Annotated in this window: 62 protein-coding genes (2 of these 62 running past the window's edge); 17 read left to right on the top strand and 45 right to left on the bottom strand. The window is 69.3% G+C overall.

Features of this window, described 5'->3' with window-relative positions; all coding sequences use genetic code 11:
- The 6 genes from AB4Z55_RS08610 to AB4Z55_RS08585 form a co-directional block, all read right to left on the bottom strand.
- A protein-coding gene (locus AB4Z55_RS08610) for an amino acid adenylation domain-containing protein (protein ID WP_369519552.1) crosses the window boundary here: on the bottom strand, positions 1–13,487 show its 5' portion. It extends 445 nt beyond the left edge of the window; the window shows 13,487 of its 13,932 coding nt (coding positions 1–13,487); it begins with the start codon at positions 13,485–13,487; the stop codon falls past the left edge of the window.
- Between the two features lie 93 nt (positions 13,488–13,580).
- Positions 13,581–53,825 carry a non-ribosomal peptide synthase/polyketide synthase gene (locus AB4Z55_RS08605; protein ID WP_369519551.1) on the bottom strand — a complete coding sequence of 13,415 codons (40,245 nt, stop codon included), beginning with the start codon at positions 53,823–53,825 and terminating at the stop codon, positions 13,581–13,583.
- Positions 53,822–62,017 (bottom strand): amino acid adenylation domain-containing protein, encoded by an 8,196-nt coding sequence (locus tag AB4Z55_RS08600; protein ID WP_369519550.1) that lies wholly within the window; start codon positions 62,015–62,017, stop codon positions 53,822–53,824. Before AB4Z55_RS08600 ends, AB4Z55_RS08605 begins: the two co-directional genes overlap by 4 nt.
- Positions 62,018–62,389: 372 nt before the next feature.
- The gene (locus tag AB4Z55_RS08595) at positions 62,390–63,256 is read right to left on the bottom strand and encodes an ABC transporter permease (protein ID WP_004020539.1); all 867 of its coding nucleotides are present in this window, start codon (positions 63,254–63,256) and stop codon (positions 62,390–62,392) included.
- Positions 63,256–64,083 (bottom strand): ABC transporter permease, encoded by an 828-nt coding sequence (locus AB4Z55_RS08590; RefSeq protein WP_101821610.1) that lies wholly within the window; start codon positions 64,081–64,083, stop codon positions 63,256–63,258. Before AB4Z55_RS08590 ends, AB4Z55_RS08595 begins: the two co-directional genes overlap by 1 nt.
- Position 64,084: 1 nt before the next feature.
- Positions 64,085–65,506: an ATP-binding cassette domain-containing protein gene (locus AB4Z55_RS08585; protein WP_239399583.1), complete on the bottom strand. Its 1,422-nt coding sequence runs from the start codon at positions 65,504–65,506 to the stop codon at positions 64,085–64,087.
- A 365-nt stretch (positions 65,507–65,871) separates the two neighbouring features.
- Between AB4Z55_RS08585 and AB4Z55_RS08580 the strand changes: the two genes are divergently transcribed.
- A complete protein-coding gene (locus AB4Z55_RS08580) occupies positions 65,872–66,369 on the top strand; it encodes a phosphoribosyltransferase (protein WP_004020542.1) in 498 nt (165 codons plus the stop codon).
- Complete coding sequence (locus AB4Z55_RS08575; RefSeq protein ID WP_248643379.1) at positions 66,366–66,746, top strand: GNAT family N-acetyltransferase; 381 nt, start codon at positions 66,366–66,368, stop codon at positions 66,744–66,746. The genes AB4Z55_RS08580 and AB4Z55_RS08575 overlap by 4 nt, the downstream gene beginning before the upstream one ends.
- Before the next feature lie 2 nt (positions 66,747–66,748).
- Here the strand turns inward: AB4Z55_RS08575 and AB4Z55_RS08570 are convergent, their stop codons facing one another.
- From AB4Z55_RS08570 to rpsJ, 13 genes are all read right to left on the bottom strand, one after another.
- A complete protein-coding gene (locus tag AB4Z55_RS08570) occupies positions 66,749–67,852 on the bottom strand; it encodes a hypothetical protein (protein WP_248643381.1) in 1,104 nt (367 codons plus the stop codon).
- Entirely contained in the window at positions 67,849–69,108 is a 1,260-nt protein-coding gene (locus AB4Z55_RS08565; RefSeq protein ID WP_248643382.1) for a sensor histidine kinase, read from the bottom strand. Before AB4Z55_RS08565 ends, AB4Z55_RS08570 begins: the two co-directional genes overlap by 4 nt.
- Positions 69,109–69,231: 123 nt before the next feature.
- Positions 69,232–69,522, bottom strand: a complete 291-nt coding sequence (gene rpsQ, locus AB4Z55_RS08560; RefSeq protein ID WP_004020546.1) for a 30S ribosomal protein S17 — start codon at positions 69,520–69,522, stop codon at positions 69,232–69,234.
- Entirely contained in the window at positions 69,519–69,752 is a 234-nt protein-coding gene (gene rpmC, locus AB4Z55_RS08555) for a 50S ribosomal protein L29 (protein ID WP_004020547.1), read from the bottom strand. The genes rpsQ and rpmC overlap by 4 nt, the downstream gene beginning before the upstream one ends.
- Positions 69,752–70,168 (bottom strand): 50S ribosomal protein L16, encoded by a 417-nt coding sequence (gene rplP, locus AB4Z55_RS08550; RefSeq protein ID WP_004020548.1) that lies wholly within the window; start codon positions 70,166–70,168, stop codon positions 69,752–69,754. The genes rpmC and rplP overlap by 1 nt, the downstream gene beginning before the upstream one ends.
- A gap of 3 nt (positions 70,169–70,171) precedes the next feature.
- Positions 70,172–70,978, bottom strand: a complete 807-nt coding sequence (gene rpsC, locus AB4Z55_RS08545) for a 30S ribosomal protein S3 (protein WP_004020549.1) — start codon at positions 70,976–70,978, stop codon at positions 70,172–70,174.
- Between the two features lie 2 nt (positions 70,979–70,980).
- The gene (gene rplV / locus AB4Z55_RS08540) at positions 70,981–71,391 is read right to left on the bottom strand and encodes a 50S ribosomal protein L22 (protein ID WP_004020550.1); all 411 of its coding nucleotides are present in this window, start codon (positions 71,389–71,391) and stop codon (positions 70,981–70,983) included.
- Positions 71,391–71,672: a 30S ribosomal protein S19 gene (rpsS, locus tag AB4Z55_RS08535; protein WP_004020551.1), complete on the bottom strand. Its 282-nt coding sequence runs from the start codon at positions 71,670–71,672 to the stop codon at positions 71,391–71,393. Before rpsS ends, rplV begins: the two co-directional genes overlap by 1 nt.
- A gap of 17 nt (positions 71,673–71,689) precedes the next feature.
- Positions 71,690–72,526: a 50S ribosomal protein L2 gene (gene rplB / locus AB4Z55_RS08530; protein WP_004020552.1), complete on the bottom strand. Its 837-nt coding sequence runs from the start codon at positions 72,524–72,526 to the stop codon at positions 71,690–71,692.
- A 30-nt stretch (positions 72,527–72,556) separates the two neighbouring features.
- Entirely contained in the window at positions 72,557–72,862 is a 306-nt protein-coding gene (gene rplW / locus AB4Z55_RS08525) for a 50S ribosomal protein L23 (protein WP_004020553.1), read from the bottom strand.
- A 1-nt stretch (position 72,863) separates the two neighbouring features.
- Positions 72,864–73,553, bottom strand: a complete 690-nt coding sequence (gene rplD / locus AB4Z55_RS08520; protein WP_064569442.1) for a 50S ribosomal protein L4 — start codon at positions 73,551–73,553, stop codon at positions 72,864–72,866.
- Entirely contained in the window at positions 73,550–74,206 is a 657-nt protein-coding gene (gene rplC, locus AB4Z55_RS08515; protein WP_014927856.1) for a 50S ribosomal protein L3, read from the bottom strand. The genes rplD and rplC overlap by 4 nt, the downstream gene beginning before the upstream one ends.
- 19 nt (positions 74,207–74,225) lie before the next feature.
- The gene (rpsJ, locus tag AB4Z55_RS08510) at positions 74,226–74,531 is read right to left on the bottom strand and encodes a 30S ribosomal protein S10 (protein WP_003938093.1); all 306 of its coding nucleotides are present in this window, start codon (positions 74,529–74,531) and stop codon (positions 74,226–74,228) included.
- Positions 74,532–74,936: 405 nt separating this feature from the next.
- Between rpsJ and AB4Z55_RS08505 the strand changes: the two genes are divergently transcribed.
- The 9 genes from AB4Z55_RS08505 (at position 74,937) to AB4Z55_RS08465 (ending at position 86,133) form a co-directional block, all read left to right on the top strand.
- Positions 74,937–75,413, top strand: coding sequence for a hotdog fold domain-containing protein (locus AB4Z55_RS08505; protein WP_369519549.1), 477 nt, complete (start codon positions 74,937–74,939; stop codon positions 75,411–75,413).
- 121 nt (positions 75,414–75,534) lie between these two features.
- Positions 75,535–77,334, top strand: a complete 1,800-nt coding sequence (locus AB4Z55_RS08500) for an N-acetylglutaminylglutamine amidotransferase (protein ID WP_369519548.1) — start codon at positions 75,535–75,537, stop codon at positions 77,332–77,334.
- The gene (locus AB4Z55_RS08495; protein ID WP_369519547.1) at positions 77,331–79,226 is read left to right on the top strand and encodes an alpha/beta hydrolase family protein; all 1,896 of its coding nucleotides are present in this window, start codon (positions 77,331–77,333) and stop codon (positions 79,224–79,226) included. The genes AB4Z55_RS08500 and AB4Z55_RS08495 overlap by 4 nt, the downstream gene beginning before the upstream one ends.
- A gap of 115 nt (positions 79,227–79,341) precedes the next feature.
- The gene (locus tag AB4Z55_RS08490) at positions 79,342–80,946 is read left to right on the top strand and encodes an NCS1 family nucleobase:cation symporter-1 (protein ID WP_369519546.1); all 1,605 of its coding nucleotides are present in this window, start codon (positions 79,342–79,344) and stop codon (positions 80,944–80,946) included.
- A gap of 115 nt (positions 80,947–81,061) precedes the next feature.
- The gene (locus AB4Z55_RS08485) at positions 81,062–82,045 is read left to right on the top strand and encodes an alpha/beta hydrolase (RefSeq protein ID WP_369519545.1); all 984 of its coding nucleotides are present in this window, start codon (positions 81,062–81,064) and stop codon (positions 82,043–82,045) included.
- Positions 82,042–82,902, top strand: coding sequence for an SDR family NAD(P)-dependent oxidoreductase (locus AB4Z55_RS08480; RefSeq protein WP_369519544.1), 861 nt, complete (start codon positions 82,042–82,044; stop codon positions 82,900–82,902). Before AB4Z55_RS08485 ends, AB4Z55_RS08480 begins: the two co-directional genes overlap by 4 nt.
- Before the next feature lie 40 nt (positions 82,903–82,942).
- Positions 82,943–83,866: a ferritin-like domain-containing protein gene (locus tag AB4Z55_RS08475; protein ID WP_369519543.1), complete on the top strand. Its 924-nt coding sequence runs from the start codon at positions 82,943–82,945 to the stop codon at positions 83,864–83,866.
- A 10-nt stretch (positions 83,867–83,876) separates the two neighbouring features.
- A complete protein-coding gene (locus tag AB4Z55_RS08470) occupies positions 83,877–85,370 on the top strand; it encodes a flavin-containing monooxygenase (RefSeq protein WP_369519542.1) in 1,494 nt (497 codons plus the stop codon).
- A gap of 4 nt (positions 85,371–85,374) precedes the next feature.
- Entirely contained in the window at positions 85,375–86,133 is a 759-nt protein-coding gene (locus tag AB4Z55_RS08465) for a MerR family transcriptional regulator (protein WP_248643389.1), read from the top strand.
- Between the two features lie 16 nt (positions 86,134–86,149).
- Here the strand turns inward: AB4Z55_RS08465 and AB4Z55_RS08460 are convergent, their stop codons facing one another.
- Genes AB4Z55_RS08460 through mftE form a run of 5 tightly spaced genes read right to left on the bottom strand, consistent with a single transcriptional unit; the run spans position 86,150 to position 90,856 of the window.
- A complete protein-coding gene (locus AB4Z55_RS08460; protein ID WP_004020565.1) occupies positions 86,150–86,806 on the bottom strand; it encodes a hypothetical protein in 657 nt (218 codons plus the stop codon).
- Entirely contained in the window at positions 86,793–87,224 is a 432-nt protein-coding gene (locus AB4Z55_RS08455; protein ID WP_369519541.1) for a PPOX class F420-dependent oxidoreductase, read from the bottom strand. Before AB4Z55_RS08455 ends, AB4Z55_RS08460 begins: the two co-directional genes overlap by 14 nt.
- A 55-nt stretch (positions 87,225–87,279) precedes the next feature.
- Entirely contained in the window at positions 87,280–88,629 is a 1,350-nt protein-coding gene (gene mftG, locus AB4Z55_RS08450) for a mycofactocin system GMC family oxidoreductase MftG (protein WP_369519540.1), read from the bottom strand.
- A complete protein-coding gene (gene mftF, locus AB4Z55_RS08445; protein ID WP_369519539.1) occupies positions 88,626–90,164 on the bottom strand; it encodes a mycofactocin biosynthesis glycosyltransferase MftF in 1,539 nt (512 codons plus the stop codon). Before mftF ends, mftG begins: the two co-directional genes overlap by 4 nt.
- A complete protein-coding gene (gene mftE / locus AB4Z55_RS08440; protein ID WP_239399778.1) occupies positions 90,161–90,856 on the bottom strand; it encodes a mycofactocin biosynthesis peptidyl-dipeptidase MftE in 696 nt (231 codons plus the stop codon). Before mftE ends, mftF begins: the two co-directional genes overlap by 4 nt.
- Before the next feature lie 196 nt (positions 90,857–91,052).
- Here mftE and AB4Z55_RS08435 point away from each other — a divergent pair, with 196 nt between their 5' ends.
- Complete coding sequence (locus AB4Z55_RS08435) at positions 91,053–92,165, top strand: CaiB/BaiF CoA transferase family protein (protein WP_369519538.1); 1,113 nt, start codon at positions 91,053–91,055, stop codon at positions 92,163–92,165.
- A gap of 256 nt (positions 92,166–92,421) precedes the next feature.
- Here the strand turns inward: AB4Z55_RS08435 and AB4Z55_RS08430 are convergent, their stop codons facing one another.
- The 5 genes from AB4Z55_RS08430 to mftA all read right to left on the bottom strand — a co-directional run bounded on the left by AB4Z55_RS08430 (position 92,422) and on the right by mftA (position 96,513).
- Positions 92,422–93,234 (bottom strand): mycofactocin-coupled SDR family oxidoreductase, encoded by an 813-nt coding sequence (locus AB4Z55_RS08430; protein ID WP_004020571.1) that lies wholly within the window; start codon positions 93,232–93,234, stop codon positions 92,422–92,424.
- A 75-nt stretch (positions 93,235–93,309) separates the two neighbouring features.
- Positions 93,310–94,509, bottom strand: a complete 1,200-nt coding sequence (gene mftD, locus AB4Z55_RS08425) for a pre-mycofactocin synthase MftD (protein ID WP_064569449.1) — start codon at positions 94,507–94,509, stop codon at positions 93,310–93,312.
- A gap of 108 nt (positions 94,510–94,617) precedes the next feature.
- On the bottom strand, positions 94,618–95,913 hold the full coding sequence (gene mftC / locus AB4Z55_RS08420) for a mycofactocin radical SAM maturase (protein WP_369519537.1): 1,296 nt from the start codon (positions 95,911–95,913) through the stop codon (positions 94,618–94,620).
- A 139-nt stretch (positions 95,914–96,052) separates the two neighbouring features.
- Positions 96,053–96,406: a mycofactocin biosynthesis chaperone MftB gene (gene mftB / locus AB4Z55_RS08415; protein ID WP_064569451.1), complete on the bottom strand. Its 354-nt coding sequence runs from the start codon at positions 96,404–96,406 to the stop codon at positions 96,053–96,055.
- Positions 96,406–96,513: a mycofactocin precursor MftA gene (gene mftA, locus AB4Z55_RS08410; protein ID WP_033204074.1), complete on the bottom strand. Its 108-nt coding sequence runs from the start codon at positions 96,511–96,513 to the stop codon at positions 96,406–96,408. Before mftA ends, mftB begins: the two co-directional genes overlap by 1 nt.
- A gap of 160 nt (positions 96,514–96,673) precedes the next feature.
- Between mftA and mftR the strand changes: the two genes are divergently transcribed.
- The 3 genes from mftR (at position 96,674) to AB4Z55_RS08395 (ending at position 98,922) form a co-directional block, all read left to right on the top strand.
- The gene (mftR, locus tag AB4Z55_RS08405; RefSeq protein ID WP_248643391.1) at positions 96,674–97,291 is read left to right on the top strand and encodes a mycofactocin system transcriptional regulator; all 618 of its coding nucleotides are present in this window, start codon (positions 96,674–96,676) and stop codon (positions 97,289–97,291) included.
- A 130-nt stretch (positions 97,292–97,421) separates the two neighbouring features.
- The gene (locus tag AB4Z55_RS08400) at positions 97,422–98,480 is read left to right on the top strand and encodes a 2Fe-2S iron-sulfur cluster-binding protein (RefSeq protein WP_369519536.1); all 1,059 of its coding nucleotides are present in this window, start codon (positions 97,422–97,424) and stop codon (positions 98,478–98,480) included.
- A gap of 52 nt (positions 98,481–98,532) precedes the next feature.
- Entirely contained in the window at positions 98,533–98,922 is a 390-nt protein-coding gene (locus AB4Z55_RS08395; protein WP_064569479.1) for a hypothetical protein, read from the top strand.
- Here AB4Z55_RS08395 and AB4Z55_RS08390 read toward each other — a convergent pair.
- From AB4Z55_RS08390 to AB4Z55_RS08345, 10 genes are all read right to left on the bottom strand, one after another.
- Positions 98,919–99,653 (bottom strand): DNA alkylation repair protein, encoded by a 735-nt coding sequence (locus AB4Z55_RS08390; protein WP_369519535.1) that lies wholly within the window; start codon positions 99,651–99,653, stop codon positions 98,919–98,921. The two genes, AB4Z55_RS08395 and AB4Z55_RS08390, sit on opposite strands and share 4 nt — an antisense overlap.
- A 6-nt stretch (positions 99,654–99,659) precedes the next feature.
- Entirely contained in the window at positions 99,660–100,853 is a 1,194-nt protein-coding gene (locus AB4Z55_RS08385) for an NAD(P)/FAD-dependent oxidoreductase (protein WP_369519534.1), read from the bottom strand.
- Between the two features lie 82 nt (positions 100,854–100,935).
- A complete protein-coding gene (locus AB4Z55_RS08380; protein WP_354562592.1) occupies positions 100,936–101,514 on the bottom strand; it encodes a hypothetical protein in 579 nt (192 codons plus the stop codon).
- Positions 101,511–102,149, bottom strand: coding sequence for a hypothetical protein (locus AB4Z55_RS08375; RefSeq protein ID WP_101822407.1), 639 nt, complete (start codon positions 102,147–102,149; stop codon positions 101,511–101,513). Before AB4Z55_RS08375 ends, AB4Z55_RS08380 begins: the two co-directional genes overlap by 4 nt.
- Before the next feature lie 31 nt (positions 102,150–102,180).
- Entirely contained in the window at positions 102,181–102,717 is a 537-nt protein-coding gene (locus tag AB4Z55_RS08370; RefSeq protein ID WP_369519533.1) for a hypothetical protein, read from the bottom strand.
- Positions 102,714–103,337 carry a hypothetical protein gene (locus tag AB4Z55_RS08365; protein ID WP_369519532.1) on the bottom strand — a complete coding sequence of 208 codons (624 nt, stop codon included), beginning with the start codon at positions 103,335–103,337 and terminating at the stop codon, positions 102,714–102,716. The genes AB4Z55_RS08370 and AB4Z55_RS08365 overlap by 4 nt, the downstream gene beginning before the upstream one ends.
- Positions 103,334–104,263 (bottom strand): SDR family oxidoreductase, encoded by a 930-nt coding sequence (locus AB4Z55_RS08360; RefSeq protein ID WP_004020584.1) that lies wholly within the window; start codon positions 104,261–104,263, stop codon positions 103,334–103,336. The genes AB4Z55_RS08365 and AB4Z55_RS08360 overlap by 4 nt, the downstream gene beginning before the upstream one ends.
- A gap of 79 nt (positions 104,264–104,342) precedes the next feature.
- On the bottom strand, positions 104,343–104,975 hold the full coding sequence (locus AB4Z55_RS08355) for a TetR/AcrR family transcriptional regulator (RefSeq protein ID WP_369519531.1): 633 nt from the start codon (positions 104,973–104,975) through the stop codon (positions 104,343–104,345).
- Entirely contained in the window at positions 104,972–105,208 is a 237-nt protein-coding gene (locus AB4Z55_RS08350; RefSeq protein ID WP_369519530.1) for a hypothetical protein, read from the bottom strand. The genes AB4Z55_RS08355 and AB4Z55_RS08350 overlap by 4 nt, the downstream gene beginning before the upstream one ends.
- 123 nt (positions 105,209–105,331) lie before the next feature.
- Positions 105,332–106,312, bottom strand: a complete 981-nt coding sequence (locus AB4Z55_RS08345; protein ID WP_369519529.1) for an o-succinylbenzoate synthase — start codon at positions 106,310–106,312, stop codon at positions 105,332–105,334.
- Between the two features lie 86 nt (positions 106,313–106,398).
- Here AB4Z55_RS08345 and AB4Z55_RS08340 point away from each other — a divergent pair, with 86 nt between their 5' ends.
- Entirely contained in the window at positions 106,399–107,334 is a 936-nt protein-coding gene (locus tag AB4Z55_RS08340; RefSeq protein ID WP_369519528.1) for an oxygenase MpaB family protein, read from the top strand.
- A gap of 146 nt (positions 107,335–107,480) precedes the next feature.
- Here AB4Z55_RS08340 and AB4Z55_RS08335 read toward each other — a convergent pair whose 3' ends face one another.
- The 3 genes from AB4Z55_RS08335 to AB4Z55_RS08325 form a co-directional block, all read right to left on the bottom strand.
- On the bottom strand, positions 107,481–108,227 hold the full coding sequence (locus AB4Z55_RS08335; protein ID WP_369519527.1) for an alpha/beta fold hydrolase: 747 nt from the start codon (positions 108,225–108,227) through the stop codon (positions 107,481–107,483).
- A gap of 79 nt (positions 108,228–108,306) precedes the next feature.
- The gene (locus tag AB4Z55_RS08330) at positions 108,307–109,278 is read right to left on the bottom strand and encodes an alpha/beta hydrolase family protein (protein ID WP_064569480.1); all 972 of its coding nucleotides are present in this window, start codon (positions 109,276–109,278) and stop codon (positions 108,307–108,309) included.
- 149 nt (positions 109,279–109,427) lie between these two features.
- A complete protein-coding gene (locus tag AB4Z55_RS08325) occupies positions 109,428–110,321 on the bottom strand; it encodes an SHOCT domain-containing protein (protein WP_231895807.1) in 894 nt (297 codons plus the stop codon).
- 275 nt (positions 110,322–110,596) lie between these two features.
- Between AB4Z55_RS08325 and AB4Z55_RS08320 the strand changes: the two genes are divergently transcribed.
- Complete coding sequence (locus AB4Z55_RS08320; protein ID WP_257881349.1) at positions 110,597–111,415, top strand: CDP-diacylglycerol diphosphatase; 819 nt, start codon at positions 110,597–110,599, stop codon at positions 111,413–111,415.
- An 83-nt stretch (positions 111,416–111,498) separates the two neighbouring features.
- On the opposite strand, the gene tuf is transcribed toward AB4Z55_RS08320, so the two are convergent.
- The 3 genes from tuf to rpsG form a co-directional block, all read right to left on the bottom strand.
- Positions 111,499–112,689, bottom strand: a complete 1,191-nt coding sequence (tuf, locus tag AB4Z55_RS08315) for an elongation factor Tu (RefSeq protein WP_004020593.1) — start codon at positions 112,687–112,689, stop codon at positions 111,499–111,501.
- A 107-nt stretch (positions 112,690–112,796) separates the two neighbouring features.
- Positions 112,797–114,902, bottom strand: a complete 2,106-nt coding sequence (fusA, locus tag AB4Z55_RS08310) for an elongation factor G (protein ID WP_004020594.1) — start codon at positions 114,900–114,902, stop codon at positions 112,797–112,799.
- Between the two features lie 88 nt (positions 114,903–114,990).
- Positions 114,991–115,343: the 3' portion of a 30S ribosomal protein S7 gene (gene rpsG, locus AB4Z55_RS08305; RefSeq protein WP_004020595.1), read on the bottom strand. Its footprint extends 118 nt past the window's final position; only the last 353 of its 471 coding nucleotides appear in the window; its start codon lies off the right edge, out of view — the gene reads right to left on this strand; the stop codon is at positions 114,991–114,993.

Below are 115,343 nucleotides of genomic sequence, written 5' to 3'. Positions count from 1 at the left end.
TCGGCGACGGTCGACCCCGGCGCATCGGCCACGACGATGTCTCCGGGCTCGTCGCCGGCGGGCGACGGGCGGTCGTGACCGGTGATCACCGGCTCGTCCTCCGGACGCGAGTCCATGATCCCCAGGTAGGCGACGCCCTCACCGAGTCCGACGAGGTGGGTGGCCATGGCGTGTGCGATGACACCGCCGACCGACCAGCCGAGCAGGTGGTACGGGCCGTGCGGCTGGACGCGCCGGATCTCCTCGACGTAGCGCCGGGCGAGTTCCCGGGCATCGGTGACGCTCGGTTCGCCGGTCACCACGTGCGGGTCCTGCAGCCCGTAGATCGGCCGGTCCCGCAGATGCGGGGCCAGTCCGCCGTAGAACCAGGCCAGGCCACCGGCCGGGTGCACACAGAACAGCGGGGCCCGCGCCCCCTCGCCGCGAAGGGTGATCACGACGTCGCTGCTCACCGCGTTGCCGTCGGCAAGGCGCCGGGCCAGACCACGCACGGTCGGATCGTTGAACAACCACGCGAGCTCGATGTCGAAGCCGTTGTGGTCGCGGAGTACCGCCTTCACGCGCGTGGCCGACAGCGAGTTGCCGCCCAGATCGAAGAAGCTGTCGGTGGCCCCGACCCGCTCGACGCCGAGGACCTCGGCGTAGGCATCGGCGATCGCCTGCTCGACCGGGGTGCTCGGGGCGACGAACTCGGTGGGCGCCACCTCGGGTGCGGGCAGCGCCGCCCGGTCCAGCTTGCCCACCGGGGTCAGCGGGAACTCGTCGAGCACCGTGATCGACGCGGGCACCATGTGCGCGGGCAACTGGGCGGACAGCAGGCCGCGCAGGGCGTCCACCTGTACGCCGCCACCGACGACATATGCGGCGAGACTCGCGGCGACCGAGCTCGGTGTCCCCGACGAACCGACACCGACGACGACCGCGGATCGCACCTCGGGCGCCGAGCGCAGCGCCGCCTCGATCTCCCCCAGCTCGATGCGGAGGCCGCGGAGCTTCACCTGGTCGTCGCTCCGACCGGAGTACTCGAGGGTGAGACCTCCCGAGCGCGACTCCCGCCACCGCACGACGTCACCGGTCCGGTACATCCGGCGTCCGGCGCCCGCATACGGACTGGCGACGAACCGCGCGGCGGTCAGGCCCGGCTTGTCGAGGTAGCCACGAGAGAGGGCGGGTCCGAGGACGTAGAGCTCGCCGGCCACGCCGACCGGGACGGGCCGCAGGTGCGCGTCGAGCACCAGGAACTCGACGCCGGGCAGCGGACCGCCGAGGCGGACCGGCTCGCCGGGCGTCGCCGCCTCACCGACCGCGATCATGATCGTCGTCTCGGTCGGGCCGTAACCGTTGTGGATGCGGGTGTGCGGTGCCCAGGCGTCCATCACCGACTGCGGCACCGCTTCGCCGCCCACGGACACCGCCTGCAGGCTGGGCAAGGCGGTCGGGTCGAGCGTCGACAGCACCGACGGCGTGAGGAAGGTCGTGGCGACCTCGTGTCGCTGCATGAACTCCTGCAGCTCCGTGCCACCCACCGCGGTCGACGGCCGGTAGGCGAGCGTCCCGCCGTTGACCGTCGCGAGGAGGTATTCGAGCACCGAGGCGTCGAAGCTCGGGGACGCGAATCCCAGGACAACCGCGCCGTCCTCGACCCCGAGCGCCCGCGACTTCGCGATGGCGAAGTTCCGTAGACCCGAATGTGACACCGCGACGCCCTTGGGGCGACCGGTCGAGCCCGAGGTGTAGATGACATAGGCGACGTTGTCGGTCCGAACCGGTCCGGCCTGCTCCCCCGGCTCCACGGCGGCCTCGGAGGTGGCGTCGAGTTCGGCGACCACCGACGTGTCGTCGAGGCGAAGCCACTCGAAACCCTCGTCCGGCAACGCTCCGACGGCGGTGACCGACAGACCCAGCCGGGCGCCCGCGTCCTCGACCATCGTCGCCACGCGTTCGGCGGGATAGTCCGGATCGATGGGGACGTACCCGCCGCCGGTCTTCGCCACCGCCCAGATCGCGACCAGGAGATCGACGGACCGCGGAATCGCCAGTGCCACCAGCGTTTCCGGGCCGACGCCGCGGCCGATCAGCCACCGGGCCAGGCGGTTGGACCGGGCATGCAGCGCCGAGTACGACAGCGTCGCCCCGGAGGCGTCGACCACCGCGGTCCGACGCCGATAGCGCGTGCCGGCCTCGGCGAACAGGTCGCCGAGCAACACGGGTTCGGCGGCCTCGCCACCGCGCACCGGCACCAGGGACTCGGCCTCACCCGCCAGCAGGATGGGCGCGGCGGCGACCGGAGCGCCCGGGGTCGCAGTGAGCGCGTCCAGCAGGTTGACGAACCGCGCCGTGAACCCGGCGGCGGTGGATTCGGTGAACAGATCGGTGGCGTATTGCAGTGCCGCCGTCCAGGTCTCGCCCGCTCCGGCCTTCCCGACCGAGAACAGCAGGTCCACCTTGGCCGGCACCTCCCCCGCGTCGAGCGGGGTGACCGCGATGTCGCCGAGATCGGCTGACAGCGACTGTCCGGCGAGCTCGGGCACCACGCTCTGGTCCAGGGTCAACCACACCTGGGTGAGCGGCGCGAACGACTCGGAGCGAACCGGATTGAGCCGATCGACGAGGGTCTCGAACGGCAGGTCCGCATGCGCGAAGGCGTCGAGGTCGACACGGCGGACGCGATCGAGCACGTCGGCGAAGGTGTCGGCTCCCGCGTGCGCGGTCCGCAGCACGAGCGTGTTCACGAACATCCCGACGAGCGGATCGAGCACGGCGGCGCCCCGACCGGCGATCGGCGTACCGACCGCCACGTCATCGGTGCCCGACAGATCGGCGAGCAGGACCGCCAGCGCCGCGTGCAACACCATGAACGGGGTGGCCCCGAACTCGTCGGCGACGGTGTCGATCCGCGCGGTGACGTCCGCCGGGATCGTGAAGGACACGCGCGCACCGCGCTGCGACGCGACCGCCGGACGCGGGCGGTCGGTCGGCAGCTCGAGCAGATCCGGCATGCCGGCCAGGTGTGCGGTCCAGTAATCCAGCTGGGCGCCCATCGCCGACGTCGCGTCGTCGACATCGCCGAGGGCACGTCGCTGCCAGATGGCGTAGTCGGCGTACTGGACGGGCAACGGCTCGAATCGCGGCTGCTCCCCGGCCGTCCGCGCGAGATAAGCGGTGGTGAGGTCGGTGACGAGCGGGCCGAGGGATTCACCGTCGGAGGCCACGTGGTGCAGCACCACAGCCAGAACGTATTCCGTTGTGCCGGACGAGGTCTCGATCTCGAGCAGCCTGGTCCGCACCGGCCAGTCGGCAGTGAGGTCGAAGCCGGCGGTGACCGCGGACCCGACGACCGCTCCTGGATCACGACCGTCGGCCGCCGGCACGAACTCGTGGTCGAGCCGGGTCGCGATGTCGGACACCGGGGCGATCACCTGGACCGGCATACCGCCGACCTCGGGGTAGGTGGTGCGGAGGATCTCGTGCCGCGCGACGACGTCGGCGATGGCGGCGCCGAGCGCCTCGGGATCGAGTGCACCGGTCAGGCGCACCACGGCCGGGATGTTGTAGGCCGCCAACGTCGGATCGAACCGGTTGATGAACCACATCCGCTGCTGGGCGTACGACAGCGGAATCCGGTCGGGCCGCGGTGTCGCCGCGGCGATCGGCGGGAGTCCGCCGGTCCGGTCGGCGAGGCGTTCGGCCAGCAGGCGCGGCGTCGGAGCCTCGAAGACGTCACGAACCGTGACGTCGGCACCGAGGGCGTCACCGAGACGGGCTGCCGCCCTCATCGCCGACAGCGAGTTGCCGCCGATGTCGAAGAAGTTGGTGGTGGCGCCGACGTTCTCCGCAGACATCGACAACAGTTCGGCGAAGACCGCCGCGGCGGCCGTCTCTCGTGCGCCCGCGACCGGCACGATCGCGGCCGCGTCGACGGTCGGCGCGGGCAACTGCTGCCGCACGATCTTGCCCGCGCTGCTGAGCGGCATCTCCTCCAGCAGCATCCACATACCGGGACGCATGAACTCCGGAAGGGACTGCGCCACGGCGTGTTTGACCGCGTCGAGGTCCACCGACGACGGGGTCAGGTAGGCCACGAGCTGCTGACCGGCCGGGGTCTCGACGACCGCCGCCGCGGCGTACACGACCCCCGGCGCCGACATGAGGGCCGACTCGATCTCGCCGAGCTCGATCCGCTGGCCACGCAGCTTCACCTGGAAGTCGGTGCGGCCCTGGTACTCCAGCTCACCGTCGGCTCGCCAGCGGACCAGGTCACCGGTCCGATACAGGCGGGATCCCGGTGCGCCGTAGGGGTTCGGCACGAACCGTTCGGCGGTGAGGGCGGGCCGCGAGGTGTATCCGCGCGCCAGCTGGACACCACCGAGGTACAGCTCGCCGGTGAATCCCGGTGCCACCGGCCGCAACCGATGGTCGAGCACCAGCGCGGTGGTGTTCGCGACGGGTCGCCCGATGGCGACCGAGTCACCCGAGACCCGGGCGACGGTCGCGTAGATCGTCGCCTCGGTCGGTCCGTACTGGTTGCTGACGGGGGCGTGTGGGATGAGCTCCCGGACGGTCTCGGCAACGCTCTGCGGGAGGGCTTCGCCACCGGTGTGCAGGTGACGCAACCGGGTGAGCCCCCGCAGTTGCTCGGGTTCCGCGACCTCGGTGAGCACGGCGAGCATCGAGGGCACCAGCGTCGCCGAGGTGACGCCGAAGTCGGCGAGGTGACGCAGTACCGCGACGGGATCACGATGCGCACCCGGCTCCATGACCACGAGGCGGCCACCCGACAGCGGCGGACGCAGGATCTCACCGACGGAGGGGTCGAAGGTCAGTTCCAGCACCTGTAGGAACACGTCGTCGGGACCGAATTCGTAGGCGCCGCGGTCGTAGTCGAGATGCGCGCGCAGTGTCTGGTGACTGACCGTGACGCCCTTCGGACGACCCGTCGAACCGGACGTGAAGATGGTGTAGGCCGGATTCGCGCCGTCGACCGCCGACACGCGTTCGGCAGGACCGAAAAGCGGTACCGCCGCGTCCGAGTCGTCGTCGACGGTCACGACGGTCACCTCGGGGTCGAGCGCCTCGATTCCCGCCGGGGACGGCCCCGGGCCGATCAGTACGGCCGCGACCCCGGCGGTGCGCGCCAGGTAGTCGATGCGGTCGGCCGGGGCGGCGGGGTCCATCGGCACGAACTGCCCACCGGCAGCGAGGATCGCGTGGACCGCGACGATCATCTCCGTCGACCGCGGGATGCACACGCCCACCGCGACTTCCGGCCCGACACCCAGACCGACCAGCCGTCGGGCGAGGACACTCACCCGGTTGCCCAGTTCGGCGTAGGTCGCCTCCCCGAACCGACCCTGCACCGCGATCGCGTCCGGAGACGCAGCGATCCGCTCGAGGAGCAGATCGGCGACGTGGGTGCCGGCGGGCGTGAGGTCCGGGCCGGCCGACCACGTGTCGAGGCGGGCCTCGTCCACGGTCGACATCGGCGGGATGTCGGCGATGGGAGTCTGCGCGTCGTCGGCGATCGTCTGCAGGATCCGCACGAGCGACCGCGCGAAGACGGCGACCTCGTCGTCGGTGAAGGCGTCGGGGAGGTAGGTCAACCGGACCGCGATGCCCGACGCGGTCGGCGAGGTCGCCAGGTTGAGGGGATAGTGCGTGGCGTCGGAGACCTCGACGTCGCGGATCGACAGCCCCACCGCGGCACTCGCGGCGCCGCCGGCCAGCGAATCGTTGTCCACGGGATAGGACTCGTGCACGGTCAGCGTGTCAAACAGTTGCGAATGACCGACAGCGGTGAGGATCTCGGGCAGGCCGATGTGCTGGTGATCGAGGACGGCGGTCTTGTCCGACTGCAACCGGCCGAGGACCTCGGCGATCGTGGCGTCCGGATCGACGTCGACGACGGCGGGCAGGGTGTTGATGAACAGGCCGACCATCGACTCGACCCCGTCGAGTCCGGCGGGCCGCCCGGAGACGGTCTCACCGAAGGTGACCACTCGGTTGTCGGTGAGACGGGACAGCAGGACCGCCCACGCGAGCTGGAGCGTCGTGGCCATGGTCGAGCCCGACTGTCGTGCCGTGCGCTCGAGCGCCGCGACGAGGTCGGGTTCGAGGACCCAGCGGTGTTCGCGAGGCAGATGTTCTGCCGCGGTGCGATTCTCGCCGTCCTCGACGGACGTGCCGGTGAGGCCGGGGGCGACCAGTGTGGGTTCGGTGACCAGTCCGAGGACCCGTGCCCACGCGGCGAGACCGGCGTCGAGGTCGGTGTCGGCGATGCGGGCGAGGTAATCGGCGAAGTCGGTGCGCTCACCCGTCCCCTGTCCGGTGAACGGGGACCCGGTCGCGTAGAGCGCGAGCAGGTCGGCCAGCACGAGCGGACCGGACCAACCGTCGAACAGGATGTGGTGGTTGGTGATGACCACACTCGTCCCCTGCGCGTGCCGAACCACCACCGCACGCAGCAGCGGCGGGTCGGCGAGGTCGAACGGTTCGGTGCGCTCGGCCGCCGACACCTCGTCGACGGCAGCCCGGAGATCGTCGTCACCGGCTGCCGGCACGTCGATCACGCGCCAGCGCAACGGCACCGTCTCGGGCACGACGGTGACCACATGTCCACTGGGCACCCGTACGAAGCCGGACTTCAGCGTGCGGTGGTGATCGAGCAGAGCGACCACGGCGGTGCGCAATCGGTCCAGGTCGACATCGCCGTCGAGATGCAGGACCGCTTGGGTCACATATACGTCGAGCTGGTCGGTACCGGCGAGCTGCGACTGGAAGTACAGTCCGCGCTGCAGCGGCGACAGTGCCCAGACCTGGGCGCCGGGGAACCGCTGCGCCACCGTGTCGAGATCGTGCTGGGTGACGTCGGCACCCGGGACGTCCGCGGGCGACCGGCCGACGTCGACGCCGTCGGCGACGAGGCGGACCACGTCGGTGAGTTCCGCTGTCCACCGCCGTGCGATGTCACGGACATCCTCCGGCGACAGGATCGCCGCGGGGAACTGCAGGTCGGCCGACAGCACGCGGCCGTCCGGGGACGCGCCGGTACTCGCGTTGACCGTCAGCACACTCATCGCCGCCACCCCGTCGGACACGGCAGCGGGCAGGAACGGCGCGTCGGGTGCGGGCAGGAACGCGGCGCCGGCGAGCGCCGCTACACCGGACGTCGGGGTGTCGACCTCGCCGGGCGCCGTCGGCGCCTCGCTGCGTCCGGTCGCGCCGCGGGTGCCGAGATAGTTGAACGCGATCGTGGGCAGCGGACGGGACCGCAGTTGTGCGACCGGGTCGGTGGGGTCGCCGACAGCTGCGGCATAGCGCAGCAGGCCGAACCCGATCCCCGAGTCGGGCATGCCGAGACGCTCTTCCTTGGCCGCCTTGATCGCGTGGACGACGTCGTCGGCCGGATCGATGGCGAGCGGGGCGATCGAGGTGAACCAGCCGACCGTGCGCGACAGGTCCGCGCGACGCGGCTCCGGGCCGGCGAGCAGCACGTCCTCGTAACGGCCGTGTCCCTCGGTGAGCACGGTGACCGGTGCGGCGTCGGCGATGTCGCGATCGCGCTGCCAGGACCGCACCGCCCGCGCGAGGGTGCCGAGCAGGACATCGACGACGGACGCCGAGAACGCTTCGGGCACAGTCGTCGTCAGCGGATCCACGATGGCCGGCTCGACGCGGTGGACGATCGAGGTCAGCGTGCCGTACCGGTCGCGGTCGGGGTCGAGCGGCGCGCCGAAGTCGGTCGGTTCGGCCGGCGCGCGGTCGAGCCAGTACCCGGCCTCGGTCCGACGTGCGTCGACCTGCGCGGTGAGAGCGCCCTGCCACGCACGCTGCGAGGTCTCCTCGGCCCGGACCGCCACGGGCTGTCCGGCGGTCAGCTGGGCGTGGACGGTGAGGAGGTCCTCGATCAGGATCGGCCACGACACCGCGTCGACGCCGAGGTGGTGGATCACCAGCACGATCCGAGCGGGTGCACCGGGCTCCGCGGGCGCGGACTCCCGGGTCGCGGCGCCGCTGACGATCGTCGCGGCGACCAGTCGCCCGGCGGCCGGGTCGAGGCGACCCGCGGCCTGGGCATGCGCGTCGACCAGCGCGTCGGCGAAGCCTGGCTCGCCGACGGCCGTGTCGGTCGAGAGCGCGACGATCGAGGCATCGGCGTCGAACGGCGTTCCGGCAGTGAGGGTCCAGGTGTCCCCGGTCTGGGTGTCCCCGGTCTGGGTGTCCCCGGTCTGGGTGTCCCCGGTCTGGGCGCCACCGGCGGGCTCCAGGCGCGCGCCGAGCATCGGATGCGCGTCGACGAGCGCCCCGAGCACGTCGCCGAGGTGGCCGACGGTGAGGCCGGCCGGCGCGGTCAGCACCATCGACTGGTTGAAGTCCGCGAGGTCGGCCGGTGTCGGCGCGGCATCGACGAGCCAGGACACGATCGGCGGGAGGTCGACCCGTCCGTCGGGATCGCCGGTGGGTTCGGCGAGCATCGGGGCGCGGTCCCCGCCCGCCGAAGCGACCCGCGCCATCGCGCGGATGGTCTTCTGTTCGAAGATCTCTCGGGGTGACAGGGGCAACCCGGCCGCCTTTGCGGCGGAGGCGAGCTGGATCGACATGATCGAATCGCCGCCGAGCGCGAAGAAGGACTCGGTCACCGAGACGGTCTCGAGACCCAGCAGCCCCGCGACGATCGCGACGAGGGTCTCTTCGGCGGTCGTCGCCGGTGCGACGTATCCGTCGGCGGGAGTGGTGAACTCGGGGGTGGGCAGCGCGCGCCGGTCGAGCTTGCCACCCGGCGTCACGGGCAGTTCGTCGAGCACCATCGCCGAGTGCGGGATCATGTGTCCGGCAAGGCGGTCGGCCGCCCCGGCGAGAACCGCGTCGGCATCGAGGCGCCGGTCGCCGGTGGTGTCGTCGGCCACGAGGTAGGCGACGAGCCGGGTGCGCCCGTGGTCGTCGTCGACGCCGGTCACGACGACCGAGCCGACGCCCGGCTGATCGCCGAGCACGGACTCGATCTCGCCGAGTTCGACGCGCTGGCCGTTGATCTTCACCTGGTGGTCGGCGCGCCCGGCGAACTCGATCTCACCGGTCGCGGTGATCCGCACCAGATCACCGGTGGCGTACATGCGCCGGCCCGGTTCGCGGGCGAAGGGATCGGCCACGAAAGACGAGGCGGTGAGGCCGGGCCGGCCGAGGTAACCCCGGGCCAGCGAGTCACCGGTGGACAGGTAGAGCTCACCCACCACGCCCTGCGGGACCGGATGCAGACGGCCGTCGAGCACGTGGGCGGTGAAGCCGCGGACCGCGCGACCGATGGTCACCGGCACCCCGGGCTCGGATCGTCCGGTGGTCGCCCAGACGGTGGCCTCCGACGGCCCGTAGAAGTTGTACATCCGGCGCCCGGATTCCGGTGTGGCCCAGCGCGCTATCAGCTCGGGCGGGCACGCCTCGCCGCCGGTGACGAGGTTCCGGACGGTGCGGCCCCGCCGTGGGTCGACGGTCGCCAGCACCGTGGGGGTGATGAGGGTGTCGGTGACCCGGTCGCGTTCGAGGATGCGCCCGAGCGCGTCGCCGGCGTACTCGGCGGCCGGCGCGACGACGAGGGTGTGCCCGACCGCGATCGACCACATCATCTCCAGCACCGAGGCGTCGAAGCTCGGTGAGGCGACATGCAGGACACGGGTGTCGGGGGCCTGTGCCGGTGTGCCGGTGACCTCGGTCAGCGCGGCGACGAAGTTCGCGATGCCGCGATGCGGGACCCCGACGGCCTTGGGGCGTCCGGTGGAGCCGGAGGTGTAGACGAGGTAGGCCAGGTCGTCGAGCCGGACCGGTCGGCGACGTTCGGCGTCGGTGACCGGCCCGCCGGCGACGGCCTGGTCGTCGAGCGAACCGAGTTCGAGCCAGTCACAGGATGATTCGCCGAGCCGGGCCCGCGTCGAGGCGTCGGTGATGCCGAGCCGGACACCGGAGTCGGCCACCATGAAGTCGATGCGATCACTCGGATAGGCGGGGTCGATCGGCACATACGCGGCGCCTGCCTTGATGACACCGAACACCGCAACCACCGACCCGATGGACCGCTCGAGGCCGACGGCCACCACGTCGCCGGGGCCGACTCCACGCGAGATCAGCCGGCGCGCAAGGCGATCGGTGCGGTCCTCGAACTCCGCGTAGGAGATCTCGGCCCCGTCGTGGATCAGGGCCGGACGGTGTGGATCGAGGTCGCGTCGCGTGAGGAGCTCGGTGAGGGTCACCGGTTCGGTCACCCCGCCGTCGGCAGCGGGTGTGACCTCGCCGACGGAGTTGCGGCTCGGAGCGCTCAGAGTCGCGGCGTCGATGCCGACGATGTCGATGTCGCCGACGGGCACCGCGGGGTCGGTGGCCATCGCGGCGATCACCTGGAGCCACACCTCGGCGACGCGGCGGATGGTCGCGGCGTCGAACAACGAGGTGGCATAGAGGAAATCGGCCCGCATCGGCGACGACCCGGTGCGTTCGGACACCGAGACCGTGAGGTCGAACTTGGCGGTCGGCGTGGCGACTCCGAGCGGTTCGGCACTCAGGTCCGAGAACTCCACCCGGTCGATCTCCTCCGGGCGGCCGCCCGCGGCGGCCAGGGTGTACGCGATCTGCACCAGCGGCGGGTACGAAGTCGACCGCTCCGGCGCGAGTTCCTCGATCAGGTCGTCGAATTGGACGTCCGCGTGCGCGAAGGCGTCCAGGTCGGTGGCGCGGATCGTGGCGATGAGGTCATCCATCGTCGATGCCGGGTCGACGGCCGTGCGCAGCACCAGCGTGTTGACGAACATGCCGACGAGGTCGTGGAGGGCGGCGTCGGGGCGGCCGGCGATCGGTGTGCCGATCACGACGTCCCGGGTGGCGGCGAGCCGGGCGACGGTGACGGCGAGCGCGGCGTGCAGCACCATGAAGAGCGTGACGTCGCGGTTGCGTGCGAGGTCGTCCAGGGCGGTGACGAGTGCGTCGTCCACGGTCACCGATTCGACCGCCGCCGCGGTGTCGAGGACGGCCGGTCGCGGCCGGTCCATCGGCAGGTCGGTCACCGCGGGGAGATCCGCGAGGACCGCGCGCCAGTGGTCGAGCTGGCGGCCCATCGGCGTGCCCGGATCGTCGGCGGCGCCGAGGTATTCGCGCTGCCAGAGGGCGAAGTCCGCGTACTGGACCGCAGGCGCGGCGACCGGGGGCGCGGCGTTCGTCCGACTCAGGTAGGAGCCGAGCAGATCGCGCACGAACACCGGGGTCGACTCACCGTCGAAGGCGATGTGATGCACGGTGAGCACCACGTCGACCGTGTCGTCCCCGCGACGCAGGACCCGGCCGCGCAGCGGGAATTCGCTCGCGACGTCGAATCCGGTTGTCGCCGAGACGAACAGCTCCTCGTCGGTCTCCACGGCCCGCCAGTCGAGGCGGGCACGGGCCGAGTCGGGATCGGTGACGAGCTGGAGCGGCCCCTGCTCGTCGCTGGGATAGGTGGTCCGCAGGATCTCGTGGTTGGCGACCACATCACCGACCGCGGCCTCCAGCGCGTCGAGGTCGAGAGCTCCGGTGAGGCGCAGCGCCATCGGGATGTTGTAGGCCGCCGAGGCAGTGTCGAACTGGTTGATGAACCACATGCGACTCTGCGCCGTCGACAACGGCAATCGCTCGGGTCGCGGCATCGCGGTGACGCGCGGGACGCTCCGACCGCGTCCGGCCACCAGGCCGGCCAGGGCCCGCACCGACGGCGCGTCGAACAGGTCACCCACCGACACGTCGACGTCGAGCAGGTCGGCCACCCGCGCCGCCACCCGCGCCGCGGACAGCGAGTTGCCGCCGAGGTCGAAGAACGACTGCGTCACGCTGACGCGATCGGTGCCCAGCACATCGGCGACGATGGCCGCGATCGAGGTCTCGGCGTCGGACTCGGGGGCGGCGAACTCCTCGACGGTCACTTCGGGGACCGGCAGCTTACGCCGGGCGACCTTGCCCGCACTGTTCAGCGGCAGTTGCTCGAGCGTCATCCACACCGTGGGTCGCATGTAGGCCGGGAGCGCCTGCGCGACAACCGATTTGACCGCGTCCACGTCGACGGACGCGGGCGCGAGGTAGGCGACGAGGTGGGCTTGTCCGGACACCTTCGCCACGGTGGCGGCCGCGTGCAGCACACCCGGCGCCGACATCAGGACGGACTCGACCTCGCCCAGCTCGAGTCGCTGGCCGCGGAGCTTCACCTGGAAGTCCGTGCGGCCCAGGTACTCCAGTTGACCGCGCGCATTCCATCGCACGAGGTCGCCGGTCCGGTACAGACGCTCGCCGGGGTCGCCGAAACCCTCGGTGCCGGCGGTGGAGTCGCCGGCGGTGGAGTCACTGTCCGGGGCATCGCCGCGTGCGGGAGCCGCGAAGGGGCTGGCGACGAAGCGTTCGGCGGTCAGGGCGGGCTGCGACGCGTACCCACGGGCGAGTTGCACGCCCCCGAGGTACAGCTCACCGGGCACGCCCGAGGGCACGAGCTGTAGTCGCGAGTCGAGGACGAAGGTGGTGGTGCTCGGGACCGGGACGCCGATCGGCACCGACGTCTCCCCTGCCCGCACCTGATGGGCGGTCACGTCCACCGCTGCCTCGGTCGGGCCGTACAGGTTGTGAAGCTCGTTGTGCGGCAACGCCGTCACCAGCGCCTGCGCCACCGGAGCGGTCAGCGCCTCGCCGGAGGTGAACGTCAACCGCAGGGACGACAGGTCGCCCACCCGATCGCCGAGGACGTCGAGGAACACCGACAGCATCGACGGCACGAAGTGGATGACCGACACCTTCTCGGCCGTGATCAGCTCGGCCAGATACCGCGGATCACCGTGTCGATCGGGTTCGGCCACCACCAGCGTCGCCCCCACCGCGAACGGCAGGAACAGCTCCCACACGGACACGTCGAACGTCACCGGCGTCTTCTGGACGAAGACATCCGAGTCCTTGATCGAATACCAGTCCCGCATCCACTCCAGGCGGTTCACGATCGCCGCATGCGACACCGTGACGCCCTTCGGCCGACCCGTCGACCCCGAGGTGAACAGCGTGTAGGCCGCGTCCGCGGGCGCCAGCGGCGCCCGGCGTTCGTCGTCGGTGACCGGTGCGGTGGCGAGGTCGACCTCGGTGGTCGTGTCGACCACGACCGCGGTGACGTCCACCGGCAGCTCGACGGCCGAGCCGGCGGCGACGAGGGCCAGCCGGGCGTCCGCGGTGTCGAGCATGTACCGGGTGCGGTCGGACGGCGCGTCGATGTCGAGCGGGACGTAGTGACCGCCCGCGGCGACGATGCCGTGGATGGCGACGAGGAGCTCGACCGAACGGGGAATGGCGACCGCCACGGCGACGTCGGGTCCGACACCGAGGGAGATCAGATGACGAGCCAGTGAGTCGACCCGCGCCCCGAACTCGGCGTAGCTGACGCGACGCGGACCGAACACGATGGCCGGTACGTCGGACCTCGTCGCCACATGCACCACATCGGTCACCGTTGGGCCTCCATCTCGCCTCGTCGTCTGCCGTCTCGTCCTGCGTTCCCCATTCCCCCCGTGTGTTCGCTGCGCCCCGGGTGTTCTCTCCGCTCAGTCATCCCCACCGGGACCACTGTCGGAACCATCGTCACCGTAGCGACTCTCGTCCCCACCGCGACCGTTGTACCCGACCTCGCGGCCGGCCACACCGTTCTCGCCGACTCCCGGCTCCCCCGCGCCGGACTGCCGGGATCCGACGATGCCCGGCAGGGTGGCGCCGGTCGGCCGCGTCGCGGCACCCGCCGACCAGGCCAGCACGCGATCCCGTTCCGCCGGTGTCACCAGTGGACACTCCCCGACCGCGGCGTCCGGCCGGGCCGTGAGCCCGTCGAGGAGCGTAACCAGGCGCTGCGCGAGCAGCTCGACGGTCCCCTCGTCGAACAGGTCCGTCGCGTAGACCATCGACGCCGACCAGGACCGGTCCGGACGGGCGACCACCGCGACCGTGAGGTCGAGCTGGGCGGACGTCACCGGCGACTCGAGCGCCGCGACCCGCAGACCCTCCGCCTCGAACACCGGCGCGGTGTTGCCCGCGTTGGTCAGCGTCAGCATGACCTGCGCGAGCGGCGAGAACGCCCTGGACCGGGTCGGGTTCAGCCGCTCGACCAGCGTCTCGAACGGCACGTCGGCGTTGGTGAACGCGTCGAGGTCGACGACCCGGGTGTCCTCGAGCAGTTCCGCGAAGCTCATCGCCGGGTCCACCTCGGCCCGCAGGACCAGGGTGTTGACGAACATGCCGATCAGCTGATCGATCTCGGCGCGTCCCCGGCCCGCGATGGGAGTGGCGACCGCGATGTCGTCGGTCGCGGTGACCCGGGCGAGCAGCACCGACAAGCCCGCGTGCACCACCATGAACGGCGTCATCCCGCGCTCGCGCGCCAGCGCCGAGATCCGCGTCGCGACCTCGTGCGGGATCTCGAAGTCGACCCGCGCACCCCGCATCGACGCCACGGTCGGGCGCGGCCGGTCGGCGGGCAGCTCCAGCACGTCGGGTACCCCGGCGAGCTGACGCAACCAGTACGACAGTTGCCGTCCGACCACCGACGTCGGGTCGTCGACCGCGCCCAGCTCGCGTTGCTGCCACAGCGCGTAGTCGGCGAACTGGACCGGCAGCGGCGGCAGGTCCGGTGCCCGGCTCGCGGCCCGGTCCCGGTAGGCCGTCACGACGTCGGACATCAGTGGCCGCATGGACTCACCGTCACCCACGATGTGATGCAGTACCGCGAGCAGGACCCACGAACCCTCGTCGCGTCGCCACAACCGGATCCGGACGGGCACCTCGGTGGTCACGTCGAATCCGGCGGACAGCGCCTCGAGAAGCTCCGCCTCCGAATCACATTCGACGAGGCGGGGCAGCGCCGCCGGACCGTCGGCGTCGTGGACGACCTGGGTCGGCCGGCCGTCGACGGCGGGGAACGTGGTCCGCAGGATCTCGTGCCGCGCGACGACGTCCCCGATCGCCGCACCGAGGGCCTCGACGTCCAGCCGGCCGCCGAGTTCGACACCGATCGGCAGGTTGTAGGCCGCCGAGGCCGGGTCGAGGCGATTGATGAACCAGATCCGCTGCTGCGCGAACGACAGCGGGATCTCCGCCGGCCTCGGCTCGACCCGGGTGACCGGCGCGCGCAGACCGCCCCGGTGCTGACCGAGAGCGGCCAGTGCCCGCGGCGTCGGCGACTCGAACACGTCCCGCACGCCGATGTCGGCGTTGAGGGCGTCGCCGACGCGTGCCGCCAGTCGGGTCGCGGAGAGCGAGTTGCCGCCCAGGGCGAAGAAGTCACCGGTCACCGACACCGCGTCGACGCCCAGCAGGTCGGCGAAGACGGCGACCACGCGCGCCTCCGCCGCCGTCTCCGGTGCGACGAGGTCGTCGGCCTCGATGTCCGGTGCCGGCAGTGCCCGCTTGTCCAGCTTGCCCGTCGCGGTGAGCGGCAGGTCGGCCACGACCGTGATCGTCGCCGGGATCATGTACGACGGCAGTCGATCCGCCAGATGGTCCCGCAGCGCAGCGGTGTCGACGGCAGGAGTCTCGCCGCCGGTGCTCAGCGCGTCCGATGCCGGTACCACGTAGGCGGCCAGCGACGACGCGACCGACCCGCCGACCCCGAGCACCACCGCGGTCTTCACCGACGGATGCGTGGACAGCGCGTTCTCGATCTCGCCCAGTTCGATGCGCAGGCCGCGCAGCTTCACCTGGTCGTCGGAACGACCGAGATACTCGAGCACCAGCTCGCCGGATGCCGAGCGCACCCACCGGACACGGTCGCCCGTGCGGTACATGCGGTCGCCGGGTCCGCCGAACGGGGACGCGACGAAGCGCTCGGCGGTCAGCTGCGGACGCCGGAGATATCCGCGGGCCGACGAGACACCGGTGGCGTACAGCTCGCCCGCCATCCCGATGGGCACCGGGGACAATCGCTGATCCAGGACCAGCAGGCCGGTACCCGCCACCGGGCCGCCGATCGTCACCGGCTCGTCCGGGTCGAGCGGACCGCTGATCGCGACCGCCACCGACGTCTCCGTCGGCCCGTACGCGTTGTGGAACGCGACGCGGCCCGCCCAGGTGCGGACGAGAGCGGTGGAGACCGCCTCGCCACCCGAGGCCAGCATCCGCAGTGCGGGCAGGTCGTCGGGTTCGACGGTCGCCAGCACACTCGGTGTGAGGAACACGTGCGTCAGTTCGTGCTCGCGGAGGAAGGCGGTCAGCGCCTCGCCACCGACAATGTCGTCCGGCCGGTACACCAGCGTCGAACCCGAGGTCGAGGCCAGCAGCCACTCCAGCACCGAGGCATCGAAACTCGGTGAGGCGTAACCGAGTACCCGCGAACCCGGATCGATGCCGAACCGGTGCGCCTCGGCGACGGCGAAGGCGTGCGCACCGCGCTGGGTGACCGCCACGCCCTTGGGCACACCGGTCGACCCGGAGGTGTAGATGACATAGGCGAGTGCATCCAGACGCGGGGTACCCACCAGCTCGCCCGGCGCGAGGGCGGTGCCCTCGATGCCACGCATGGCGTCGGCGACGGCGGACACGTCGATCCATTCGACGTCACCGCGGGCACCCGCTTCCGGCCCCGGGCCGCCCTGTTCCGGACTTCCCGATGCCGACGCGATCACCAGACGCACACCGGAATCGGTGACCATGTGCGCGATGCGGTCGGCGGGCAGCGTCGGGTCGATGGACAGGTACGCCGCGCCCAGCTTCGCCAGGGCCCATTGCCCCGCCAGCCGGTCGACGGTGCGACCGAGCGCCAGCCCCACGACCGAGTCCACGCCGATCCCGCGGCCGATCATCCACCGCGCGAGCCGGTTCGAGCGCTCGTCGAGCTCGGCGTAGGTGAGCGACGCGCCGTCGCCGTCGGTGACCGCGACGATCCCCGCGTGCGCGGCCGCGACGTCGGCGAACACCTCGCCCAGCAGACGCGGTTCCGGCGCCGCCGGACCGTTCACCGGCGTGAGCTCGGCAGCTGCCGCGGCGTCGAGGAGAGCGATCGACGAGGTCGGCGAATCCACATCGTCGACGGTTGTCCGCAGGATCTCGCGCAGCGCCGCACCGAACACCCCCACCTGGTCGTCGGCGAAGGCCGACGGGAGGTACTTGAGCTTCAGCAGCAGGCGGTCACCGGACGGTGACGACGCGAGGTTGAGCGGATAGTGCGTCGAGTCGCCGGCGTCCACGCCAACGATCTGCAGACCGCCGGCCAGCGATGTGTCCGCCGTGGACAGCGAGTCGGAGTCCACCGGGAACGACTCGAACACGGTCAGCGTGTCGAAGAGCGCACCGATCCCCGCAAGCGCGGTGAGGTCGGCGAGACCGACGTGCTGGTGGTCGAGGACCGCGACCTTGTCGGCCTGCATCGCGGCGAGCACGTCGCCGATCGGGGCAGCCGGGTCGACGTCGACGACGCTCGGGACCGTGTTGATGAACAGGCCGACCATGCCCTCGACACCGTCGAGGTCCGACGGGCGCCCCGACACGGTCTCGCCGAAGGCGACCACCTGGTTGCCGGTCATGCGCGACAGCAGCACCGCCCAGGCGAACTGCAGGATCGTGCTGACCGTGACACCGCGTTCGCGCGCCAGCCGGTTGATCGCCGCCGTCGTCTCGGCGTCGATCCACTCCTCGTGGTCACGCGGCAACGACGTGGTCGTGGCCTCCTCGGCGCCGGACACCAGCGTCGGCCCCGCCAGCGGCGCCAGCACATCCCGCCAGGCGGCGAGACCCGCGGCCGGGTCGGCGGCGGCGAGCCGCCGGACGTGGTCGCCGAAGTCGGAGTCCGCGGAAATGGTTGCCGTGTACGGACCCACGCCGGCGTAGAGCGCGAGCAGGTCGGCGAGAACCAGCGGACCGGACCAGCCGTCGAGCAGGATGTGATGGTTGGTCACGATCAGGCTCAGCGTCGTGTCGGACCCAGAGCCGTGCTCGACGCTCACGAACCGCACCAGCGGCGGCGCCGCGAGATCGAACGGTTCGATCCGTTCGGTGTCGGCGATCTCGCGCACTCGTCGCGCTGCCTCGTCACCGTCGAAGTCGGGTTCCAGGGACACCTCGGACCACGGCAGGTCGACGCGCGGCGGTACGACGGCCACCAGCACCCCGCCCGCCGTGCGCACATACCCGCTGCGCAGCACACGATGATGTGCGACGAGTTCCTCGGCCGCCGAACGCAATCGCGCCCGGTCGACCTCACCGCCGAGATGCAGCACCGCCTGCGTGACGTAGACGTCCACATTGCCGGAGCCCGTGGGAGCGACACCGTCGGCTCCCGCGGTGTTCTGCGCAGCCATCTGCGACTGGAAGTACAGACCGGCCTGCAGCGGCGTGAGCGGCCAGACGTCCGCACCCGGGAACCGCACCGCGAGCGCGTCGAGTTCGGTCTGGGTGACGGGCGTACCGGGCACGTCCGACGGCGACCGGCCCGGGTCACCGACGACCGCGACGTGCTCGGCGAGTGCGGTGAGCTCGGCGGCCCACAACTCGGCGAGCGCCGTGATGTCGTCGGTCCCGAACAGAGCCGACGGGAACGTGAAGTTTGCCGTGAGGCGCCGGGTCTCGCCGTCGCTTCGCGTTCCGACGTTGACGCTCAACGGGTTCAGCGCGACCATCGCACCAGACACCGACGGCGGCATCCCCGGCGCGCCGGGCGCACCGGTGAACGGGATGACGTCGGGCGCGGGTTCCGCCGCGGGGCGTCCCGCGCGTCCGGCACCGAAGAAGTTGAAACCGATGCTCGGCAGCGGACGCTGCGACAGCTCGGTGTCGGCGCCGTAACGCAGCGCACCGAAGCCGAGACCGCCGTCGGGTTGCCCGAGACGTTCCTCCTTGGCCGACTTCACCGCATGGGTGACGTCGGTGGACGGATCGACAGCGACCGGGGCGATGGTGGTGAACCAGCCGACCGTGCGGGACAGGTCGACTGCTCGTTCGCCGTCGGCGGTGACGATCGCGTCCTTGCGCCCGTGGCCCTCCACCAGGACCGTGACGGGTGCGACGTCGGCGATACCGCGCGCGGCCTGCCACGCCCGCACCGCACGTGCGAACGTACCGAGCAGGACGTCGTTGGCGTTGCCGCGGAACGCTTCCGGCACCGAGGTCAGCGCCGCCTCGGTCACCTGCGCGTCGAATGCGTGGACCACCGACACCTCGGTGCCGAACCGGTCCCGCGACGCGTCGAAGTCGATCCCGAGATCGGTGGGTCGGGCCGGGAGCCGGTCGAGCCAGTACGGCAGCTCGGCCGAGCGCCGGTCGGCCTGTGCGCCGACCGCGTGGGCCCACGCCCGCTCGGACGTCGCCTCGGCACGCAGCGCGATCGGTTGCCCCGATGCCCGCTGCGCCCATCCGGTGACCAGGTCCTCGACGAGGATCGGCCAGGACACCGCGTCGACACCGAGATGGTGGATCGCCAGGACGACCCGACCGACGCCGTCGGCGTCGGTGACGATGCCCGCCGCGACGAGCACACCGGCCGACGGATCGAGGTGAGCCAGTGCCTCGGCGTGTGCGGCACGAAGATCCGCGTCGTGGCCGGGACTGCCCACCGGTGCGACCGAGGAGCGTGCGAACACATAGGGCGCCGCGCTAAGACCACCGGCGTTCTCATCCGATCCGGCGACCAATCGCCAGCGGTCATCGCTCCGGGTGAGACGCGCGGACAGCATCGGGTGCACCGCGATGAGCTCGGACAGCAACTCCGACAACGCGTCCACGGTGAGATCCGCCGGCGCGTGGAGCACCCGGTACTGCGAGAAGTCCGCGAAATCAGATGCGTGCGTGGAGTGTTCGATCATCCACGACATCACCGGCAGCAGTGGCAGGTCGCCGCGCCCGCCGCCCGCGGGTTCGACGAGAGCGGGCAGACGGTGCGCCTCCCCGGCGACCACGCGGGCCATCGCCCGAATGGTCCGTTGCTCGAAGATGTCTCGCGGTGTCAGCGTGAACCCGGCGGCGCGAACCGCCGAGGCGAGCTGGATCGACATGATCGAGTCACCGCCGAGCGCGAAGAACGACTGGGTGACCGAGACCCGGTCCAGTCCGAGCAGACCCGCCACGATGGTCGCCAGGGTCTCCTCCGTCACGTTGGCGGGCGCGACGTGATCGGCGTCGAGCCCCGCGAAGTCGGGTGCGGGCAGAGCGCGGCGGTCGAGCTTGCCCGCGCTGTTCAGCACCACCTCGTCGATCGGCATCCACAGCGTCGGACGCATGTACTCCGGGAGTGCCCGGGTCACCGCGTCCCGCAGGACCTCGAGGTCCACGGTCGACGGCGCGACATAGGCGACCAGATGCTGTCCGCCACCCGGCGCGTCGGCCACCGACACCGCGGCGTGCACGACGCCGGGCGCGGCCGCGACGACGGACTCGATCTCGCCGAGTTCGATGCGCTGGCCGCGCAGCTTCACCTGGAAGTCGGTGCGGCCGAGGTATTCGATCTCCCCCTCGGTGTTCCACCGCACGAGATCACCGGTCCGGTAGAGCCGCGAGCCGGGCCGGCCGAACGGGTCGGCCACGAAGCGCTCGGCGGACAGGCCCGGTTGCGCGGCATACCCGCGGGCCACCTGATCGCCACCCAGATAGAGCTCGCCCGGGACCCCCGTCGGGACAGGATTCAGTCGCGCGTCGAGCACATGGGTCGTCGTGTTCCAGACCGGCACGCCGATCGGCACGATCGACGGCGCCCGGGTCACGTCGGCGTAGGCCACCTCGACCGCCGCCTCGGTGGGACCGAACAGGTTCACGATCTGGACGTGTGGCAGCAGCTCGTGGGCACGGGCCACCACCGCGGGCGGCAGCGCCTCACCGGAGGCGAACAGCCAGCGGAGCGTACCCAGGCGCGAGATCGTCTCGGCCGGCACGACATCGAGGAACACCGACAGCATCGACGGGACGAAATGCACCGAGGTGGCACCGCTGGACGCGATCAGGTCGGCGATGTAGAGCGGATCGGCATGGCCGCCCGGTTCGGCGATCACCATCGTCGCACCGGTCAGCAACGGCGCGAACAGCTCCGGCACCGAGACGTCGAAGGTGTACGGCGTCTTCTGGATGATCCGGTCACCCACGGTCCAGGGATACTCGTCGAGTCCCCACCACAACCGGTTGGCCACCGCGGCGTGGGAGACGGTCACGCCCTTGGGTCGTCCGGTCGAGCCGGAGGTGAAGAGCGTGTACAGCGCATCGTCACCGCGGATCGGCCGGACACGTTCGGCGTCGGTGACCGGCGGTGTCGACGGATCGATGTCGCGGGTCGAGTCGACGGTTACGCGCCGGACGCCGTCGTCCAGTCCGGACAGATCGGCCGACACGGGCCGCGGTCCGACGAGCAGAACCCGCGCGCCCGCGGTCTCGACCATGTAGCGCACACGGTCGCCCGGGGCAGCGGTGTCGATGGGCACGTACCGGCCACCGGCCGCGGTCACCGCGTGGACGGCCACCACCATGTCCACACCGCGGTCGATGCAGACCGCCACCGCGACATCGGGTCCCACGCCCAGCCCGAGGAGTTCCCGGGCGAGATCGGCGACCCGAGCGCCGAACTCGCGGTAGGTCAACTCACGGTCGGCGTAGGTCAGCGCGATCGAGTCGAGCGACCGCGCCCCGCGAAACGAGAGCGCATCGGCCACCGATCCCGCCGGTATGGCGGTCTCCGTGCCCCGTGATCGCCGGAGTATCTCCTCGATCTCGGCGGGTTCGAGGAGGGCGGCGTCGGCCACCGGGTCGTCGGTGTGCCGGGTGAGCTGGTCGAGCAGCCCGACGAACCGGCGCGCCAGCTGGGCGACGGTGTCTTCGTCGAAGAGATCCCGCGCGAACACCAGCGAGAGCGGCCAGTCCCCGTCCCCGTCGGGAACGGACACACCGATCGTCAGGTCCAGTTTCGCCGGCGGATCGGCCGGCGGCATCGGTTCGATCTCCAGCCCCGCGACCGCGGCCGGCGCGGTCTCCGCCATCTCGGGCAGTGCCGTCTGACCGAACGTGAGCATGATCTGGGCCAGCGGCGCGAACGCCTCGGACCGGACCGGATTGAGCTTCTCGACGAGCATCTCGAAGGCCACGTCGGCGTTCGCGAATGCTTCCAGGTCGGTGTCGCGGGCCTGCTCCAGCAGTTCGGCGAACGACATCGACGGATCCACCTGGGCCCGCAGGACCAGGGTGTTGACGAACATGCCCACGAGCGGGTCGAGTACACGCTGTCCGCGTCCGGCGACCGGGGTGGCGATCGCCACGTCCTCGCCGGCCGACAGTCGCGCGAGCAACACGGCGAGCGCCGCGTGCACGACGATGAACGGGGTCGCGTCGACCTCGCGTGCGAGGTCGCGGACCCGGTTCCCGATCTCGGCCGGGATCGCGGCGCCGACGCGACCGCCGCGCTGCGAGGCCACCAACGGCCGGGGCCGGTCGAACGGCAGGTTCAGCACCTCGGGCAGATCGGCGAGTTTGTCTGTCCAATAGGCCAACTGGGAGCCGATGACCGAGGTCGGATCGGATCCGTCGCCGAGGACCTCGTGCTGCCAGAGGGCGTAGTCGGCGAACTGGACCTCGAGGGGCTCGAAGTCGGGCTCGTTCCCCGACACCCGGGCGTCGTACGCCGTGAGGACGTCGACGAGCAGCGGGTTCATCGACTCGCCGTCGGCGGCGATGTGGTGGACGACGACCGCGACGACCGCACGCTCGGCGTCGACGTGCCAGACCCGCACGCGGATCGGCCAGTCGGCGGCGACGTCGAACCCGGAGACCACCGCACGCTCGAAGGCGTGCTGGTCGGCGGCGATCCCCCAGTCCAGCCGGTCGGCGATCTGCTCGGCCGGATGGACCAGTTGATGGGCGACCCCGTCGACGGACGGGAAGGTGGTCCGCAGGACCTCGTGGCGTTCGACGACGTCGACGATCGCCAGGCGCAACGCCTCGGTGTCGAGAGCACCGCGCACCTGGAGCACGAACGGGATGTTGTAGGTCGGCAGCGACGGATCGAACTGGTTGATGAACCACATCCGCTGCTGGGCGAAGGACAACGGTACGAGTTCCGGACGATCCGCGCGGGCGACGATCGGCGGCAGCGCCTCGGCATGTCCGGACACCTCGGCCACGAGCGCACGCACCGTCGGTGCCTCGAACAGGTCGCGCACCGAGGTCTCCACGCCGAGCACCTCGCCCACCCGGGCGGCCACGCGCGTCGCCGACAGCGAGTTGCCACCGAGGTCGAAGAAGGACTCGGTCACGCTGACCTGGTCGATTCCCAGGACCTCGGCGAACACCGCGGCGACCGCGGCTTCCTCGTTCGTCTCCGGTTCGACGATCTCGCCGACCTCGATGACCGGTTCGGGCAGCGCGGCCTTGTCGAGCTTGCCGACCGGGGTGAGCGGGAGCTCGTCGAGCACCGCGACCGACGCCGGCACCATGTGCGCCGGGAGTCGTTCGCCGACAAACGATCTCAGCTCTGCCGGATTGACCTCGGCGCCGCCCCCTGTGCCGGCCGCGACCACGTAGGCGGCCAGCGCGGTGGCGACCGAACCGCCGACACCGACGACCACGGCCGAGCGGACCGCCGGGTGCTCGGCGAGGACCGCCTCGATCTCGCCGAGTTCGATGCGCAGACCGCGCAGCTTCACCTGGTCGTCACTGCGGCCGGAGTACTCGAGGACCGGCGCACCGGTGGAGTCCTGCTTCCAGCGGACGATGTCGCCGGTGCGATACATCCGGTCACCCGGGTGACCATGCGGGTTCGCCACGAACTTCTCCGCGGTCAGGCCCGGGCGGTCGAGGTATCCGCGCGACAGCGCACCGCCGTTGACATACAGCTCCCCCGCGACACCGACGGGGACCGGACGCAACTGCGCGTCGAGCACCATCAGGCCCACGCCGGCGAGCGGGCCGCCGAGCGAGACCGGCTCGCCCACCGCCATCGGCGCACTGATGGTGACGCCGATCGTGGTCTCGGTGGGGCCATACAGGTTCTGGATCCGCCGGAACGGAGCCCAGCTGTCCTTGAGCGCCTGCGGCACGGCCTCGCCACCGGCATAGACGACGCGGAGGGCCGGGACCGCGTGCGGTTCGATGGTCGCGAGCACGGTCGGCGTCAGGAACGTGTGGGTGATCGCCTGCCGCATCATCAGGTCCTGCAGCGGCGGGCCACCGACCGCGTCGGCGGGGCGATAGATCAACACGCCGCCGGACACGATCGCGAGCAGGTACTCGAGCACCGACGCGTCGAAGCTGGGCGAGGCGAATCCGAGCACCCGCGAGTACTCGTCGGCACCCGAACGCCGGATCTCTTCGGCGGCGAAGTTCGCCAGACCCGAGTGGGTCACGGCGACACCCTTCGGGCGCCCGGTGGAGCCGGAGGTGTAGATGACGTAGGCGACGTTGTCCACCCGTACCGGCCCACGCCGATCCGATGAGGTGATCGGCGCGTCGGACAGCGCCTCGATCTCGGCGGACAGCGTGGCGTCGTCGAGACTGCGCCACGAGAAACGTTCCCCGGGCAGGGTTCCCGACGCCTGGACGGCCAGGCCCAGGATCGCGCCCGAGTCCTCGACCATGTTCGCCACTCGTTCGGCGGGGTAGTCCGGGTCGATCGGCACGTAGCCACCGCCGGTCTTGGCCACCGCCCAGATGGCGGTGAGCAGCTGCGCGGATCGGCCGATCGCCAGCGCGACCAGTTTCTCTGGGCCGATGCCCTGACCGATCAGCCAGCGCGCCAAGCGGTTCGACCGCGCGTCGAGGTCCGCGTACGACAGCCAGACATTGTCCGCGTCGACGACGGCCTGGCGCGGTCCCCACTTCGCGGCGGCCTGCGCGAAGAGATCACCCAGGACGACCGGCTCGGTTCCCGGTCCCCCGGTCACGACCGCGTCGGAGTCGGCGATCGACACCGTCTGCCGCTGCGGTTCGGGTTGCGTTGCCGCGCGGGCGAGTTCGGCCACCGACATGGTCGCCTCGCCGAGGGAGATCTGCCGCAGTGGCACCTCGGGTTCCGCCAGGGCCTCGGTCAGCAGCGTCACCAGCTGCTCGGCGAGACGCGCCACCGACGGTTCGTCGAACAGATCGGTCGCGTAGGTGATTGCACCCGACCAGTCCTCGGACCCGGCCGGCTGCGAGAGCGCGACCAGCAGGTCGACGCGGGCCGGGATGCGCTCGGTGGTCACCGAACTCACCTGGAGCCCGGCGACCTCGCCGATCGAGAGATCCGGACCCGCCAGTTCGGGGAGGGTCGACTGGTCGAACGTCAGCCACACCTGGGTGAAGGGCGCGAACGCTGCCGACCGCTGGGCCCCGGCCGCATCCGCGACCACGTCGAACGGGACGTCGGCGTTGGCGAAAGCAGCGAGGTCGGCGTCCTTGGCTGCGTCGAGCAGGTCGGCGAAGCCGCGGTCGCGGTCGACGGTCGTCCGCAACACCAGGGTGTTGACGAACATGCCGACGAGCGGATCGAGCACGCGCTGCCCGCGACCGGCGATCGGTGTGCCGACGGCGATGTCGTCGGTTGCCGACAGCCGTGACAGGAGGGCGGCCAGTGCGGCGTGGACCACCATGAACGGGGTCGTCCCGGTCTCCTGGGCGAACCCGGCGATGCGATCGCCGACCGACGCGGGCACGCCGAACAGGACGCGGCCGCCGCGCTGGCTGGCCCGCGCGGGCCGGGGACGGTCGGTGGGCAACTCGATCACGTCGGGGAGGCCGGCGAGACGGTCGGTCCAGTAGGTGAGCTGGCGGCCCACGACGGACTCGGGATCCTCGGGCGAACCGAGAACCTCGTGCTGCCAGATCGCGAAGTCGGCGAACTGGACGTCGAGGTCGGCGAATTCCGGGTCGGTGTCGGCGGACTCGGCGAGGTAGGCGGTCACGACGTCGCGCACGAGCGGCGTCATCGACTGCCCGTCCGAGGCGATGTGATGGGTGATCACCGCGAACACGTGCTCGTCGGGCGTCACCTCCCAGATCCGGGCGCGGATGGGCCATTCCCGCGAGACGTCGAAGCCTGCGGAGACCGCCGCCTCGATCTCCTCCTGCGAGGACACCTCCTGCCAGTCCAGCTTGGCCGCGACCGACGTCGCGCGGTTGATCTTCTGGTACGGCATGCCGTCGGCCGACGGGAACGTCGTACGCAGCGACTCGTGGCGCGACACCACGTCGATCAGAGCGGCGTGCAGCGCGTCGGTGTCGAGCGCACCGGACAGCCGCAGCACGATCGGCAGGTTGTAGGCCGACGAGGTGGTGTCGGCCTGGTTGACGAACCACATCCGCTGCTGGGCGAACGCCAGCGGGATCCGTTCGGGCCGGGACTCGACGGCCACGATCGGGGCGCGTGCGGAGTCGAGACCGGAACTCACCCGCGTCAGTTCACGCACGCTCGGGGCGTTGAAGAGTTCCCGGATCGAGATCTCCGTGCCGGTGACCTCGCCCACGCGGGCGACGAGCCGCATCGCGGCGAGCGAGTTGCCACCGAGGTCGAAGAACGAGTCGGTCACGCTGACGCGATCGACACCGAGGATGTCGGCGAACACCTCGGCGACCGCGGCCTCCGCCTCACCCGCGGGGGCGACGTACTCGCCCGCGGTGAAGACCGGTTCCGGCAGCGCACGACGATCGATCTTGCCTGCCGTGTTGAGCGCGATGTCGTCCACCGGCATCCACACGGTCGGTCGCATGTAGCCCGGAAGCGCCTCGGCGACAACGGCCTTGACCCTGTCCAGGTCGATGTGCTCACCCGGGACACCCGCCAGGTAGCCGACGAGGTGTTCCCCGCCGCCGGGTGCGGTGGCCACGGTCGCCGCGGCGTGGACGACGCCGGGAGCCGAGGCGATGACCGCCTCGATCTCGCCGAGCTCGATGCGCTGGCCGCGGAGCTTGACCTGGAAATCGGTGCGTCCCAGGTACTCCAGGACGCCGTCGGGGCGCCGGCGCACGAGGTCGCCGGTGCGGTAGAGCCGCGAACCCGGTTCGCCGTACGGATCGGCGACGAACCGTTCGGAGGTCAGGTCCGGGCGGGCCGCGTAACCGCGGGCCAGCTGCACGCCACCGAGGTAGAGCTCACCGGGGACACCGGCAGGCACCCGGCGCAACCGGGCGTCGAGCACGACGGCCGAGGAGTTCCACACCGGGATGCCGATCGGCACGGTCGGATCGTCGGCGGCAACCGAGTGGATGCGTTCGGAGGTGATCTCCACCGCGGCCTCGGTCGGACCGTACAGGTTGAAGAACCATGCGTCCGGCCAGATCTCGCGGACGGGTGCCGCGACCGCGGGCGGCAACGCCTCACCCGTGGTCGAGACGATGCGGATGGTGTCGAGGGCGGCGAGCTGCTCACGGCCGACCACCTCGAGGAACACCGACAGCATCGACGGCACGAAGTGGATCATCGTCGTGCCCGTGCGGGCGATCTCGTCGGCGACCTGGCGCGGGTTCAGGTGTCCGCCGTCGGCGAGGACCACCAGGCGGGCACCGATCGACAACGGCGCGAACAACTCCGGCACCGAACAGTCGAATGTGTACGGCGTCTTCTGCATGACGACGTCGTCGGGACCGATCGGCAGGGCGTCCAGGCCCCACCACAATCGGTTCAGCACCGCGGCATGCGACAACGTGACGCCCTTGGGGCGACCCGTGGAGCCCGAGGTGAACAAGGTGTACGCGGCGTCGTCGGGGCGCAGCGGGGAGAGTCGCTCCGCGTCGGACACCGGTGCGGCGGCCGACGAGTCGACGTCCACCAGGGCCGAGGCGTCGACCACGACGACCCGCACACCGGTGTCGTCGGCGGCGGCCACCGCGTCCCGGACACCCTCGGCGTCGGCGACGAGCAGCACCCGCACACCGGCGGTCTCGTACATGTAGCGGACGCGGTCGGCGGGGGCGGCCACGTCGACCGGGACGTACTGTCCACCCGCGGCGATGACGGCGTGGATCGCGACCATCATCTCGACGGAGCGCGGAATGCACAGGGCGACTGCCACATCCGGCCCGACACCGGCCTCGATGAGGTCGCGGGCCAGCGTGTTGACCCGGGCGACGAACTCGGCGTAGGACACCTCGCGGTCGCCGAAGACGATCGCGGTGGCGTCCGGGGTGCGCTGCGCCTGGGCGGAGACGGCGTCGCTGACGGTCTGCACTGCGGGCAGTTCCACCCGCTCGCCCCACTCGGCCGACTCGATGGCGGCCGTCGTGTCCTCGGCGACGAACGGCGCATCCCCCACCGCCCGGTCCGGGACCGAGGTCAGGGCATCGAGAAGACGGATGAAGCGTTCGCCGAACTCGAGCACCGTCGGCTCGTCGAAGAGGTCGGTCGAGTAGTCGAGGTTCACCGGCCAGGTCTGCCCGGCGGGCCGCGAGGAGACGGTGATCCAGAGATCGATCTGCGACGAGACCATCACGTCCGCGTACGGCGTCACCGTGATGCCGGCCGCGTCACCGAGTGCCTCGGCGGCGGTCGCCGACGGGCTGAACGAGAACATGACCTGGGCCAGCGGCGCGAAGGCCTCCGAGCGCACCGGACTCAGCCGGTCGACCACGGTCTCGAACGGGACGTCGGCGTGGGCGAACGCGTTCAGGTCGACGTCGCGCACCGCGGACAGGAGCTGTTCGAACGACTGGGCGCCGTCGACCAGCGTCCGCAGCACCAGGGTGTTGACGAACATGCCGACAAGCGGATCGAGCTCCGCCTGACCGCGACCGGCGATCGGCGTGCTGACGACGATGTCGTCGGTGGCCGACAGGCGTGCGAGCAGCACCGCGACGGCGCCGTGCAGCACCATGAACGGCGTCACGTCGGCTCCGCGCGCGACCTCGGTGACGCGCTCGCCGATCCCGGCCGGGATCTCGACCCGTGCGCGGGCGCCGCGCCCGGAGGCGACCGGCGGACGCGGACGGTCCGACGGCAATTCGAGTACGTCGGGAACACCGGCGAGGTGCCCGGCCCAGTAGGCCAATTGGCGTCCGACGACCGAATCCGGGTCGTCGACCGAGCCGAGGACGGTGTGCTGCCAGATCGCGTAATCGACGAATTGCACGGCGAACGGCGGGAATTGCGGCTCGTCCCCGGCGACGCGGGCGCTGTAGGCGGAGACCAGGTCGGAGACGAGCGGGGCCATGGACTCGCCGTCGGCACCGATGTGGTGGAACACGACGGCGAGCACGAACTCACCGGGCTCGACCGCCCAGAGGCGCGTCCGGAACGGCCACTCCTCGGTGACGTCGAATCCCCTTGTCACCGCGGCGAAGATGTCGTCCTCGGACCCGACGACCTCCCAGTCGAGCCGGTCGGCGACCGATTCCGGCGGATGCACGAGCTGGAAGGGCACGCCTTCGGCACTCGGGAACGTCGTGCGCAGGACCTCATGCCTGCGGACGACGTCGCCCAGCGCGGTGTGCAGTGCCTCGACGTCGAGGTCGCCCGACAGCCGCAGCACGATCGTCATGTTGTGCGTGGGCGCAGCGGGATGCAGGCGGTTGAGGAACCACATCCGGGTCTGCGCGAAGGACAGCGGAATCCGTTCGGGCCGTGGCGACACCGCCACCACGGGCGCGAGCCGGGAGCCGCGACCGGTCAGGGCGGCCACCAGCTCGCGCACCGACGGCGCCTCGAAGACGTCGCGGACCGAGACCTCGACACCCAGGGCGTCACCGACGCGGGCACTGACCCGCATCGCCGACAGCGAGTTGCCGCCCAGCTCGAAGAAGCTGTCGGTGGCACCCACCCGTTCGACCTGGAGGAGCTCCGCGAAGACCTCGGCGACCGCGGTCTCCTCCGGCGTCTCGGGAGCCACGTAGTCACCGGTGGCGAACTCGGGGCGGGGCAGCGCCCGTCGGTCCACCTTGCCCGAGGTGGTCCGTGGCATCTCGGGAAGCGCCATCCAGACCGTGGGTCGCATGAACTCCGGCAGACCGCGCACGGACGCTCCGCGCACGAGGTCGAGATCGACCTCCTCGCCGGGACGCCCGGCGACGTAGGCGACGAGTTGCTCGCCGCCGCTCGGGGCGGTGGCCACGACGACGGCCACATGCACGACACCCGGCGCCGAGGACAGCACGGACTCGATCTCGCCGAGCTCGATGCGCTGCCCGCGCAGCTTCACCTGGAAGTCGGCGCGGCCCAGGTATTCCAGTACGCCGTCGGTGTTCCACCGGGCGCGGTCACCGGTGCGGTACAACCGGCCACCGCGTGGATCGAAGGGATCGGCGACGAAGGTCTCGGCGGTGAGCCCCGACCGCGAGGCGTAACCGCGGGCCAGCTGGGGTCCGCCGAGGTACATCTCACCGGGGACACCCGGCGGGACCGGTCGCAGCCGATCGTCGAGGACACGGACCGTCGAGTTCCACACCGGTGCCCCGATGGGGATGTTCGGCGTCGGCCGGTCCACGCGTCCATAGGTGATGTCGACGGTCGCCTCGGTCGGACCGTACTGGTTGTAGAGCCCGAGTTCGGGGAGCAGTCGGAGCAGACCACCGGCGAGGGCGGGGCTCAGAGCCTCACCACCGGAGAAGATCCGGCGCATCGACGAGAGGTCGGCGTCCCCGGCGCCGGTGGCGCCGTCGAGGAACGCCGCGAGCATCGAGGGCACGAACTTGGCGGTCGTGACCCGATGGCGTTCGATGAGGCGTGCCAGGTAGACCGGGTCCCGATGTCCGCCGGGTTCGGCGACGACGACCGGCGACGCGGCGAAGATGCCGCCGAAGTAGTCCCACACGGACGCGTCGAACGTGTAGGGCGTCTTCAGGAAGAAGACGTGCTCCCCCGGGCCGTTCGACTCGGTGAACCACTCGAGGGTGTTGCGCAGCGCACCGTGGGTGACGGTCACGCCCTTGGGGCGTCCGGTCGATCCGGACGTGAAGATCGTGTAGACGGCGTGGTCCGGCAACACCCGGACGGGTCGATCGGCGTCGGACACCGAGGCGACGGCGGTGTCGACGGGCGCGGACGCGTCGACGACGACCACCGGGAGGTCGACACCCGCGAGCGCTTCCGGACGCTCGGTACCGATGAGCACCATCGCGACGTCCGCGGTGTCGATCATGTATTGCGTGCGCTCGACCGGGGATTCGGTGTCGATCGGCACGTACTGGCCGCCGGCCGCAACGATGGCGTGCACGGCGACCATCACCTCGACCGAGCGGTCGATGCAGACGCCGACGGCGACATCGGGTCCCACACCCAGCGAGATCAGCTCTCGCGCAAGGATGCTCACCCGGACCGCGAACTCGTCGTAGTGCACCACGCGGTCGTCGAAGAGCACGGCGGGCCGATCCGCCGCGCGTGCGCGTGCATCGGCGACGAGGTCGACGACGGTGTGCTCGCCCGGGATCTGGACCTCGTGTCCGCGAGACCACTCGGCGACGTCGAGACCGTCCACCGTGGAGACCAGCGGGATGTCGGACGTCCGCTCGTGGGGAGTGCGGGCCACCGTCTCCAGGATGTGCACCAGGATCTCGCCGAAGACCCGGATCTGGTCGTCGCCGAAAGCGGCGGGCAGGTACTTCAGCTGCAACGACACCCGGCCACCCGCGGCCGCGGTGATCAGGTTGATCGGGTAGTGGGTGGTGCTCCTGGAGTCGACGTCGGCGACGACGAGACCGTCGGCCAGTCCTTCGGTCGCGTCCTGCGACGACAGGGCCTCGGTGTCGATCGGGAACGACTCGTGGACGGTCAGCGTGTCGAACAGCTGGGCCGAGCCGGCCAGGGCCGTCAGGTCGGACAGACCGAGGTGCTGGTGATCCATGACCGCGACCTTGGCGGCCTGCAGCCTGCGGAGCACCTCGACGATGGTCGCGGCCGGATCGACGTCGACGACGCTGGGCAGCGTGTTGATGAAGAGCCCGACCATCGTCTCCACGCCCGGCAGGTCCGCGGGCCGGCCCGAGACGGTCTCGCCGAACACCACGACCCGGTTGCCGGTCATCCGCGACAGCAGAACAGACCAGGCGAACTGCATGACCGTGGCGGTGGTGACGCCCTCGGTTCGGGTGAGCTCCTCGAGCCCCGCGGTCGTCTCCTCGTCGAGCATGACCCGGTGCTGCCGGGGCAGTTCGTCGTCGGTGGCCTCGAGTCCGGGCGCCACGAGAGTCGGACCCTCGATCGGCGCGAGCACCTGTCGCCATGCCGCCAGACCGGCGTCGCGGTCGGCGGCGGCGAGCCGCCGGACGTGGTCGGCGAAGTCCGATCGCTGCGATCCCTCACCGCCGGCAACCTGGCCGGTGTAGGTCTCCCCCGTGGCGTACAGGGCGAGCAGGTCGGCCAGGACCAGCGGACCGGACCAGCCGTCCATCAGGATGTGGTGGTTGGTCACCACGAGGTGCGCCTGGTCGTCGTGCCAGACGAGCACGAACCGCACCAGGGGCGGTCGGCCGAGGTCGAACCGGGCCAGCCGCTCGCCCTCGACGATCCGCCGGATCTCGGCATCCGCGTCCTCGGCGGTCACCCCGGAGTCCAGCCGAACCACTCGCCACGGGATCTCGACGCGCTCGGGGATCACCGCGACGACCGCGCCGCTGCCGGTCCGGAGGTAGGCCGACCGCATCACGCGGTGTCGGGCGAACAGCTGCTCGGCCGAACCGCGCAGCCGATCTCCGTCGACACGGCCGCCCAGCGTGAGGACCACCTGGGTGACGTAGACGTCCACGGCGCCGGACTCCTGGCCGGACGCGGCGAGCTGCGCCTGGAAGTACAGACCCTGTTGCAGCGGCGTCAGCGGCCACACCGCCGCGCCCGGATACGTGCGGGCCAGGTCGTCGAGGTCGCGCTGGGTGACGCCGGTGCCCGGGACGTCCGACGGGGACAGACCGACGCGGGTGCCCGAACCGATCGCCTGGGTCAGCGCAGCCAGTTCGGCCGCCCACATGTCGAGGAGATCGGTGACCTCGTCGTCGGCGAACAGTGAGCCGGGGAAGCTGGCACCGGCGACGAGCTTGCGATTGCCCTGCTCGTCGAGTGAGGTGGTCACGCTCACGCCCAAGGTGCTCAGAGCCACCATCCGACCCGACGCGGACGATCCCAGGATCGGCGCGTCCGGAGCGTGGGTGAACGGGAGCACCTCGGCGTCCGGCGCGCCTGCGCCTCCGCCGGCACCGAAGTAGTTGAAGGAGATGCTCGGGAGCGGACGCGTGGCCAGTTCCCGGGTGTCGGAATCGGGGTCGGCGGTCCCGGAGCCGTAGCGCAGCCACCCGAATCCGATGCCGTTGTCCGGCTGGGCCAGACGCGCTTCCTTCGCAGCCTTCACCGCGTGCACCACGTCGGTACCGGGATCGAGGCGCACGGGGACGATGGTGGTGAACCAGCCGACCGACCGGGACAGGTCCGCGCGACGCGGCGACTCGCCGGCGGCGAGGACCTCCTCGTACCGGCCGTGACCCTCGGTGAGGACCGTGACGGGTGCGCTGTCGGTGATCTCGCGACGTGACTGCCAGGATCGGACCGCACGGGCGAAAGCACCGAGCAGGACGTCGCTGACGTTGCCGCCGAAGGCCTCCGGCACCGCCGTCAGCACGGATCGGGTCACCGGGGCGCCGATCTCGAGGGAGACGTGGCGCTCGGTGGACATCAGGTCGCGGGTGCGGTCGAGCGTGACGCCGAGCGGCGTGGGCCGCGGCGGCAACTGCGCGAGCCAGTGGTCGCGCTGCTCGTGCCACGAATCAGTCCGGGCCGCAAGGGCATCCGTCCACGCCCGGGCGCTCGTCTGTTCGGCGCGCAGCTCGATGTCCCGACCGTCGGAGAGCTGCGCCCATCCGGTGATCAGGTCTTCGATGAGGATCGGCCAGGACACGGCGTCCACGCCGAGGTGATGGATGACCAGGAGCACCCGTCCCACGCCGTCGCGGTCGCGGATCAGTGCGGCCCGCACCAGCTGCCCGGCCTCGGGGTCGAGAGTGGCCGACACCGCACCGAACGCGGTACGGACGTCGGAGTCGAACTCGTCGGTACCGACCGCGGCGACACTCGACACCTCGATGACCGCGGACGCGCCGTCGAATGTGTTTCCGACGGTCGACCGCCATCCGTCCTCGGTCTGCGCGAGGGTCGCGGTCAGCATGGGATGCGCGTCGACGACCGCCGCGAGGAGCTCGATCAGCCGCTCGACGTCGAGTCCGTCCGGTGCCCGGAGCACCGCGGCCTGCACGAAGTCGGCGAAATCCGATGGAGCCGAGGCGTGTTCGATCATCCAGTGCACGACCGGGGACACCGTGACCGGTCCGGTGCCCGCCGAGGACTCCTCGAGCATCGGCAGGCGGGCGGCGTCGTCATCGGCCGCGGCGGCCATGCCGCGGATCGTGCGGTGCTCGAAGATCTCGCGCGGGGACAGGTCGACGCCCGCGGCGCGCGCCGCGGACGCGAGCTGGATCGACATGATCGAGTCCCCGCCGAGGGCGAAGAACGACTCGGTCACCGACACCCGCGGGATACCGATGAGGTGCGCGACGATGGAGGCGAGTACTTCCTCGGTCGTCGTGGCCGGCGCCACGAACATCTCGGTGTGTACCCCGAACTCCGGCTCCGGCAGCGCCTTTCGATCGATCTTGCCGGCACTGTTGAGGGTGATGTACGGCAGCGTCATCCACACGGTCGGACGCATGTACTCCGGCAGCTCGGCGGCCACCGTCGACTTGACGAGGTCGAGGTCGACCCCTTCCGGCGCGACGTAACCGACGAGGTGGTCGGCGCCCGTCGGGGCCTTGGCCACCGTGACGGCGGTGTGCACGACACCCTCGACGGTCGCGATCACGGACTCGATCTCACCGAGCTCGATGCGCTGGCCGCGCAGCTTGACCTGGAAGTCGGTGCGGCCCAGGTACTCCAGGGTTCCGTCTGCCCGCCAACGCACGAGGTCGCCGGTGCGGTAGAGACGCGAACCCGGTTCGCCGAACGGATCGGCGACGAACCGTTCCGCGGACAGGTCGGCGCGTGCGGCATAACCGCGGGCGAGCTGGACGCCGCCGAGGTACAACTCACCCGGCACCCCGGCCGGAACCGGTCGCAGCCGCGCGTCGAGGACCCATGTCGACGTGTTCGCGACGGGCACGCCGATCGGGATGATCGCCGGGGCGGTGGACACGTCGGCGACGGCGACCTCCACGGCCGCCTCCGTGGGCCCGAAGAGATTGACGATGGAGACCTGCGGCAGCAGGGCGTGCAGCTTGGCCACGACGGCCGGCGGCAGCGCCTCACCGGAGGCGAAAACCCATCGCAGCGCCGACATCTCGGCGAATCGTCCGGCCGGGACGAGATCGAGGAAGATCGACATCATCGACGGGACGAAGTGCACCGACGTGGCCCGTGTCGAGGAGATCAGGTCCACGAGATAGTCGGGGTCGGTGTGACCGCCGGGCCGGGCGACGATCATCGTCGCGCCGGAGATCAACGGGCCGAACAACTCCGGCACGGAGACGTCGAAGGTGTAGGGAGTCTTCTGCACGATGCGGTCGCCGACGGTCCACGGGAATTCCCCGAGTCCCCACCACAACCGGTTCATGACGGAGGCGTGCGACACCGTGACGCCCTTGGGGCGGCCGGTGGAGCCGGAGGTGAACAGCGTGTAGGCGGCGTGGTCGCCCCGCAGCGGCGCGAGGCGGTCCGCGTCGGTGACGGGCGCGGTGTCGGCGACGGCGCTCGTCGCGTCCACCTGCACCAGCGTGATCCCGACGTCGAGTCCGTCGATCGCCTCCGGACGTGCGTCACCGGCGGACAGCACGACGGCGACCCGGGCGGTCTCGATCATGTACTGGACCCGGTCGGCCGGTGCGGCGGTGTCGATCGGCACGTACTGACCACCTGCGGCGAGCACGGCGTGCACGGCGACGACCATCTCGACCGAACGGTCGATGCAGACGCCGACGGCGACCTCGGGACCGATCCCGAGCCCGATCAGGGTCCGCGCGAGATCGGCCACGCGCGAGCCGAATTCACCGTAGGTGAGTCGACGACCTTCGAAGTCGATGGCCACCTGCGTCGGGTCCTCGGCGATACGTGCGGCCACCGCGTCGGCGATCACCGGACTTCCGAAGACCGTGGTCTCACCGACCGACCAGCCGTCGACGCGGGCACGGTCGTCGGCCGAGACGAGCGCGAGATCGCCCACGGCGACGGTGTCGCGACTGGCGCCGGTCATGTCGCGCAGCAGCGAGACCAGGCGGTCGGCGAATCCGGCCACGGTGCCGGCCTCGAACAGGTCGAGCGCGTAGATCACACTCCCCGACCACGCCTGACCGGCCTCTCCGACCGAGACGGCCACGGCGAGGTCGAGCTGGGCAGAGACCTCAGGCGGTTCCACGGGGGTGATCGCCAGTCCGGGCAGCTCGGCCGCGCCGGCGGCGGCGTCCTCGCCGAGCACCCCGGGTCCGGCGGGCAGCGCCTCACCCAGGGTCAGCAGGACCTGCGCGAGGGGTGCGAACGCCTCGGAGCGGATGGGGTCCAGGTGTTCGACGAGCGTCTCGAACGGGATGTCGGCGTTGGTGAACGCGTCGAGGTCGGTCCCGCGCACCTGTGCCAGCAGCTCGTCCACGCTCATCTCCGGCGCGATGCGCGACCGCAGGACGAGGGTGTTGACGAACATGCCGACCAGCGGGTCGAGGACGCGTGAACCACGTCCGGCGACGGGGGTCGCGATCGCGATGTCGTCGGTGGCCGACAACCGCGCGAGCAGCACCGCGAGCGCGGCGTGCACGACCATGAAGGGGGTGACGCCGTGCGTGCGCGCGGTGGCGGCCACCGCGTCGGCGACCTCGGCGGGGATCTCGAAGCCGAGTCGTCCGCCCCGGGCCGAGGCGACGGCGGGCCGGGCGTGGTCGGTCGGGAGCTCGAGGACGTCGGGCAGTCCGGTCAGACGTTCGGTCCAGTGCGCGAGCTGACGGCCCAGGACCGACTCGGGATCGTCGGCGGAACCGAGCACGTCGTGCTGCCAGATCGCGAAGTCGGCGAACTGGACGTCGAGCGGCGCGAGAGCCGGGACCTCCCCGGCGCTGCGAGCGACATAGGCCGCCACCAGGTCGGCGACGAGCGGCTTGCGCGACTCACCGTCGAAGGCGATGTGGTGGGCGATCAGACCCAGGATGTGGGTGTCGTCCTCGGCCGGCCACAGGCAGGCTCGCACCGGCCATTCCGCCGACACGTCGAAGCCGCGGGTGATCGTCCGCTCGAATTCCTCGGCCGTCGAGACGATCGAGAAGTCGAGGCGGGAGGCGACCTCCGAAGCATCCGAGATCAGCTGGTACGGACCCTGTTCGTCCTGCGGGAACGTCGTGTGCAGCACGTCGTGGCGAGCCACCACGTCGGCGATCGCCGCCTGCAGCGCCGGTACGTCGAGATCTCCGGCCAGCCGCACGACGGTCGGGATGTTGTAGGTGGGCAGCGTCGGGTCGAACTGGTTGATGAACCACATCCGCTGCTGCGCGAACGACAACGGGATGCGTTGCGGGCGTGGCGATACCGCGACGACCGGCGGCAGCGCGCGGTCGCGCTCGGTGGTCCCGGCCACGAGTTCCCGAACCGTCGGGGCGTCGAAGATGTCGCGGACCGACACCTCGACCCCGAGGACGTCGGAGACACGAGCGGCCAGGCGCATCGCCGAGAGAGACGTGCCGCCGATGTCGAAGAAGCTCTCGGTGACACCGATGTCGTCCACCCCGAGCAGGCTCGAGAACGCCTCGGCCACTGCGGCTTCGGTCTCGTTCGCGGGCGCAACCACCTCGCGCTGGCTCACATCGGGTGTGGGCAGCGCGCGACGATCGACCTTTCCCGACGTCGTCAGCGGCATCTGGTCGAGGACCATCCAGGTCGTCGGCACCATGAACTGCGGCAGGCCGCGACGCGCGAGGTCCTTGACCGTGTCGAGGTCGGGCGTCACGCCCGGGCCGCCGGCGAGGTAGGCGACCAGTTGTTCGCCTCCACCCGCCGGGGCGGAGACGACGACGGCGGTGTGCACGACGCCGGGCGCCGAACCCAGGATCGACTCGATCTCCCCGAGTTCGATGCGCTGGCCACGCAGCTTCACCTGGAAGTCGTTGCGGCCCAGATACTCCAGTTCACCGTTGGCGTTCCACCGACCCCGGTCGCCGGTGCGGTACAACCGGGCACCGGCCGGTCCGAACGGATCGGCCACGAAGGTCTCAGCGGTCAGTCCCGAGCGCGAGGCGTAACCGCGGGCAAGCTGGACGCCGCCCAGATACAGCTCTCCCGCGACACCGACGGGCACGGGCCGCAAGCGGGCGTCGAGGACATGCACGGACGAGTTCCAGACCGGTGTGCCGATCGGGATGTTCTGCGCCGACGGGTCGGTGACCGCACCGTAGGTGATGTCGACGACGGCCTCGGTGGGACCGTACTGGTTGACCAGGAGCGCGTCGGGCAGTTCGGTGGCCAGCCCGGTGGCCAGACCGGGCAGCAGGGCCTCGCCGCCGGAGAAGATGCGGCGCAGGGTCGCGAGCTTCTCGATGCCCGCCCCGGTCGCGCCGTCCAGGAAGGCGGCCAGCATCGAGGGGACGAACTTGACCGACGTCACGCCGTGACGCTCGATGAGTCCCGCGAGGTACCGGGGATCACGGTGCCCGCCGGGCTCGGCCACGACGACCGCGCTCCGGTTGAACACCGGTCCGAAGAACTCCCACACCGACGCGTCGAAGGTGTAGGGCGTCTTCATCAGGAAGCGATGTCCGCCTTCGCCGTTCGAGTCGCTGAACCACGCCAGGGTGTTCCGCAGGGCGCCGTGGGTGACGGTCACGCCCTTGGGCCGGCCCGTGGAGCCGGAGGTGAAGATCGTGTACGCGGCATTGTCCGGATGGACGCCGCCGAGGCGTTCGGCCCCTGTCACCGGCGGCACCGGTTCGTCGGGCAGTGGCACCGTACTGTCGGCACGCACGATCCGGCCGGCGAACTCGGCGAGCGCCTCCGGCGTGTCGCCGTGGCCGGTCACGACGGTCGCGACCCGAGCCGTCTCCAGGATGTACCGGCTTCGCTCGACGGGGCTCTCCGGGTCGATGGGCACGTACTGCCCACCGGCCGCGACGATCGCGTGCACCGCGACCATGATCTCGACCGACCGGTCGAGGCAGACCCCGACCGCAGCATCGGGTCCGACGCCCGCATCGATGAGTTCGCGGGCGAGCAGTGACACACGCGCGGCGAACTCCGCCGCGTCGACGACCCGGTCGTCGTAGATGACCGCGGGCACATCGGGGGTGGCTGCCGCCCAGGCCGACACCAGGTCGGCGACGGTGTCCGGCGCACCCACCTCGGCACGGGGCCCCGCCTCGAAGTCCTGCAGGCGGACCGCCTCGGCGGGCAACACGAGATCGACATCGCCGACCGGTCGCGACGGTGCCGCCAGGACGGACTGCAGCACGGCGACGAGTCGCTGCGTCAGTGCATCGATGGTCGACTCGTCGAAGAGATCGGTCGCGTAGATGACCGAACCGGCCCAGCGCCGACCGTCGTCTCCCCTGTCGATGGCGAAGTTCAGGTCCACCTTGGCGCCCGGAGCCGCCGGCGGGAGAGGCTCGAAATCCAGGTCACCGATCGACCCGCTCTGTTCGGCGTCGATGGCGAAGTCCGCCGACGCGGACTGGTCGAAGGTCAGATTGACCTGCGCCAGTGGTGCGAACGATTCCGTCCGCACCGGGTTGAGGGCCTCCACGAGGGTCTCGAAGGGGACGTCGGCGTTGGCGAACGCATCCAGATCGATCGTGCGCACCCGGTCCAGCAGTGCGTCGAAGGTCTCCTCGCCTGTCACCGGGACGCGCAGCACGAGGGTGTTCACGAACATGCCGACGAGCGCGTCGAGTGCGGCCTTCCCGCGCCCCGCGATGGGGGTGCCGACGACGATGTCGTCGGTCGCCGACAGACGTGCGAGCAGCACGGTGAGCGCCGCGTGGACGACCATGAACGGGGTCACCCCGCGTTCGGATGCGACCCGTTCGATCGCATCGCCGACCGGAGCCGGGATGTCGAAGTCGAAGCGGGCGCCGCGCTGCGACGCCACCGGCGGGCGCGGGCGGTCAGTGGGCAGTTCGAGGACGTCCGGCGTGCCGGCGAGCCGGCTCGTCCAGTGGTCGAGCTGGGCCGCGATGAGCGAGTCCGGGTCGCCGGCCGAGCCGAAGACGTCGTGCTGCCACAGTGCGTAGTCGGCGAACTCGACCTCGAGCTCGGCGTACTCGGGCTCCTGACCCGACACGCGCGCACCGTAGGCGGTGATCAGATCCGCGAGCATGGGTTTCATCGATTCGCCGTCGGCGGCGATGTGGTGCACGACCACGACGAAGACGAACTCGTCGGCGGCGACCGGCCACAACCGCGCACGGATCGGCCAGTCGGCGGTGACGTCGAAGCCGGAGGTGATCGCGGTCTCGAGGTGCTCCTGGGAGTCCACGATCGCCCAGTCGAGGCGGTCGACCTCGTCGCGTCCGTGGATCCGCTGATACGGGACCCCCTCGACGTCGGGGAACGTCGTCCGCAGCACGGCCTGGCGGACGACGAGGTCCTCGACCGCGGCGTGCAGGGCCTCGGCATCGACCGGACCGCGCAGGCGCAGCCCGATCGGGATGTTGTAGGTCGACGACGCGGGTTCGAACCGGTTGATGAACCAGAGGCGTTGTTGGGCGAAGGACAGCGGGATCCGGTCCGGCCGCGGCGAGACCGCGACCACGGGCGGCAGGCTCGCGCCGCGCCCGGACACCGCCGCGACGAGGTCGCGGACGGACGGCGCCTCGAACACGTCCCGCACCGACACCTCGGTACCGAGTGCGTCGGCGACGCGGGAGGCGAGGCGGGTCGCCGACAGCGAGTTGCCGCCGAGGTCGAAGAAGCTTGTCGCGACCCCGATCTCGTCGACACCGAGCACCTCGGCGAAGACCTGCGCGACCGCGGTCTCCTGCGGGCCCGCAGGGGCGACGACATCCTCGACGACGGTGGCCGAGTCCGGTACGGGCAGGGCCTCGCGATCGAGCTTCCCGTTCGCCGTCAGCGGCAGGGTCTCGAGATCGACGATCTGGTCGGGGATCATGTACGACGGCACCGCGCGCCCGGCGATGCGCCGGACCTCGGCGGTGTCGACGGCGTTCTCCGCGGCGCGGACGAGGTAGCCGATGAGTTGCTCACCGCGGCCGGGGATGTCGACGACACGTGCCGCCGCCGCACTCACACCCGGCACCGCCAGGAGCGCCGCCTCGATCTCACCGAACTCGATCCGGTAGCCACGCAACTGGACCTGTGCGTCCCCGCGGCCGAGGTACTCGATGTCATCGCCCACCCGGCGGGCCAGATCGCCCGTGCGGTACATCCGGGATCCGGGCCCGCCATAGGGCGACGCCACGAAACGCGTCGACGACAGCCCGGCACGCTTGAGGTAGCCCTGCGCGAGTTGCCCACCGGTGACGTACATCTCGCCGACGATGCCCTCGGGCACCGGCCGGAGACGGTCGTCGAGCACGTGGATGGCCAACGAGCTCAACGGGCGGCCGATGAAGCTCGCGTCGTCGGCCGTCACCGACTGCGGGTCGAGCGGCCGGAAGCTGACGTGCACGGTCGTCTCGGTGATGCCGTACATGTTGACCAGCGACGTGGACTCGCCCGGGTGGTCGTCGAACCAGCGGCGGACCTGCTCGAAACTGAGCGCCTCGCCGCCGAACACGATGTAGCGCAACGACAGTGCGGCCTCACGGCGCCGGCGGGTCTCGGCGAGCTGATAGAACGCCGACGGTGTCTGGCTCAGCACGGTGACGCGTTCGCGCGCCAGCAGGTCGAGGAATTCCTCCGGTGCACGCGCCAGGTCCCGGTCCACCAGCACGAGACGGCCACCGGTCAGCAGCGGCCCCCACAGCTCCCAGACCGAGAAGTCGAACGCGTACGAGTGGAACATGGTCCAGACGTCGGTCTCGTCGACATCGAAATCATCTGCGGCCGTGTCCATCAGGGTGACCACGTCGCGGTGGGTGACCTCCACGCCCTTGGGTCGGCCCGTGGACCCCGACGTGTAGATCACGTAGGCGCGCGAGTCGGGGTGGATCGCGACCGGTCGTGCATCCGCACCGGCACCGTCGGCCAGCAGCTGCGCGACCGGCACCACCGGCGTCGACCCCAGCTCCGACCACAGCTCGACGTCCGCGGTCGTGTCATCGATGATCACCGCGCTCGGCGCGGCATCGGAGACGATGAAACGCAGACGGTCGATCGGATTGGTGGTGTCCAGCGGCAGATAACCCGCGCCACAGCGCAACACACCCAGGATCGAGGTGACGAGATCCACGTCGCGGGACGTTGCCACCGCGACGAGGTCGCCGGCGGAGACACCGCGCGCCTGCAACGCGGCGGCGACCGCTGCGGAGCGATCGTCGAGTTCGCGGTAGTCCACCGTCGTCGCGGTGTCGGTGACGGCCGGGCGCCCTGCGTGCGCGAGCACCGAGCGGCCGAACAGCTCCACCAGCGACGAGTCCGTGTTCGCCGTGCGGGCGACCGGCGGCGTGATCGCGCGTCGGTACTCCGCGTCGTCGCGCAGGGAGATCGCCCCGATCTCGACGGTCGGATCCGCGACGACACCGGTCAGGATGCGGATCAGCGCATCCGAATACACCTGCACCTGCCGGTCGTCGAAGGCCGCGGGCAGGTACTTCAGCTTCAGCTCGATCCGGTCGCCGACCACGCCGGTCACCAGGTTCAGCGGGTAATGGGTCGAGTCCGTCGCATCGAGATCCTCGATCCCGATGCCACCGGCATCGGCGCCCTGCTTCAGCGACTGGGCGTCGACCGGATACGACTCGTGCACGGCAAGGGTGTCGAAGAGCTGCCCGCGACCGACGAGAGCGGTCAGTTCGGGCAGTCCGAGGTGCTGGTGGTCGAGGACCGCGACCTTCGAGGCCTGCAGCGCGTCGAGAACGTCGACGGCGCGGGCGTTCGGATCGACGTCGGCGACGGCGGGCAGCGTGTTGATGAAGAGGCCGACCATCGTCTCGACGCCGTCCAGATCGGCCGGACGACCGGAGACGGTCTCGCCGAAGACGACGGTCCGCTGACCGGTGATGCGCGACAACAGAACCGCCCAGGCGAACTGCATCACCGTCGAGACGGTGACTCCTCGTGCGCGCGTGAGGTCGTCGACGGCGGAGGTGATCTCGGGCGGCAGCAACACGCTGTGGTCGCGCGGCAGCTGATCGGAGGTCGCCTCGCGGCCGGAGCCGACCAGCGTCGGTTCGTCGACGGCGGACAGCACCGAACGCCACGCCGCCAGCCCCGCCTCGGTGTCGGACGCGGCGATGTAGCGCAGGTAGTCGAGATAGTCTCCCCGCGCGCCGGACTCGGCGGCGACGGTGCCGGTGTAGGTCTGACCGGTCGCGTACAGCGCGAACAGATCCGCCATGATGAGCGGGCTCGACCAGCCGTCGATCAGGATGTGGTGGCTGGTGACGACCAGCGTCGAACGCGCGCCACTGCGGACGAGGACGAACCGCATGAGCGGGCCGGACTCCAGATCGAACGGCGTCGCGCGCTCGACCTGCGCGACGTCGGCGACCCCGCGGTCACCGTCCGGTCCGGCAGCCGACACGGCATCGAGATCGACTGTCCGCCAGGGGATGTCGACCGTCTCGGGGACCACCGCGACGACCTCGCCGCTGGGCACCCGGACGAAACTCGAGCGCAGCACGCGATGGCGGGCGAAGACCTCGCGCACGGCGTCGGCGAGTCGGTCGGCGTCGACCTGCCCCTTCAGGGTCACCACCGCCTGCGCGGTGTAGACGTCGACCGCGCCGGCCGCACGGCCCGCGGCGGCGAGTTCGGCCTGGAACTGCAGGCCGCGCTGCAACGGCGACAGCGGCCACACGTCCGCGCCCGGATACCTCCGGGCGAGATGATCGAGATCGTCCTGGGTGACGCGTGCCCCGAGGACGTCCGACGGGGAGAGCCCCGGGTCGCCGATGCGGGCGACCTCCTCGACGATCGTCGCCAGTTCGGCGTCCCATCGCCGCGCGAGGTCGTCGACGTCCGCGGCGGAGAGTGCGCCGCGGGGGAAGGTGAACTCCGCGACGAACTCGCGACCGGCGTCGCCGACGGCGGTTCCGGCGTTGATGCTCAACAGGTTCGGCGCGACCATCGCACCGGTCACGGTGCCGGGCAGGCGCGGCGCCGCGGGGTCGGGCAGGAACGGCATCCCCGCCTCACCGGCGGTGGTGTTCTCGCCGGCCGCCCCGGTTCCGGTGACGTTGCCGAGGTAGTTGAATCCGATGCTCGGCATCGGCCGTCGGGACAACTCGGTACCGCCGTAGCGGAGCAGGCCATAGCCGATCCCGTTGTCGGGCGCACCGGCCCGCTCTTCCTTGGCGACCTTGACCGTGTGGACGGAGTCGCCGCGCACGTCGATGGCCATCGGCGCGATCGTGGTGAACCACCCGACGGTCCGGGACAGGTCCACGGCCCGCGGATCGGGCCCGTGCAGGAGGGCTTCCTCATACCGCCCGTGGCCCTCGAGCAGGAGGGTCACCGGCCGGTCGTCGACGATCCCCCGGTCCTGCTGCCAGGACCGGACGGCGCGCGCGAGCGCCGCGACGAGGGCGTCGTTGACGTTGCCGCGGAACGCCGTCGGCACCGTCGTGAGCAGCGCCTCGGTGACCGGCGAGGCGACCCTGTGCACGACGGTGTCGGTGGTGGACATCCGATCGCGTTCCCGGTCGAGCCGCGCGCCGAGGTCGGTGACGTGTTCGGGTGAGCGTTCGAGCCAGTAGCGCAGTTCGCCGGCCCGCTCGGCGCGCTGTGCGTCGAGGGCCGCGGTGAAGGCGCGGGCCGAGGTCGTCTCCGGTCGCAGCGAATACGCCTGCCCCCCTTGGTGCTGCGCCCAGGCGGTCAGCAGGTCCTCGATGATCACCCGCCACGAGACGGCATCGACGCCCAGGTGGTGGATGACGACCACGAGACGCGCGTCGTCGTCGGGATCGGTGACCAGCACGGCCGCGACGAGCCGCCCGGCGGTCGGGTCGAGACGACGCGAGGCGTCTTCGAAGGCCGCGACGACGGTGTCGGCGAAACCCGGCTCGCCGGTCCGTACCGGACTCGCGAGGGCGGTGACCGCACCGGAATCCAGCGGGACGACGCCGGTGCGCATGTGCCATTCGCCGTCCGGTCCGGACTCGACGGCTGCGGCGAGCATCGGATGCACGGCGACGACCTGCGCGAGGAGTTCCTGCGCGATCTCCACGGTGAGTCCGGCCGGAGCGCCGAGCACCATCGACTGGGAGAAGTCGCCGAAGTCGGTGACCTCGTCGGTGTGGTCGAGAATCCACGAGACCACCGGCGGCACGGCCATCGGGCCGATCCCACCGCCGGGCAGCTCCGCCAGCGCGGGCACCCGCTCGCCCCGCGCGCCGACCGCTCGGGCGATCGCACGAACGGTCTTGTGCTCGAAGATGTCCCGGGGCGACACGTCGATCCCGGCGGCACGGGCGGCCGACGCCACCTGGATGGACATGATGGAGTCGCCACCGAGCGCGAAGAAGGAGTCGCCGACGCTGACCCGCTCGAGTCCGAGCAGACCGCCGATGATCGAGGCGAGCTGCTGTTCGACCGGCGTCTCCGCCGCGACGTGATCGGATTCGATCTCGATCGTCGGTGCGGGCAGTGCCCGGCGGTCGAGTTTGCCCACCGGGGTGAGCGGCAACGCGTCGAGCGCGACGATGCTCGCGGGCACCATGAACAGCGGCAGCCGATCGGCGAGATGCTCGCGGAGAGCGGCGATGTCGACGTCCGCACGCAGCACCACGTAGGCGGCGAGTGCGGAGACGACCGATTGTCCGCCGGCGGCGAGCGCCCCGTCGGAATCGACGCCGGTGACGACCGCGGACGCCACGGCGGGGTGATCGCCGAGGGCGCTCTCGATCTCGCCGAGCTCGATCCGCAGACCGCGGAGCTTGATCTGGTCGTCGCTGCGCCCGACATAGTCGACCGACAGGGACCCGTCGCCATGTCGCGCCCACCGGACGACGTCGCCGGTGCGGTAGATCCGCTCCCCCGGCCGACCGAAGGGGTTGGCGACGAACCGCTCTGCGGTCAGCCCTCGGCGATCGAGGTAGCCGCGCGCCAGGGCGGGACCACTGACGTAGAGTTCGCCCGCCACCCCGACCGGAACGGGACGGAGCCGGGCGTCGAGCACCAGCAGGTCGACGCCGTCGATCGGAGGGCCGATGTGGAGTCGTTCCCCCGGTTCGGTCGGCGGGGCGACGGTGATCACGATGGTGGTCTCGGTCGGACCGTAGACATTGCGGAAGGCGACGAATCGACTCCAGCGGTCGCGCAACGACTCCGGCACGGCCTCGCCACCCGCCCAGACGGACTCCAGGTGCGGGAGCTCGGCGGGATCGAGGGATGCCAGCACCGTCGGGGTCAGGAACGTATGGGTGACCCGGTGTGCGCGCATGAAGTCCGCGAGCGGCGCCCCGGCAACCGCGTCACGATCGCGGTAGACGACCGCTGCGCCCGCGGTGAAGGCCAGCAGGTACTCGAGGACGAAGGCGTCGAAGCTCGGCGATGCGAAGCCCAGGACACGCGAGTCGCGGGTGATCCCGGACCTCCTGACCGCCTCGACACCGAAATTGCGCAGACCACCCGCGGTGACCTCGACCCCCTTCGGCAGACCCGTCGAGCCGGAGGTGTAGATCACGTAGGCGGTGTCGCCGGTTCGGACGGGCGCGGGGCGATCGGAGTCGGTGACGGGCGCATCGCTGAGCCCCGCGACCGCTTCGGCCGATTCCGGCGAATCCAGGTGCACCCACTGCCCACCGAAAGCGGCGACGTCGGCGACGCCGGTCAGTGTGAGCCCGATGGTCGCACCGGAGTCGGACATCATGTGGGCGACGCGGTCGGCCGGGTAGTCGGGGTCGATCGGGACGTATCCGGCGCCGGTCTTGGCGACCGCCCAGATGGCGACCATGAGGTCGACCGAACGCGGGATGACGAGGGCCACCAGCGTTTCACGGTCGATGCCCTGAGCAAGCAGGTGGCGGGCCAGCCGGTTCGACGCGGAGTCGAGTTCACCGTAGGTGAGCGTGCGTTCGGGGTCGACGACCGCGATGCGGTCGGTCCCGGCGTTCTCGACCGCGCCGGCGAACAGCTCTGCCAGCGGCACGGCCGGCGTCGCGGGCCGGCGGCCGACCGGGGTGAGCATGTCACGCTCGATGGTGTCGAGCAGGTCGGCATCCCCGACCGGCACGGTCGAATCGGTGACCAGCTCGTGCAGCAGCCGGGCGAACCGATCCATCATCTGTGCGACCGTCGCCTCGTCGAACAGGTCGGTGGCGTAGTTGACGCGACCGATCCAGGACCCGCCGCGTCCGCCGCGCAGTCCGACCGTCAGGTCCACCTTGGCCGAGTTCTCCTCGGTCTCCACCACTTCCACCGCCAGGTCGTCGATGTCGGCGACGAGCGTGGACGGATCCGCGGGGGTGGGATCGACGGTCAGCAGGATCTGGGTGAGCGGCGCGAACGCCTCGGATCGCGACGGCGCCAGTGCATCGACGACCGCCTCGAATGGCGCGTCGGCGTGCGCGAAGGCGTCGAGATCGGTGACCCGCACCGCGTCGAGCAGGTCGGCGAACCGCTGCGCCGGGTCGACGACGGTCCGCAGGACGAGCGTGTTGACGAACATGCCGACCAGCGGATCCAGGGCGGCATCGCCGCGGCCGGCGATCGGGGTGCCGATCGCGATGTCGTCGGTCGCCGACAGTCGCGACAGCAGCACCGCGAGCGCGGCGTGGATGACCATGAACTCGGTCACACCACGTTCGGCAGCGAGTTCGCGGACGAGATCTGCTGTTGCCGAGTCGATCTCGAACCCGACCTCGGCACCGGCCATCGACGCGACCGTGGGGCGCGGACGGTCGGCGGGCAGTTCGAGCACCTCGGGCAGTCCGACCAGCGCGGAGCGCCAGTAATCGACCTGAGCCGACACCCGCGAGTCCGGATCGTCGATCGACCCGAGTTCACGACGCTGCCAGAGCGCGACGTCGGCGAACTGCACCTCGAGTGCCGCGAACTCCGGTGATCGTCCCTGTGAGCGTGCGACATACGCCGTGACGACGTCGGTGACCAGCGGACGCATCGACTCGCCGTCGCCGGCGATGTGGTGGATGACGATGAGGACGATGTGTTCGAGATCGTCGACGCGATGGACCCGAATCCGGATCGGTCGCTGCACCGTGACGTCGAAGCCACCGGCGGCGGCCGCGAAGAGCTCGGACTCGTCGTCGACGACGTCCCAATCGAGTTCGGCCGCAACCCCGGCCGCGTCCCCGATGACCTGTCGCGGTCCACCGTCGATCGACGGGAACACCGTCCGGAGCACTTCCTGACGCTCGACGACGTCGACCATCGCGGCACGCAGCGCCGCGAGATCGAGCTTGCCCCGCAACCGCAGGGCGATCGGGATGTTGTAGGCGGCCGACGCGGTGTCGAACTGGTTGATGAACCAGATCCGTTGCTGCGCATAGGACAGCGGGATCTGATCCGGCCGTGGGGAGACCGCCGTCACCGGGGGGAGGCCGGGCACGCGATCGGCGACACGCCGGGCCAGTTCGCGCACGCTGGGTGCATCGAACAGGTCGCGGACGCTGACCTCGACGCCGAGTGCGGCACCGGCACGGGCCGCCACCCGCATCGCGGCCAGCGAGTTGCCGCCGAGGTCGAAGAAGGAGTCGACCACGGAGACCTGCTCGACGCCGAGTACCTCCGCGACGACTCCCGCGAGGATGCGTTCGGCGGGGGTCACGGGTTCGACGACCTCGGACTCGGTCACGGCGGGCGCGGGCAGCGCCCGGCGATCGACCTTGCCGGAGGCGTTGCGCGGCATCTCGTCCAGGACGACCCACAGCGTGGGACGCAGGTGCGCGAGCAGTCTCTCGGCGGCGAAGGCACGGACCGAGTCGACGTCCACGGTGTCGCCCGGATGGCCGGTGAGGTAGGCCACGAGCGCGTCGCCCGCGGGGGTCGTGGAAACCGCCGCGGCCACCGAGACCACGCCCGGCGCCGCGGCCAGCACGGCCTCGGTCTCGCCGAGTTCGATGCGCTGGCCGTGGATCTTGACCTGGAAGTCGGTGCGGCCGAGGTATTCGATGTCGCCGTCGGCGCGCCAGCGGGCGAGGTCGCCGGTCCGGTACAGCCGCGCGCCGGCGGGCCCGGCGGGGTCCGCGACGAACGACTGGGCGGTCAGGGCGGGTGCGGCCGCATAACCCCGGGCCATCTGTGCGCCACCGAGATACAACTCTCCCGGCACACCCGGTGCGACGGGGCGCAGGCGACGGTCGAGGATTCGGGCGGTGAGTCCGGGTGCGGGGCGACCGACGGGCACCACGTCCACGGGCTCGGTCAGGGCGGCGATCGTGGCGTCGACGGTCATCTCGGTGGGGCCGTACTGGTTCACGATCACCGCGTGCGGAGCTGCCGCGAGCGTCTGTTGGGTCACCGCGGGTGTGAGTGCCTCACCGCCGGTGAAGATCTGGCGCACCGAGGACAGACCGGCGGCGGGATCGAAGGCCTCGTCGAGGAACACCGCGAGCAGCGACGGGACGAACTGCACGGAGGTGACCCGCTCGTCGGCGATGACCCGGGCCAGGTGGGCCGGGTCCCGGTGCCCGTCGGGCGCGGCGACCACGGCGGTCGCGCCGGCGACGAAGGGCCAGAACAGCTCCCAGACCGACGCGTCGAAGGTGTACGGCGTCTTCACCAGCACCCGTTCGTCCGCCGCATCGCCGGTGTAGGCCCCGAACCAGGACAGCATGTCGTGCAGACCGCGATGCGTGATCGTCACGCCCTTGGGCTGTCCGGTCGAGCCGGATGTGAAGAGCGTGTACACCGGGTGCCCGCCACGCAACGTCGCCGACCGGTCCGCGTCGGTCACGGGCGCGGGCTCCGCGGTGGCGAGCGCGTCGAGATCGACCGTGATCAGGGTGCCCGACCCGGCTCCGCCGGGGCCGATCGACTCGGCCCAGCCCGGGACCGCGCCGGCGACGACGACCATCGACGCACCGGACAGCGCGAGTTGCCGGCGGACGACATCCGCCGGCGCCTCCGGATCGAGCGGCACGTACGTTCCACCGGCGAGCACGATCCCGTGGATCGCGACCAGCATCTCGACCGATCGCGGCACGCCGACCGCGACGGGCACGTCCGGCCCGACTCCCCGCCGCAGGAGGGTCTGCGCGAACGCATGGACCAGTGCTCCGTACTCGGCGTAGTCCAGGGTGCGACCGTCGGCGCGAATCGCCGCCCGGGATGCGTTGCGCGCGAACGACTCTGCCAGCGCATCGGCAACCGTCACGGCCGGCTCGGGCAGCGCGGCGGCGCCGCCCCACCGGTCGAGTACCGCGTGTTCGGCCGCGGTCATCAGATCGGCATCGCCGACGGGCGCCGCCGGGTCTGCCGTCAGGGTGTCGAGGAGCCGGACGAACCGGTCGGCGAAGAGACGGACCGTCTCGGCGTCGTACAGGTCGGTCGCGTAGAGCACCGATCCCAGCCAGTTGTCCCCGTTGTCGGCGATCCCGACGGTCAGGTCGACCCGAGCGGACAGGTCATGCGGTTCGACCGGTGTGACGGCCAGACCGCCGCCCTCCCCGATCGTCAGCGTCTGGGATGCCAGATCGGCGATGGCCGACTGGTCGAAGGCGAGCCACACCTGCGCCAGCGGGGCGTAGGCCTCGGTGCGCATCGGGTTCACCCGTTCGACGACCGCCTCGAACGGGATGTCCGCGTTGGCAAAAGCCTCGAGATCGGTGCGACGGACGTCGTCGAGCAACCGGTCGAAACCGGCCGACAGGTCGACGCCGGTGCGGAGGACCAGGGTGTTGACGAACATGCCGACCATCGGGTCGAGGATCGACTGCCCGCGCCCGGCGATCGGCGTGCCGACGGTGATGTCCTCGGTCGCCGACAGGCGCGACAGCAGCACCGCGAGGGCCCCATGCGCCACCATGAACGGGGTGAGTCCGCGATCGCGGGCCAGCCGCGCGACACGCTCGGAGACATGCTGCGGCACAGCGAACTCGACGCGTGCTCCGCGCTGGGAGGCGACCGCGGGCCGCGGTCGATCGGTGGGCAACTCCACGACGTCGGGCGCGCCGTCGAGTTGCCGCGCCCAGTACTGCAGCTGGGCCCCGATGAGCGAGGAGTCGTCGGTCGCGGCACCGAACACGCGCCGCTGCCACAGGGCGACGTCGGCCATCTGGACCGGCAACGGCCGGAACTCGGGTGCGTTCCCGGCAACCCGCGCGGTGTACGCGGTGATCAGATCGGTCACCAGCGGCGCGAGGGACTCGCCATCGCACGAGATGTGGTGCACGACCATCCCGAGGACCGCCTCGGAGTCCGAGAGACGGGAGAAGCCCACGCGCACAGGGAGTTCGGTAACCAGGTCGAATCCGCCGAGCATCACCTCGGGCAGCATCGATTCCGGCACGTCGCGCCAGTCGAGCATCGCGGCTGCCGCGGCCGGCTCGTGGACGAGCTGGTAGGCCTCGCCATCGAACTCGGGGTAGGTGGTGCGCAGGACCTCGTGACGCGTCATGACGTCGAGCAACGCCTCACGCAGAGCAGCGGCGTCGACGCTGCCGGACAGCTTCAGCACCATCGGGATGTTGTAGGCCGGCGAGGACGGATCGAAGCGGTTGATGAACCACATCCGCTGCTGCGCGAGCGACAGCGGGACGCGGTCCGGACGCGCGGCGACGGGTTCGATCGGCGGCAGCCCCGGTCGTTTCGAGGCGGCGGCCAGCGCGAGGTCGCGAACCGTCGGGGCATCGAAGAGGTCCCGGACGGTGAGGTCCACGCCGAGCGTCTCCGCGGCGCGGCCGACGATGCGGGCGGCCAGCAGCGAGTTGCCGCCGACGTCGAAGACCGACTCCACGACGCTGATGTCCTCGAGACCGAGCACCTCCGCGAAGATATCCCGCAGGGCTGTCTCGGTGTCGTCCTCGGGCGCGACGAACTCGGTCGTCGATGCCAGCACCGGACGCGGCAGTGCGCCGCGATCGAGTTTGCCGTTCTGGGTCAGCGGCAGCCGCTCGACCGCCATCACGACGTCGGGGACCATGTACTCCGGCACCGCGGTCGCTACACGACGGCGGACCAGTTGTTCGTCGACCTCGACGCCCGGCTCCGGAACCACGTAGGCGGCCAGGATCTCGCCACGATCGGGCAGATCCACGACGTTGGCCGCACCGGCCGAGATCCCGTCGAGGCCCACCAGCGCGGCCTCGATCTCCCCGTATTCGATGCGGAAGCCGCGGAGCTGGACCTGGGCGTCGCCACGCCCTAGGTACTCGATGTCGTCGCCGACGCGGCGCGCCAGATCGCCGGTCCGGTACATACGGTCACCGGAATCGTTGGGCGCGAACGGATTCGCGACGAAGCGCGTGGCACTGAGACCAGCCCGTCGGAGGTATCCCTGCGCGAGTTGCGTTCCGGTGACGTACATCTCGCCGATGACACCCTCGGGCACCGGCCGCAGCCGCGAGTCGAGGATGTGGATGTCCAGCGACGACAGCGGTCGTCCGATGAACGACGCGTCCCCGGCCGACACCGCGGCGCGGTCCAGGGCGCGGTAGCTGACATGCACCGTGGTCTCGGTGATGCCGTACATGTTGACCAGCTGCGCCGGGTCGGCCGGGTTGTCGTCGAACCAGCGCCGGACCTGCTCGAAACTCAGCGCTTCGCCACCGAATACGATGTAGCGCAACGCGAGTGCGGCCCGCTTGGCCCGCTGTGCGGCGATGAGCTGGTAGAACGCCGACGGCGTCTGACTCAGCACCGTGACCCGCTCGGTCTCGAGGAGGTCGACGAAGGCTTCCGGATCCCGCGTCGTGTCCTGATCGACGACGACGACGCGCCCGCCGGTCACGAGGGGTCCCCAGATCTCCCAGACCGAGAAGTCGAAGGCGTACGAATGGAACAGCGTCCACACGTCCTCCGGCCCGAACGCGAATTCTTCGGCCGCGGCCTTCATCAGCGCGACGACCTCGCGGTGCGAGACGACGACACCCTTCGGCTTGCCCGTCGAACCGGATGTGTAGATCAGGTAGGCCGGCAGCCGGTCGTCGAAAGCCTCGGTCTCCGCTGCCCCCGGTGCTCCCTGAGGGGCCCCGGCCGGCAGATCCCCGGGCGCGACAAACCGCACATCGATGACATCCCACGTCGCGGCGAGCTCCGCGTCGGTGAGCACCAGCAGCGGCGCGGCGTCGTCGATGATCGACTGCGCGCGGGCGACCGGTTGGGAGCGGTCGAGCGGCAGATACGCCGCCCCGGTCTTGAGGACGGCCAGCAGGGCCACGATCAGCTCGGTCCGGCGCGGGAGCGCCACGCCGACCAGGCGGCCCGGGCCGGCACCGGCCGCGCGGAGTCCGCCGGCCAGCGCGTCGGACTGCTCGTCGAGTTCGCGATAGGACAGCACTGCCCCGGTCGCGTCGCCGACCGCCGGACGGTCGGCATGGCGAGCGACGGCCGAGCGGAAGAGTCCGGGCAGCGAACCGAGGTCGGTGCTGCCGATGAGTTCCAGTGCACGCTCGCGGGTGAGCGCGATCGCGCGCCGGGTGGCGTCGGCGATCTCGGCGGGCGCACGACCGGGGGCCGCCTCGGTCTGGGTGACCCCGGCGCCCACTGCGGCCTCGGTGTCGAGGCCCTGGGCGATGAAGACGCCGGCCGTCGCCGACACGCGCGCGTACAGCTCACCGAAGGTGACCGGGCCGGACACCGCCTCGTAGGCGGTCTCGGAAGGTGCAACGCCGGCCGAGAAGGCGATCAGGTGCAGTGTCGAAGGCCGCGAGCCCCAGGTGAGAGAGATGTTGGAGGCCGTTGAATCGACATCGGTCACGTCTGAGTCATTCCTTTGGTCGACTGCACTGCTTCGTTCCCGCGGGACCCGCCTCCGGACACGGCCCCGTCCAGTGTTCGCAGGGCGTTGGTGCGGAGATCGCCCAGCACGTCACCGAGCGCGTCGGGCCCCGACACAGCGAGGCCCGGCAACATGCTCATCAGCGCGGTGGTGAGGGCCGAGTCCGGATCCGGGAGTGCGGCAGCCATCGCATCACTGATCGACGACAGCACCGCGAACGTTACCTCTGCCCCCTGGTGTGCGGCCGCGACGGCGTCGGGCGCGGCGGCCGTGGCCCGGGCGACCAGGTCGGGGAGCGCGACCGCGAGTTCGGCGCCGGCGATCTCATCGGCCGCCACCTGCTCGGCGGCGGTCGCGATGTCGATGTCACCCACCAGCACCTGCGGGTTCTCCGACACCTCCTCGAGGACACGCAGATAACGCTGCGCATAGGTCTCGACCGTGCTCTTGGTGAAGATGTCGGCGGCGTAGATCAACTGGCCCGTCATTGAATCAGCGTCCTTTGCTGCCGGTGCACCGAAATCGTCCGGGAACAACGTGAGCTGGAGATCCACCTTGGCTGGGGTCAACTGCTCGGATACCGGGGAAATCGTCATCGAGTCCATGTCGAGCGAGGGGATGGTGAAGTTCTGGTAGGCGAACATCACCTGATAGATCGGGTTGTAACTGGTGGGCGGAGAGGAAAGAACAGATGACACGATCGTATCGAACGCGATTTCGGCGTTCGCCATGTCGGCCAGATCCTCGTCGCGGACACGCTGCAGGAGCTCGGCGAACTTCTCCTCGTCCTGCAGCCGCGAGCGCAGGGCCAGCGTGTTGACGAACATCCCGACCACGCCGTCGAGCTCGGGCTGACCCCGCCCGGCGAACGGCGTGCCGATCACGATGTCGCGCTGGGTGGTCAGCCGGCTCAGCAACACCACCAGTGCGGTCTGCATCACCATGAACAGCGTCGCGTTGTGCTGGCGCGCGACCGCCTCGAGTTTGCGTACCAGGCCGCCATCGATGTCGAAGCGCACCTCGTCGCCGATGAAGGACGGGGTCCGCGGACGCGGCCGATCGGTGGGCAGCTCGAGCCGGGCCGGTGCGTTGCGGAGCCGGTCGGCCCAGTACGCGAGCTGACGGTCCGCCTCGGTTGTCCCGTCGGGTCCGGTGACCGCGAGGGACTCCTGCTGCCACAGCGTGTAGTCCAGGTACTGCACCGCGAGCGGCGCCCACTCCGGCCGCCGGCCGGACACGCGCGCCGAGTACGCCGTCATCACGTCGGTGGCGAGCGGCAGCATCGAGGCGCCGTCCGCGGTGATGTGATGCACGACGAAGACCAGGATGTGTTCGGTGTCGGTGAGTCGCAGCAACGTCATCCGCAGCGGCGGTGCGACGGTGACGTCGAAGCCGCGGCCGGTGAATTCGGCGATCACCGGTACCGGATCGCCGTCGACATCGACGACGCTGCGCTCGAGCAGGTCCAGCGCGGCGTCCCGGTCGAGCACGACCTGCATCGGCTCGCCGTCGACGAGCGGGTACCGCGTCCGTATCGACTCGTGACGGTCGATGAGGTCTTCGATCGCGCCGCCGATCGCGTCGGTGTCCAGCTGTCCCGACAGCCGCAGCGCCATCGCCACGTTGTAGGCGGGCGATGCCGGGTCGGCGCGGTTGATCAGCCACATCCCGCGCTGCACGGCCGACAGCGGTGCGCGGTCGCCGTGCGTGCGCGCCGCCAGACGCGGACGGCGCGACGGGGTTCCGTGGTCGCTGGCGAAGGTCGCCATCGCCCGCACCGACGGGGCGTCGAAGACTGCGGCGACCGGGATGTCGACCTCCAGGTCGGCGGACAACCGGGCGGCGACCTTGGTCGCGCTCAGCGAGTTGCCGCCGAGGTCGAAGAACGATTCGGCAACACTGATCCGGTCCACGCCCAGGACATCGGCGAAGACCCGGGCGATCACCCGCTCGGTCTCGGTGCTCGCCGGCACGAATTCGGCGGTCTCGATCACCGGCGCGGGCAGCGCCTTGCGATCGACCTTGCCCGCCGAGTTCAGCGGCATGGTCGCCAGCGGCATCCAGATCGTCGGCACCATGAATTCCGGGACGGTCCCGTTCAGGTGCGACTGGGCGTCGGCCGGGGTGACGGAGTCCGGCGAGTAGTAGGCCACGAGGCTCTGCCCCGACGCGAGGTCGGCGACCGTCACCGCCGTGTGCACGATCCCCGGCACCGACATGAGCGCCGACTCGATCTCCCCGAGCTCCAGGCGCTGACCGCGCAACTTCACCTGGAAGTCGTTGCGGCCCAGGTACTCGATCTCCCCGACCGGACTCCACTTGCCGAGGTCGCCGGTGCGGTACAGACGCGATCCGGCCGGACCGTACGGGTCGGCGACGAAGCGTTCCGCGCTCAGCCGGCCCTGGGAGACGTACCCGCGTGCCAGCTGGACGCCGCCGAGGTAGATCTCGCCGGGCACACCGACCGGAAGGGGCCGCAACCGGTGATCGAGGATGTGGATCGTCGTGTTCGGCACCGGCCGCCCGATCGGCACGACCGTTTCCGAACCGCGGACGTTGTGTTCGGTGACATCGACGGCAGCCTCGGTCGGCCCGTACAGGTTGTGCAGCCCGACGGCGGGCAACGCGGTGCGCAGGCCGCCCGCGGTCGAGGCGGTCAGGGCCTCGCCAGAGGTGAACACCTGACGCAGCGAGCTCAGTTCGGCGAGCCGGTCGGCGCCGACGACGTCGAGGAAGGTGGACAGCATCGACGGCACGAAGTGCAGCGTCGTGACGTCCTCGCCCTGGATGATGTCGACGAGGTAGGACGGGTCGCCGTGCCCGCCGGGCACCGCGACCACCAGCCGGGAGCCGGAGATGAAGGGCCAGAACAGCTCCCACACCGACACGTCGAACGTCACCGGCGTCTTCTGCAGCACCACGTCGCGCTGGGTGAGCGTGTAGTGCTCCTGCATCCAGTCGAGGCGGTTGACGATCGCGCGATGTGACACGACGACACCCTTGGGCCGCCCGGTGGAGCCGGACGTGAAGATCGTGTACGCGGCGTTCTCCGGGCCGAGGGGCACGCGTCGCTCGCCCGGCGCGAACACCTCGACCTGCGCGTCCGCTTCGGCCGAGGCGTCGACCACGGTGACGGTCACGCGGTCGGCGAGATCGTCCACGACGGCGGGGCGGGGTCCCGGCCCGACCAGGACGCGCCGGGTACCGGCGGTCTCGAGCATGTAGTCGGCACGGTCGACCGGCGCCTCGGTGTCCAGCGGCACGTACTGACCGCCGGCGAGCACGATCGCGTGCACCGCGACCAGCAGCTCCACCGACCGCGGGATGCACACGGCCACCGCGACATCCGGGCCGACGCCGTCGTCGACCAGCCGGCGCGCGAGAGCCGATGCCCGCGAAGCGAATTCGGCATAGGTGAGGTCACGGTCGGCGAAGACCAGTGCGACCGCGTCTGGGTCCTGCCGGTACCCGGCGAGCAGCGCGGACGCCAGATCGGGCGCGGTCAGCTCGCGCGGGGCGCCGCGTGACCACGCCCGGACCGTGTCCACCTCGGTCTCGGGAAACGCGAAGAGGTCGTCGACGCGCAACGAGCGGCCGGCGTCGTCGACCTCGAGCGACCCGGCGATCGCGGCGAGTACGTCGTGGAGGTATCCGGCGAAGCGTTCCACGGTGGGTTCGTCGAAGAGATCCCGCGCGTATCCGAAGGCCACCGAGATCTGGCCCGCGTGGTCGCCGGTGTCGGAGTACTCGACGACGCTGAGCGACAGGTCGTACTTGGCGAACGGGGCGCGCGCGTCGATGAGGCTGATGCCCGCCTCGTCCTCGAAGAGCCGCTCGACCTGGTCGTGCTGCATCACCAGTTCCACCTGGAACAGCGGGGAATGCGCCGTGGAGCGGCGGGCACCCACCGCGTCGACGACCTGCTCGAACGGCACGTCGGCATTGCTGAGGGCCTGCGCGCGAGTGTGATTGGCCTCGTTGAGCAGCTTCGTCAGGTCGGTGTCGGGGTGCACCCGGGTGCGCAGCACGAGGGTGTTGACGAACATGCCGATCAGCTCGGTCAGCTCGGGCTCGTCCCGGCCGGCGATCGCGGTGCCGATCGCCACGTCGTCGCTGCCGCTGAGGCGCGACAGCACCACGGCGAGTGCGGCGTGGAAGATCGCGAACACGGTCACCCCGTGCTGGGCGGCCACCGCGTGCAGCCGGGCGACCGTCTCGGCGTCGAGAAGCGTGTCGACGTACCCGCCCGCGCCGGACGGGCGGATGGGCCGCGCCCGATCGGTCGGCAACGAGATCAGCTCGGGCATCCCGGAAAGCTCGGTGCGCCAGAAGTCGACCTGCGCCGACATCAGCGAGGTCTCGTCGGTGGCGTCCCCCAGGACCTCGCGCTGCCACAGCGCGTAGTCGGCGTACTGCACCGGCAGCGGGCGCCAGGCCGGCTCCCGGCGGGCGAGGCGCGCACCGTATGCCGTCAGGACGTCGGTGATCAGCGGACCGAGGGAGGCACCGTCGCCGACGATGTGGTGCATGACGACGATCAGGACGTGGTCAAGCGTCCCGTCGGGCGCCACGGCGCGGAAAAGTCGTGCGCGGACCGGATATTCATAGTTCAGGTCGAAGCCGGTCACAGCGAAGTCGGCGAGCCTGCGTTCGGTGTCCACCGGTGCCACGTCGACCACGTCGAACAGCCGGGCCGCGGCGGCGGCCTCGGCCGAGTGGATGAACTGGTAGGTCTCACCGTCCTCGTCCGGGAACGTCGTCCGCAACGGCTCGTGCCGCGCGATGACGTCGTCGATCGCGGCGGCCAGTGCGGCGGCATCGACGTCGGCGCCGAGCCGCACCGCCCCCGGGATGTTGTAGGCCGCCGACGTCGGATCCAGCCGGTTGATGAACCAGAGACGACGCTGACTGAACGCGAGCGGAATCCTATCCGGTCGCGGCTGCGGCACGAGTTCCGGCCGCCGCGTGGCGGCGTCATCGGCCACCGGTGTCGCGACTCCGATGATGTCCCCGAGGCTCTGACTCTCGAAGACATTGGCCAGCTTGATGTCCAGGCCGGCGACGGTGCGCAGGCGCGACGCCAGCCGAGCCGCGGTCAGCGAATCCGCCCCGAGCGCGAAGATGTTGTCCTGCAACCCGATCGGCTCGATATCGAGCAGCTCTTCGACGATGGCGACCACTTCGCGCTCACGCGGGGTCGACGGCGCGACGTAGGCGACCCGCTCGTCGCGTGCGAACACCGGAGCGGGTAGCGCCTGCCGGTTCAGCTTGCCGTTCGCGGTGAGGGGTAGCTCGTCGATGAGCATGACGACGTCGGGCACCATGTAGCCGGGCACATGGGCGCGGACCTGCTCGCGGATCGCGGATTCGTCGAGCCCGCAGTCGGTTTCGACGACCGCATAGCCGATCAGTTTCGCCCCGCCGGCCGATGCCGCATCGGTCACGACCGCGGCCGACGCGGCGACCCCGTCGACCGCGCGCAACGCCGTCTCGACCTCACCGAGCTCGACCCGGAAGCCCCGCAACTGGACCTGGGTGTCGGCGCGGCCCAGGTACTGGACGTCGGTGCCGATACGCCGGCCGAGGTCGCCGGAGCGGTACATCCGCTCGCCGGTGCCGTTCAGATCGGCGACGAAGCGGGTGGCCGTGAGCCCACGGCGGTTGCGGTATCCCCGCGCGAGTTGCTCACCGACGACGTAGATCTCACCGACGGCACCCTCGGGGACCGGCTGCAGGCGGTTGTCGAGGACCCGCAGGCCCAACGAGTTCAGCGGGCGGCCGATGAGGCTGGCGCTCTCGCCGCGGACGAGATCGGGATCGAGCGGACGATAGGTGACGTGGACCGTCGTCTCGGTGATGCCGTACATGTTGACGAGTTCGATCTCGTCGCCGAACGACTCGTACCAGTTGTGCACCTCGTCGAAGCGCAGTTCCTCGCCGCCGAAGACGATGTAGCGCAACGCCAACGACGTCCCGGTGCGGCGTCGGACATCGGCGACGATGCTGAACGCCGACGGCGTGAGGGACGCCACCGTGATCTGCTCGTCGGCGAGCAGTTGCAGGAACTCGGCGGGCGCGCGGGCGACCATGCGGTCCACGATCACCGCACGTCCGCCGGTGAGCAGCGGACCGAAGATCTCCCACACCGAGAAGTCGAAGGCGTAGGAGTGGAAGACCGACCACACGTCCTCGGGCGTGAAGTCGAAGTCGGCCCCGGCCGCCTCGAGCAGCGTGGCCACATTGCGGTGCACGATCTCGACGCCCTTGGGCGTCCCGGTCGAGCCGGACGTGTAGATGACGTAGGCCGTCGCCTCGGGCGTCGCCGGCCCGCGCGGCACCGGGGCCGCCGCGACCTCCGGCGTCTGCGCCTCGGCGAGGAGCTGCCCGGTCTCGACGACCGCACACTCCCCCGCCCACGTGGGCCGATCGCCGTCGGAGACGACCAGGCATGCCGGCGCGGCGTCGTCGACGATGTGACGCAGCCGCTCCTCCGGGTTGCCGGTGTCCAACGGGAGATACCCCGCACCCGCCTTCAGCACGGCCAGCATGACGACCACGAGACTCGTGTCGCGCGCCGTTGCGACGCCCACGAGATCGCCCGCACCGATCCCCCGCGCGCTCAGCGACCGCGCCACCGCGTCCGAACGGCTCGCGAGTTCGGCGTAACTCAGCGTCACGCCGTCGGCATCGGAGACGGCTCCCCGGTGACGATGGGCGGTCGCGACCTCGTCGAACAACTCGACGAGGGTCGACGTGCTCGTCCGCGGACGAGGCTGCGGAAGGGCCTCGAGCAACCGGTGATCGTCGTCCACGAGCAGGCCGACCTCGGCGACGGGGAGGTCGAGAGCGGCGTCGGACAGGAACCGGTCGAGGAATGTCAGGAACCGACCGTGCAGCGCATCGAGTTCGGCCGGTGAGTACAGGTGCGGGTTGCCGTGCAGGTCCACGACGAGCGGGGCGCCGGGACTCGACTGGTACAGGTTGATCAGGAGATCTTCGAGGATGCCCGAGGTCAGGATCCGGTACTCCATGTCGGTGCCGTCGATGGCGACCTGCTCGTCGAAGAACACCATGTTGATGGTGGGTCCGAACGAGACCGAACTCTGGTCGAGACCGGCGTCACGCCGGATGTCATCGGACCGGTACCGCTGGTGACGCAGTGCGCCGGTCAGCTCGAGCTGGGCGGTCTGGATCAGCTCGCGGACCGACTTCGACGCCACCTCGCGCAACCGGATCGGCAGGATGTTGGACACCATGCCACCGGAGATCTTGATCTTGGCGGTGGCCCGACCGGTGACCGGAAGACTCAGGACGATGTCGTCGTGGTTGCTCATCCGCGCGAGAAATGCACCGAATGCGGACGTCATCAGAACGGCCAGGGAACTGTTCAGCCCGCCGGCGAGGGTCTCGTACCGACGCTGCCGTTCCGGATCGAGCGCGGCACTCGAGACGACGTTGTCGAAGGAGAGCGACCCGGTGCTGCCGGCCTTCGACAGCGTCACCCGCTCCGGCAGATCCGCGACGCGCTCGAGCCAGTGCGCACGGTCGGTCTCGCGCCGGGTGCTGCCCTGGTAGGCCTCTTCGTACTCGACGATCCCGGCCATCGTGGCCGGCGCCTTGTCGCGCGGTTCCTCGCCCCGCCGGAGCGCGTTGTAGCGGTCGACGGTCCGACGCATGATCGACAACGCGGCATAGCCGTCGATGATGATGTGGTGGGCACGGTTGTACCAGAACGTGCGCTCGTCGGAGATCAGCAGGATCGAGACGATGATGAACTGGTCGTTGAGGAGATCGACGGGTTGCCGGTACTCGGCCTGCATCCACGCCGTCGCGGCCGCAACCGGGTCCGGCTCGGACCGGAAGTCCAGGATGTCGACGGTCTGATCGAAGTCGACATCGACGTACTGCATCGGGATGCCGTCGATCTCGGTCAAACGGACGAACGGCGACTCGACGAGCTTGCCCACGTCGACACAGCACTGGGCGAACAGTTCGACGTCGAGTCCGCCCGGCGCGTGGCGGATGTCCACGTACTGAGCGATGTTGACCGAGTACTCCGACGACAGCGACTCGGCGAACCACATGCCGCGTTGCGCCGCGGTGAGCGGAAGGACCTGAACGGTCTCGTCCACGTCACCCGGCGTATCAGCACGGTAATCGGCGATTGCCACGTCCTCTGAACACTCCCTCGCTAGTCCTGCAGTCGATTAGACCTCACGACACTGCCGTTGGTAATCGTTCAGACCCTCCACATCGGACGCCGACACAGAATCTCCATGCTATTTCACGCGAGGGGGTCTCATGAAACCGGGATGCAGGGCCAGCCTCTGTGAATGCCATCGCCGTACCCACCTTCCTTGTTACGCCCGCCGGAGTGCCCGCGCGCGGTGACCTGCCCGCGCCCGCGTACCGCCATCCGCCGCCCACAAGCCGTTGACCAGCATCGATGCCCCACCAAGGGGTGACGGCCCGATCGGCATCGGCCGCATCGGGGCCATATCGGGTGTCATTCGTTACCCCGACGGTATGGGATCGGTTCGTGGTCATCGATCCCTCGCGGCTTTCCGATAACCGCGAAGAGCCGGATAAATGGAAATGACCAGAATCAGCACGGTCCAAACAGCGACTTTCGTGAGATTCTCCGCAAGTGGTCCGCCCGCGGCCAACGCTCGCATCGTCTCGATCGCCGGGGTCATCGGCTGATTCGCCACGATCGGTTGCAGCCATCCCGGATAAGCACTGATCGGGGAGAATCCGGAGTTGAAGAACATCAGCAGACTCGAGGCCAGACCGAGGTACGGCACGATCGGCGCACCCGGGCGCGCGCTGACGGCGAGTGCGAGCGTCAGGGTCGCGAAGGCGGTGCCGTACGCGAGAGCGACCAGCACGAGCCCGATCGCCGGACCCAGACCCTGCGTGAACCGGAAACCGATGAGATGACCGGCCGCGAGGAGGATGAGCGTCGTCACCAGGATGCGCACCAGTTCCGACATCACCCGCGAGGTGAGGTCCGCCGCCCGGTGGATCGGCAACACATACAGCCGGGCGAGCAGCCCGGTCGCCCGTTCCCGATTCAGACGGGTCGCCGAGGCGATCGAACCGAACATGGCGCCGACGAGGATCACCAGCGGCACTGTGCCGTAGGCACTGTTCTGACCCGTCGCCGAGCCGATCGCGTCGCCGAGCACGACCTTGAACATCAGCATGCTCAGCGCCGGGAAGAGCAATGCCTGCATCAGCGTCGGGACATCGCGGACGAACACCACGATCTGCCGGCCCGCCAGCGGGAGACTCTGCCGCCACCATGCCCGGAACGACGACTCCGTCGGCACATCGGTGGCCGCGCTCGTCAGGAAATGCCGCTGAGCGGTCTGTTCCCCGGTGGAGACGCCCGCCCCGGCGGCGCTCATCAGCGGGTCCTCCGCGTGCTGACGGCCAGCAACAGCAACGCGGTGGCGGCCAGCCCCGCACACCACCACAGCGACGGCTGCAACTGGTGCCAGGTCGCGGTGCCGGCGTCGAGAGCGCGCATCGAATCGGCGAACTGCGAGATGGGCTGGTTACGCACGAACGGCTGAATCCACTCCGGGAACTGCTCGAGCGGTACGAATCCGGTGGACATCATGCCGAGGATCAGCGTCGGCAGCGCCAGGGCCTGGCTGGTGGCCTCCGGGCTGCCGGCGACGAGCCCGAGACCGTCGGCCGCCCACGAGAACAGGGCTCCGATCAGGAAGGCCAGACCGAACAAGCCGACGGTGCCCCAGAGTCCACCTCCCGGACGCCATTCGATGATCAGACAGGCGACGGCAGCACAGGTGAGCGAGATCACCAGCAGCACACCGTTGGTCGCGGTCCGCGCCAGCATCGGGATCACCGGCGACATCGGCATCACCCGAAACCGGGTGTTGATCCCCTGTACGCCGTCGAAGGCCGCGCGCATCGCCGCCGAGGACGCGGCGAAGTTCACCGACTGCAGCACGATGATCGGCATCAAGAACTGGCCGTAGTTGATGCCGGGTGCGACCTCGACGATGCTGCGCAACGGCAGATAGAAGCAGACCGCGAGGAAGGCCGGCGAGATGAAGGCGAAGATGACCTCGCCGCCGCGGAACACCTTCGAGATCCCGCGCCCGGACAGCGCCCACCACTGCTGTAGGGGTCGCACCCGCGGCTCGATCAGCGCGGTCGTCGCCGATCCCGACGTCGCCCCCGATCGCAGTACGTCAGAAGTCGTCATGTCAGGTGGAACTCCGGTCCCGCCGTGGATCGGTCAACGCCAGGAACACCTCGTCCAGCGAAGGCCGACGCATCGCGACGTCGGAGAGCGGGATACCCGCGGATGCCGTGCGGCGGATGACCTCGACGAGCGTCTCCGGACCATCGGGCGCCGGCACCGCGACGAAGTGGTCGTCGGCGTTCTGCACGTGGTCGCCGATGAGGTCGGCCAGGGTCTCGCGAAGTCGGGCGCGGTCGGCGGGATCGGTGGGCGTGACCTCGCAGTAGGCCGCACCGGTCGACGCCTTGAGTTCGTCGGAGGTTCCCTCGGCGATGACCCGGCCCTTGTCGATCACGACGATGTTGTCGGACAGGACGTCGGCCTCTTCGAGGTACTGGGTGGTCAGCAGGATGGTGACACCGGAATCGCGGAGTTTCTCGACCAGCGACCACACCTCCAGCCTGCTGCGCGGATCCAGTCCCGTGGTCGGCTCGTCGAGGAACACGATCCTGGGCGCGGTGACCAGCCCGCAGGCGATGTCGATCCGGCGGCGCATACCGCCCGAGTACTCGCGGACGCGTTTGCCGCCGACATCGGTGAGCGAGAACGCATCGAGCAGTTCGTCGGCGCGCGTCCGAGCGGCCGTCTTGTCGAGGCCGAGGAGCCTGCCGAACAAGACCAGGTTCTCGCGGCCGGTCAGCGCCTCGTCGAGTGCGGCGAACTGGCCGGTGAGCATGATCGACTTCCGGACCGACGCCGCGTCGTGCGCGACGTCGTGGCCGTTGACGGTGGCGCTCCCGCCGTCGGGTTTGAGCAGGGTGCAGAGCATGTTCACCGTCGTGGTCTTGCCGGCGCCGTTGGGGCCGAGCAACGCGACGATGCTCCCCGCGGGGACGGTGAAACTCACATCCTCGACCGCGACCATGTCCTTGAACTTCTTGTGCAGGTTCCTTGCCTCGATGGCGACGGTTGCGGAGTCACCGCGCGCCGGTTCCCGCACGGGTTCCGGAACCGGGATCGCGACCGTCTGCGACTCCGACCCCTCGACCGGGGTGGTCTGCCACTGCGGAACCGCCTGTCCCGGTGCGCCGTTCGGTGAGGGCTGGACGAATTGTCCGTTGCGTTCGACGGGCGGGCGCGGCGCGGACGGGGCCGAGTATGCGCGCGCGGCCGCCGGCGGACCCTGCGGTGAGTCGGCGGCTGTCCCGTCCGCGGGCGCGACCGTCACATGGCCGTTGGGCGAGGACTCGCCCGACTCGACATCGTCGTCGACGGTGGCGGCGGAGGGGTTCGAGCGCTCGGCGCGCCAGCGTCGCAGTTGTTCCTCGACCGGGTCCGGCAGCACGAACGGATCTTCGGGCAGCGGCTCGAGAGGCGCATCCTGCCGTTGATGACGCGGCGCGTAGGAGGCGACGGACGGTCGCTGACCACTGGCCTCGGACATGTCTTCCTCTACGCGTCGACAACAGGGCGGCAGATGGACAGCCGGAGCGTCGCACGTCGTCGGCCATCAATGGGACGGCGACAAGGATCTGACGCTAGGCATCCACGACAACAAACTTACGCACGAATCAGAGTTCCCGACGAATTTGACTCGGTCTGTCCTCCACGAATATGTCGCGCGCTCGGGGTCGAATGGTTACGCCCGGTCCGGGACAGTCGGATGACGTGGCCTTTCTCGGCCTGCGCCGTGTCCGATGCACACCTGGGGTGTATCGAGCGACCGACGACACGACGCGACCGTGTCCACATCCGGGTCGACATCGACTACGGCACCCACCACCGCACACGCTCTGGAAGAGTGTTCCCATGACCACCACTTCCCCCGAGCGCGAGGTCCTCACCTGGGAGCTCAACGGCGTGGCCTGCCGCGAACTCGCCCAGCAGGTCGCCGACGACGCGTTCGTCCCGGACATCATCCTCGGCATCGCCCGCGGCGGCCTGATCCCGGCCGGCGCTCTCGCCTATGCACTCGACTGCAAGCTGATGATCTCGCTGAACGTCGAGTTCTACACCGGGGTCGGCGAGACGCTGTCCGAACCGGTGATGCTGCCGTCGCTTCTCGAATCGAGCGGCCTCACCGATCAGCGGGTTCTCGTCGTCGACGATGTGGCCGACACCGGCAAGACCCTCAAACTGGTCAACGACTTCTGCCAGGAGCAGGGTAGGGTCGCCGAGGTGCGCAATGCGGTGCTCTACAAAAAGCCCCACACCATCACGGTGCCCGACTACACCTGGCGGACCACCGACAAGTGGATCAATTTCCCCTGGTCCGTGCAGGGTCCGATCGTGGCGGTGCAGCGATGACCGCGGACAAGACCGGCGCCGAGACCACGGTGCGCGACAACCCCGCCGAACGCCGGTACGACATCCACGTCGACGCGCCCGGCGGTGAGGCCTTGGCCGGATTCGCCGAATACCGCGACCGTGTCTCCGGCACCCAGGACGCCCCGACGACCGCGCGGGTGTTCTTCCACACCGAGGTCGACGCCGAGTTCGGCGGACGCGGCCTCGCGACGATCCTGGTACGCGAAGCCCTCGACGACGCCCGCGCACGCGACCTCACGATCGTGGGTGTGTGTCCGCTGGTGGCCGCGTTTCTCGAGAAGCACCCGGAGTACGCCGACGCCACCGCACCGGTGACACCCGCCGTCCTCGAATGGTTGCGGAGCGGCGCCGCCTGACCTCACCCGCCCGACGCAGGCGTCTCCCGCGCCGAATCGGCCGAGATGATCATGCGGTGGTCGAACTCGATCCGGTCGGTGCGATGGCCGGCGTCCACCCCCACCGACGCGAGCACATCGCGCCCCGGTGGCTGGATGCGGACCGTCACCCGACCGTCGTCCACCTCGTCCAGCAGGGCGGCGACGGCCGGCGCCAGCCGTTCGCGCGCCGTCGCCGCACTCGTCTCGTCCAGTGCGGCGAGCCCGCCGTCGTCGAGCAGGACAACGCGCACCCCGCGCTGCCGCGCGCGCCACGCCGCATCCCGGACCACCGGGAGGTCGAGCCCGGCGGCACGGATGCCGTCGCGCAGCTGCGCCTCCAGCAAACGGGCCACGACCACCTCGTCCGCGCTGAAGGACTCGCGCCGGGCGATGCGGGTGAGAACGGGGCGGGCCCGTTCGTCGAGCGCGGCCAGCCGTCGATCACGGACCTCGGTCGACGCCGCCGCCGCGGCGTCGAGCGCCGCCTGAAGCTCGCTGGCCTCCCGCAGTTGGTAGATCTGCCGGGCCATCGGGCGCAGCATGACCGAGAACAGCGAACCCATGATCATGATCGCGTAACCCGGCAGGGTGATCGACAGTCCCCACAGCGCGCCCGCCGTCGAGACCGCGCCCCACACCGTCGCGATGATCGAGATGCACCCGCTGGCGAGCCAGGCGGCGAGCGGGCGGCCGCGCACCGCGACGAAGGCCAGGATGATCACCGATGCCCCCATCGGGGGCCCGGTCTGCATCACGTGTGTCGGTGGGAACGGCAACGAGAACAGCGTCGACGCCACTGCCGCGACGGCCAGCCCGGCGACGGCAAGGGTCGTCGGCGTCGGCAGCGGATCGCCCGGGGAGTCGAGAATCGTCACCCCCGCCACGACGAACAACACGAACCCGGCGAACAACCCGATCCACTGCCACCAGCCGCTGACCGTCGAGTCGGCGTACAGCGTGACGACGAAGTAGCCGCAGGCGAAGATGCCCATCATCAGCCACAGGGGCCGCGAGCCGATCCCGAACGCGTTGACCACCTCGCCGCGGTCGGCACCGTCGGCTCCTCGCGTGCAGTCGCGTCTCACGGCCGCTCCCACAGGATCTGCACCGTGGTCCCGCGACCGACGCGGCTCTGCACCCGCGCATGGCCGCCCGGTAGCCGGGCGAGACGTCCACGGACGCTGACGGCGATGCCGAGCCGACCCACCGCCACCGCCTCGGGATCGAACCCGACCCCGTTGTCGACGACCGCCATGCTCAGCGAGTCGGGTTCGAACCGGACGATGACAGCGCACTCGGCATCTTCTCCGGCATGGCGGACGACGTTGCGCAACGCCTCCGACATCGCCTCGACGACCGCGTCGAGCACCTCGGCCGGATACGTGGCCGACCCGGACCCCACGTCGTGGCCGTCCGCGTCACCACCCACGACCTCGACGTCGAATCGTTCCGACACGTCCGCGGCGGCCGACCGGATACGCCGGATCATCTCGATGTCCGTCGCGGCGTCCGGACCGTCCGCCCCCGGCACCCGGGCGAGTTCCTCGAGCGCCGAGGTCGCCTGCGCTGCCAGCCGATCGTCGGGACGCCCGGCCCGGACGGCGAGAAGGGATGCGATCACCCGGTCGTGCACGATGGCGTCGAATCGCTCCTTCTCCACCTCGCGCGCCGAGGCGGCGGCGACATTCGCCGCAGTGCGGTAGGTCTCCTCGCGCGTCTCGTCGAGTTCGCGCCCCGTCCGCGTGGCCACGAGCACGACCGCGAGGAAGACGCCGGTGAACATCAGCGACCACAGGATCTCCATCGGTGCGTCCGACGTCACCTCGCCGAACCGGCCGAACTGCTGGGAGAGATGGGCAAGAGTCGAGGACACGACGAGGGCGACCACGGCGAGACGAGGACGCACGAGCATCAGCACCATGCTCGGCATGCCGCAGAAGGCGACCATCCACTGGGCCGACTCGTCCGGGTCGGCCAGCGTCGTACCGTTCCAGGCCACGAACCAGAGCGCCAGTCCCAGGACATAGCCGACCCACGAGGTCAGGGCCAGTGGGGTGAGCCATGCCGTGCCCGGCCGAAAGGTGGCGGCGATCAACAGGATTCCGGGGCCGACCGACAGCAGGATGCTCAGCGGAGCCCACCAGGCGTCTGTGAGTGGCGCGGAGGCGAATATCGACGCGGCGGAGACCACCGGATAGCCGATCAACCCCAGACCCAGGAACCGGGCGCCCACCCGCCGGACACGGTCCAGATCCGGCTCCGCGGAGTCGGATTCGAAAGCGCGCCGCACCCAGGCGGGTCGGGGGCGGGAGTGGCCGCTCGTGAGGTCGGTGGTGGGCATCGCATCTCACCCTCACACCCCTCGGCTCCGCCGGTCAATCCTCTGGTGAGTCCACATACGACGACACCGGCCCGCTCCCTACAGGGAACGGGCCGGTGTCGGTAGATCTCGTTGGGCGAGGGCCTACTTGGCCTTCTCCAGCACCTCGACGAGGCGCCAGTGCTTGGTCGCCGACAGCGGGCGGGTCTCCATGATCCGCACACGGTCGCCGACGCCGGCATCGCCGTTCTCGTCGTGGGCCTTGACCTTGCTCGTGGTCCGGATGATCTTGCCGTAGAGCTTGTGGCTCTTACGATCTTCCAGCTCGACCACGATGGTCTTCTGCATCTTGTCGCTGACCACGTAGCCGATGCGCTCCTTGCGGCGTGCGCGCTCCTCGGTCTGGGTTTCGGTCACCTTCTGGTCCTCACTCATGCGTCATCACCATCCGGTCCGGACGCCAGGCCCAGCTCCCGCTCGCGCATCACGGTGTAGATACGCGCGATCTCGCGACGCACGGTCCGCAGGCGACGGTTGTTGTCGAGCTGGCCGGTGGCCATCTGGAACCGAAGGTTGAACAGTTCTTCCTTCGACTCTTTCAGGCGATCGACCAGATCAGCGTCGTTGAGCTCACGAAGCTCGTTCGCAGCAACTCCGAGTGCCATCAGAACTGCTCCTCTCTGGTCACGATCCTGGTCTTGATGGGGAGCTTGTGCTGCGCGCGACGCAGGGCCTCGCGAGCGATCTCCTCGTTCGGGTAGGTCATCTCGAACAGCACGCGACCCGGCTTGACCGGGGCGACCCACCACTCGGGCGAACCCTTACCCGAACCCATGCGGGTTTCGGCCGGCTTCTTGGTGAGCGGGCGGTCCGGGAAGATGTTGATCCAGACCTTGCCGCCACGCTTGATGTGCCGGTTGATCGCGATACGAGCGGACTCGATCTGACGGTTGGTGATGTACGCGCCTTCCAGAGCCTGGATGCCGTAATCGCCGAACGTCACCTTGGTGCCGCCCTTGGCCTGCCCCTTGAGGCTGGGGTGGTGCTGCTTGCGGTGCTTGACCCGACGTGGGATCAACATGGCCTAGCCCTCCTGCTTCTCAGCCGCACCAGCAGTGGCCTCGGCGGGAGCGGCCTCGGCCGCGCGAGCGGCGTCGGTGCTCGTCGCAGTGGTGCCCGAGGCACCGCTACGCCGGGGCCGGCTGGGCCGGCGCGGACGGCGATCCTCGGCTGCCGGAGCGGCCGCGGCCAGCTCACGACGTCCACCGACGATGTCGCCCTTGTAGATCCACACCTTCACGCCGATCCGGCCGAAGGTGGTCTTGGCTTCGTAGAGTCCGTAGTCGATGTCGGCACGCAGCGTGTGCAGCGGCACGCGACCTTCGCGGTAGAACTCACTGCGGCTCATCTCTGCGCCGCCCAGACGACCCGAGCACTGGACCCGGATGCCCTTCACGTTCGGCTGACGCATCGCCGACTGGATCGCCTTGCGCATCGCGCGGCGGAACGCCACGCGGTTGCTCAGCTGCTCCGCGACGCCCTGGGCCACCAGCTGGGCCTCGGACTCGGCGTTCTTGACCTCGAGGATGTTCAGCTGGACCTGCTTGCCGGTCAGCTTCTCCAGGTCGCCGCGGATGCGATCGGCCTCGGCGCCACGGCGACCGATGACGATGCCCGGACGCGCGGTGTGGATGTCGACGCGGACCCGGTCACGGGTGCGCTCGATCTCCACCTTCGCGATGCCGGCCCGCTCGAGCCCCGTGGAGAGGAGCTTGCGGATGGCGACATCCTCTTTGACGTAGTCCGCGTACTGCTTGTCGGCGTACCACCGCGACTTCCAGTCGGTGGTGATGCCCAGACGGAAGCCGTGCGGGTTGATTTTCTGGCCCACTACTAGGCTCCCTTCTTCTTCGGCTGACGCGAACGGCCACGGCCGCCGGCTGCCTTCTCCGGCAAGCTCTCCACGACCACGGTGATGTGGCTGGTGCGCTTGCGGATACGGAACGCACGACCCTGTGCGCGCGGCTGGAAGCGCTTGAGGGTCGGCCCCTCGTCGGCGAATGCGGTGGCGACGACCAGGGTCCGGCGATCCAGATCCAGGTTGTTCTCCGCGTTGGCGACGGCGCTTGCCAGGACCTTGTACACGGGCTCGGACGCCGACTGCGGCGCGAACCGCAGGATGTCGAGGGCCTCGTCCACGTTCTTGCCGCGAACCAGGTCCAGGACACGACGAGCCTTCATCGGCGTGACGCGCACGAACTTGGCGGTCGCCTTTGCTGTCGGATTATCGGTCTGCGTAGTCATTACCGGCGCTTCGCTTTCCGGTCATCCTTGATGTGACCCTTGAAGGTACGGGTGGGGGCGAACTCGCCCAGCTTGTGCCCGACCATCGAATCCGAGATGAACACCGGCACGTGCTTGCGTCCGTCGTGGACGGCAAAGGTGTGACCGATGAAGTCGGGAATGATGGTCGAACGACGGGACCAGGTCTTGATGACCTGCTTGGTGCCCTTCTCGTTCTGGACATCCACCTTCTTCAGGAGGTGGTCGTCGACGAACGGGCCCTTCTTGAGGCTGCGTGGCATTCTCTTACCTCCTCCTGTTATCGCTTGTTCTTGCCGGTACGACGGCGACGGACGATCAGCTTGTCGCTGGCCTTGTTCTTGCGGGTGCGGCCCTCGGGCTTGCCCCACGGGCTGACCGGGTGGCGACCACCGGAGGTCTTGCCCTCACCACCGCCGTGCGGGTGGTCGACGGGGTTCATCACGACACCGCGGACGGTCGGGCGCTTGCCCTTCCAGCGCATACGGCCGGCCTTGCCCCAGTTGATGTTGCTCTGCTCGGCGTTGCCCACCTCGCCGACGGTGGCGCGGCAGCGCACGTCGACGCGACGGATCTCGCCGGAGGGCATACGCAGGGTGGCGTAGGTGCCTTCCTTGCCCAGCAGCTGGATCGACGATCCCGCGCTGCGGGCCATCTTCGCGCCGCCGCCCGGACGCAGTTCCACCGCGTGCACCTGGGTACCGGTCGGGATGTTGCGCAGCGGCAGGTTGTTGCCGGGCTTGATGTCGGCGGTCGAACCGCTCTCGACGACGTCGCCCTGCTTCAGGCCCTTGGGCGCGATGATGTAGCGCTTCTCGCCATCGACGTAGTGCAGCAACGCGATCCGCGCGGTGCGGTTCGGGTCGTACTCGATGTGAGCGACCTTGGCGTTGATGCCGTCCTTGTCGTTACGACGGAAGTCGATCAGACGGTAGGCACGCTTGTGGCCGCCACCCTTGTGACGAGTGGTAATGCGGCCGTGAGCGTTTCGGCCACCACGCCCGTGCAGCGGACGCACCAGCGACTTCTCCGGGTGGTCACGGGTGACCTCGGCGAAGTCGGAGCCGCTGGCCCCACGACGACCCGGGGTCGTCGGCTTGTACTTACGAATAGCCATGAGTCTCTAGTCCTTCTCTGGGCGCCCCGGTCAGCTGACCGAGCCCCCGAAGATCTCGATGGGCTTGCTGTCTGCGGTCAGCGACACGATGGCGCGCTTGGTGGACTTGCGCTGGCCGTAGCCGGAGCGGGTCCGCTTGCGCTTGCCCTGTCGGTTCGCGGTGTTGACGCTGGCAACGTTGACACCGAAGATCTTCTCGATCGCGATCTTGATCTCGGTCTTGTTGGACTCCGGGTGCACCAGGAAGGTGTACACGTTGTCCTCCATGAGCCCGTAGGACTTCTCCGAGATCACGGGCGCCAGGATGATGTCGCGCGGGTCGGCAACGGTCGCCATGTCAGGCCTCCTCTGCTGTCTTCTCGACGGCAGCCTTGGCATCCGCCGTGTTCTGCTCGATGAAGGCATTGAGCGTCTCGACGCTGAACACCACCTCGTCCGAGTCCAGGACGTCGTAGGTGTTGAGCTGATCCGGCGCGATCGGCAGCACGTTCTGCAGGTTCGCCACGCTCAGCCACGCCGTGAGGTCTTCGCGGCCGAGGACGACCAGGAACTTGCGGCGATCGGAGAGGCTCTCCAGGAACTGACGTGCCGACTTGGTCGAGGGCTTCTGCCCGGAGACCAGTTCGGTGATCACGTGGATGCGCTCGTTGCGAGCGCGGTCGCTCAGCGCGCCGCGCAGTGCGGCCGCCTTCATCTTCTTGGGGGTGCGCTGGCTGTAGTCACGCGGCTGCGGGCCGTGGACGGTGCCACCGCCGGCGAACTGCGGCGCACGGGTCGAACCCTGACGCGCACGGCCGGTGCCCTTCTGGCGGTACGGCTTGGCGCCACCGCCGCGGACCTCGCCGCGGGTCTTGGTGGAGTGCGTGCCCTGGCGAGCCGCGGCCTGCTGGGCCACGACGACCTGGTGCATCAGCGCGATGTTGGCCGGTGCGTCGAAGAGCGCGGCGGGCAGGTCAACGGTTCCGTTGGTCTTGCCCTCGGCGGTCTTGACGTCCAGCGTCAGCTTGGTAGCCGTCTCGGTGCTCACTTGGCACCACCCTTCACTGCGTCGCGAACCATCACGATGCCGCCCTTGCGACCCGGGATCGCTCCCTTGATCAGCAGCAGACCGGCCTCGGCATCCACCTTGTGGACGGTGAGGTTCTGCGTGGTCACCTTGTCGTTACCCATGCGGCCTGCCATGCGCATGCCCTTGAACACGCGACCCGGGGTGGCGCAGCCACCGATCGAGCCCGGTGCGCGGTGCACGCGGTGGGCACCGTGGCTGGCGCCCAGACCGGCGAAGCCGTGGCGCTTCATGACGCCGGCGAAGCCCTTGCCCTTGGAGGTACCCGTGACGTCGACCAGCGCACCGTCGGCGAAGATCTCGGCGGTCAGTTCCTGACCGACCTCGAACTCGCTGATGTCGTTGACGCGGATCTCGGCCAGGTGCCGGCGCGGGGTGACCCCGGCCTTGCTGTACTGGCCGGCGACCGGCTTGGTCACCTTGCGGGGATCGATCGCGCCGTAGGCGAGCTGGACGGCGGTGTAGCCGTCCCGGTCCGCGCTGCGGAGCTGGGTGATCACGTTCGGGCCGGCCTGGATGACAGTGACCGGGACGACGCGGTTGTTCTCGTCGAAGACCTGGGTCATGCCGAGCTTGGTGCCCAGGATGCCCTTGGTCGAACTCTGATTGCTCATGATGTATCTCGCCCCCGTCCTACTGGATGTTGACGTCGACGCTGGCCGGGAGGTCGATGCGCATGAGCGCGTCGACCGTCTTCGGTGTCGGGTCGAGGATGTCGATGAGTCGCTTGTGGGTACGCATCTCGAAGTGTTCGCGGCTGTCCTTGTACTTGTGCGGCGAACGGATGACGCAGTACACGTTCTTCTCGGTGGGCAATGGCACCGGGCCGACGACGCGTGCCCCGGTACGGGTCACGGTCTCCACGATCTTGCGCGCCGAAGCGTCGATCGCCTCGTGGTCGTAGGCCTTGAGCCTGATGCGGATCTTTTGTCCCGCCACGCTGTGTCCTCTTCCGTCAGTTGTTCTCGACAGACAAACACCGCGTGATCGGAACCGACCTCTCGCCGGCTGAGCACATGACCACCGTGTGAGATACGGCAATCGACGCTGTTCATCTGTCGTTGTACGTTGGCTCGTACCTGGTACGAGCCGGTTTGCTCCGGCACCCGCGGTCGGGCGTGTCGGGACCGTGAACCGATATCGGGGCACGCGTTACACGCCCAGTCCCCGTAGACCGGGCCTGGGAGTCATTCACCTGTCCGCGACCGCAGATCTGGCACATGGCACAACCTGCGTCCGCCGGTCAAGGCAACCCGAACAGTATGCATCAGGTCGGGAGCACGATCAAATCCACGTCGGACGCCGGCCGGGCACGCCGAACTGACTCATGAGTAAGATACCGCCATGAGTTCCACGAATCCCACCTTCGCCCTGCGTAAGAAGCTGCCCGCGAACCCGCTCGGCAACGTCCTGTTCTCTCTCGGAATGGTCGCGAAGGTGCCCTACTTCGGCACCGTCCTGCCGCTCGTGCAGGAGATGGAGCCCGGTTACTGCAAGGTCACCGCACCCAACTGGTTCGGCGTCCACAATCACATCGGCACCTTCCACGCGATCGCGGCGTGCAACCTGGCCGAGGCCGCGATGGGGATGCTGATGGAGGCCACCACGCCCACGTCCCACCGCTGGATCCCCAAGGCGATGCAGACGAGCTACCTGACCAAGGCGACGACGCGATTGACCGCGGAGGCCCGTCTGGCCGAACCCGTGGACTTCGGCGCCATCACCGGCGGGACCGACGTCACCGTGTCGGTGAGCATCGTCGACACCAAGGGGGTCGAGGTAGTGCACTGCGACATCACCACCTGGGTGACCCCGACGTAGTCGTCACCACCCGGGGTGCCGGCCCGACCGGCTGCTCCTAGGGTGGGAGGATGCCTCCGCCCGGTGCGCCAGCGCACCGGCGGCACCGGAGTGCGGCAGCGACGAGGAGGACCAGCGACCCATGTGTGGAATCTGCGGCGAGATCCGGTTCGACGGCACGGCGCCGGATGTCTCGGCCGTCGACGCCATGACCTGCGAGATGACCCGGCGAGGTCCCGACGGTTCCGGCGTCTTCGCGAAAGGTTCTGTCGCACTGGGCCACCGCCGCCTGAAGATCATCGACCTGTCCGAGCGCGGGAGCCAGCCGATGGTCGACCCGGCGCTGGGTCTCGCGCTGGTGTTCAACGGGTGCATCTACAACCACCACGAGCTGCGCGCCGAGCTGGAGGGCAAGGGATACACCTTCTTCTCCCACGCCGACAGCGAGGTCATCCTCAAGGCGTTCCACGCCTGGGGTCCCGACTGCGTCGACCACTTCATGGGCATGTTCGCGTTCGCGATCGTCGACACCGACACCGGCGTGGTCACCCTGGGCCGCGACCGGCTCGGCATCAAGCCGCTCTATCTCGCCGACACTCCCGGCCGGCTCCGGTTCGCCTCGTCGGTGCAGGCACTGCTCCGCGCCGGTGACGTCGACACCTCGATCGACCGGGTGGCCCTGCACCACTACTTCAGCTTCCACGCCGTCGTCCCGGCGCCGCACACGATCTACAACGGCATCCGCAAGGTCCCGCCGGCCACCGTCATCACGATCCAGCCCGATGGCCGTCGCACCGAACGCAGGTATTGGGAGCCGGCCTTCGAGCCACACCCCGACCGCCGGGACTGGGACGAGAAGCGCTGGCAGCACGAACTACTCGATTCGCTACGGACGTCGGTGCGCCGGCGCATGGTCGCCGACGTCCCGGTCGGCGTGTTGCTGTCCGGCGGCGTCGACTCCTCCCTGGTCGTCGCGCTGCTCGCCGAGCAGGGCCAGACCGACCTCGCGACCTTCAGCATCGGATTCGATTCCGCGGCAGGAGAATCCGGTGACGAATACGCCTACTCGGATCTGATCGCAGACACCTTCGGCACCGATCACCACAAGATCCACATCGGCACCGACCGCCTGCTGCCCGCCATCCCCGACACCGTCGCGGCGATGGGCGAACCCATGGTGAGCCACGACTGCGTCGCCTTCTACCTCCTGTCGCAGGAGGTGAGCAAGTCCATCAAGGTGGTCCAGTCCGGCCAGGGAGCCGACGAGATCCTCGGTGGATACAGCTGGTATCCCCCGCTGCTCGACGTGACCCGCGACAAGACGACGCGGGCCTATGCCGACGTGTTCTTCGACCGCGACGACGTCGACATCCGCGGCATCCTCGCCGACGACTACCTCACCGAGGCGGGATACGACCCCAGCTTCGAGTTCGTCTCGGCCCACCACTCCGCGCCCGGCGCCCACACCTCCGTCGACGCCGCGTTGCGCCTCGACACCACGGTCATGCTCGTCGACGACCCGGTCAAGCGCGTCGACACGATGACGATGGCCTGGGGCCTGGAGGCCCGGGTCCCGTTCCTCGACCACGAGTTCGTCGAACTGGCCGCCACGTGTCCCCCCGATCTCAAGCTCGCGCACGGGGGCAAGGGTGTGCTCAAGGAGGCGAGCCGGGCGCTTCTGCCCTCGGCCGTCATCGACCGCACGAAGGGCTACTTCCCGGTCCCCGGCATCCGCCACCTCACCGGCGGCGTGCTCGACCTCGTCTCGGACACGTTGCGGTCCAAGGCCGCCCGCGACCGCGGGCTGTACCGACCCGAGGCCCTCGATCGGCTCTTCGCCGATCCCAACGGAATCCGCACCAGGCTCGACGGCAACGAGCTGTGGCAGGTCGCGCTCCTCGAGATGTGGCTGCAGACCATGGAAGGCAACGCCCACCGGTGAACACCCTCCGCTTCGACGACCGTGGGTGGAAGACCTACGGCGCGTCCCTCTCTCCCGACGGCAGCGCGTTCGCCTACATCGTCGACGACGGCACCGGATACCCGCGGGCCGCCCAGCGTTCGCTGTCGCGCGACGGCGTCGGCGAGCTGAGGTGGGTGGAGTTGCTGTCCACCGGTCCGGTGCGCAAAGTGGTCCACTCCTCCGACGGCCGGTGGCTGGCGGTGGAGATCGCGCCGAGCGGCGGTGAACACCACCAGGTCTGGGTGGTGACCACCGAGCCCGACGACGACACCGCTCACCGGATCGCGGCCACCCGCCCGGACGGCCGGTCGTTCGGCACCGTCGGTCTCGTCGGCTGGGACACCGACTGGGTCCTGATCACGGCCATCGACCACGACGGCACCTCATACGCCCTGCGGGTCCACCCCGGCACGGGGACGACCCAGACCCTCGACCAGCGTGTCGGCGGTGTCCTGATCGACTCCTGGAAGGGCGCGACACTCGTCCGCGTCGGACCCCGCGGTTACCACGACATGCTCCTTCTCCGACGCCATCCCGAAGCGGCCGACGACGACATCACGATGACTCCGCTCCTGCCGCAGGACCCCGGTGCGGTCACCGATCAGGGATACGTGCTCGACCAGGGATTCGATCACTCCTCGACGGTGTTCGTGCCCGCCCCGCACGAACCCGTCCGGGATCTCGACAGCGTCCAGGCGCTGGTACGCAGTGACTTCGACGCCAAGTTCCCGCGCCTCCTCGGCGTCGAGGTGAGCAGGTTCGGCGTCCGGTTCCGGGTGATGGCCCAGCGGGTCGACATCGGACTCGACGAGTTCGCCGTCAGCCATGATCAGTCGACCGTTGCGCTGCTGTGGAACGTCAAGGGCCGCAGTGAATTGCAGATCATGACACTGCCCGATCAGACGCTGCACCCACCGATCGAACTTCCGGGTGAGGTCGCTTCCGACCTGTCGATCAGTGCCGCGGGTTCGGTGGTCGCGGTCACGGTCTCGAGTCCGCAGCACTCCCCCCTCGTGCATCTCGTCGACGTCGCGAACCGCGCGGTATACCCGGTGCGGGACGACGTGGTGACCGGCGAGGGACCGTCGGATCAGCTGCGTCCGGAGCTGCTGGAGTTCTCCGCACGCGACGGAATGCCCCTGTCGGGCTTCCTGTTCCGCGCCTCGAAGAAGCCCGGACCCACACTGCTGTACTTTCACGGCGGCCCGGAAGGGCAGACGCGACCGGATTACCAGTTCCTGTTCGGCCCGCTCGTCGACGCCGGGATCACGGTGTTCGCTCCCAATGTGCGCGGATCGTCGGGCTATGGACGCCTGTTCGCCCACGCCGACGATCGGTACGGGCGGTACGCCGGCATCGACGACGCCGCCGACTGCGCCGAGTTCCTCTGCCGACAGGGCATCGCCGACCCCGACGCGGTGTACTGCTCGGGCCGTTCCTACGGCGGCTATCTCACATTGGCCTGCCTGACCTTTCATCCCGAGGTGTTCGCGGCGGGCATCGCGATCTGCGGCATGAGTGATCTCGAGTCGTTCTTCCGCAACACCGAACCGTGGATCGCGGTGGCCGCCTACACGAAGTACGGCCACCCGGAGTCCGACCGAGAGCTGCTCGCCGACCTCTCACCCATCCACCGCATCGACGATGTCCTGGCACCGTTGCTCGTCGTCCACGGGGCGCACGACACCAATGTGCCGGTGAGCGAGTCCCAGCAGATGGTCGCCGAACTACAGGCCCGGGGGGCGGTCGCCGAGATGCTGTTGTTCGACGACGAGGGGCACGAGATCGTCAAGCGCGCCAACCAGCATCGGCTCACCGGGGCCGTCGCCGACTGGCTCACGCGTTTCCCGTCCCGGAACGTGCGGCCCTGAGGCAGGGATATTTCCGCGCGTTCATCGTGGGGTAACAAACCGTTCTTACATTTCTCCCATCAACGCCGTTCGCCGACAGACGAGCGCTGTCGCCGAGACCGACAACGGGAGCACAATGTCCACACCAACATCCGGGAACCCCCACCCCGACCCGACGGGTCCTGCGACACAGTCGCATTCCGGGGCGGCGGGCGAGAGCGTCATCAAGGCGACCTACGACGACCGACTCACCAATACCGACCTCGCGCCGCTGAAGGAACAGAAGTGGACGTGGTACAACATCTTCGCCTTCTGGATGTCCGATGTGCACAGCGTCGGCGGGTACGTGTTCGCGGGCAGCCTGTTCGCGCTCGGGATCGCGGCCTGGCAGGTGCTCGTCGCGCTCGTGGTGGGTATCGTCGCGGTCAACATCCTGTGCAACCTCGTGGCCAAACCGTCCCAGCTCGCCGGCGTCCCCTACCCGGTCACCACGCGTGTGTCGTTCGGCGTCAAGGGCGCCAACATCCCGGCGATCATCCGCGGTGTCATCGCGGTGGTCTGGTACGGAATCCAGACCTACCTGGCGTCGGTCGCCTTCGGTCTTCTCGCGTTGAAGTTCTGGCCCGGACTGGAACCGTGGGGCGACGTCGACCAACACGGTTTCCTCGGGTTGTCCGCGCTCGGCTGGGCGGGCTTCATCCTGATGTGGGTGCTACAGGCGCTCGTGTTCTGGAACGGGATGGAGACGATCCGCAAGTTCATCGACTTCTGCGGTCCCGCAGTGTATGTCGTGATGATCGCGCTGGCCGCCTACCTCGTCGTCGAGGCCGGGTGGGACAACGTGAGCCTCGACCTGTCCGTCGGCGACGGGCTCTCCGGATGGTCGTCGATCACGATGATGATCAGCGCATTCGCGCTCGTGGTCTCCTACTTCTCCGGGCCGATGCTCAACTTCGGCGACTTCTCGCGCTACGGCCGCTCCTTCGGTGAGGTCAAGAAGGGCAATTTCTGGGGACTCCCGGTCAACTTCCTCTTCTTCTCCCTCCTGGTGGTGTGCACGGTCTCCGCGGCGGTCACGGTCATCGGCACCGACGAGGACGGCAACATCATCACCGATCCGGTGCACATCGTCGACCGCATCGACAACACCACCGCGGCCGTGCTGGGCGTGTTGACGTTCGCCATCGCCACGATCGGCATCAACATCGTCGCGAACTTCGTCTCGCCCGCCTTCGACTTCTCGAATGTGGCGCCCACCAAGATCAGTTGGCGCACCGGGGGCATGATCGCAGCGGTGGGCTCGGTGCTCATCACGCCGTGGAATCTCTTCAACAACCCGACGGCGATCCACTACACGATGGACACCCTCGGCGCGGTGATCGGTCCGCTGTTCGGCATCCTGATCGCCGACTTCTACCTCGTCAAGAAGCAGAAGATCGTCGTCGACGACCTGTTCACGATGAAGCCGGCGGGCACCTACTGGTACCGCAACGGGTGGAACCCGATTGCCGTGGTCGCCACCGTCATCGCATCGACCCTGCCGATCTGCGTCGTCATCTTCGGCACCGTCTATCAGGCGAGCTTCACCTGGTTCATGGGGGCCGGAGCCGGAATGATCCTGTACTGGCTCGGCATGCGCTTCGTGCCGGCCCACCTCATCTACGGGACCTCGACCGGCGCGCGGACGACCGGGGACATCGAGATCACCGCGAATTCCGAGGCACCACTGCCCGCTCCCTAGCGGCGACATGACCATCGACAGGGCCGCGCGACGGATCGCGCGGCCCTGTCGCTGTTCCTCCTCTCGAGGGAACCATGCCATTGACAAATGGCACAGTTGCTGATGGTGTGAGGTGATGCACACAGACCCACTCCGGTCGCCGACACCGCTGCCGACCCGCGCGACCGCCCGTTCGACGGTCACCGCCCACCTCACCCGCTGGGGTTTCGGTGCCTTCACGGGACTGATTCCGCTGAATCCCACCGGAATCCGGCTCTCGCGCGGCCTCATCGCCACGGTGATGCGACTGCTCGGCCCTGCACCCGCCGGCACCACGGTGCGGGCCGTACAGGACGACGACGTGCGCGGCGAATGGGTACTCGGACCCGGGGTCGAACCCTCCGACGCGGCGATCTACTACGTCCACGGCAGCGCGTACGCGATCTGTTCGGCGCGCACCCACCGCGGGCTGGCCGCCCGGTTGTCCGCGGCGAGCGGCCTGCCCGTCTTCGTCGTGGACTACCGGCTGGCCCCCGAGAACCGCTTCCCGTGCGCGGCCGACGACGTCGCCGCCGGGTTCGAGTGGCTTGTGCGTCAGGGCTATCCGGCGTCGCGCATCGTACTGGGCGGGGACTCGGCCGGCGGGCATCTCGCCTGTGACCTCGTCCTGCAACGGGCGCGGGCCGGCAGCGCCCAGCCCTCGTCGATCATCCTGTTCTCACCGCTGATCGACCTCACCTTCGGGCTGGCCCGTCAGCAGGAACGCATCCGGCGCGACCCGGCGATCACCGCTGCCGCGGCGGCGCGACTCGTCGCCCTCTACACGCGCGACGTCCCGGCAGACCACCCCCGGCTCGAACTCGAGTTCACCCCCGCCGCGCAGCTCCCGCCGTTCCTCATCCAGACCGGCGGGGCAGAGATGCTCAGCGCGGACGCCCGTCACCTCCACGAGCGACTCCGGACGCACGGCGGCGACAGCCGGCTGGAGGTCTGGCCGGGCATGATGCACGTCTTCCAGGCCCTTCCCCGATTGGGCCCCGAAGCCGACGCCGCGCTCCACCGGGTCGCCGACTTCCTCGCCGATGTCGACCGACTGCACACCGTGTCGGAGGTGTCATGATCCCGGTCGTGGACAGCCTCCGACGGCGACTCCTGCGTGACCCCGTGTCGATCGGCTCACGCGCGATCGTCACCGGCGCGGGCAGCGGAATCGGTCGGGCCTTCGCCCTGGAACTCGCACGACGCGGCGGCGAGGTGATCTGCGCCGACATCGATCCCGAGCGAGCCGTGGCGACCGTGTCACTGATCGAAGGCCGGACCGGCCGCCCCGCACATCCCTTCACCTGCGACGTGGCCGACCGAACGGCAGTCGAGTCCCTCGCCGCGTTCGCCGTCGAGACCTTCGATGGTCCTCCCGATCTCGTCATCAACAACGCCGGGGTCGGGATCGGCGGCCGCCCGGTCGGCGACATCGGGTTCGACGACTGGTCGTGGGCCCTGGGGATCAACCTCTGGGGCGTCGTCCACGGTTGCGAACTCTTCGCGCCGATGCTCCGGGAAGCCGGCCGGGGAGGCATCATCAACGTCGCCTCGGCGGCCGGATTCGCCGCGGCCCCGGTCATGGCGCCGTACAACGTGTCGAAGGCGGCCGTCGTCTCGCTGAGCGAGACACTCGCAGCCGAAATGGCGCACTCGGGGGTCGGCGTGACGGTCCTGTGCCCGACGTTCGTGAAGACCAACGTCGCCCAGGACGGTCGGATCACCTCCGAGGCACGCACTCTCGCCACGAACCTGATGCGCTGGACGGGTATCTCACCAGACGGCGTCGCCTCGGCGACGCTCGACGCGCACGATCTCGGTCGCCTCTACGTCGTGCCCCAGGTCGACGCCCGGGTGATCTGGCACCTCAAGCGACACTTCCCGGCCTCCTACGTCCGGGGCCTGGGACTGCTCAACCGGCTCCTCCCATCGTCCTGACCCCGGCGCCATCCACCCGACCTGACCCGAAAGGACCGTCATGGCCATCGACCTCGACAACATGCTCCAGAAGATCAAGGACCGCCAGTGGGCACTGGCCGACATCGACTGGGACGCCCCCGGTGCCGAGCTGATCGACGCCGACCTGCACGCCAAGCTCAAACCGTTTCTCAGCGACCTGATGTGGATCGAGAACGTGGGGGCACGGGGCTTCGCCGCGATGGCGAAGAAGGCCCCGACCCCCACGCTCAAGAGCATCTACGAGCACTTTCACGCCGAGGAACAGAAGCATGCCAATGCCGAACTGGCCTTGATGCGACGCTGGGGAATGCTCGACTGTGACGAGATCCCGTCTCCGAACGTCAACGTGCAGTTGGTGATCAACTGGCTGGACAAGCACTCCGACGACATGTCCCTGTCGTTCCTGGGCACCGTGATCCCCATGCTGGAGGTCGCACTCGACGGGGCCCTCATCAAGTTCATCACCGACGAGGTCGAGGACCCGGTGGCCCAGGAGGTCTTCAAGCGGATCAACGCCGACGAATCCCGGCACCTGGCCGTCGATTTCGAGGTCATGGAACTCCTCGGCCACGCGGGGCTGCGCAAGCGGACGATCGATTTCGTCGGCGGCTGGGTGAAACCTACCTTCCTCATCGGTGCGCTGAGCTATGTCCCCCTGCTCAACAAGATGCGCGACAACATCGTCGCGATGGGCGTCGACGAGGAACGTCTCTACAGTGCGATGAAACGGTATCGCGCCGTCGGCGACCGCAGCGAGTACGTCCGGCGGCTGCCGATGTTCCGCGTCGTCTCGTATCACGGTGCCGCGGTGGTCAACCGGGGCAACGTGCCCTACCACCTGTTCGCCGACTCGATGGTGAGACTCACCGGGCGGATCCCGTTCGGGCTCGTCCACCGGACACCGACGTGGTCGCAAGAACTCACCTACGAACCGACGGCCTGAGGACGTGACGATGCACATCTCGGTGGCGATCATCGGTGCCGGTTTTGCCGGCATCGGCACGGCGATCCGGCTCAAGGAGCGCGGGATCGAGGACTTCACGATCTTCGAGCGGGACGCGCGGGTCGGTGGAACGTGGCGGGACAACACCTATCCAGGCGCGGCCTGCGACATCCCATCGCGTCTGTACTCCTACAGCTTCGCTCCCAACCCGGACTGGTCGCACACGTACTCGCGCAGCGAGGAGATCCTCTCCTACATCGACACGATGGTGGAGAACCACGGGATCGAGCCCCACGTCCGGTTCGGTCACACGGTGTCGGGGCTGGAGTACAGCGCCGACGACGGCCTGTGGACCATCACCTTCGACGAGGGTCACGAACCGGTACGGGCGCGCGCGGTCGTCCTCGCCTCCGGTCCGCTCGCGAACGCCTCATTCCCCGACATACCCGGGATCGAGGACTATGCGGGACACAAGATCCACAGCGCGCGTTGGGATCACGACTATGATTTCGTGGGCAAGAAGGTCGCCGTCGTGGGCACCGGGGCCAGCGCGGTGCAGATCGTGCCGGAACTGGTGGCGCAGGCCGCGTCGGTGAAGGTCTTCCAGCGCACTCCCGGCTGGGTGCTGCCCCGCGCCGACGTCCGGACCCGAGAGGCCACCAAACGGCTGTATCGATCGGTGCCGGGAGCGCAGCGCCTCGCACGATCGCTCTGGTTCTGGGGTCACGAGACGGTGGCTCTGGGCGTCGTCTGGAACACTCCCCTGACCCGCGTCGTCGAGGCGGTGAGCAAGTTGCACCTGCGGTCTCAAGTCGACGACCCGTGGCTCCGCAGGCAACTCACCCCCGACTTCGCCGCGGGCTGCAAGCGCCTGCTCATGACCAGCGACTACTACCCCGCCCTGCAACGACCGAACTGCACACTGGTCACCTGGCCGATCGCCCGTATCGCCGAACGCGGCATCCGCACCGTCGAAGGTGTTGAGCACCAGTTCGATTGCATCGTCTTCGCGACCGGATTCGACGTGTCCAAGAACGGGACGCCGATCCCGATCACCGGCCTAGACGGTCGGGACCTGGCGTCGGAGTGGGGGCGGGGCGCGTTCGCCTACCGCAGCGTCGCGGTGTCCGGCTATCCCAACCTGTTCTTCACCTTCGGACCCAACTCCGGTCCCGGCCACAGCTCCGCCCTGGTCTACATGGAGGCACAGATCGACTACATCACCGACGCCGTCGGCCGGCTTCTGGACAACGGATGGAAGGCGCTCGACGTACGCGCCGAGGCGCAGGAGCGGTACAACCGGGACATCCAGCGCCGGCTGACCTCGACCACGTGGAACTCGGGCTGTCAGAGCTGGTACCTGACCGAGGACGGGTTCAACGCGACGATGTACCCCGGATTCGCGACCCAGTACGTCGGCCAGCTCCGCCGCGTCGAGCTGCGCGATTACCGGATTCTCGTCCACCAGGGGACTCGGACTCCGGCCGCCGCAGCGTTACAGTGAGGGGATGACCGAGTACCGGATCGACGACCTGGCGCGCGTGTCCGGAACGACGACCCGGAACATCCGCGGCTACCAGGAACGGGGGCTGCTCCCCCAGCCGCTCCGCCGTGGGCGCGTCGCGATCTACACCGAGAAGCACCTCCGCAATCTCCGGGCGATCAACAAACTGCTCGGCAGCGGCTTCACGCTCAAGCACATCGCCACGTTCATGACGAATCCGGGCGCTCGGATCGGGGATGCGTTGGAGCTCAACGAAATCCTCGACGAGCACTGGTCGAGTACATCGCGTCCGGAGATCACTCGCTCCGAACTCGACGACCGGTTCGGTCTGCTGGACGAGGCCCAGGTAGCGGCACTCGTGCAGGCCGGGGTGATCGCCGAGACCGGGCGCGACGGGGTGTACGAGGCCGTCGATCAGCGCATCATCGGGAACCTGGCCAAGCTCGTACGACGGGGCGTGCAGATCTCCGCGCTGGCCGACGTCCACGAGCGGTTCACCGCGAAGATCAACGAAGCCGCCGAGATCCTGCTCGCTGCCGCGCACGACGAGGTGGACCGGCGCAAGGGCCCGGGCTGGCTGCCGGAGAACGACGACGACGTCGCCTGGGCGGTGAACCTGTTGGGGATGATGCGCCGGGTCGGGACCGAGAACGCGCACGCCGCACTCGACCGCGCCCTCGACACGGCGCTGGACCGGGAACTCTCGGCCCACCAGAGCGCCGTCGACGAACGCACGGACGCCGACGCACCGCAGCCGGACTGAGTTCCGGCCCCGCACCTCAGCGGGACACGGTGTGCCGCCCCGGAAGTACGACGAGCGACGCGAGGAAGAAGCAGATCGCACCGACGAAGGTGCCGGACGTGGCGGCCACGGCGTCGGCGGTGACGCCACCCTTGGTCACGAACGCCCCGACCGCGGACACCCCGAATGCGACACATCCGATCCAGTTGACCAGCACCGACCACCAGTCACGATCACGGAGATCCCACCGGCGGCCGGTGGCGCGGGCGTACCCGGCGAAGGCAACCGCACCGCTGATCAGGAAGGCGATCGAACCGCCGGCGTCAGGGGTCCAGACGAGGTGACGGTCGCCCCAGATCGTGTGTGCCACAAGCGCCCCCGTGGTCGACACGTTGAAGAGGATCGTACCCACCGATTGCGTTGCGGCGCTCAACCATTCGGCTCGGATCACCGAACCGGGCGCCGAGGACCGCAGCTCGGTCACGGTTCCGCTGCGAACCAGCTGGATGACACCGGCACCGGTGAAGAACCATGCGCCGACGAAATAGCAGCCGTTGGCGAACCCGGCACCCACCAGATGCGCCAGCCCGGGGGCCGAACCCAGCGCGAACAGCGCCGACCCGATCATGAACCCCCAGCACTGCTTGCGCAGCGTCGGCGTCAGGAGCGCATTCCGCCGCTCATGCGGTGACATCGAGGCTCGCGATGACCTTGATCGGCTCGATCCAGATCGCCAGCTCGCCGGGCACCCCGTTGCGGGCCCCGAATTCCTCGGCGCGGTCGGCGCCCATGTACCGGGCCCCGCACAGCGAGGCGATGCGACGTACCTCGTCGAGGTCCTCGGTGATGCGGGCACTGCCCTGCACCTGCACGAACCCGAAGGGCGGTTCGGGCAGGTCAACCGACATCACGACCCGTGGATCGCGAAGCAGCGCACGACCTTTGGCGGTGGTGGCGCCGGTGTTGAAGGCAATCCGACCACCGTCGAGCACGAACCACACCGGAACGACGAGGGGTCGTCCGTCGGCGGCGAGATATCCGAGATGACCGGTTTTCGTGCCGCCGGTGAGGAAATCGCGGACGGCCGGATCGGACAGCGAGGACGCAGACATGCTCACAGAGTAGAGAGACCCGGACCGGACCGCGAGCGTTCGGGGGTGGTCCGACTCACCGTTGTGCGAGTACCGTGCCGATGCGGCTCGCCATCATCATGATGGTCGCGTGCGGACCGCTGCGGCCGCTACCGGGCAGAATGGACCCGTCGACGATCCGCAGGCCGCGGGTCCCGGATACGCCGCCGAGCCAATCGGTCCGGATTCCCATCGGCACGGTCCCCCACGCATGCTGGGAGAACCCGGCGCGATCGGCGATCCGGACGCTACCCGGCACGACGACGTCGGCGAACTCCGGCGACCGCAGCATCTCCACGACCCCCGCGGCAGCCGTGCGCAGCGAGGTTGCGGTGTCCGGGTCGGGCTCGACGAACTCCATCCGTACACGTGAGTGGTCTGCGACGAGCCGCACCGGCGAGTGCCGCATCGCAGTCACCTCGACAATCGGCCCACTGGCGGGCAGACCGCGAATGTGGGAAGCGAAATCGTCTCGATAGCAACGTATCTCGAGTCCATTCCCGGTGTGCAGTACAGTCGGCAGCACCATGCCGGCATCGGCCGGTGACCGCCTCGAGTACGACACCGCGAGGCCCCGGTGCTCCCCGGCCGTCAACGACCTCACATCCGAGCGGCCCGGTGCGCCCGATCCCGGCAGGCCCGGTAGTTCCGACCGGAGGAGGATTCCCGCGGTCCCGAGAGTGCCCGCGGCGAGGATCACCTCCCCGGCCCTCACGCTCAGCGACCCCGCACGCACGCCCGTGACCGTCGGACCCCGAACCGTGTCGAGGCGGTCGACCACCCGCCCGGTCAGCACCCTGAGGTTGGGACGCGAGAGCGCGGGGACGAGGTAGGCGTCGGCTGCGGATCGGCGCGCGACTCCGCTCCGGTTGGTCAACACCCGGTTGAGCCCGACCACCGGCCACCGCTGCGCGATCGGGCGCACCGGCGCGCGTTCCGACCAGTAGCGTTCGAAAGCGCGTCCGGCGTCGCCGAGTTCGTCGTCGGCCACGGGTTCGACACCCATGGTGCCCGCGGGCGCGTCCAGTTCGTCATAGGCGTCGGCGATGGCGTCGGGCTCCCATCCGGCCGGCCACGACGCGAAGTCGTCTCGATGCCACCTCAGGAAGTACCCGCCGTTCACCGCCGACGAGCCGCCGAGTGCCGAACCGCGGGCCGCGGACACCCCCAGATCGGTGGCGTGCCGGACGGCGTGCGGCGCAGCGTCGTCGATCGGCAGTCGCCGAAGGTCCAGGTCGGCCGGCGTGGGCAACCCCGCGGGCCCCCGCTCGAGCAGTACGACCGTGCGCTCCGGCTCCCGCGAGAGCCTCTCCGCGAGCACACACCCGGCACTGCCGGCACCGACGATGACAACGTCTGCGGTGAGCGACCGATCGGCCGCCGTCATCGAGAGATGACCGGGCGCAATGCTTCCGGGTCTCGATGGGCGATGACTCCCTGCCACAACCCGGCGCCGTAGGCCAGATCGTCGAGGCGGTGCATGAGGATGTAGCGCAACGGCCCGAGCGTGGGTGGGCTGGTCGGATCGGCGAGCAGATCCCGAACCCAGGACACCACCCCCTCGACGATCGCCACCTGCACGGCGAGGGTGCGGAACCGCTTCGACACCAGCGCGAGCAGCAACGCCACCGGCCAATAGTGGCGGCAGATCGCATCGGCGGCCTGCAGCAACCCGAACCCGGCGGCCCGCCCGGTCATCTGCGCGGACACCAGGGGCGCCGAGGGCAGGTCACCGAGCCGGCGGCGCATCCGCACCGCGAGATGGGTGAGGATGATCATCGCCAGCGCAGCACCGAAACGGGTCCGCGACAGCAGCGCGACCACCGCGGCCGCCATCGGCACCGACATCTTCATCGGCGCCGCGCGGTCGCCGTGGCGGGAGGCCAGGTGTGCCGCGCCGGTGCCGTAGAAGCAGCGGCGCGAGAGCACCGAACGCAGGTCCGTGCGGTGTTCGTGGGCGACGCGTGCCACCGGGTCGTAGCGGATCCGCCATCCCTCCGCGTGCATCCGCCAGCATGCGTCGACGTCCTCGGCCACCCGCAGCGACTCATCGAATCCGCAGAATGCACTGCGCCGCACGACCATCGCGGCACTGGGCACGTACGGCGTCCGGGTGGACGGCGCCACCGCGGACTCCTCGGGACCCATGTCCAGTGACGACCAGCCGTTCTCGTAGCGCTCGGCCAGCGATGTCGTCATGGCGTCGTCGTCGGATCGCAGCCCGACGATCCGCGGCGCGACGAGTCCCACGGTCGGATCGGAGAAGTGCGTGAGCAAGATCGTGAGCCAGTCCGGGTCGGGCACGACGTCGGAGTCGAGGAAGGCGACGAAATCGGTCGTCGCCGCCGCCGCTCCCGCGTTCCGCGCTGCCGACGGGCCGCGATTGTCGTCGAAGCGCAGGACCCGGGCGGTCGGGCGATCCGCCTCGATCGGCGTCGCGGAGCCGTCGTCGACGACGATGACGGCCAATCCGGCGAGGGCCTCGAGGAGGCGGTCGACACCGTCCTGGTTGTCGCGCACCGGGACGACCACGGTGACATCTTCCGGTTGCGGGCCGAACATCGGCCGCGGATTGGCGATCCCCGCGTCCAGCAGTGCGCGCGCAAGACGTCGGGTCACGTTGTCGCACACCTCGATTCGTCCATCCTCGGACGTCATCCCGAGCGCGGTGTCGGACATGCGCAGCAGGCGCGTCGGCGATCCGCCGACGAGGTAGCGGAAGTCGCCGGCCTTCGCGCATCGCAGGTCGATCTGCACCTGGAACCCGTCCGGCAGACCCGTGTGCGTTCCCGTCGATGCGTCCGCCGCCGGCTCGCCCTCACGATCCGCGGAGTCGGAGTCGCCACGAGCTGCGGCGCCCTCCGCGCTCCCATCCTGGTTCTCGGCACAGCGACGTGGAGCCGAGTCGTCGAGGGCGGTCATCCCAGACGCCCCAGATCGTCGACCTGCCACGAGTCGAGCGCGGCGCACAGCCGATCGGTGACGTCGCCGACCATGCTCGCACCGTCGTCGGGGTTCGCGCCGTCCGGATCGCCGAGGACGCCGTTGGGACTCACCGCGGCGACGCCGCCCGACCGCATCGCACCGAGCAGCGCGCCCACCGGCTCCCGATTGCCCGCGACCGCGCGCGAGGGGTCGACGACCGACGGCGAAACATGCAGCAGCACAGATGTTTCGGTGAACCCGGCGTGCGCATCGGCACCGTCGAACGCGCATGGGAACCAGGCGACGTCCCGGCCCTCGTAGCGCAGTCGGGTCACCGCCTCGATCAGCGTCCTGGTGTTTCCGCCGTGCCCGTTGACGAACACCACGCGCGCCGCCCACCGGCATGCACTGCGGCCGTATTCGACGAGCAGGCCGCGCAGCGCCTCGTGCCCGATCGAGATGGTGCCGGCGAAGCCCTCGTGTTCACCGCTGGCACCGTAGTTGAGGTCCGGGGCCCGCAGGAGTCCGGAAGCCTCCGATCGTCCGCACACGCGCTCGGCGATCGCCGCGGCGATGCGCGTATCGGTGTCGAGCGGGAGGTGCGGACCGTGTTGTTCGACCGAGCCGAGGGGCACCAGCAGGGTGATCACCTGCCCGTCGAGGTCTGGCCAGTTGCACTGCCCCAACATCGATGGCCCTGTCATTCGACCAATGCTAGCGATGGTGCTTGCGAGTGTGTCGGTCTCGCCCGAAAAACGAAGCGAAAAACGCGCCCGGATTCCGCTGCGGACCACCCTGACGAGCGTTCGATCGGTTGTGGAATGCTTGGTGCATCCAGTGACACCTGACACAGTGCGCAGTACAACGATCGGGAGGACGACACCCATGAGCAGTGCCACACCACGCGACAGCGGCAAGCCCGGCCCACTGAGTTCGATCCGGGTCATCGAATTCGCCGGCATCGGACCCGGTCCGCATGCCGCCATGCTCCTGGCCGATCTCGGCGCCGATGTCGTGCGGGTCCAGCGACCCGGCTCACTGCCCACGCCGGGCCGCAACGCCGACGCCCTCCTCCGCGGCCGGCGCGTCGTCGAGGCGAACCTCAAGGACGAAAACGACCGCGAGACCATCCTCGGCCTCGTCGCCAAGGCCGACGTGATCCTCGAGGGTTTCCGCCCCGGCGTGATGGAGCGGCTCGGACTCGGACCAGATGATCTGGAGAAGGTGAACCCGGGACTGGTCTACGGACGCATGACCGGCTGGGGCCAGGACGGGCCGCGCGCCAACCTGGCCGGGCACGACATCAACTACATCTCGCTCACCGGCATGCTGCACGCCATCGGACGCAAGGATGATCGCCCGGTGCCGCCGCTCAACCTGGCCGGCGACTTCGGCGGCGGGTCGATGTTCCTCGTCGTCGGCGTGCTCGCGGCGCTGCTCGAGCGCGGGATCTCCGGGCGGGGACAGGTGGTCGATGCCGCCATGGTCGACGGCGCTTCCGTTCTCGGACAGATGATGTGGGCCTTCCGCGGCACCGGCCTGTGGAGCGACACCCGCGGTGTCAACATGCTCGACACCGGCGCCCCGTACTACGAGGTCTACGAGACCTCCGACGGCAAGTACATGGCGGTCGGCGCGATCGAGCCCCAGTTCTACGCCGAACTGCTCAAGGGCCTCGAACTCGCCGATGCCGATCTGCCGGACCAGAACGACATCTCCCAGTGGGGCAAGCTGAAAGAGGTCTTCACCGAGACCTTCAAGACTCGCACCCGCGACGAATGGGCCGGCGTCTTCGAGGGCACCGACGCCTGCACCTCGCCGGTCCTGACCTTCGCCGAGGCACCCGCCGACGCCCACATGGCCGCGCGCGCCAACCTCGTCGACATCGACGGCGTGACCCAGGCCCAGGTCGCTCCGCGCTTCTCCCGCACCAAGCCGGAGACCCCGGCCGGCCCGACCACCGAGGCGACCGATCCGTCGACCCTCTGGGCCGACTGACGAACGACCCGCTCCCCGAGGCGCGAGGACCGAACGCGGGGAGCGAAAGCGACCAAACCCGCCCCCCGAGGTGCGAGGAGCGAAAGCGACCCACCCCCGCCCCCTGAGGTGCGAGGAGCGAAAGCGACCCACCCCCGCCCCCTGAGGTGCGAGGAGCGAAAGCGACGAGCCACGAAGGGCGACAACTCACGTCGCCCTTCGTGGCTCGCTTCGCTCACGCCTCAGGGAGCAGAATGTGGCTCGCTTCGCTCGCGCCTCAGACCTTCGAATGCCCCATGTCGATCTGGAACTCGGCCGCGGTGATGCCCTTAGCGCTGTCGGAGGCCAGGTAGAGCACCGCGTCGGAGATCTCGTCGAGCGCAGCGACGGGGTGGTAGTCGAGGATCGACGTGAAATGTGGATTGACCCACGGGATTCCGAAGATCCGGTGGGCTTCGGTGTCGGCCACGCCCATCGGGGTGTCGACCGCGTAGGGGTGCACGCTGTTCACCCGGATTCGGTGATGCCCGAGCTCCTTGGCGGTCGTCTGCGTCAGTCCGACCAGCCCGTACTTCGACGCCGAGTACGACGCCTGCAGCGGCATCGCCTTCAGGCCCGCGACCGAACTGATCACGGTGATCGATCCCCCGTTGCCCGCCTCGAGCATCGCCGGGATGGTGGCCTTCAACGTCTTCCACGCACCGACGAGGTTGATGTCGATGACGTCGGTGAACTGATCCTCGCTGAGCTCCCAGACCTTGCCCCAGGTCAGCACGCCGGCATTGGCGACCACGTGGTCGAGCCGGCCGAACTGCTCGACGGCGTCGGCCACGAGTTGCTGCTGGAGAGCCAGATCACGCGTGTCACCCTGCCGCGCAAGGATCTTCCCGCCGACGCCCTCGACGAGACGGATCGTCTCGGCGAGGTCGTCGGCGGTCGCCGCGGGGTAGGTCGCGTGGTCGATGATCGGTCCCGCGATGTCCAGGCCGACGATCGCGGCCCCCTCGCGGGCGAACCGGATCGCATGATTGCGACCTTGACCACGGGCGATGCCGGTGATGTAGACGACCTTGCCGTCGAACTGTCCCATGGCAGAACTGTAACACGTTCTAGTTCTGCTTCCCCAGGGTTCTCACCGGCAGATTCTCACCGCCACGGGGACGGGTCAGGCGTCGCCGAACGACCGGGTGAAGCCGTCGGGGATGACGAGGTCGGCGGCCGAGAGTTCGTGGACGCTCTTGTGTCCGAGGCCCATGAGCACGCCGTCGAGTCCCATGCGCATGAGGTCGAGGACGTTCTCCACGCCGGCCTGGCCGTTGGCGGCCAGACCCCAGAGGTACGCGCGGCCGATCATGACCGCGCGGGCACCGAGCGCGAGTGCTTTGGCGACGTCGCTGCCGCGACGGATACCGCCGTCGAGGAGGACCTCGATGTCGTCGCCGACCGCAGCCGCGATGTCCGGGAGGAGACGGATGGTCGCGGGAGTGCCGTCGAGGTTGTTGCCGCCGTGGTTGGACACCGACAGCGCCGTCGCGCCGATGTCCACGGCCCGCTTGGCGTCGTCGAGGCGGGTGATGCCCTTGACCATGAACGGCCCGCCCCACTGCTCCCGAAGCCACTGCAGGTCTTCCCATGTGGGCGGGGGCGTGTTCATCCACGACCCGTAGGCCCCGAAGAACGTGGGACCGGTGACACCCTGCGGGGTGAGGTTGGGCGCGGTCAGGTCGGGGATGTTGATCTTGCCGCCCTTGACCCAGTCGAGTGCATAGCGCGGCTTGACCGCGATCTCCGGCCCCAGACGGAGTAGGGCCTTGAAATCGACCTTCTCCGGGATCTCGGGGCTGCCCCAGTCGCGGCCCACGTTGAACACCCAGTCGGTGGTGACGATCAGGCCCTTGGCGCCGGCCGCCTTCGCGCGCTCCGCGCGGGCCAGGATGTCATCCCGGCTGCCGAGCCAGTAGATCTGGAAGAACACCTTGTCGTTGACCTCGGTGACCTCTTCCACCGCGTGCGAGGCGAAGCTCGACAGGCCCATGGCGGTACCGCGCGCCGCGGCGGCTCGCGCCACCGCGACCTCGCCGTCGGGGTCGACGGCCTGCACCCCGGTGGGCGAGATCATCACCGGGAACGAGATCTCCTGGCCCATCACCGTTGTCGTCATCTCGCGGTCGGACTGTGCACCGACGACATGCGGCGCCCAGCCGAGTTCGGAGAACGCGCGCACGTTGTCGTCGACGGTCACACCGGCCTGGGTGCCGGCGACCAGCGAGGAGTACACCGACTTCGGCAGACGTTTCTTGGCCCGGCGCTGTGCTTCGGTGACGGTCTCGAACCAGGGGTTTCTCGCCCAGGGGTTGGCAGCCATGTTCTTCCTACTCATTCATCGTCCATGAGCGCCGGCCGGGCACTCATGGGGCCGGGCGCTCCGGGTCCCGCCGGGACCCGGTGCACCCGGAACGTACCGCGGGTGGATCTACCGCGCGGCGGGGGTGAACCCGGCGAGCGGGTTCTCATCACAGGATTTGGTGGGGCGCGACGCGACCGGGGTCAGGTCGCCGTCGGGACGCCGGGTCATCAGGGTCAGCGGGGTGCCCCGCGAATGATCCTTGTTCGCAGTCGGTTTCATCCGCTCGCCGGCGAGGAGTTCTTCGCCGTACCCCTGCACACACTCCGGGTCGGGTCCGGCCAGCGGAAGTCCGGTGAAGAACTTCGCCGCCATGCAGCCGCCGCGGCACGCATCGAAGTGCGCACACTTGGTGCACGCTCCCGCGTTCTGCGGCTCGCGCAGCTCGGTGAACAGATCCGACCGCTGCCAGATCTCCTGGAAACCGCCGTCGGAGAGGATGTTGCCGGCGAGGAAGTTCTCGTGGATGGCGAACGGGCAGGCGTAGACATCGCCGACGGGGTCGATCAGGCAGACCACGCGCCCCGCACCACAGAGATTGAGACCGGGCAGGCCGCCACCGGAATCCGAACCGAACGCCGACAGGTGGAAGAACGAATCGCCAGTGAGCACCCGATCACCGTGCGCGACAAGCCAATCGTAGAGTTCACGCTGCTGCTGCGGCAACGGATGCAGGTCGTCCCACACATCGGCGCCACGGCCCGAGGGACGCAGCCGTGTGATGCGCAGGGTGGCGTTGTAGCGGTCGGCGAGCGCCTTGAACTCATCGAGCTGGCTGACGTTCTGCCGGGTCATGACGACACTGATCTTCGCGTCGGCGAAACCCGCCTCGGCCAGGTTCTCCAGCGCCCGGACCGCCATGTCGAAGGAGCCGGGACCGCGGACCGCGTCGTTGACCTCCGCAGTCGCACCGTCGAGCGAGATCTGGACGTCGACATAGTCCGACGCCGCCAGGCGGGCCGCGACCTTCTTGTCGATGCGAAGACCGTTGGTGGAGAACTTGACCCCCACCTGGTGGCTGGTCGCGTAGTCGACGAGCTCCCAGAAGTCCGGACGCACCGTCGGCTCACCGCCACCGATGTTGACGTAGAAGACCTGCATGCGCTGCAGCTCGTCGATGATGGCCTTGCACTGTTCGGTGGACAGCTCGCGGGGATCCCGCTTGCCCGACGACGACAAGCAGTGCACACACGCGAGGTTGCACGCGTAGGTCAGCTCCCAGGTGAGGCAGATGGGTGCGTCGAGCCCCTTCTCGAACTGGTCGACGAGTCGGCCGACCTTGGGCACGTCGCCGGCGGGCGGCATCGGCGCACGGAGGGAATCCGCGAGTTCGGTTGCGGTGGGTGGCATCTCGATGGTCGTCATCGTTGAGGTCCTTGCATTCGGGGCTGGCTGTTTCGGGCTGGGGCGCCGGGCCCGGGCGATCAGAGGCGGGCGACGACGGCGACGATGTGGATCGAACCGGGGGCTGTACCGGCCGGCATCGCCGTGCGGGGTCGGCGGGTCAGGCGGCGCGCGGCACGATCATGCCGCTGTCGGCGAGCGCGGTCAGCGCCTGCAGGTACAGGGGACGCTGGGCCGGCGTCACCCCGGCGGCGAGGAGCGCGGCCTCCGCGGAGTCGTGATCGGCCAACGACTTCACGATGCCGACAACGGTGAGGTTCTTGAGGAACGACAGCTTGCGCGTACCGAAGTGGTACAACAGCGCGCCGAACGGCTCCGGGCGCAACGCGACCTTCGGGTTGAGCTGCCACGGCTCGAGGGTGTCGAAACCGGGCGCCTCGGCTGGGGAGTCGAACCGGACCCCGGCGACCGCGGAACGGTCGCCGGAGATCGGATTCGATGTCGGGGCTGACATCAGTAGACCCCGCACATCCCGTCGATCGAGACCTCCTCGACGAGCGACTCGGCGAGAAGCTCCGTGTCGTTCGTGCTGTGAGCTGCTGCAGCGGACTGATCTGCCATGATCCATACCTCCTGGTTGATCGGGTAGTGATGCGGATCACGACAAACTATAGTGGCACTGAGTGCATAAATCCAGAGGGCAGGCGACAACTGTCCGAACGGCCAGGTCGACCGGTTCCGTGATCCCGTATCCCACGGGTCCCATAAGGTGAGGTCGGAGATGACGACGACGCCGCACAACGATCAGCCCGCACGCACGCCCCCGGGCCGACGCCCCATCACGTCACGTGCGCAGATCAGCGCACTCGCGATCCACCTCTTCACCAACCGGGGCTTCGAGGACACCAGCGTCGACGACATCGCCGAGGCGGCGGGCATCGCCCGTCGCACGTTGTTCCGCTATTACTCGTCGAAGAACGAGATCCCCTGGGGTGAGTTCGACGACCATCTCGACGAATTACGGACACTCCTGGCCGGCATCCCGCGCGAGACGCCGATGGCCGAAGCCCTCGTCGACGCCCTCGTGTCGTTCAACCGGGTACCCGCCGAGGAACTCGACAATCACCGGCGGCGTATGTCACTCCTCCTCGGCGTGCCTGCGCTACAAGCACATTCGATGATCGTCTACGCCGACTGGCGGCAGGTGATCGCCGAGTTCTGCGCCTCCCGGCTGGGCGTCGGAGTCGGCGATCACCTGCCGCAGACCATCGGTTGGCTGTGTCTCGGCGCCGCGCTCGCGGCCTACGAGAAATGGCTCGACGACCCCGAGGCCGACCTGGAGGGTCTGATCGAGTCCGGCGCGCGGACGGTGGCCGACGGTGTGGCAGCCCTGGCGTGACTACGCTGGCAACGGCTGCGCGGGATCGACGGGAAGCCCCTCGTGGGAACCCCGGTCGTTACGCTAGGCTGAAGTAGAACGTGTTCTAATTTGGGCCGGTTGCCGGTCCTCGACGGCGGAGACTGCGCACATGTCTGACCTGACCCCTCACGGTTCACGCAGCGTGATCCTCACGGTGTCCGAGGTGATCGACGAGACGGCCGAGGCCAAGTCCATCGCCTTCGAGGTACCCGAGGCCTCGCCGAAGCCGTTCACCGATTACAAACCGGGGCAGTTCCTCACGCTACGGATTCCGAGCGAGCAGACCGGCTCGGTCGCGCGCTGCTACTCGCTCGCGTCGTCGCCGTTCACCGACCCGCGGCCGAAGGTGACCGTGAAACGCACCGCCGACGGCTACGGATCCAACTGGGTGTGCGACAACCTCTCTCCCGGCACCCAGGTCGAGGTGCTGCCGCCATCGGGCGTGTTCACCCCGAAGTCCTATGACATCCCGCTGCTGCTCATCGCGGCGGGCAGCGGTGTCACACCGGTGATGTCGATCCTCAAGGCGGCCCTCGAGAAGGGCAACGCACCGATCGTCTTCTTCTACGCCAACCGCGATGTCGCCGACGTGATCTTCGCCGCCGAGCTCCGCGACCTGTTGGCCGCCCACCCCGACCGGCTCACCCTCGTCCATTGGCTCGAGTCTCTCCAGGGTCTGCCGAGTGCGACCGCTCTGGCAACGGCCTTCGCGCCCTACGCGACGTCGCACGTCGCCTACATGTGCGGGCCCGGCCCGTTCATGGATGCCGTCCACAAAGGCCTCTCGGACGCGAACTTCCCGCACCACAACGTCCACACCGAGGTCTACAACTCCCTGTCCGGCGACCCGTTCGCCGACGTCGAACTCGACGAGGTGAGTGAGGAGGAACAGGCCGGCGCGGCCACCGTCGAGGTCGAACTCGACGGTGAGACCCATACCCTGACCTGGCCGCGCTCGCGGACTCTCGTCGACATCATGCTCGCCGCCGGACTCGATGCGCCGTATTCCTGCCAGGAAGGTGAATGCGGTTCGTGTGCATGCACTCTCACCGAGGGCAGCGTCGACATGGACAATGCCGGCGCGCTCGATCCCGAGGACATCGAGGACGGCTACATCCTCGGCTGTCAGGCGCACCCCACATCGGACACCCTGAAGATCGAATTCTGACAGAGTGGGTCGAGTCCGTGCAGTCGCAGTTCTACCGAAGGAGTACGACGACGTGAGCACCATCCGCGGTTCCCGGCTCGATCCCACCCAGCTCGCACGTGGCCTCGCAGCCATGCTCATCAGCATCGGCGTGCTGCACTTCGTGGCGCCGAAACCGTTCGACGAGATCATCCCCGAAGAGATCCCCGGCGATCCCCGGACCCTGACCTACGCGTCCGGCGTCGCCGAGATCGGCTTGGGTGCAGCGCTTCTCGCTCCGAAGACCCGACGAGCCGCGGGCGCGCTGTCCGTCCTGCTGTTCCTCGCCGTGTACCCGGCCAACATCAACATGGTCCGGCTCTGGTGGAACAAGCCGCTGCCCTACAAGATCGTCGCTCTCGCCCGGTTGCCTTTCCAGTTCCCGATGATCTGGGCCGCGGCGAAGGTCGCGCGCGAGGGCTAAGGCCGGAGCGCACGGTAGTGCGCGCGTTCGTCTGCGGTCCGGTGCTCGAGCGCGTAGGACAGCGCGGTCCGTCCCATCCGGGCCGCGTTGTCGTCGAGGTAGTCGAGCAGGACGGCCTCGTCGACACGCTTGCCGACCTCGCGCAGCATCCAGCCGAACGCCTTCTGGATCAGATCACGGCGGTCGTCGCGGACAAGCGGCGCCACCGCCAGCAGTGCCGTCGCGTCACCGCGCTTGATGGGCGCGAAGGTCGCGATGATCCCCACCCGGCGCCGCCACAGGTCGTCATCCCCCGCGTGTCGCAGGATGAGGTCGAGTTCGCCGGTGCGGCGGCAGTATTCGCCGAGCACCGGATCGGCGGAGGAGTCGACGAGATCCCAGTTGTTCACCCGGCCCCGGCGCACGGCGTCGAGATAGAGGTCGACCCAGCCCCGCCCGTCGCCACCGCCGCGCAGCTCGGTGTCGAACTCCTGGCGGAGGATGAACAGGGCGATCAGCCGGTGCTCGTGCACCGGCGAATCGAGTAGTTCGACGACCTGGTCCGGGCCGATGCCGCGGAACCCCTTCGCCAGCTTCCGTTGCACGGGGACACGGACTCCGAGGAATTCGTCGCCCTCTCCGTATCCCCCGGGCCGCGCCTGGAAGAACGCGGCCTGCCCGAGCGCGAGCTCCGGATCGGCCACCTCGGCTGCCGCATCACGCACCTGCGCTGCGGTCGGCGCGTCCGACATGTGTCGCTACAGCAGATCGGCCACGGGGGTGGGGGTCTGGAGCTTGGGCCGGGTCTTCATCACCGCACCCACCTTGCCTGCGCCCACCACACCGGTGAGCACACCGCCCCGGCTGTAATACGCGACGAATTTCTTTCCGTCATCGTCGACGAGATGGACCTCGTCATCGGCGCGCGGAGCACCGAGCACCTGGATCTTGACGTCGAACTGGTCGCTCCAGAAGTAGGCCACCGACGCCGTCACCGCGTCGCCACCGGTGATCTGGTGGGCCACCACCGACGCCTGCTCCACGGTGTGGTTCCAATGCTCGACGCGTGTGGGCCGCCCCTCCCCGTCGAGCCAGTTCGCCACATCACCAAGGGCATAGACACCTTCGGCACTGGTGTGACCGGTGGCATCGCAGGCGATCCCACCACCGACCTCACGCGGGGCGAGATCGATTCCCGAACCCTCCAGAAAACCGGTCACCGGAGTCGACCCGATACCGACCACGACGATGTCGGCGGGCAACATCGTGCCGTCGGTGAGTTCGACCGCCTCGACCCGACCGTCCGACACCACGATGCTCGCGACACCGACACCGGTCCGCAGATCGATGCCGTTGGCCACATGCAGCCGTGAGACCAGCGCGCCGATCTGCTCCCCCAGCGCCACCGCCAGGGGCGTCGCAGCCGGCTCGACGAGACTGACGGACAGCCCGCGCGTGGCGAGTCCGGCCGCCACCTCGCATCCGATGAAACCGGCGCCGATGACGACCGCGGTGCTCGCGGAATCGATCTCACCGCGCAGCGCCACCGCGTCGTCGTAGGTGCGCAGCACGTGCACACCACTGACCTTCTCGGGCAGACCCGGGAACGGCCGCGGATCGAGGCCCGTCGCCAACACCAGGGTGTCGTAGGCGACGGTGGCGCCCGAGGCCAGCGTGATCGTCTGCTCCGCCGGCGACACCGCGCTCACCGCATCGCCGAGCCGCAACGTGATGCCGGCCCCGTCGTAGAACTCCGCAGGCTTGAGGTCCACGCGGTCGTCCTTGCCCAGCAACACCGACTTCGACAGGGGCGGACGATCGTACGGCGGGTGATCCTCCGCCCCGACCAGCGTGATCGGGTCCGCGAACCCGTTGTTCCGCAGGTTCTCCGCGACCCGGACACCCCCAAGCCCGGCACCGACGACGACCACGCCCGCGCTCGATCCACTCATCTCTCGTCCCCTCTTGTCGTCCCTCCCGCGGACACCGGTCAGAGCCCGGCGGTCGCGCGGACCGCCCCGGGGCACGGGTGCCTCAACGGGTCACATCGCCGACCGGTTGCAGGTCGGACAGCAGCCAATTCCCGTCGACCTTACGCATAAGTGCCCACCGCGCGGTAGGGGTCGCCGCAGGTTTTCCGTCGGCGGGCTGCCTAACGTCTGTAGATTCTTCGCCCGCGCTCCGTCCGACCACCTCGTTGACGAACACCAGCACCCGCGCCCGGTCCGAATCAGCCTCGTGCAGACCGGCACCGACGACCTCGCCCCGGACCGACAGCGCGGACGCACGGACACCCGGCACCACGACATCGGCCCCGCGGTTGCGGTAGTCCAGGCGGAGCGGGTCGGTGAGCAACGCGTCGGTCGCGCGACGCCGGTCGGCAGGGTCATCGGGCGAATAGGTCAGCACCGCACCCACGGCCGCCGCCGCAGCCGTGAGGATCTCGGCGCGCTGATCGTCGGTCGGGTCGGAGTCCGGACGCAACGTGGCCGCGCCGGCGATCACCGCGATCACGAGCAGCAGCACCGTCGCGGCGACGACGAGTCGCAGACGAGCGCGCTGGCGGCGGGTCGGCCGTGCCGGTAGTGCTTCCCGGCCTTCGGTGGTGGTCACGGACGCCTCGCCTGGGCGATCTTCCAGCCGTCTTCGGTGCTGGTCATCGTGACCAGGGCCGTGATCCGCTCACCGGTGGTGTCGATCTCCGAACCGTCGCCCGGCTCCCCGAGGAGCGCCGGGTTCGTCGCGTCGGCGACGACCAGGACGTCGACGCTGCTGCCGATCTCGTCGGACGTCGGGTCGGTGACGAGTCCCGCCGAAACAATCTGCCCGACACTCGGAACCGCCTGCCCACCCACCTCCGCCGCCAGGGCGTCGCGGGCGGCGTCGATCCGCTCCCGCTGCGAGCCGGTGCTCACCGCGGCGACGGCGGCCACATATCCCTCGGGGTCGGTCGGGTCGGCGGTGAGCATGGCGGTGACGGCTCCGCGTGCGGATGCGAGCACGTCATCCGCCAGGGCCGCCGCCGCATGCTGTTCGCGGATCTGCCAGCTCAACACTCCGGCCACCGCGACGAGCAGCAGCACGGCGACCGCCACTGCGATGAGGGCCCGGCGCAGCAGACGCGTCCGTCGTGAGGCACGCGACCGTAGCGCCGGGGCCGCGGCGATCCGGGCGGTGCGCGCGCGGCGCACCGCCGTGTCGACCCGCTCGCGAGCGAGTTCGACTCTTGCCGAACCGGTCTCGTTCATCGCCGACACCGCCTCCGGCCCGCGGGCGCAGTCATCCGATCACATCCGCCGCCGCGAGAAGCCAGGCGTCGTCCATGCGGACGAACCGGGCGAGGACCGAGCGGCGCACCGTCGTCGCCGGCCCGGCGTCCGGGCGTACGGTCACCGACACCCGCACCAACGCCTCCCCCTCCTCGCCGTCGGCTGCGACGACGCTGACGATCTCAGGGCGCCACGTGACCGACGACGTCCCCTCGGGCGGCGGCCGATCGAGCTGAGCGCCGTAGCTGTCGGTGAAGTCGTCCGCGACCAGAGCCCGCGCGCGGGCCCGGTCCTGCTGCCATCTGCCCGCGTCGACGGAGAAGACGTCCGAGACGATCGCGCCGGCCTGTGTTCGCAGCTGATCCCGGCTGTGCGCGACCTCGGCGCCGGCCCGCTGCGATTCCCACAGCGCGAGCACGACGACGAGGGCGGTCACCAGTACGACCGATGCGATCGCGATGCGGACCGCGGCGGCTCGTGCGGTGACCGGCTGTGTCGTCTGCCCCCGGCCCGATCCGGCGGCTCCGGACTTCGTCAGCGAACTCATGGAAGATACTGCACCGCCCCGAGTTTCAGACTTCCGTCGGCCGGCGTGACGAGGACACGCAACCGGAATCGGCGCGCCTGGTCGTCGGCCGCGCCCGGAGCGTTCTGGCCGGCGAAGACCACGGTGGCGGCCACGAGGACCGTGGCGGAATCGCCGTCGCGGACGGAGATCCCGGTGCCGTCGACCGAAGACTCCGCGACAGTGCCGTTGGCGCGGACGAATTCGGTGTAGCTGTCCGCCGACTGAGCGAATTCGTCGTAGAAGGCCCCGGTGGCACCGGCGAGGATCCGCTGGGCGCGCCGGTCGTCGCGGCTGTCCGGCGCGATCAGCACCTCGACGCGTTCGGCTGCGGCCGACTGGAGTTCGGCATCGGAGTAGTGCGCGCGGTCCCGCGTCCATGCGGTGAGCGCGACACCGGCCAGCCCGAGCGCAACGACGAGCACGAGGCCGGCGACCACCCACCGACGCCGGGGAAGTCGGCGCCGTAGACCGGCGTCGACCTCGATCCGGTGCAGCTCGTCCAGCGCGTCGCGCAGCTCGCGTCTGGCCGCCCGATCGGCATCCAGCTCATGCGACCCGGACGGGGCGGCCGCCCGCCCGCTCGTACCCCCCGCCTTCACGACGACAGGGGCGTGCTCTCCTGGGGCGATGTCAGGCGCTCGCCCGCCGCCCTCGTCTCGACCTTTTCGCCGCGGATTCGGCTGGAGTATGCGGCGCGGGCCTGCTGGTCGGGACTGAGGAAGATCGAGTCCAGCTTGGTCAGCTTGCGCGACAGCCGCTTCATCGCCTGCGGGAAGAGCGGACTCGACTCGGCCCACCGCATCGACCGCGGCGCGTAGACGCGGGTGACCGGCCGCGCGATCGTCTGCACGACGATCGAGGCGACCTCACCGGGCTCGACGGTCTGGATGAATTTGTTGGTCTGCAGACCCGAGATCAGTGCGGTCCGCGTGAATGTCGGCAGCACTGCACTGATCGTGACGCCCTGCGGCTCGAGTTCGGCGCCGAGCGCCTCGGAGAATTCGATGACGGCTGCCTTGGCACCGTTGTAGATCGTGAGGCCGGGAGTCGGTATGCGTCCGGCGGTCGAGGCGATGTTCACGATGTGACCGGTCCGGCGCGGCGCCATCCGGCGGGCCGCCTCCTGGCATCCGATGATCACACCCAGGACGTCGATCTCGTAGGTCCGGCGGATGATCGTGTCGTCGTAGGACAGGAACGGACCGACCGGCATGATCCCGGCGTTGTTCACGAGTACGTCGATCGGCCCCAGTCGAGCCTCGACCTCGGTCAGGAACGCGTCGAAGGACTCGCGCTTGGTGACGTCCACCTCGATGCCCTCGATGCCGAGGTCGGCGGCGGCCTTCCCCACGGCTTCGGAGTCCACGTCGCCGATGGCGACCTTCGCCCCCGCGTCGAACAGCTGGGTGGCGGTCTCGAATCCGATGCCCCGCGCGCCACCGGTGATGACCACGACCTTGTCCCGCAACGCGGCGCGGATGGCCGCGTGGTCGGGTGTGCGGGACAGCCTGTCGCGCAGACTCATTGGATCTCCTTAGGTGGAAGTGAACGGAATCGGTCAGCGCGGAGCGGAGCGGAGCGAGCCGTTCATCTCCGACAGGGTGTCACCAGATCATCGGTGCGAGGAACTTCGCGGCGAAGTCCCGGACGCGTTGCGGTTCGTTGCGCGCGGGGTCCGACGGCGGCGTCTCGAGCAGCGAGATCACCAGGCGCACATGGATCTCCACGGCCTCCAGCAAGTCCTCGACGGGCATCTGTGCGCCTTCGTCGCGGAGCGTCGCGGCCACCCGGTCGGTGACCATGTCGATGAACATCGACGTCATCTTGGCGGTGACGCTCTTGATCTCGGAGTCGGTGAGAACGATCCGGCTCAGCAACGGGTCGGAGTTGACCCATTCGGCGCCGACCGCGAACGCCTCCACCAGTGCGGCCTTGGGACCGAGTCCCTTCACCGAGGCCTCGAGCTTCTGCATGCCGGTCTCGTAGGCGTCGTTCGCCACCGCGTAGAGCAGCGCGTCCTTGTTGGGGAAGCGCCGGTACAAGGTGCTGCGGCTCACCCCCGCACGCGCGGCGACCTCGTCGATGTTGGCGCGTCGGACGCCGACCTCGGCGAACTCGGCCCCGGCAGCGGCGAGGATCGCCGCCTCCTGGTCGGCCGGGCTCGCGGTGTTCCGGACCTTACGCGTCGACGTCCGGGTCCTGCTGTCGGTCTTCGTCCCGGTATCTGCCACGGTCATCGCCGCCGCGAGGTGACAGGGAGCTCGTTCTCCGCGGGTTCCGACAGCCGGCCACCGCCCGGCGTGGGATGCATGATCGTCGTGATCTCCATCAGGTCAAAATACAACCCGCCGCTGCGGCAGATGCGGCCGACGAGAGCACCGTCCTCGGTCTCCGGCATCGCGACGCCGTGCGAGAAGGGAGCCTCGGACAGCCCGATGCCTGCGGGCGCAGCCGCCAGAACCGAACGCATGCCCATCCCCTCCCGCTCAGACCGTGAGTGAGTCACCCCGATGATGTGACCCACATCGCATACTAGACCATGTTGAGACAGATCGGAAAAACCGTTTCTACCGCGAGGTACGCCCGGGCACCGTCACCGACCGGCGAGGAGGCGATGACATCGCCGCAGACGTTCCCGCCACCGGTGCTGACCGTCGGGTCCCAGCGAGAGTCCGCCGGTGTCGATCGGGGCGTCGGCGTCGAACCATCGGACGTCGACGCCGCCGTCGACCATCTGGAACGACGTCGCGACGTCCGCGGCGAGCAGCGTCCCCGTACCCAGTCCGCACGCCAGTTCCAGGCGGGGCAGCGCGGCGGCGGCGGCGATCCCCGCAGCCATCCCGATCGCGCTGTCGAGCGCGCTCGAGACCACGATCTCGAGCCCGATGTTCTCGGCGAGCGCGAGCGTTGCCCGCATGCCGCCGAGCGGCGCCACCTTGACCACGGCGACATCCGCGGCGTCGGCGGCCACCACCCGATACGGATCGTCCGCCTTACGGATGGACTCGTCGGCCGCGATCGGCACCCCGACCGCCCGACGGACGGCGGCGAGTTCCTCGACCGTGCGACAGGGCTGTTCGGCGTACTCGACGTCACCGATGGCCCGCAGGGCGGCGATGGCCTCGTCCACTGTCCACCCCCCGTTCGCGTCGACGCGCACCCGGCCGATCACCGCACGCGTGGCCGCCACCCGCGCGACGTCGTCGTCGAGCGTCTGCCCGGCTTCGGCGACCTTGACCTTTGCGGTACCCGCACCGGGGTAGCGCTCGAGCAGCGCCGCGACCTCCTCGGCCGGGATCGCGGGCACCGTCGCGTTCACCGGGACCCTGTCGCGAACGGCCACGGGAGGCCCGACCCACGCCGCCTCGAGACCGGCCCGCAGCCACGACGCCGCCTCCGGATCGTCGTATTCGAGGAACGGCCCGAATTCACCCCACCCCGCCGGACCGGCGAAGACCATCGTCTCGCGTGAGGTGAGCCCGCGGAACCTGGTGCGCATCGGGAGTCGGACCGCCACAGCGGATGCGAGGACGTCCTCGACATCCGGAAGGACCCAGTCCTGCTCGTCGCGCATCGTCCGACCTCTCTCTCCGAACGCGGATCACCCGCTTCGTTGAAACGACCTTCCAAGTTTGTTCCAAGTGCGATAGTCTCGCCGCCATGTCAGTCAACCAGGGATTCGATGCCGGTATCCGCGAGGCGGAACCGAGGATCATCGATGACACTCCGGACACCGCGGGCGAGATCGCCTCTCCGCGCCTCGGTGCCGACTCGCTCGTGTGGAAGTTCTACGGCGACAACCGCGGCCTGCTCGGTTTCCAGCGCCTGGCCGGCACCGAGAACTGCATCGAACAACTCGGCCAGGCCGTCCTGGACCATTCGGTCATCTTCAGCGACTTCCTCGGCCGGGCCAAGCGCACCGGCCCGCCCGTCATGCGCACCGTCTACAGCACCGAGCCGGAGAAGTGGGGTCGCACGGTGCGCGACTTCCACAAGGACATCAAGGGCACGATCAGCGACGGGTCGCGCTACCACGCGCTCAACCCGGAACTCTTCTACTGGGCCCACGCGACCTTCGTCGACCAGGTCCTCTTCATCACCGACACCTTCATCCGACGCCTGAGCTACGCCGAGAAGGTCCAGATCTTCGAAGAGAGCAAGGTCTGGTACCAGCTCTACGGGGTCAGCGACCGAGGGCAACCGCAGACCTACGACGAATTCGTCGAGTACTGGGACGACATGCTCGACCGGTTCGTCCCGCACAAGACCATCGTCTATGCGACGGGATACATCCGGCAGGGACTCCCCCGGCCCAAGAAGATCCCCGCGCCGGCCTGGAAGGTCGTCTCGGCTCCGCTGAACGCATTCATCCGCACGGTGGTCGTCGGCACTCTCCCCCAGCAGATGCGTGACGTCTGCGAGCTCGAGTGGAATGATCGGCGCGAGAGAAACTTTCAACGCTTCGCGGCGCTCATGCGTGCCGCCAATCCGCTGATCAACCGGCTGCCGCTCAAGTATCTCTATGTTCCATGGGCCTACGACGCCTGGCGCAAGGTCGGGATCGACCCGCGGCCGCTGCACAACAAGCCCGCCTGACCTCCCCCGCCCCCTGAGCTGAGAAGCGTGCGCGACCCCGCCGCCCCCTGAGGAGCGAGCGTGCGCGACCCCCGCCGCCCCTTGAGGAGGGAGCGTGCGCGACCCCGCCGCCCCCTGAGGAGCGAGCGCGCGAGCGTCTCGAAGGGTCAGTGCCCCAAGAATCCGTCGACCTGGCTGACGAACTCCGCCGCCCGGTCACGGTGGACGCTGTGGCCTGCGTCGATGGTGACGAACCGCGAGTCGGGCAGGGCGTCGCTCAGGGTCTGCAGGTGGCGTGGGGGAAGGAAACTCTTCTCGCCACCGGAGATGACCAATGACGCGGCCTGCACGTCCGGCAGCTCCGACCACCAATGCGGTGCACAGACGTCGAACTCGGCGACGATCTGGTCGCCCATCCGGCCGTCGAACCGGATGACCGGAAAGGGGTTGCGCGCCAGCGCGATCAACCCACGGATCTGTTCACCCAGGGTGGCGCGCATCGCGATGCCCTCGGAGAGGTCGGCCTCGTCGCGGGGCATCGGCGGGACCTCCTCGAGGACCAGACGCCGAGTCCGGGACGGCTCGAGCATCGCGAACCGCAAGGCGGTGTGGGCGCCCAGCGAGTGGCCGACCACGTCGGCCACCGCGACGCCGAGGGTGTCGAGGACGTAGGCCAGGTCGTCGCGGAAGTCGTCGAGCCGGTAGACATCTCGAGCTCGGCCGCTACGTCCGTGGCCTCGGAGGTCCACACTGATCACCGCCCGTCCCCGGGCGCGGAGTGCGGCCGCGAGTGGACGCCAGGTCGAGTGATCCGACGCCATGCCGTGCACGAGGACGACGGGCACCCCACGATCGGTCTCGCCCGCGACCCGGACCGCGAGATCGGGGTCGCCGGCTCGGCGCAGAACACGCATGACAGTCAGCTTACGAGCGCCGGGAATGCGGTGGCCGTCACAGTCCACACGACCGTTCGCGCTCCTGTCCGTTCGGTTCTCACCGGTCGCGGAACCAGCCGCTCTTCTTGGCGCGCCACACCATGTCCTCCCAGTACCCCCAGGTGTGGGTGCCCACCGACGGGAAGTCCGTCGTGATCGGGATCCCCTGCAGCGCGGCCGCGACCTCGAACGACCGGGTCTGTGCCAACGACACGACCTCCAGCGGCGTGCCCTTGACCGAGGCGACGGCGTCGGCATTGTGCGGACCCCACGTCGCCGATCCCGAACCGATGCGGATCTTCATCCCGCGCATGCGGGGCAGCTGGACGAGTGCATCGTTACGCGTCCAGCGATCGCTCCACGGTGGACCCCACATCGCGTCGGCGCTGAACGGGCCCACGCCCGCGCCGATTCCGGCGTCGATCAGTGCGAGCCGGACGGCCTCGCGCATGGTCGGCGCGGACAGGTTCAGGTAGCCGGACATCGAGAAGACATGCGAGACACGCTGACGGTGGTACGCCCCGTAGACCATCGCGGCGTTGCCGCCCATGGAGATACCCATGAGTGCGTACTTGCCCAGCGGGCCGACGGCGAGACCGCGAGCGTCGAGTTCGCGCACGATCGTGTCCAGCCGACACGTCCACCGGTAGCGATAGCCGATCTTGTTGGCCGGGCTCGCCGCTTCCCAGTCGGTGTAGAAACTCGCGAGACCCCCGACGGGCTGGATCACGTTGACACCGGAGTCGGCGATGCGCTGGACACGCGTGTCCCGACGCCACCCGCTGATGTCGCTCGTCGCGCGGAGGCCGTCGAGCGCGATGACGGTCTTGTAGTTGCCCCAGCGGGTCCACGTGTCCACCGGGGTGCTCGGCATACCGCAGCCGGACACGGAGAACCTGCCGTATGTCGCAGCGGCGGACGCATTGCCCGAACCGATGGTGACGACGCCGACCACGGCGAGGAGCGTGAGAGCGAGAGCAAGCACTCGTCGTCTGCGCGCGAGACGACGAGGCCGGAGTGAGAACTGCACCGACGAACAGTAATTCGACGGCGGACAGCGATGCCACACCTGTGACCACAGGGCATCGACATCGATACCGACCGGTGACCACAGTGACTATAGTGACCGAAGTTTCTGATGTGATAGCTGATGCATCATCACCACATCGATTCGCGACTTCACAGGTCGTCGACGATGCGCTGACGCGCCCGCGCGTATTCCTCCTCCGAGATCGTCCCGGTCCGACGCAGATCATCGAGGGCGGCGAGACGCTCGGCCGGCGATCGGCCGGTGTCCGCCGTCCGACCCGAGCCATCGCCGGACTTCTCGAACGACGGTGAGTCGCCCCGGGACGGCCCCGTCGCGTCAGCCCGGACGCCGGCCCAGCCGCGGACGACATCCATCACCTCCGCGCGCGCCTCGGGATTCGAACGCAGATCGATCACTCCGCTGCCGGCCACCCCGTGCCGTCCGAGGATCTGCAGGATCTCCCCCAGCGGTTCCGCCTGGCCGGTGAGATCGTAAGTCCGCCCGTCTTCCTCGGAGGTGAACCGCGCGGGCACCGAACCGGCGAGCAATGCTGTTGCCTGCCAGTCGATCTCGAAGTCCTGGGTCTCGGGGTCGACCATCACCGCCAGGCGTCGGGCCGAGAGCAGCGGTTGCTGGTAGTACGGCACGACCTTACGGGTCGAGACCTCGAAGGTCGCCAGCCCGGCGGCTCGTATCCGGAGACCCAGCTTCATCATCGGCTGGTCGTTGATCTCCACGCCCGTCTGACCGATCGAGGTGATCTCGGCGACGCCCATCACCCCGGCCGCGCGCAGGCGTTCCAGCTTGGCGCCGCCCCGGTAGTTGAACCACGCAATTCCCACGCCGAGAAGGACATCGAGAACCGTGACGCCGATCCCGGTCCACAGCATCCACTCGGTGTCGGGCGCGTCGATCACGAAGTAGGCGACGAGGAAGATCGGCCCGACGATCCCGCACAGCATCACGAACGCGAAAGTGCCCACCGCACTCCACACATGGGCAGGAACACGAGGCCCGGTCCCCGACTCTCCGAACATGGTCATGCGCGAACTGTATTCGCGGACCCCGCGCGGGGGAAGCCGGACGGTCGACGCGTCGCCCCCTGGAACGACGCTCCGGCGCCGATGAGAGGTCGCGCCGGAAACGCGTAGACCTCGGCCCCTTAGCTGAGCAAAACATGCCTGATCTGCGGGTTCTCGCCACATCCGGGTGGCTCGGTGGCACACTCGGCGCCTAGATGTGCACGCCGAGGCTCACCATCGAGAGGTTTTCCATGTCCGACACCCACTCGCATCGGTTCACCCGGCTCCTCTCGTCGATGGCCGTCACCGCCGCCATCGTCGCGAGCACCGCCCTGAGCGGAGGCGGCGTCGCCTCGGCGGCACCACCGACGCCTGGGCCCACCCAGCAGAAGTGCGGCCAGAGCACCGACGATCCGAACAAGGACGTGCGCCTCTACCTCTGGGGGAAGGTCCGGGACACCAACCCCGGGCAGATCGGCGACAACCTCGACGTGGTGCAGCCGGGACCCAAGTACCAGCCGAATCCGAAGCATCCGAAGTCATATGCGATCCGCAACGGAGGTGACCACAAGGGCCACGACGACGACTTCCTGCTTCTGCCCACCAACAGGATCAAGGGCATCGAATGCCCCTATCTGTACGGCAAAACCGAGTTGAACCTGTGGAGCACTGCGTGGCTGCAGGCGGGCAAATACGTCGCCAAGAACCCCATCAAGCCCATCGCGATCGGGGTGAACTCCGCGGAGAGACGCGGACAGGATCAGTTGCATATCCATCTCGCGCAGGTACATCCGGACACGCTGGCCGATCTGAAGGCGATCACGAATCCGCAGACTCATCTGGGAAGCTGGACGAAGAACGATGTGGTGCTGCGAGTGAATCCGCTGAAATCAGCAGTGCCCCGGCACTTCCGCGTCGTCAAGTACACCGGCGGCCTGCCCAATCTGTTCAGAGTTCTCAACGGTCAATTGCCGGCCGGTGAAACGATGGAGCAGCAATCGATCGCCGTGGTCGACGCCGGTCAGCCCAACACGTATTTCGTCCTCAACAGCAACCCGAAGCTGGGTGGCGCCGGCACTGGTCTGATGGACATCATCTACGGCTGGGGCGCCTGACGCCCGCCGGCAACGACAAAGGCGCCCGGTCACTTTCGTGACCGGGCGCCTTCGACTCAGAGAGTCAGTGAGTCAGAACGAGATCACTTGGTGATCTTGGTGACTCGACCCGCACCGACGGTGCGGCCACCCTCGCGGATGGCGAAACGCAGGCCCTCGTCCATGGCGACCGGCTGGATGAGCTTGACGCTCATCTCGGTGTTGTCGCCCGGCATAACCATCTCGGTGCCCTCGGGGAGGGTCACGACGCCGGTCACGTCCGTGGTACGGAAGTAGAACTGCGGACGGTAGTTGTTGAAGAACGGGGTGTGACGGCCGCCCTCGTCCTTGGACAGGATGTATGCCTGGCCCTCGAACTCGGTGTGCGGGGTCGTGGTGCCCGGCTTCACGATGACCTGACCGCGCTCGACGTCCTCACGCTTGAGGCCGCGGAGCAGCAGACCGGCGTTGTCGCCTGCCTGTGCGGAATCGAGGAGCTTGTGGAACATCTCGATACCGGTGACGGTGGTCTTGGTGCTCTTCTCACGGATGCCGACGATCTCGACTTCCTCGTTCACGTTGACCTCGCCGCGCTCCACACGACCGGTGACCACGGTGCCGCGGCCGGTGATCGTGAAGACGTCCTCGACGGGCATGAGGAACGGCTTCTCGGTCTCACGGACCGGGTCCGGGATCGACTCGTCGACGGCAGCCATGAGCTCTTCGACCGACTTGGTCCACTCGGGGTCACCCTCGAGGGCCTTGAGAGCCGAGACCTTGACGACGGGAGCTTCCTCGTCGAACTCCTGGGCGGCCAGCAGTTCGCGGACCTCCATCTCGACGAGCTCGATGATCTCGTCGTCGTCGACCATGTCGGCCTTGTTCAGGGCGACCAGGATGTAGGGCACACCGACCTGGCGAGCCAGCAGCACGTGCTCGCGGGTCTGCGGCATCGGGCCGTCGGTGGCGGCGACCACGAGGATCGCGCCGTCCATCTGAGCCGCACCGGTGATCATGTTCTTGATGTAGTCGGCGTGACCGGGGGCGTCCACGTGGGCGTAGTGACGCTTCTCGGTCTCGTACTCGACGTGCGAGATGTTGATCGTGATACCACGGGCTTTTTCTTCAGGAGCCTTGTCGATCTGATCGAACGCGAAGCTCTTGTTGAGGTCCGGGTACTTGTCGTGCAGCACCTTGGTGATGGCAGCCGTCAGGGTGGTCTTGCCGTGGTCGACGTGACCGATGGTGCCGATGTTCACGTGCGGCTTGGTCCGCTCGAACTTCGCCTTCGCCACTTGATTGTCCTCCTGGACTGTTGTTGCTCTACTGGGCGGATCCCAGCAGGGGTTTTCTTCTTACGTTGGTGCGCAGAACGGGTCGGCGCATGTCGCTAGGACCGGATTTACTCGCCGGTGGCCTTCGCGATGATTTCCTTCGACACGTTCGCGGGAACCTCCGCGTACGAGTCGAACACCATGGAGTAGTTTGCCCGGCCCTGGGTCTTCGACCGGAGGTCTCCGATGTAGCCGAACATCTCCGACAGCGGCACCTGTGCCTTGACGACACGCGCACCACTGCGCTCCTCCATGGCCTGGATCTGGCCACGGCGGGAGTTCAGGTCGCCGATCACGTCACCCATGTAGTCCTCGGGAGTCGTGACCTCGACGGCCATGATGGGCTCGAGGATGACCGGACTGGCCATCCGCGCAGCTTCCTTCAGGGCCTGCGAGCCGGCGATCTTGAACGCCATCTCCGAGGAGTCGACGTCGTGGTACTGACCGTCGAGCAGGGTGACCTTCAGGTTCACCAGCGGGTATCCGGCGAGGACACCGTACTGCATGGCGTCCTGGGCACCGGCGTCCACCGACGGGATGTACTCACGCGGGACGCGACCACCGGTGACGGCGTTGGCGAACTCGTAGGTCGCACCGTCCTCGGCGTCCACCAGGGGCTCGAGCTTGATGATGACCTTCGCGAACTGGCCCGATCCACCGGTCTGCTTCTTGTGGGTGAACTCGTGCTTCTCGACCGTCTTGCGGATGGTCTCGCGGTAGGCGACCTGCGGCTTGCCGACGTTGGCCTCGACCTTGAACTCGCGCTTCATGCGGTCGACCAGGATGTCGAGGTGGAGCTCGCCCATGCCGCCGATGACGGTCTGGCCGGTCTCCTCGTCGAGCTTCACCGAGAAGGTCGGGTCCTCTTCGGCGAGCTTCTGGATCGCGGTGCCCAGCTTCTCCTGGTCGGACTTGGTCTTCGGCTCGATCGAGACGTTGATGACCGGGTCCGGGAAGCTCATGGACTCGAGCACGATCGGCGCGGCCGAATCGCACAGGGTGTCACCGGTGGTGGTGTCCTTGAGACCGATCATCGCGTAGATGTGACCCGCGGTGGCGTCCTCGACCGGCATCTCCTTGTTGGCGTGCATCTGGAAGAGCTTGCCGATGCGTTCTTTCTTGCCCTTGGTCGCGTTGAGCACCTGGGTGCCCGCCGTGATGTGGCCCGAGTAGACACGCACGAAGGTCAGCTTGCCGAAGAACGGGTGAGCCGCGATCTTGAACGCCAGAGCCGAGAACGGCTCGTCGGCGGACGGCTTGCGCGAGAGGATCTCCTCCTCGTCGCCCACGGCGTGACCCTCGACCGAGGGGACGTCCAGCGGGGACGGCAGGTAGGCGATGATGGCGTCGAGCATGGGCTGGACGCCCTTGTTCTTGAACGCCGAGCCACAGATCACCGGGTAGAACTCGCGCGCGATCGTGAGCTTGCGGATCGCGCCCTTGATCTCCTCGATGGTCAGCTCTTCGCCGCCGAAGTACTTCTCGAGCAGCGCCTCGTCGGTCTCGGCGACCGTCTCGAGCAGCTTCTCGCGGTACTCCGCTGCCTGGTCGGCCAGGTCGGCGGGGATCTCCTCGATGGTCGGCTCGGCACCGATCTCGACGGTTCCGCGCCAGGTGATGGCCTTCTGCTCGATGAGGTCGACGACGCCGTCGAAGTTGTCCTCGGCACCGATCGGCAGCTGCAGGACCAGCGGCTTGGCGCCGAGGCGCTCCTCGATGGTGCGCACGGTGAAGAAGAAGTCCGCACCGAGCTTGTCCATCTTGTTGACGAAGCAGATACGCGGGACGTCGTACTTCTCCGCCTGACGCCAGACCTGCTCGGACTGCGGCTCGACGCCTTCCTTGCCGTCGAACACGGCGACCGCGCCGTCGAGGACGCGGAGGCTGCGCTCCACCTCGACGGTGAAGTCCACGTGACCGGGGGTGTCGATGATGTTGATCTGGTTCTTGTTCCAGAAGCACGTCACCGCCGCGGAGGTGATGGTGATCCCCCGCTCCTTCTCCTGCTCCATCCAGTCGGTGGTCGAGGCACCGTCATGGGTTTCACCGATCTTGTAGTTCACACCGGTGTAGAAGAGGATTCGCTCGGTGGCGGTGGTCTTGCCGGCATCGATGTGGGCCATGATGCCGATGTTGCGCACCTTGTTCAGGTCGCTGAGCACTTCCTGTGCCACTTAATCGCCTCGCATTTTCGCTAGAGCTGTTGGGTCTGGGGTGGGACCGTCCGCGGCGTCGTGGTCTCGACGCCGCGGACGGTTGGTATCACCAGCGGTAGTGCGCGAACGCCCGGTTGGCCTCGGCCATCTTGTGGGTGTCCTCGCGGCGCTTCACCGAAGCACCGAGACCGTTGGACGCGTCCAGCAGCTCGTTGGCGAGACGCTCGACCATGGTCTTCTCGCGACGCTGCCGGCTGAAGCTGACGAGCCAGCGGAGTGCGAGGGTGTTGGCGCGGTTCGGCTTGACCTCGATCGGCACCTGGTAGGTGGCACCACCGACGCGGCGGCTCTTCACCTCGAGGGTGGGCTTGACGTTGTCGAGGGCGCGCTTGAGGGTGACGACCGGATCGGTGCCGGTCTTGTCGCGAGCCTGCTCGAGGGCGCCGTAGACGATGCGCT

The sequence above is a fragment of the Gordonia sp. ABKF26 genome (assembly GCF_041103195.1).
In the GTDB taxonomy this organism is placed as follows: domain Bacteria; phylum Actinomycetota; class Actinomycetes; order Mycobacteriales; family Mycobacteriaceae; genus Gordonia; species Gordonia terrae.
Note: the sequence above shows the minus strand (reverse complement) of the source record. Positions and strands in the feature narration are given on the sequence as shown.

Bases quoted from the DNA above. Each gene is read 5' to 3' on its own strand.
- AB4Z55_RS08595 (WP_004020539.1), bottom strand. From the start codon at position 63,256: ATGAGCGCCGCCGGGGCGGGCGTCTCCACCGGGGAACAGACCGCTCAG.
- AB4Z55_RS08590 (WP_101821610.1), bottom strand. From the start codon at position 64,083: ATGACGACTTCTGACGTACTGCGATCGGGGGCGACGTCGGGATCGGCG.
- AB4Z55_RS08585 (WP_239399583.1), bottom strand. From the start codon at position 65,506: ATGTCCGAGGCCAGTGGTCAGCGACCGTCCGTCGCCTCCTACGCGCCG.
- AB4Z55_RS08580 (WP_004020542.1), top strand. From the start codon at position 65,872: ATGACCACCACTTCCCCCGAGCGCGAGGTCCTCACCTGGGAGCTCAAC.
- AB4Z55_RS08575 (WP_248643379.1), top strand. From the start codon at position 66,366: ATGACCGCGGACAAGACCGGCGCCGAGACCACGGTGCGCGACAACCCC.
- AB4Z55_RS08565 (WP_248643382.1), bottom strand. From the start codon at position 69,108: ATGCCCACCACCGACCTCACGAGCGGCCACTCCCGCCCCCGACCCGCC.
- rpsQ (WP_004020546.1), bottom strand. From the start codon at position 69,522: ATGAGTGAGGACCAGAAGGTGACCGAAACCCAGACCGAGGAGCGCGCA.
- rpmC (WP_004020547.1), bottom strand. From the start codon at position 69,752: ATGGCACTCGGAGTTGCTGCGAACGAGCTTCGTGAGCTCAACGACGCT.
- rplP (WP_004020548.1), bottom strand. From the start codon at position 70,168: ATGTTGATCCCACGTCGGGTCAAGCACCGCAAGCAGCACCACCCCAGC.
- rplV (WP_004020550.1), bottom strand. From the start codon at position 71,391: ATGACTACGCAGACCGATAATCCGACAGCAAAGGCGACCGCCAAGTTC.
- rpsS (WP_004020551.1), bottom strand. From the start codon at position 71,672: ATGCCACGCAGCCTCAAGAAGGGCCCGTTCGTCGACGACCACCTCCTG.
- rplB (WP_004020552.1), bottom strand. From the start codon at position 72,526: ATGGCTATTCGTAAGTACAAGCCGACGACCCCGGGTCGTCGTGGGGCC.
- rplW (WP_004020553.1), bottom strand. From the start codon at position 72,862: ATGGCGACCGTTGCCGACCCGCGCGACATCATCCTGGCGCCCGTGATC.
- rplC (WP_014927856.1), bottom strand. From the start codon at position 74,206: ATGAGCAATCAGAGTTCGACCAAGGGCATCCTGGGCACCAAGCTCGGC.
- AB4Z55_RS08505 (WP_369519549.1), top strand. From the start codon at position 74,937: ATGAGTTCCACGAATCCCACCTTCGCCCTGCGTAAGAAGCTGCCCGCG.
- AB4Z55_RS08500 (WP_369519548.1), top strand. From the start codon at position 75,535: ATGTGTGGAATCTGCGGCGAGATCCGGTTCGACGGCACGGCGCCGGAT.
- AB4Z55_RS08490 (WP_369519546.1), top strand. From the start codon at position 79,342: ATGTCCACACCAACATCCGGGAACCCCCACCCCGACCCGACGGGTCCT.
- AB4Z55_RS08485 (WP_369519545.1), top strand. From the start codon at position 81,062: ATGCACACAGACCCACTCCGGTCGCCGACACCGCTGCCGACCCGCGCG.
- AB4Z55_RS08480 (WP_369519544.1), top strand. From the start codon at position 82,042: ATGATCCCGGTCGTGGACAGCCTCCGACGGCGACTCCTGCGTGACCCC.
- AB4Z55_RS08475 (WP_369519543.1), top strand. From the start codon at position 82,943: ATGGCCATCGACCTCGACAACATGCTCCAGAAGATCAAGGACCGCCAG.
- AB4Z55_RS08470 (WP_369519542.1), top strand. From the start codon at position 83,877: ATGCACATCTCGGTGGCGATCATCGGTGCCGGTTTTGCCGGCATCGGC.
- AB4Z55_RS08465 (WP_248643389.1), top strand. From the start codon at position 85,375: ATGACCGAGTACCGGATCGACGACCTGGCGCGCGTGTCCGGAACGACG.
- AB4Z55_RS08460 (WP_004020565.1), bottom strand. From the start codon at position 86,806: ATGTCACCGCATGAGCGGCGGAATGCGCTCCTGACGCCGACGCTGCGC.
- AB4Z55_RS08455 (WP_369519541.1), bottom strand. From the start codon at position 87,224: ATGTCTGCGTCCTCGCTGTCCGATCCGGCCGTCCGCGATTTCCTCACC.
- mftG (WP_369519540.1), bottom strand. From the start codon at position 88,629: ATGACGGCGGCCGATCGGTCGCTCACCGCAGACGTTGTCATCGTCGGT.
- mftF (WP_369519539.1), bottom strand. From the start codon at position 90,164: ATGACCGCCCTCGACGACTCGGCTCCACGTCGCTGTGCCGAGAACCAG.
- mftE (WP_239399778.1), bottom strand. From the start codon at position 90,856: ATGTTGGGGCAGTGCAACTGGCCAGACCTCGACGGGCAGGTGATCACC.
- AB4Z55_RS08435 (WP_369519538.1), top strand. From the start codon at position 91,053: ATGAGCAGTGCCACACCACGCGACAGCGGCAAGCCCGGCCCACTGAGT.
- AB4Z55_RS08430 (WP_004020571.1), bottom strand. From the start codon at position 93,234: ATGGGACAGTTCGACGGCAAGGTCGTCTACATCACCGGCATCGCCCGT.
- mftD (WP_064569449.1), bottom strand. From the start codon at position 94,509: ATGGCTGCCAACCCCTGGGCGAGAAACCCCTGGTTCGAGACCGTCACC.
- mftC (WP_369519537.1), bottom strand. From the start codon at position 95,913: ATGACGACCATCGAGATGCCACCCACCGCAACCGAACTCGCGGATTCC.
- mftB (WP_064569451.1), bottom strand. From the start codon at position 96,406: ATGTCAGCCCCGACATCGAATCCGATCTCCGGCGACCGTTCCGCGGTC.
- mftA (WP_033204074.1), bottom strand. From the start codon at position 96,513: ATGGCAGATCAGTCCGCTGCAGCAGCTCACAGCACGAACGACACGGAG.
- mftR (WP_248643391.1), top strand. From the start codon at position 96,674: ATGACGACGACGCCGCACAACGATCAGCCCGCACGCACGCCCCCGGGC.
- AB4Z55_RS08400 (WP_369519536.1), top strand. From the start codon at position 97,422: ATGTCTGACCTGACCCCTCACGGTTCACGCAGCGTGATCCTCACGGTG.
- AB4Z55_RS08390 (WP_369519535.1), bottom strand. From the start codon at position 99,653: ATGTCGGACGCGCCGACCGCAGCGCAGGTGCGTGATGCGGCAGCCGAG.
- AB4Z55_RS08385 (WP_369519534.1), bottom strand. From the start codon at position 100,853: ATGAGTGGATCGAGCGCGGGCGTGGTCGTCGTCGGTGCCGGGCTTGGG.
- AB4Z55_RS08375 (WP_101822407.1), bottom strand. From the start codon at position 102,149: ATGAACGAGACCGGTTCGGCAAGAGTCGAACTCGCTCGCGAGCGGGTC.
- AB4Z55_RS08370 (WP_369519533.1), bottom strand. From the start codon at position 102,717: ATGAGTTCGCTGACGAAGTCCGGAGCCGCCGGATCGGGCCGGGGGCAG.
- AB4Z55_RS08360 (WP_004020584.1), bottom strand. From the start codon at position 104,263: ATGAGTCTGCGCGACAGGCTGTCCCGCACACCCGACCACGCGGCCATC.
- AB4Z55_RS08355 (WP_369519531.1), bottom strand. From the start codon at position 104,975: ATGACCGTGGCAGATACCGGGACGAAGACCGACAGCAGGACCCGGACG.
- AB4Z55_RS08350 (WP_369519530.1), bottom strand. From the start codon at position 105,208: ATGCGTTCGGTTCTGGCGGCTGCGCCCGCAGGCATCGGGCTGTCCGAG.
- AB4Z55_RS08345 (WP_369519529.1), bottom strand. From the start codon at position 106,312: ATGCGCGACGAGCAGGACTGGGTCCTTCCGGATGTCGAGGACGTCCTC.
- AB4Z55_RS08340 (WP_369519528.1), top strand. From the start codon at position 106,399: ATGTCAGTCAACCAGGGATTCGATGCCGGTATCCGCGAGGCGGAACCG.
- AB4Z55_RS08335 (WP_369519527.1), bottom strand. From the start codon at position 108,227: ATGCGTGTTCTGCGCCGAGCCGGCGACCCCGATCTCGCGGTCCGGGTC.
- AB4Z55_RS08325 (WP_231895807.1), bottom strand. From the start codon at position 110,321: ATGACCATGTTCGGAGAGTCGGGGACCGGGCCTCGTGTTCCTGCCCAT.
- AB4Z55_RS08320 (WP_257881349.1), top strand. From the start codon at position 110,597: ATGGCCGTCACCGCCGCCATCGTCGCGAGCACCGCCCTGAGCGGAGGC.